General features: G+C 48.7%; 106 protein-coding genes (1 of these 106 only partly in view). 83 read left to right on the forward strand and 23 right to left on the reverse strand.

The window, feature by feature from the left end:
• The 6 genes from PAEVO_RS04725 to PAEVO_RS04750 all read left to right on the forward strand — a co-directional run.
• Window positions 1-841 carry the 3' portion of an MFS transporter gene (locus tag PAEVO_RS04725; protein ID WP_100536496.1) on the forward strand. Its footprint begins 341 nt before the window's first position, so only the last 841 of its 1,182 coding nucleotides appear in the window; its start codon lies beyond the left edge, outside the window; its stop codon occupies window positions 839-841.
• Between the two features lie 83 nt (window positions 842-924).
• On the forward strand, window positions 925-1,644 hold the full coding sequence (locus tag PAEVO_RS04730) for a phosphonate ABC transporter ATP-binding protein (RefSeq protein ID WP_100536497.1): 720 nt from the start codon (window positions 925-927) through the stop codon (window positions 1,642-1,644).
• 88 nt (window positions 1,645-1,732) lie between these two features.
• The gene (locus PAEVO_RS04735) at window positions 1,733-3,031 is read left to right on the forward strand and encodes an FG-GAP repeat domain-containing protein (RefSeq protein WP_243390627.1); all 1,299 of its coding nucleotides are present in this window, start codon (window positions 1,733-1,735) and stop codon (window positions 3,029-3,031) included.
• A gap of 3 nt (window positions 3,032-3,034) precedes the next feature.
• Window positions 3,035-3,733, forward strand: coding sequence for a response regulator transcription factor (locus tag PAEVO_RS04740; protein ID WP_100536498.1), 699 nt, complete (start codon window positions 3,035-3,037; stop codon window positions 3,731-3,733).
• Complete coding sequence (locus tag PAEVO_RS04745) at window positions 3,730-5,184, forward strand: sensor histidine kinase (RefSeq protein WP_100536499.1); 1,455 nt, start codon at window positions 3,730-3,732, stop codon at window positions 5,182-5,184. The genes PAEVO_RS04740 and PAEVO_RS04745 overlap by 4 nt, the downstream gene beginning before the upstream one ends.
• A 193-nt stretch (window positions 5,185-5,377) precedes the next feature.
• Window positions 5,378-5,908 (forward strand): GNAT family N-acetyltransferase, encoded by a 531-nt coding sequence (locus tag PAEVO_RS04750; RefSeq protein ID WP_100536500.1) that lies wholly within the window; start codon window positions 5,378-5,380, stop codon window positions 5,906-5,908.
• A 152-nt stretch (window positions 5,909-6,060) separates the two neighbouring features.
• On the opposite strand, the gene PAEVO_RS04755 is transcribed toward PAEVO_RS04750, so the two are convergent.
• On the reverse strand, window positions 6,061-7,275 hold the full coding sequence (locus PAEVO_RS04755) for a glucose-1-phosphate adenylyltransferase (RefSeq protein WP_100536501.1): 1,215 nt from the start codon (window positions 7,273-7,275) through the stop codon (window positions 6,061-6,063).
• A 222-nt stretch (window positions 7,276-7,497) separates the two neighbouring features.
• On the opposite strand from PAEVO_RS04755, the gene glgB reads away from it, so the two are divergent.
• Together glgB and glgA are read left to right on the forward strand one after the other, a co-directional pair.
• Complete coding sequence (gene glgB / locus PAEVO_RS04760; RefSeq protein WP_100536502.1) at window positions 7,498-9,474, forward strand: 1,4-alpha-glucan branching protein GlgB; 1,977 nt, start codon at window positions 7,498-7,500, stop codon at window positions 9,472-9,474.
• Window positions 9,471-10,910 (forward strand): glycogen synthase GlgA, encoded by a 1,440-nt coding sequence (gene glgA, locus PAEVO_RS04765; protein WP_100536503.1) that lies wholly within the window; start codon window positions 9,471-9,473, stop codon window positions 10,908-10,910. The genes glgB and glgA overlap by 4 nt, the downstream gene beginning before the upstream one ends.
• A 158-nt stretch (window positions 10,911-11,068) precedes the next feature.
• Here glgA and PAEVO_RS04770 read toward each other — a convergent pair whose 3' ends face one another.
• Window positions 11,069-12,817: an alpha-glycosidase gene (locus tag PAEVO_RS04770; RefSeq protein WP_100536504.1), complete on the reverse strand. Its 1,749-nt coding sequence runs from the start codon at window positions 12,815-12,817 to the stop codon at window positions 11,069-11,071.
• A 558-nt stretch (window positions 12,818-13,375) separates the two neighbouring features.
• Between PAEVO_RS04770 and PAEVO_RS04775 the strand changes: the two genes are divergently transcribed.
• The 3 genes from PAEVO_RS04775 (at window position 13,376) to PAEVO_RS04785 (ending at window position 16,434) form a co-directional block, all read left to right on the forward strand.
• Window positions 13,376-14,818 (forward strand): ABC transporter substrate-binding protein/permease, encoded by a 1,443-nt coding sequence (locus PAEVO_RS04775; RefSeq protein ID WP_098743311.1) that lies wholly within the window; start codon window positions 13,376-13,378, stop codon window positions 14,816-14,818.
• Window positions 14,805-15,527, forward strand: a complete 723-nt coding sequence (locus PAEVO_RS04780; protein WP_165789607.1) for an amino acid ABC transporter ATP-binding protein — start codon at window positions 14,805-14,807, stop codon at window positions 15,525-15,527. The genes PAEVO_RS04775 and PAEVO_RS04780 overlap by 14 nt, the downstream gene beginning before the upstream one ends.
• 184 nt (window positions 15,528-15,711) lie before the next feature.
• Entirely contained in the window at window positions 15,712-16,434 is a 723-nt protein-coding gene (locus tag PAEVO_RS04785) for a 3D domain-containing protein (protein WP_100536506.1), read from the forward strand.
• A gap of 93 nt (window positions 16,435-16,527) precedes the next feature.
• Here PAEVO_RS04785 and PAEVO_RS04790 read toward each other — a convergent pair whose 3' ends face one another.
• Window positions 16,528-17,376, reverse strand: a complete 849-nt coding sequence (locus PAEVO_RS04790; RefSeq protein ID WP_100536507.1) for a polysaccharide deacetylase family protein — start codon at window positions 17,374-17,376, stop codon at window positions 16,528-16,530.
• A 165-nt stretch (window positions 17,377-17,541) separates the two neighbouring features.
• On the opposite strand from PAEVO_RS04790, the gene PAEVO_RS04795 reads away from it, so the two are divergent.
• The 7 genes from PAEVO_RS04795 to mobB all read left to right on the forward strand — a co-directional run bounded on the left by PAEVO_RS04795 (window position 17,542) and on the right by mobB (window position 23,211).
• The gene (locus PAEVO_RS04795; RefSeq protein ID WP_100536508.1) at window positions 17,542-18,564 is read left to right on the forward strand and encodes an NADH:flavin oxidoreductase/NADH oxidase; all 1,023 of its coding nucleotides are present in this window, start codon (window positions 17,542-17,544) and stop codon (window positions 18,562-18,564) included.
• A gap of 102 nt (window positions 18,565-18,666) precedes the next feature.
• Window positions 18,667-19,335, forward strand: a complete 669-nt coding sequence (locus PAEVO_RS04800) for a PspA/IM30 family protein (RefSeq protein WP_100536509.1) — start codon at window positions 18,667-18,669, stop codon at window positions 19,333-19,335.
• 197 nt (window positions 19,336-19,532) lie between these two features.
• Entirely contained in the window at window positions 19,533-19,937 is a 405-nt protein-coding gene (locus tag PAEVO_RS04805) for a DUF350 domain-containing protein (protein WP_071218177.1), read from the forward strand.
• Window positions 19,938-19,967: 30 nt separating this feature from the next.
• Complete coding sequence (locus PAEVO_RS04810) at window positions 19,968-20,474, forward strand: DUF4178 domain-containing protein (RefSeq protein WP_100536510.1); 507 nt, start codon at window positions 19,968-19,970, stop codon at window positions 20,472-20,474.
• A gap of 10 nt (window positions 20,475-20,484) precedes the next feature.
• Window positions 20,485-21,216 (forward strand): DUF4247 domain-containing protein, encoded by a 732-nt coding sequence (locus PAEVO_RS04815; protein WP_100536511.1) that lies wholly within the window; start codon window positions 20,485-20,487, stop codon window positions 21,214-21,216.
• Window positions 21,217-21,418: 202 nt separating this feature from the next.
• Window positions 21,419-22,711 (forward strand): molybdopterin molybdotransferase MoeA, encoded by a 1,293-nt coding sequence (locus PAEVO_RS04820; protein WP_100536512.1) that lies wholly within the window; start codon window positions 21,419-21,421, stop codon window positions 22,709-22,711.
• Window positions 22,708-23,211, forward strand: a complete 504-nt coding sequence (mobB, locus tag PAEVO_RS04825; RefSeq protein ID WP_100536513.1) for a molybdopterin-guanine dinucleotide biosynthesis protein B — start codon at window positions 22,708-22,710, stop codon at window positions 23,209-23,211. The genes PAEVO_RS04820 and mobB overlap by 4 nt, the downstream gene beginning before the upstream one ends.
• 11 nt (window positions 23,212-23,222) lie before the next feature.
• On the opposite strand, the gene xerS is transcribed toward mobB, so the two are convergent.
• Window positions 23,223-24,305 carry a tyrosine recombinase XerS gene (gene xerS, locus PAEVO_RS04830; RefSeq protein WP_100536514.1) on the reverse strand — a complete coding sequence of 361 codons (1,083 nt, stop codon included), beginning with the start codon at window positions 24,303-24,305 and terminating at the stop codon, window positions 23,223-23,225.
• A gap of 203 nt (window positions 24,306-24,508) precedes the next feature.
• Here xerS and PAEVO_RS04835 point away from each other — a divergent pair, with 203 nt between their 5' ends.
• The 13 genes from PAEVO_RS04835 to PAEVO_RS04895 all read left to right on the forward strand — a co-directional run bounded on the left by PAEVO_RS04835 (window position 24,509) and on the right by PAEVO_RS04895 (window position 41,941).
• Window positions 24,509-25,012, forward strand: coding sequence for a GNAT family N-acetyltransferase (locus PAEVO_RS04835; RefSeq protein ID WP_100536515.1), 504 nt, complete (start codon window positions 24,509-24,511; stop codon window positions 25,010-25,012).
• Window positions 25,013-25,090: 78 nt separating this feature from the next.
• Window positions 25,091-25,864 (forward strand): SDR family NAD(P)-dependent oxidoreductase, encoded by a 774-nt coding sequence (locus tag PAEVO_RS04840; protein ID WP_100536516.1) that lies wholly within the window; start codon window positions 25,091-25,093, stop codon window positions 25,862-25,864.
• A gap of 123 nt (window positions 25,865-25,987) precedes the next feature.
• Window positions 25,988-26,875, forward strand: coding sequence for an aldo/keto reductase (locus PAEVO_RS04845; protein WP_100536517.1), 888 nt, complete (start codon window positions 25,988-25,990; stop codon window positions 26,873-26,875).
• Window positions 26,876-27,215: 340 nt separating this feature from the next.
• On the forward strand, window positions 27,216-29,732 hold the full coding sequence (locus tag PAEVO_RS04850) for a cellulase family glycosylhydrolase (RefSeq protein ID WP_100536518.1): 2,517 nt from the start codon (window positions 27,216-27,218) through the stop codon (window positions 29,730-29,732).
• A 229-nt stretch (window positions 29,733-29,961) separates the two neighbouring features.
• A complete protein-coding gene (locus PAEVO_RS04855) occupies window positions 29,962-31,314 on the forward strand; it encodes an FAD-dependent oxidoreductase (RefSeq protein WP_100536519.1) in 1,353 nt (450 codons plus the stop codon).
• Between the two features lie 59 nt (window positions 31,315-31,373).
• Window positions 31,374-32,342 (forward strand): ABC transporter permease, encoded by a 969-nt coding sequence (locus PAEVO_RS04860; RefSeq protein ID WP_100536520.1) that lies wholly within the window; start codon window positions 31,374-31,376, stop codon window positions 32,340-32,342.
• Window positions 32,343-32,344: 2 nt separating this feature from the next.
• Complete coding sequence (locus tag PAEVO_RS04865) at window positions 32,345-33,214, forward strand: carbohydrate ABC transporter permease (RefSeq protein WP_100536521.1); 870 nt, start codon at window positions 32,345-32,347, stop codon at window positions 33,212-33,214.
• Between the two features lie 64 nt (window positions 33,215-33,278).
• Window positions 33,279-34,814, forward strand: coding sequence for an extracellular solute-binding protein (locus PAEVO_RS04870; RefSeq protein WP_100536522.1), 1,536 nt, complete (start codon window positions 33,279-33,281; stop codon window positions 34,812-34,814).
• A 75-nt stretch (window positions 34,815-34,889) separates the two neighbouring features.
• Entirely contained in the window at window positions 34,890-36,725 is a 1,836-nt protein-coding gene (locus tag PAEVO_RS04875; protein WP_100536523.1) for a sensor histidine kinase, read from the forward strand.
• Window positions 36,722-38,323, forward strand: coding sequence for a response regulator (locus PAEVO_RS04880; protein WP_100536524.1), 1,602 nt, complete (start codon window positions 36,722-36,724; stop codon window positions 38,321-38,323). The genes PAEVO_RS04875 and PAEVO_RS04880 overlap by 4 nt, the downstream gene beginning before the upstream one ends.
• Window positions 38,324-38,724: 401 nt before the next feature.
• Window positions 38,725-40,071, forward strand: a complete 1,347-nt coding sequence (locus PAEVO_RS04885) for an ABC transporter substrate-binding protein (protein WP_100536525.1) — start codon at window positions 38,725-38,727, stop codon at window positions 40,069-40,071.
• Window positions 40,072-40,189: 118 nt separating this feature from the next.
• Complete coding sequence (locus PAEVO_RS04890) at window positions 40,190-41,047, forward strand: carbohydrate ABC transporter permease (RefSeq protein WP_100536526.1); 858 nt, start codon at window positions 40,190-40,192, stop codon at window positions 41,045-41,047.
• 21 nt (window positions 41,048-41,068) lie between these two features.
• Entirely contained in the window at window positions 41,069-41,941 is an 873-nt protein-coding gene (locus PAEVO_RS04895; protein WP_100536527.1) for a carbohydrate ABC transporter permease, read from the forward strand.
• 123 nt (window positions 41,942-42,064) lie between these two features.
• Here the strand turns inward: PAEVO_RS04895 and PAEVO_RS04900 are convergent, their stop codons facing one another.
• The gene (locus PAEVO_RS04900; RefSeq protein WP_100536528.1) at window positions 42,065-43,003 is read right to left on the reverse strand and encodes an NAD(P)-dependent oxidoreductase; all 939 of its coding nucleotides are present in this window, start codon (window positions 43,001-43,003) and stop codon (window positions 42,065-42,067) included.
• A gap of 289 nt (window positions 43,004-43,292) precedes the next feature.
• Here PAEVO_RS04900 and PAEVO_RS04905 point away from each other — a divergent pair, with 289 nt between their 5' ends.
• Complete coding sequence (locus PAEVO_RS04905) at window positions 43,293-43,727, forward strand: MarR family winged helix-turn-helix transcriptional regulator (protein WP_100536529.1); 435 nt, start codon at window positions 43,293-43,295, stop codon at window positions 43,725-43,727.
• A gap of 54 nt (window positions 43,728-43,781) precedes the next feature.
• On the forward strand, window positions 43,782-44,417 hold the full coding sequence (locus tag PAEVO_RS04910; protein WP_100536530.1) for an NAD(P)-dependent oxidoreductase: 636 nt from the start codon (window positions 43,782-43,784) through the stop codon (window positions 44,415-44,417).
• Between the two features lie 226 nt (window positions 44,418-44,643).
• Here PAEVO_RS04910 and PAEVO_RS04915 read toward each other — a convergent pair whose 3' ends face one another.
• A complete protein-coding gene (locus tag PAEVO_RS04915; RefSeq protein ID WP_100536531.1) occupies window positions 44,644-45,105 on the reverse strand; it encodes an Hsp20/alpha crystallin family protein in 462 nt (153 codons plus the stop codon).
• 122 nt (window positions 45,106-45,227) lie between these two features.
• Between PAEVO_RS04915 and PAEVO_RS04920 the strand changes: the two genes are divergently transcribed.
• From PAEVO_RS04920 to PAEVO_RS04940, 5 genes are read left to right on the forward strand one after another with little or no spacing between them, the layout of a single operon-like run.
• Window positions 45,228-45,449 carry a spore germination protein gene (locus tag PAEVO_RS04920; RefSeq protein ID WP_009589476.1) on the forward strand — a complete coding sequence of 74 codons (222 nt, stop codon included), beginning with the start codon at window positions 45,228-45,230 and terminating at the stop codon, window positions 45,447-45,449.
• A gap of 18 nt (window positions 45,450-45,467) precedes the next feature.
• Window positions 45,468-45,695: a spore germination protein GerPB gene (locus tag PAEVO_RS04925; RefSeq protein WP_100536532.1), complete on the forward strand. Its 228-nt coding sequence runs from the start codon at window positions 45,468-45,470 to the stop codon at window positions 45,693-45,695.
• A 48-nt stretch (window positions 45,696-45,743) separates the two neighbouring features.
• Entirely contained in the window at window positions 45,744-46,364 is a 621-nt protein-coding gene (gene gerPC / locus PAEVO_RS04930) for a spore germination protein GerPC (RefSeq protein WP_100536533.1), read from the forward strand.
• The gene (locus PAEVO_RS04935; protein ID WP_071218159.1) at window positions 46,342-46,527 is read left to right on the forward strand and encodes a spore gernimation protein GerPD; all 186 of its coding nucleotides are present in this window, start codon (window positions 46,342-46,344) and stop codon (window positions 46,525-46,527) included. Before gerPC ends, PAEVO_RS04935 begins: the two co-directional genes overlap by 23 nt.
• Window positions 46,524-46,952 (forward strand): spore germination protein GerPE, encoded by a 429-nt coding sequence (locus PAEVO_RS04940; protein WP_100536534.1) that lies wholly within the window; start codon window positions 46,524-46,526, stop codon window positions 46,950-46,952. The genes PAEVO_RS04935 and PAEVO_RS04940 overlap by 4 nt, the downstream gene beginning before the upstream one ends.
• A gap of 71 nt (window positions 46,953-47,023) precedes the next feature.
• Here PAEVO_RS04940 and tlp read toward each other — a convergent pair whose 3' ends face one another.
• Window positions 47,024-47,251 carry a small acid-soluble spore protein Tlp gene (gene tlp / locus PAEVO_RS04945; RefSeq protein WP_071218157.1) on the reverse strand — a complete coding sequence of 76 codons (228 nt, stop codon included), beginning with the start codon at window positions 47,249-47,251 and terminating at the stop codon, window positions 47,024-47,026.
• 223 nt (window positions 47,252-47,474) lie between these two features.
• Here tlp and PAEVO_RS04950 point away from each other — a divergent pair, with 223 nt between their 5' ends.
• From PAEVO_RS04950 to PAEVO_RS05020, 14 genes are all read left to right on the forward strand, one after another.
• A complete protein-coding gene (locus tag PAEVO_RS04950; RefSeq protein WP_100536535.1) occupies window positions 47,475-48,770 on the forward strand; it encodes a WD40/YVTN/BNR-like repeat-containing protein in 1,296 nt (431 codons plus the stop codon).
• A gap of 204 nt (window positions 48,771-48,974) precedes the next feature.
• A complete protein-coding gene (locus PAEVO_RS04955) occupies window positions 48,975-49,142 on the forward strand; it encodes a hypothetical protein (protein WP_481856484.1) in 168 nt (55 codons plus the stop codon).
• 215 nt (window positions 49,143-49,357) lie between these two features.
• Window positions 49,358-49,774, forward strand: coding sequence for a DUF2500 domain-containing protein (locus tag PAEVO_RS04960; RefSeq protein ID WP_100536536.1), 417 nt, complete (start codon window positions 49,358-49,360; stop codon window positions 49,772-49,774).
• Window positions 49,775-49,842: 68 nt separating this feature from the next.
• The gene (locus PAEVO_RS04965; RefSeq protein WP_100536537.1) at window positions 49,843-50,592 is read left to right on the forward strand and encodes an SDR family NAD(P)-dependent oxidoreductase; all 750 of its coding nucleotides are present in this window, start codon (window positions 49,843-49,845) and stop codon (window positions 50,590-50,592) included.
• A gap of 202 nt (window positions 50,593-50,794) precedes the next feature.
• Complete coding sequence (locus tag PAEVO_RS04970) at window positions 50,795-53,125, forward strand: AraC family transcriptional regulator (protein WP_100536538.1); 2,331 nt, start codon at window positions 50,795-50,797, stop codon at window positions 53,123-53,125.
• A gap of 141 nt (window positions 53,126-53,266) precedes the next feature.
• The gene (locus PAEVO_RS04975; RefSeq protein WP_100536539.1) at window positions 53,267-54,898 is read left to right on the forward strand and encodes an extracellular solute-binding protein; all 1,632 of its coding nucleotides are present in this window, start codon (window positions 53,267-53,269) and stop codon (window positions 54,896-54,898) included.
• Window positions 54,899-54,980: 82 nt separating this feature from the next.
• The gene (locus tag PAEVO_RS04980; RefSeq protein ID WP_100536540.1) at window positions 54,981-55,940 is read left to right on the forward strand and encodes an ABC transporter permease; all 960 of its coding nucleotides are present in this window, start codon (window positions 54,981-54,983) and stop codon (window positions 55,938-55,940) included.
• A 14-nt stretch (window positions 55,941-55,954) separates the two neighbouring features.
• Entirely contained in the window at window positions 55,955-56,836 is an 882-nt protein-coding gene (locus tag PAEVO_RS04985; protein ID WP_100536541.1) for a carbohydrate ABC transporter permease, read from the forward strand.
• A gap of 15 nt (window positions 56,837-56,851) precedes the next feature.
• On the forward strand, window positions 56,852-57,988 hold the full coding sequence (locus PAEVO_RS04990; protein WP_100536542.1) for a glycoside hydrolase family 88 protein: 1,137 nt from the start codon (window positions 56,852-56,854) through the stop codon (window positions 57,986-57,988).
• 164 nt (window positions 57,989-58,152) lie between these two features.
• Window positions 58,153-58,785: a copper resistance CopC family protein gene (locus PAEVO_RS04995; protein WP_100536543.1), complete on the forward strand. Its 633-nt coding sequence runs from the start codon at window positions 58,153-58,155 to the stop codon at window positions 58,783-58,785.
• On the forward strand, window positions 58,786-59,874 hold the full coding sequence (locus PAEVO_RS05000; protein ID WP_100536544.1) for a copper resistance D family protein: 1,089 nt from the start codon (window positions 58,786-58,788) through the stop codon (window positions 59,872-59,874).
• Window positions 59,875-60,162: 288 nt separating this feature from the next.
• A complete protein-coding gene (locus PAEVO_RS05010) occupies window positions 60,163-61,863 on the forward strand; it encodes a GAF domain-containing sensor histidine kinase (RefSeq protein ID WP_165789608.1) in 1,701 nt (566 codons plus the stop codon).
• Window positions 61,860-62,504 carry a response regulator gene (locus PAEVO_RS05015; protein ID WP_100536545.1) on the forward strand — a complete coding sequence of 215 codons (645 nt, stop codon included), beginning with the start codon at window positions 61,860-61,862 and terminating at the stop codon, window positions 62,502-62,504. Before PAEVO_RS05010 ends, PAEVO_RS05015 begins: the two co-directional genes overlap by 4 nt.
• A 168-nt stretch (window positions 62,505-62,672) precedes the next feature.
• A complete protein-coding gene (locus PAEVO_RS05020) occupies window positions 62,673-63,488 on the forward strand; it encodes an NmrA family NAD(P)-binding protein (RefSeq protein WP_100536546.1) in 816 nt (271 codons plus the stop codon).
• 85 nt (window positions 63,489-63,573) lie between these two features.
• Here PAEVO_RS05020 and PAEVO_RS05025 read toward each other — a convergent pair whose 3' ends face one another.
• Window positions 63,574-64,455 carry an AraC family transcriptional regulator gene (locus PAEVO_RS05025; RefSeq protein WP_100536547.1) on the reverse strand — a complete coding sequence of 294 codons (882 nt, stop codon included), beginning with the start codon at window positions 64,453-64,455 and terminating at the stop codon, window positions 63,574-63,576.
• 203 nt (window positions 64,456-64,658) lie between these two features.
• On the opposite strand from PAEVO_RS05025, the gene PAEVO_RS05030 reads away from it, so the two are divergent.
• The 5 genes from PAEVO_RS05030 to PAEVO_RS05050 all read left to right on the forward strand — a co-directional run bounded on the left by PAEVO_RS05030 (window position 64,659) and on the right by PAEVO_RS05050 (window position 70,810).
• Window positions 64,659-67,340, forward strand: coding sequence for a glycoside hydrolase family 78 protein (locus tag PAEVO_RS05030; protein WP_100536548.1), 2,682 nt, complete (start codon window positions 64,659-64,661; stop codon window positions 67,338-67,340).
• A 136-nt stretch (window positions 67,341-67,476) separates the two neighbouring features.
• On the forward strand, window positions 67,477-67,899 hold the full coding sequence (locus PAEVO_RS05035; protein ID WP_100536549.1) for a cell wall hydrolase: 423 nt from the start codon (window positions 67,477-67,479) through the stop codon (window positions 67,897-67,899).
• Between the two features lie 88 nt (window positions 67,900-67,987).
• Window positions 67,988-68,386, forward strand: a complete 399-nt coding sequence (gene gerQ / locus PAEVO_RS05040) for a spore coat protein GerQ (RefSeq protein WP_243390847.1) — start codon at window positions 67,988-67,990, stop codon at window positions 68,384-68,386.
• 444 nt (window positions 68,387-68,830) lie between these two features.
• Window positions 68,831-70,150: a hemolysin family protein gene (locus tag PAEVO_RS05045; protein WP_100536551.1), complete on the forward strand. Its 1,320-nt coding sequence runs from the start codon at window positions 68,831-68,833 to the stop codon at window positions 70,148-70,150.
• A gap of 162 nt (window positions 70,151-70,312) precedes the next feature.
• A complete protein-coding gene (locus tag PAEVO_RS05050; RefSeq protein WP_100536552.1) occupies window positions 70,313-70,810 on the forward strand; it encodes a hypothetical protein in 498 nt (165 codons plus the stop codon).
• 245 nt (window positions 70,811-71,055) lie between these two features.
• On the opposite strand, the gene PAEVO_RS05055 is transcribed toward PAEVO_RS05050, so the two are convergent.
• From PAEVO_RS05055 to PAEVO_RS05070, 4 genes are all read right to left on the reverse strand, one after another.
• Complete coding sequence (locus tag PAEVO_RS05055) at window positions 71,056-71,871, reverse strand: DUF4367 domain-containing protein (RefSeq protein WP_100536553.1); 816 nt, start codon at window positions 71,869-71,871, stop codon at window positions 71,056-71,058.
• Window positions 71,849-72,439 carry an RNA polymerase sigma factor gene (locus tag PAEVO_RS05060; RefSeq protein WP_100536554.1) on the reverse strand — a complete coding sequence of 197 codons (591 nt, stop codon included), beginning with the start codon at window positions 72,437-72,439 and terminating at the stop codon, window positions 71,849-71,851. Before PAEVO_RS05060 ends, PAEVO_RS05055 begins: the two co-directional genes overlap by 23 nt.
• Window positions 72,440-72,775: 336 nt before the next feature.
• Complete coding sequence (locus PAEVO_RS05065; RefSeq protein WP_100536555.1) at window positions 72,776-74,005, reverse strand: aminopeptidase; 1,230 nt, start codon at window positions 74,003-74,005, stop codon at window positions 72,776-72,778.
• Between the two features lie 266 nt (window positions 74,006-74,271).
• Window positions 74,272-75,504 (reverse strand): aminopeptidase, encoded by a 1,233-nt coding sequence (locus PAEVO_RS05070; protein WP_100536556.1) that lies wholly within the window; start codon window positions 75,502-75,504, stop codon window positions 74,272-74,274.
• Between the two features lie 143 nt (window positions 75,505-75,647).
• Between PAEVO_RS05070 and PAEVO_RS05075 the strand changes: the two genes are divergently transcribed.
• Window positions 75,648-75,923, forward strand: a complete 276-nt coding sequence (locus PAEVO_RS05075; protein WP_071224350.1) for a hypothetical protein — start codon at window positions 75,648-75,650, stop codon at window positions 75,921-75,923.
• Window positions 75,924-76,141: 218 nt separating this feature from the next.
• On the opposite strand, the gene PAEVO_RS05080 is transcribed toward PAEVO_RS05075, so the two are convergent.
• Window positions 76,142-77,494 (reverse strand): TrkH family potassium uptake protein, encoded by a 1,353-nt coding sequence (locus PAEVO_RS05080; RefSeq protein ID WP_100536557.1) that lies wholly within the window; start codon window positions 77,492-77,494, stop codon window positions 76,142-76,144.
• A 78-nt stretch (window positions 77,495-77,572) separates the two neighbouring features.
• Here PAEVO_RS05080 and PAEVO_RS05085 point away from each other — a divergent pair, with 78 nt between their 5' ends.
• The 7 genes from PAEVO_RS05085 to PAEVO_RS33670 all read left to right on the forward strand — a co-directional run bounded on the left by PAEVO_RS05085 (window position 77,573) and on the right by PAEVO_RS33670 (window position 83,399).
• Window positions 77,573-78,490: a DMT family transporter gene (locus PAEVO_RS05085; RefSeq protein ID WP_100536558.1), complete on the forward strand. Its 918-nt coding sequence runs from the start codon at window positions 77,573-77,575 to the stop codon at window positions 78,488-78,490.
• A 115-nt stretch (window positions 78,491-78,605) separates the two neighbouring features.
• Window positions 78,606-79,742 (forward strand): alcohol dehydrogenase catalytic domain-containing protein, encoded by a 1,137-nt coding sequence (locus PAEVO_RS05090; protein ID WP_100536559.1) that lies wholly within the window; start codon window positions 78,606-78,608, stop codon window positions 79,740-79,742.
• Between the two features lie 162 nt (window positions 79,743-79,904).
• Window positions 79,905-80,639: an AzlC family ABC transporter permease gene (locus PAEVO_RS05095; RefSeq protein WP_100536560.1), complete on the forward strand. Its 735-nt coding sequence runs from the start codon at window positions 79,905-79,907 to the stop codon at window positions 80,637-80,639.
• On the forward strand, window positions 80,630-80,956 hold the full coding sequence (locus PAEVO_RS05100) for an AzlD domain-containing protein (protein WP_100536561.1): 327 nt from the start codon (window positions 80,630-80,632) through the stop codon (window positions 80,954-80,956). The genes PAEVO_RS05095 and PAEVO_RS05100 overlap by 10 nt, the downstream gene beginning before the upstream one ends.
• Window positions 80,957-81,259: 303 nt before the next feature.
• The gene (locus tag PAEVO_RS05105; protein ID WP_100536562.1) at window positions 81,260-81,976 is read left to right on the forward strand and encodes a glycosyltransferase family 2 protein; all 717 of its coding nucleotides are present in this window, start codon (window positions 81,260-81,262) and stop codon (window positions 81,974-81,976) included.
• Between the two features lie 11 nt (window positions 81,977-81,987).
• On the forward strand, window positions 81,988-83,217 hold the full coding sequence (locus tag PAEVO_RS05110; protein ID WP_100536563.1) for a glycosyltransferase family 4 protein: 1,230 nt from the start codon (window positions 81,988-81,990) through the stop codon (window positions 83,215-83,217).
• Between the two features lie 14 nt (window positions 83,218-83,231).
• Window positions 83,232-83,399: a hypothetical protein gene (locus PAEVO_RS33670; RefSeq protein ID WP_165789609.1), complete on the forward strand. Its 168-nt coding sequence runs from the start codon at window positions 83,232-83,234 to the stop codon at window positions 83,397-83,399.
• Between the two features lie 83 nt (window positions 83,400-83,482).
• Here the strand turns inward: PAEVO_RS33670 and PAEVO_RS05115 are convergent, their stop codons facing one another.
• On the reverse strand, window positions 83,483-84,106 hold the full coding sequence (locus tag PAEVO_RS05115) for a DUF1796 family putative cysteine peptidase (protein WP_243390848.1): 624 nt from the start codon (window positions 84,104-84,106) through the stop codon (window positions 83,483-83,485).
• Between the two features lie 191 nt (window positions 84,107-84,297).
• On the opposite strand from PAEVO_RS05115, the gene PAEVO_RS05120 reads away from it, so the two are divergent.
• Together PAEVO_RS05120 and PAEVO_RS05125 are read left to right on the forward strand one after the other, a co-directional pair.
• A complete protein-coding gene (locus PAEVO_RS05120; RefSeq protein ID WP_100536564.1) occupies window positions 84,298-84,633 on the forward strand; it encodes a hypothetical protein in 336 nt (111 codons plus the stop codon).
• Window positions 84,634-84,648: 15 nt separating this feature from the next.
• The gene (locus tag PAEVO_RS05125) at window positions 84,649-85,719 is read left to right on the forward strand and encodes a glycosyltransferase family 4 protein (RefSeq protein WP_100536565.1); all 1,071 of its coding nucleotides are present in this window, start codon (window positions 84,649-84,651) and stop codon (window positions 85,717-85,719) included.
• Between the two features lie 104 nt (window positions 85,720-85,823).
• Here the strand turns inward: PAEVO_RS05125 and PAEVO_RS05130 are convergent, their stop codons facing one another.
• On the reverse strand, window positions 85,824-86,741 hold the full coding sequence (locus PAEVO_RS05130) for an NAD-dependent epimerase/dehydratase family protein (RefSeq protein ID WP_100536566.1): 918 nt from the start codon (window positions 86,739-86,741) through the stop codon (window positions 85,824-85,826).
• 178 nt (window positions 86,742-86,919) lie between these two features.
• On the opposite strand from PAEVO_RS05130, the gene PAEVO_RS05135 reads away from it, so the two are divergent.
• From PAEVO_RS05135 to PAEVO_RS05160, 6 genes are all read left to right on the forward strand, one after another.
• Complete coding sequence (locus tag PAEVO_RS05135; protein WP_100536567.1) at window positions 86,920-88,845, forward strand: LTA synthase family protein; 1,926 nt, start codon at window positions 86,920-86,922, stop codon at window positions 88,843-88,845.
• Between the two features lie 202 nt (window positions 88,846-89,047).
• The gene (gene bioB, locus PAEVO_RS05140) at window positions 89,048-90,046 is read left to right on the forward strand and encodes a biotin synthase BioB (RefSeq protein ID WP_100536568.1); all 999 of its coding nucleotides are present in this window, start codon (window positions 89,048-89,050) and stop codon (window positions 90,044-90,046) included.
• Between the two features lie 261 nt (window positions 90,047-90,307).
• Entirely contained in the window at window positions 90,308-90,562 is a 255-nt protein-coding gene (locus PAEVO_RS34165; protein WP_243390629.1) for a rhodanese-like domain-containing protein, read from the forward strand.
• A 149-nt stretch (window positions 90,563-90,711) separates the two neighbouring features.
• Window positions 90,712-91,050, forward strand: a complete 339-nt coding sequence (locus PAEVO_RS05150) for an antibiotic biosynthesis monooxygenase (RefSeq protein ID WP_127591088.1) — start codon at window positions 90,712-90,714, stop codon at window positions 91,048-91,050.
• 177 nt (window positions 91,051-91,227) lie between these two features.
• On the forward strand, window positions 91,228-92,478 hold the full coding sequence (locus tag PAEVO_RS05155; protein ID WP_100536570.1) for a DHH family phosphoesterase: 1,251 nt from the start codon (window positions 91,228-91,230) through the stop codon (window positions 92,476-92,478).
• A gap of 78 nt (window positions 92,479-92,556) precedes the next feature.
• On the forward strand, window positions 92,557-93,726 hold the full coding sequence (locus PAEVO_RS05160) for a cell wall-binding repeat-containing protein (protein ID WP_243390849.1): 1,170 nt from the start codon (window positions 92,557-92,559) through the stop codon (window positions 93,724-93,726).
• Window positions 93,727-94,129: 403 nt separating this feature from the next.
• Here the strand turns inward: PAEVO_RS05160 and qoxD are convergent, their stop codons facing one another.
• The 4 genes from qoxD to qoxA form a co-directional block, all read right to left on the reverse strand.
• Window positions 94,130-94,417, reverse strand: a complete 288-nt coding sequence (qoxD, locus tag PAEVO_RS05165) for a cytochrome aa3 quinol oxidase subunit IV (protein ID WP_100536572.1) — start codon at window positions 94,415-94,417, stop codon at window positions 94,130-94,132.
• A gap of 1 nt (window position 94,418) precedes the next feature.
• A complete protein-coding gene (gene qoxC / locus PAEVO_RS05170) occupies window positions 94,419-95,015 on the reverse strand; it encodes a cytochrome aa3 quinol oxidase subunit III (RefSeq protein WP_100536573.1) in 597 nt (198 codons plus the stop codon).
• Window positions 95,012-96,955 (reverse strand): cytochrome aa3 quinol oxidase subunit I, encoded by a 1,944-nt coding sequence (qoxB, locus tag PAEVO_RS05175; RefSeq protein ID WP_100536574.1) that lies wholly within the window; start codon window positions 96,953-96,955, stop codon window positions 95,012-95,014. Before qoxB ends, qoxC begins: the two co-directional genes overlap by 4 nt.
• A 63-nt stretch (window positions 96,956-97,018) precedes the next feature.
• The gene (qoxA, locus tag PAEVO_RS05180) at window positions 97,019-98,023 is read right to left on the reverse strand and encodes a cytochrome aa3 quinol oxidase subunit II (RefSeq protein ID WP_100536575.1); all 1,005 of its coding nucleotides are present in this window, start codon (window positions 98,021-98,023) and stop codon (window positions 97,019-97,021) included.
• 465 nt (window positions 98,024-98,488) lie between these two features.
• Between qoxA and PAEVO_RS05185 the strand changes: the two genes are divergently transcribed.
• From PAEVO_RS05185 to PAEVO_RS05205, 5 genes are all read left to right on the forward strand, one after another.
• A complete protein-coding gene (locus PAEVO_RS05185) occupies window positions 98,489-99,676 on the forward strand; it encodes a sensor histidine kinase (protein WP_243390630.1) in 1,188 nt (395 codons plus the stop codon).
• The gene (locus PAEVO_RS05190) at window positions 99,673-100,305 is read left to right on the forward strand and encodes a response regulator (protein ID WP_100536577.1); all 633 of its coding nucleotides are present in this window, start codon (window positions 99,673-99,675) and stop codon (window positions 100,303-100,305) included. Before PAEVO_RS05185 ends, PAEVO_RS05190 begins: the two co-directional genes overlap by 4 nt.
• 189 nt (window positions 100,306-100,494) lie before the next feature.
• Window positions 100,495-101,427: an ABC transporter ATP-binding protein gene (locus tag PAEVO_RS05195; RefSeq protein ID WP_100536578.1), complete on the forward strand. Its 933-nt coding sequence runs from the start codon at window positions 100,495-100,497 to the stop codon at window positions 101,425-101,427.
• 16 nt (window positions 101,428-101,443) lie between these two features.
• Window positions 101,444-102,724 carry an ABC transporter permease gene (locus PAEVO_RS05200; protein ID WP_100536579.1) on the forward strand — a complete coding sequence of 427 codons (1,281 nt, stop codon included), beginning with the start codon at window positions 101,444-101,446 and terminating at the stop codon, window positions 102,722-102,724.
• Window positions 102,724-103,827: an ABC transporter permease gene (locus PAEVO_RS05205; RefSeq protein WP_165789610.1), complete on the forward strand. Its 1,104-nt coding sequence runs from the start codon at window positions 102,724-102,726 to the stop codon at window positions 103,825-103,827. Before PAEVO_RS05200 ends, PAEVO_RS05205 begins: the two co-directional genes overlap by 1 nt.
• Before the next feature lie 94 nt (window positions 103,828-103,921).
• Here the strand turns inward: PAEVO_RS05205 and pdxR are convergent, their stop codons facing one another.
• Window positions 103,922-105,373 (reverse strand): MocR-like pyridoxine biosynthesis transcription factor PdxR, encoded by a 1,452-nt coding sequence (gene pdxR, locus PAEVO_RS05210; RefSeq protein ID WP_100536581.1) that lies wholly within the window; start codon window positions 105,371-105,373, stop codon window positions 103,922-103,924.
• 142 nt (window positions 105,374-105,515) lie between these two features.
• On the opposite strand from pdxR, the gene PAEVO_RS05215 reads away from it, so the two are divergent.
• The 3 genes from PAEVO_RS05215 to PAEVO_RS05225 all read left to right on the forward strand — a co-directional run bounded on the left by PAEVO_RS05215 (window position 105,516) and on the right by PAEVO_RS05225 (window position 107,981).
• Complete coding sequence (locus PAEVO_RS05215; RefSeq protein WP_100536582.1) at window positions 105,516-106,133, forward strand: LysE/ArgO family amino acid transporter; 618 nt, start codon at window positions 105,516-105,518, stop codon at window positions 106,131-106,133.
• Window positions 106,134-106,242: 109 nt separating this feature from the next.
• Complete coding sequence (locus PAEVO_RS05220) at window positions 106,243-107,091, forward strand: GNAT family N-acetyltransferase (RefSeq protein ID WP_100536583.1); 849 nt, start codon at window positions 106,243-106,245, stop codon at window positions 107,089-107,091.
• A 77-nt stretch (window positions 107,092-107,168) separates the two neighbouring features.
• The gene (locus tag PAEVO_RS05225) at window positions 107,169-107,981 is read left to right on the forward strand and encodes a sugar phosphate isomerase/epimerase family protein (protein ID WP_100536584.1); all 813 of its coding nucleotides are present in this window, start codon (window positions 107,169-107,171) and stop codon (window positions 107,979-107,981) included.
• 575 nt (window positions 107,982-108,556) lie between these two features.
• Here the strand turns inward: PAEVO_RS05225 and PAEVO_RS05230 are convergent.
• Together PAEVO_RS05230 and PAEVO_RS05235 are read right to left on the reverse strand one after the other, a co-directional pair.
• On the reverse strand, window positions 108,557-110,401 hold the full coding sequence (locus tag PAEVO_RS05230) for an ABC transporter ATP-binding protein (protein ID WP_100536585.1): 1,845 nt from the start codon (window positions 110,399-110,401) through the stop codon (window positions 108,557-108,559).
• On the reverse strand, window positions 110,394-112,130 hold the full coding sequence (locus PAEVO_RS05235; protein WP_100536586.1) for an ABC transporter ATP-binding protein: 1,737 nt from the start codon (window positions 112,128-112,130) through the stop codon (window positions 110,394-110,396). Before PAEVO_RS05235 ends, PAEVO_RS05230 begins: the two co-directional genes overlap by 8 nt.
• 186 nt (window positions 112,131-112,316) lie before the next feature.
• Between PAEVO_RS05235 and PAEVO_RS05240 the strand changes: the two genes are divergently transcribed.
• Window positions 112,317-113,219, forward strand: coding sequence for a M15 family metallopeptidase (locus PAEVO_RS05240; protein WP_100536587.1), 903 nt, complete (start codon window positions 112,317-112,319; stop codon window positions 113,217-113,219).
• Entirely contained in the window at window positions 113,216-113,758 is a 543-nt protein-coding gene (locus PAEVO_RS05245; protein ID WP_100536588.1) for a VanZ family protein, read from the forward strand. Before PAEVO_RS05240 ends, PAEVO_RS05245 begins: the two co-directional genes overlap by 4 nt.
• 154 nt (window positions 113,759-113,912) lie before the next feature.
• Here the strand turns inward: PAEVO_RS05245 and PAEVO_RS05250 are convergent, their stop codons facing one another.
• On the reverse strand, window positions 113,913-115,139 hold the full coding sequence (locus PAEVO_RS05250) for a nitrate/nitrite transporter (protein WP_100536589.1): 1,227 nt from the start codon (window positions 115,137-115,139) through the stop codon (window positions 113,913-113,915).
• Window positions 115,140-115,343: the final 204 nt, after the last annotated feature.

Consider the following 115,343-nt stretch of genomic DNA (forward strand, 5'->3'; position numbering starts at 1 on the left):
TAGCGCACTTCATTATGCGGCACAGCTATGGGTGCTGATGATGTCAACGGTTAAGAACCGGGGGCGAAGCATATCCTTTTACGGCATGTCCTACGGTTTGGGATTCAGTATAGGGCCGCTGGGCATTCCGCTGCTAAAGTATGGCGAGGCGGTACCGTTTATCATTCTGGCCGTGCTGTTCTTGTTCATTCTGTTGATCGTGCTCTTTAAACTTCCGAACTTGAAGCCGGAAAAAAACGAGAATGGGGAGCAGCAGCCGGCTGGACGCTATCTCAAAAGCTACCGCCTGGCCTGGTTTGCCTTGATTCCCGCGTTCCTCTACGGATATATGGAAGCAGGCATTAACAGCAACTTCCCGGTCTACGGGCTAAGAAGCGGGTTTACATTGGGCGAAATTTCGGCACTGCTTCCTTTTGTCGGCATCGGCGGTCTGGTGCTGCAGCTTCCCCTCGGCATTTGGAGTGATAAATTCGGACGCAAACGGGTGCTGACAATCGCCGGTATTGTGGGCGGGTGCTGTTTCTTGCTCATTCCTGCAGCAGGAACGAATTTCTGGGCAACCTTACTATTACTAACGCTGGCCGGCGGCCTGGTTGGATCCTTCTTCTCCCTCGGGTTGGCTTATGCGGCGGATATCCTTCCCAGAGTGCTGCTGCCGGCGGCCAACGTCGTGGCTTCCTTCCATTTTAATGCGGGCAGCATAGCAGGTCCGAATGCGGGGGGCGCTATCATGGAAACGGGGTGGAACGGAGGGATCTTCGTTCTGCTTGGTGGATTGTATATTCTGTTTGCGTGTACGGGATTATGGTTTAAAGTCACAACAGCATCAACACAAAAATAGGAATGTGTGTTCTCATGGCAATTGCTTTCGCTTTCTTCTAAACTAGAGAGTAGGAATATGCACTTGACGGGAGAGACGATAACATGATTAAAGTGGATCGGCTGAAGAAAACGATGGGTCCTGAACGCACACCGGTGTTAAAGGATATCACTTTTCAGATGGAGCACGGGGAAATGATCGGTCTGATCGGTGCGAGCGGAAGCGGGAAAAGCTTGTTGATGAGCTGTCTATCCATGCAGCAAAAATGGGACGGCGGCAAATTAACGATTGATGGCGAGGATATGATGAATCCTGCGGGAAAACGGAGAATTCGCCGGGAATGGGCTTATCTTGAGCAGAACCCGTCCTTGAATGTGAATCGAACGGCGCTTAAGAATGTATTGATCGGACAATCCAGCCAAACACCGCTGTGGCGGATGGTAACCGGAATGGTCCGGTCTGATGATTATATGGGAGCTATGGATACGATTGAGCACCTGGGCTTGTTGGACAAGGCCAAACGAAAGGCCGGCGAGTTAAGCGGCGGCGAGAAGCAGCGGATTGCGATTGCCCGCGCGCTCGTTCATGGTGCCAAGGTGATTTTGGCGGACGAGCCGGTCACGGGACTTGATCCGGCTTCGGCCGAGCATGTATTGAAGACACTTAAAACCTTGTGCGAGGAAGAACGTTTAACTGTATTTACCGTGATTCCCTTGGAGCTGGCCGAGAAGTATTGCACCCGGATCATGGGTCTATCCGGCGGAGAACTGGCCGTGGATGTGACCGGAAGACGTTTAACCCATGGCGAGAAGTCAAGACTGTAATTATCGATCACCAAAGACGCCAGGTGAATGTATAGAAATGAGTTGATACTTATTGAAATATAGAGTGATGCAAGCCCTCTTGGCAGGCTTGTTACTATTTATCCTAAGCGGCTGCACGTTTATTCAGGACCCGGTGTCTTTAATGAAGCGACCGGATTTACCGACGGATAAAGCGACGCTGAATGGCGCCATTCAATCTGCGCTTCTGAAGAAAAAGCTGAATGCCGGTGCCATTATCCGGCCGCGAAGTGACGTGGATAGCAGTTCCATCCGTATTCATGACCTGGACAACGACGGGATCATGGAAGCGGTCGTCTTCTATCAGACGCCGGACGATGAAGTGAAGATCCATGGCATGATCATGCAGCAGCAAGGCGATACATGGGTGAAGAAGCTTGATTTCGATGGAGAAGGGACGGTATTGGAGTCGTTTGATTTCGTCGATTTTACGAATGACGGCAAGGTCGATATCGTAGCCGGATTCTCCCGCGGCGAAGAGAATCTTCAGAACCTGCTTGCTGTGTATTCATTCTCCGGGGATTCGCTCGAAAAAATACCGGCTTTGCCATATACACACTTTAATATCGGAGACATGAACGGGGATAAGATCAACGATATTACGGTTGTCTATCTTCAGCAGAAAGAGCTCTCGTATATCAGCACCTATCAATATGACAAATTCGAGGACGCCTTTGTCGAGCTGAACAAGCTGGAACTGGGACCGAATATCGAAAGTTATTACAATGTTGTCGCAGGTAAAGTGGCCAAGGACAAAGAAGGTATCATCTTGGACGCTTCGGTTGTATCCAGCTCTTCTTATTCCAAGCTCATTATTATGGAGGAAAACCAGTTTATTGACGTCCTCCAGGATGAACTGCTTACCTACAAGGAGCTGCCTGTCGAGAGCGAAGATGTGAATGATGACGGTATTTTGGAGTTTGGTGTTCTTATGAGGCCAAGCGGCTGGGAAGATCGGCTTATCCTGGATGAGATCCCGTTCTTCACCACGTACTTCCAGTGGGACGGAGAGGTACGGGAGAGCAATGAAAAAGAAGGGCTTCAATTCGTACTCCAAAGGTACTACGATATGAACAATCACTTCTATCTGGACTTTCCGCCAGACATGTACAATAAGATTACCATCACGCCGGAATCCAACAAAAATGCTTATTTAAACTTTGTCATGACCGATACGGGAGAGTCCGTTGCAGAGATTAAATTCTTTTCGACGGCCCAGTGGGAGAAAGCCGAATCCGATTGGGAGATTTTGGTGAAGGAGAAAAACCGCGTGATTGCTTACCGAAGTCATGGCGATCTGAAACTGAGTAAAAAAGATAAAAAGCCAAACAGCAATAATGTGGCTCCTATCGAAAGAAAGGGGAACTAGACCTTGAGTAAAGTGCTCATATTAGAAGATGAAGAATCTATCCGCAGTTTTATCGTAATTAATCTGAAACGAAACGGCTTTGAAGTTCTGGAGACTGGGGACGGCAACGAAGCCCTTCGTATGCTGCAAACGACGCCAGATATCGATATCGCTTTGCTTGATGTCATGGTACCGGGGATTGACGGATTTGAAGTATGCCGCAGAATTCGGGAAACGAACGAGCGGATCGGGATTATTTTTCTGACGGCAAAAGTTCAGGAGCAGGATAAAGTGTATGCTCTCTCCGTCGGAGCCGACGACCACGTAAGCAAACCGTTTAGTCCGACGGAGTTAATCGCCAGGCTGCAATCTCTGCTGCGGAGGGTGAATGTCCAGCGTGCGGGAGCCGCCAAGGTATCATTTCAATCAGGTCCCTTTACGCTGGATTTGATCTCCAAGCAGTTTAAGAAGAACGGGCAGCCGGTGGAGCTGACGCCTACTGAATTTTCGCTGGTGCAGTTTTTCCTGGAGAAAGAAAACACGCCGCTTAGTCGTGATGTGCTGCTCGATCACGTATGGGGCAAAGAATATATGGGTGACCCCAAAATCGTGGACGTGAACATTCGGAGACTGCGCCAAAAAATCGAAGGCAATCCTTCCGAGCCGGAATACCTCCAGACGGTATGGGGACACGGCTATAAATGGAAGGGTCAGGGACAATGATCATCAAAAAAGGCATTCGGCGGCAAATCGTGCTGCACTACTTCCTGGTAGTGTTCATCGCCTTGCTGCTGATTGAGGTTATATTTCTAATCGCTTTACGATCGTATTATTACGATACGGTATACAATCACATTGTGAATCATATTAATACCGCCAACGATTTCTATCAGCCCTTTCGACTGACCTCGTCGGACAACGTCAACCAGCTGAGCGAGATGGTTCGCCATTTTGAATTGTATACAACGGAGCTTCAAATTCTGAATCCGGCGGGTCAAGTGCTCTCAACATCTACCGGCTTCGAAATAGAACAGACCATCAATACCAGTGATGTCACCCAAGCGCTTGCAGGCAATACGAGCCGTTGGATTGGCAAGCAGCAAGGTACGGGGCAGATCGTTATGGCCGTATCCCAAACCGTTTCGAACGGTTTTGAGAAAACCTACATTCTTCGCTATGTGACTTCGCTTGAGTTCATTAACGACAAACTGATGAAAATCACACTGTTTGCCGTCAGCATCGGAGGGGCCGTGTTAGCGCTAGTGCTTGCCTTCAGCATTGGGCTGGCCAACTCCATCGTAAAGCCGCTCAACAACATTACGACGGTATCCGCCCAGATGGCCAAGGGCAAGTTTAACGTGAGAATCAAAGGCGACTATAAATATGAGCTTGGCGAGTTATCGTCAACCCTGAACTACATGGCGCAGGAGATTGTTCGAAGCAACCAGGTGAAGGATGATTTTGTTTCATCCATTTCGCATGAGCTGCGGACTCCGCTTACAAGCATAAAGGGCTGGAGTGAAACGCTCGACTCCGGCGGCTATGATCCGGAAGAAACGAAGATCGGGATGCAGATTATTACGAAGGAAACCGATCGCTTGATCGGTCTTGTTGAAGAACTGCTCGACTTCTCCAAGCTCCAGCAGAATGAGATGAAACTTGTGAAGGGTATCGTGAATTTACGGGAGCTTCTGCAAGAGATTATGCTCAATCTGTGGACCAAGGCTGAGAAGAAGGGCATCCAGATCAAACTGGAGACCGACGAAAAACCGATTATCTATGGGGATGCCAACCGCTTGAAGCAGGTGTTTCTGAATATTGTGGACAATGCGATTAAATTCTCGCATGAGAACGGCATAATCAACCTGTCCTTCGCTATGGAAGACAAGTTTGTTGTCGTAACCGTGGAGGATCACGGTATTGGCATATCGGACGAACACCTGCGGAGGGTAAAGGATCGGTTCTTCCAGGTTAATCCGCTGAACGGGGGAACGGGACTGGGTCTCGCGATTACACAGCAGCTCATTGAGCTTCATGGAGGCACGATGGAGATGGAAAGCGAGCTCGGGCACGGAACATCCGTTATCGTCAAGCTGCCGCTGCCTGAAGGGAAAATACCGATGGCCGGCGGATTAGAGAACGGTGAGGATGACGAAGCCGGACCGACAGTATAAGCTTTGCCGGGTTACCGGCAAAGCTTTTTTCTAAAGATTAACAGAATTCAAAAGTTTCTAGCGAAGCGTGAGCAATTCTGAAGCATAGGCTCCACTTTGTGGGGTATTGTATTGGGGCCCCGGCAAAGTATTTGGAATAAGTTTCGAAGCATAGACTCCACTTTGTGGGGCTGTTAAAAGGGGGAGAGCGAAAGTGGGGGACACAGAAGCAACATTTTCTACTGAGCAAGGTCTGTTTGAATTAAAACGGGCTGAAGCAGAACAGGCAGGGGAGATGCTGTCGCTTCTCAAGGAAGCGGCGGAGGTGATGGAACAGCAAGGGCGCAAGCAGTGGAGTCCATCGCTCTTTTCCTTGGACTTGATGGAGCAGTATCTGGCGGAGCGTGAAGTGTTTATTCTGTGGCATGAAGACATGGCCATCGGCATGTTCACGCTGCAGTATGGAGACCCAGCCTATTGGGGAGAGCGGGACGATCCGGCCTATGGTTATCTTCATCGGCTGACCGTACGCGCCTTCTATCGGGGACTGGAGCTTGGAACGAAGATGATTTCTTTTGCAGAATCGTATTTGTTATCCAAGGGTAAACAGGGTTTCAGGCTGGATTGCGTATCCCATCTGCCGACGCTGAACCAATTTTATCAGCGCCAAGGATTTCAGTTCGTGGCTGAGCAGGATATGGGTGGTCGCTTCGTGAATTTATATGAGAAGCGTTTTATTTCATAATTTTACGTGTTACAAAACCTAAGTCGCATGCGCTTGAGATACAGTCAGCAGGGCACGATACATGAGAAAAAGCGATCCGTCACGGATCGCTTTTTTGTATAAAAGTCTGAAGGGATTTATCTCAGAGCTAATATTCTGTTGAAGAAACTCGTTTAAGATGAAGAGACATTAGCCCGCAAGCGTCCTTTTTCGTATACATCCTGAAGCAGTCGGGACGGCTGGGTACGAATGGTTGGTTTCGGAAGCACGGCCTCGTAAGGTCCAACAACTACAACGTTGCCGGGAGCCCCTTTTACAATCGCTCCATCCTTGATGATCGCTCCCTCACCGATGATGGCATGCTCGATATGGACGCCCTTGCCGATTTTGGCATTCGGCATGACCACACTGTCCTTGACGATGGAGTATTTGCCGATCTCCGCACCGCAGAATATAACGGAGCTCTTGGCTTTTCCTTCGAAGGTGCATTGGTCATGAATCAAGCAGTCTGTGTGTTCCGTATTGCGGTTCCGCGCCGCCGCCAGTTTGGTCTTCCATGCTCGGGTATACATAGGCCAATCGGATCTCTCCAGGACTAGCTCGTTTTGGCTAAGCACATCCATATGGGCTTCCCAGAGGCTTTCAACAGTGCCCACATCGCGCCAGTAGCCCTGAAAGCGAAACGCAAGCAGTGATTCTTCTCCGACCAGCATCTTAGGGATGACATCCTTCCCGAAATCATGGCTGGAGTTTGGATCAGCCGCATCTTCAATGAGGTGCTGCTTCAGATAGTCCCAACGGAACAAATAAATGCCCATCGAGGCGAGGTTGCTTTGTGGTTCTGCCGGCTTTTCGGCAAATTCAATGATATTGAGATTGTCATCAACGCTCATGACGCCAAACCGGCTGGCGTCTTCCCAAGGTACTTCCATCACGGAGATCGTGGCAGGTGCCGCTTGTTTCATGTGGGCATCAAGCATTTCGCGGTAATCCATCTGGTAAATATGGTCCCCTGATAGAATAAGGACATGTTCGGGATTTTGATCGTCGATGTATGGAATGTTTTTATAAATGGCGTCTGCTGTACCCAAGTATCCGTCTTGGTGTGTGCTGTTGGATGGAAGCAGAGCAATGCCTTCACGTCCTGTATGTGTTAGTCCCCAGGGTTCGCCTTCACCGATATGTTCGTGTAATGATTCTGCCTCATATTGTGTAAGCACTCCAACCGTATCGATTCCGGAGTTCACACAATTGCTGAGAGGAAAATCGATTATACGGTAATGTCCGCCAAAAGGAACGGCGGGTTTTGCCAGCTTAGACGTAAGGGGAGCTAATCGTTTACCTTCTCCACCGGCCAGAAGCATAGCAATACAGTCTTTTCTCTTCATCACGTTTCCCTCCCAATGTATTTTCACGTTGTACATTACATAAACGACATTCCCGGGGTTTGAAACGATTATATTGAAAAAGTAAATTGAAAATTACAAAATTATTTTTCAGGGACATTTTTTATTTTCAACATGGTTAGAATGGGGTAATAGCACTAATAATATGGATTTTTAAGAAAAAGCGGGTGACGATGATTGAACCAAGCAGTTAGGGAAGGAAACATGACTCCGGAACAATTGTATTTATTTCATGAAGGAACCTGGTATCACAGTTACCAATGCATGGGCGCACACCGTGTTACTGAAGATGGACAAGAAGGCGTGCGTTTTACGGTGTGGGCTCCGAATGCAAGGCAGGTGGGTCTTGCCGGAGACTGGAACGGCTGGGACGGTTCCCAAGACACGTTATATAGGATGCCCGATTCGGGAATTTGGAGTCGGTTTTTCCCTGGGATGGAGACTGGAACTTTTTACAAATATCATATCACCGGACCGTATGGAGAAACGTTCTTGAAGGCGGATCCGTACGCGTTTCATGCCGAAATTCGGCCTGCAACGGCATCGGTCGTGACCGATCTCTCTGGTTATCATTGGAATGATGCTGCTTGGAAAAGAAAGAACAAATCCCCCTACACCAAGCCGATGAACATATATGAAATGCACTTTGGAACCTGGCGGCAAAAGGAGAACGGCTCGTTCTATACATACCGCGAGCTGGCGGACCAGCTGATCCCCTACTTGCTGGAGATGAGTTATACCCACGTGGAATTCATGCCCTTGGCTGAGCATCCGTACGACCTTTCGTGGGGGTATCAGGGAACCGGATTCTATGCGCTGACGAGCAGATACGGAAGTCCCCATGATTTCATGTACCTTGTGGATCAGCTGCATCAAGCTGGTATTGGCGTGCTCCTCGACTGGGTGCCCGCACATTTTGCCAAGGATGCCCACGGGCTTCGACTATTTGACGGGGCGGCTCTTTACGAGTACGCAGACCCGCAAAAAGCAGAGAAACCGGGCTGGGGAACACTGTCTTTCGATTATGCCAAGCCAGAGGTGATTTCATTCCTCATCTCCAATGCCTTATTTTGGATGGATATGTATCATATTGATGGTCTTCGTGTTGACGCTGTGACAAGTATGATCCGGTTGGATTTTGAGAAGCGCGAAGGTCAATACAGCCCTAATGAACATGGTGGCTTGGAAAATCTCGAAGCGATATCCTTTCTGCAGGAATTGAATAAAGCCGTGTTTCGCTATTACCCGAATGCCTTGATGATGGCCGAGGAGTCCAGCGCATGGCCAGGGGTTACGGCACCCGTGCACGAAGGAGGCCTCGGCTTTAATTACAAATGGAACATGGGCTGGATGAATGACACGCTGTCCTATGTGGAGAAAGAATTCGATCAGCGGCCTACCCATCATAATTTACTAACATTTCCCATTTGTTATGCCTATTCAGAGAATTTTACATTACCGCTGTCACACGATGAAGTCGTCCACGGGAAGAAATCACTGCTTAATAAAATGCCGGGAAGTTATGAGCAGAAGTTTGCGGGACTCCGAATTTTGCTCGGATATCAGGTTACCCAGCCCGGCAAGAAGCTGCTGTTTATGGGGGGAGAGTTCGGTCAGTTCATTGAATGGAAGGATCAGGAGCAGCTGGATTGGCTGCTGCTGGACTACGAAAGCCACCGGAAACAGCTGGCTTATACGGCAGCGTTAAACCGCATGTATGTGGAGGAGAAGGCGCTATGGGAGCAGGATCACCGATGGGAAGGCTTCGAGTGGCTCAGCGCCGATGATCATGAGCAGAGTGTACTATCGTACATGAGAATGGGCACAAAACCTGGCGATACACTGATTGTCGTCATTAATTTTCAGCCCCGGGCATATGACCAATATCGGATCGGCTTACCGAGAGCGGGACAGTACGTGGAAATATTGAATTCCGATCACACCGATTATGGCGGCTCCGGACTGGTCAACAACGAAGATATGAAAGCCGAGAAGAAGGCCTGGCATGGCCAAACCCACAGCCTGGAGATCAAGCTGCCTCCGTTAGGCATGGTCGTGTTAAAGAAAAAGCCGCGTTCCAGAAAATCGCAGGCTCGACAGGACGCTTCACTCAAGGAGGCAGCAGTAACAGAGAAGACGGCACGGAGAACCAAGCGAAATCAAAGGGGGAAGCAGGATTGAAATTGTTATTTGCAGCTTCAGAATGTGGACCGTACATCAAGACAGGCGGATTGGCGGATGTGATCGCTGCTTTGCCTAAATCCCTTCGTGGCATGGGCGAGGATATTCGGGTGGTTCTTCCCAAATATCGAGGAATTCCTGAGGAATACCGGGAGCGTATGACTCATGTAGGGGAAACCCGGGTGCGGGTAGGCTGGCGCGAGCAGTATTGCGGCATCGAATCCCTGGTAGAGGACGGGGTCACGATCTATTTCATAGATAATGAATATTATTTTGGCCGCGACGGCATTTATGGGTACATGGACGATGGCGAGCGCTTTTCGTTCTTCAACCGCGCCGTCCTCGAGATATTGCCGGTTATCGGCTTTCAGCCGGACGTGCTTCACTGCCACGATTGGCATACGGCCATGATTCCGCTGCTTCTTGAAGATGTCTACCGCCATGATCCTTACTATGCGGAGATTGGAACCGTATTTACCATCCACAATTTGTTGTATCAAGGCGTATATCCATACGAGGTGCTGGTTGATCTGCTTGGAATCCACAGCCGCCATTTCACAGCGGACGGCGTGGAATATTACGGAAACGTGAATTTCATGAAAGCGGGAATCGTCTATGCAGATCATGTAACGACGGTTAGCCCGACATATGCCTCGGAGATCCAGACCGGTTATTACGGATACGGACTCGACGGGCTTTTGTCAGCCCAAGGTTCGAGATTGAGCGGCATCGTGAATGGCATTGATACCAAGAGTTACAACCCGGCGACCGATCCGCACATCGCGATGAAGTTCCGGAGCGGCCTGAATAAGAAAACGCAGAATAAAATTGCCCTGCAGGAAGAGTTGAATCTTCCGGTGGCCCCGCATATTCCGTTGATGTCGATGGTGACGCGGCTGGTCGATTCGAAGGGACTCGATCTGGTCATCCGGATTCTGGATGAGCTGCTGTACTATGATGAGATTCAATTTGTCGTTCTGGGAACGGGAGACCCTTCATATGAACATTGGTTCCGGGAAGCGGCCAATCGGTATCCCAATAAAATGTCGGCCCAGCTTCGGTTCAATGAACCGTTGTCCCGGCGCTTCTACGCTGGCAGCGACCTGTTCTTGATGCCTTCCAAATTCGAACCGTGCGGTATCAGCCAACTCATCGCCATGCGTTACGGCAGTGTTCCGATTGTCCGCGAAACAGGCGGACTGAACGATACGGTTCATGCATATAACGAGTATACGGGGGAAGGGAACGGATTCTCTTTCAAGGATTACAACGCGCATGATATGATGAACACGATCCGGCGCGCAACCTCTATTTACCGCATGCCTGAGCACTGGCGTAAAGTGAGCAAGAACGCCTTGGGCGGGGATTACAGCTGGAACGTTTCAGCGAAGGAATATCAGGAGATATACCATCAAATCACCAAATCACACGCTTGAACCATAACAAGAAGACAGGGGTGCAAGGATAGCCGAATAACGCTGCTATCCCTGCACCCCTGTGTGCTTGTTGAAGCTCGGTATGGATGCTATGGTGCCAGTTGGTCTGAGGCTTCATATCCCTGATCTAGGAGTGTGTATCACATAAGTGGAGTTTATTAATGTTTCAATTGCCGACATAAAATTCGATATGCATAAGGTTCTAAATCGATATGCATCGTACCGTTTACCGGTTTTACAGGCTCCTCGGTCTGGGCATCAATCCAATCGGTCGTGACGATAGGATGCGATATGGTGCGTTTGGAGTCGCTGTTGTTCATCCAGACGATAAAATGCATGGTTTCGTCCGCACGCTCGTACACGATGCAAGGATCATGGAGATTCGCTTGCAGGAAACGGAAGCGCCCTTGTCTCAGCGCCTTATGTTTTTTTCGAAGCGCGATCATCCCTTGATAAAACTTATACAGCTCTTGGTTTCGTTTCTTGGGATCCCATTCCATGCATTTCCGGCAATCGGGATCTCCGTCCCCGGTCAATCCGATTTCGTCGCCATAAAAGATGCACGGCGTTCCCATGAATGTAAACAGAAATACAACGGTGAGTTTCATACGCCGGATATCTTCTCCCACACGGGTAAGCAGCCTCGGCGTATCGTGGCTGCACAGCAGATTAAAGACCACTTCGTTGGTCTGCTGCGGATATCGCATCAGGATCGAGCCGATCCGGTTGGCGAAAGTGAGCCCGTCCATGTTGCCGTTAAAGAACTCCAACACCTTATCGGCAAAAGGGTAATTCATGACGGAATCAAACTGGTCACCTTGCAGCCAGATTAAGGAGTCCGACCAGACTTCGCCCACGATATAAGCCTCAGGGTTGGCCTTCTTGACGACTTGTCTGAAATCCCGCCAGAAATGATGGTCAATTTCATTGGCAACGTCCAGACGCCAGCCGTCGAGATTGATCTCCTTGATCCAGTACTCGGCTACACCCAGCAAATACGCCTTAACTTCGGGATTGGCCGTATTGAATTTCGGCATATTTCCGAAAAAGCCGAAGGTATCGTAGCTGGGAATGCCATCCTTGACCTCGCAAGGAAACTGGTTCACATGAAACCATTCGGCATATCTGGATTTCTCGCCGTGCTTCAGCACGTCCTGAAAGGGAGGGAACTCTTCGCTGCAGTGATTGAAAACCGCATCGAGAATCACTCGAATGCCTTTAGCGTGACAAGTATCTACTACTTTTTTCAACAATTCATTATCGCCAAAGTGCGGATCCACCTGTTTATAATCAACCGTGTCATATTTATGATTGGAGGGGGAGAGGAAGAGCGGAGTAAAATAAATGGCGTTAATGCCCAGGTCAACGAGATCATCCAGATGATCCAGTACGCCCTGCAGGTCACCGCCGAAGAAATTATCCACCTCCGGCTTGCCGCCCCAGGCCTCGGTTTCTTCAGGATTGGTGGCAGGGTTTCCGTTAGCAAAGCGCTCCGTCATAATTTGATAAAACACGGCTTCTTTAGCCCATTCCGGTACTTTGAATACATCGACTTCATGTATGTACGGGAATTCAAAGTAACCTGCAGGCGGATAAGGATAGTCCCATCCGATTCCGCTGTCCACCATATAAACCGTCTCATCTCCGGCATGAATCCGAAAGCCGTAGGACAGTCTTTTGTATTTCGGCCTGACTCCGCATTCCCAGTAATCAAACATGTCATCCGAGGCGGCCTTTTCCATGGTGATCTCGAAGTACGTACGGTCCCAATCATATTTGTCGCCGGTCATGGCCACAACAGAATCAATATCGTTTTTCTTGGTTCGGATCCGAAGATGAATGGTTTTTGTATCATATGCATAAGCCCATTTATCTCTTGGAACATGATACAGTGCTTCTAACAGCATGGTTACACCTCCTATATGAGTAAAGCTATAGCTAATTAATAACCAACTGCTGGCTTGCATGAATCATGGAGTGAAAGAGACAGCCCGGCTGGCCTTCATTTATCAAGTGCCGGGATTTTATGCGCTATTATAAGATGGGAAAGGAACGGATAGTTTATGCATCGTCGGAAAAGCGTTCACTACAGATCCTCTTCTCACTTCATGCGTGATTCTAAAGTCCTGTATGTACATTTATATGTAGGAAAAAACGAACGGCCCGTAATGCTAAAAATGACCGACTGATTTCCACAATATAGAATTTAAAAAGATTCAGCGCTCTAATTTATTTGACCAAATGGTTAAAAGAATCATGAGTAACATAATCCTAGGGGTATGATGAATTGACCATTGTATTAAAATAGTGAAATAGGCGCCATGTGCAAGTTAAAAAGCATTTGTGCTCAAATTGAAAATCCATGAATTTTAATTGCATATTCATGCATCCTGTTTTATAATGACTCAGTTGCATTTTTTCTATGATTGAATCTATTTGTAATAGTTAGGGGAGAAACGAGACATATGAAACGTAAATTTACAGCGTGGATGACCCTATTCATGGTGGTCGTGCTATCTTTTGGCAGTATCGTCCATGCGGAGGGTGAGAAGAAAACGGTGATTCTCGGCACGAGTGCCGATTATGCACCTTATGAGTTCCATAAAACGATAGATGGCGTGGATACCATCGTCGGATTTGATATCGATATTGCGAAGGAAATCGCCAAGGATCTTGGTGCCGAGCTCATAATTAAGGACACCTCCTTTGATGCGCTCTTGCCGGAGCTGACGAGCGGCCGCGTGGATTTCGTTATATCGGGCATGAATCCGACGGAAGAGCGCCGAAAAAGCATTGATTTCTCCGAGCCATATTATGCTGCGGAACAATCGGTTGTCGTTCGTAAGGAAGATGCACTCAAGTTCAACACGCTTGAAAGCCTGGAGGGAGCCCGGATCGGGGTTCAGAAGAGCTCCATTCAGGAGTCCATTGCAAAGACCATCCCGAAAGCCAATGTAGTATCACTGGATAAAATCCCGGACTTGCTGCTGCAGCTGGAATCCGAGCGCGTGGATGTTGTTCTCGCCGAGTATCCGATCGCGAAGACCAATATGAATGAAGCGACCATGGTGATCACGGACGCCAAACCAACGGCTGAGAACGATGCCTATGCCATCGGGGTTCGCAAAGGGAACGAAGAGCTGCTCAAGAGCATTAATGCTACACTCGAGCGCTTGAAGGAAAATGACCAGATCCAGAAGTTTGTCGACGAGGCCAGTGACCTGGCTGCCGGTCGTAAGGCAGAGAATCTGAACACATTTGAATTTTTCTGGAAATATCGCGATTATTATGCGAAGGGAATCCAGTTTACGCTGCTTATTTCGGCCCTTGGTGTGTTTTTCGGCTTCATTCTCGGATTGATTATCGCTTTAATGCGGATGTCGGGTGTTAAAATCCTTAAGTTTTTGGCTACCGCTTATATTGAGATCATCCGTGGTACCCCGATGCTGGTCCAGTTGTTTATTATCCATTACAGCTTGGCGGCGTTTGATATTAAATTCTCACCGATCCAGTCGGGTATTTTGACGCTTTCTATCAACAGCGCTGCCTATCTGGCTGAAATATTCCGTGCCGGCATTCAAGGCGTGGACCGCGGTCAATTGGAGGCTGCACGCTCTCTCGGAATGACCAAAGGCAAAGCGATGCGCCACATTATTTTGCCGCAAGCGTTAAAAGGCGTTTTGCCTGCCATCGGCAATGAGTTTGTTGTCATCATCAAGGAATCCTCCATCGTCTCCTTCATCGGTGTGGTGGACATTATGTATCAAGCTCAGATTTTGCGCGGCATGACGTTTGCGGCATTGAATCCGCTGCTTGTGGCTGCCCTGATCTACTTTATACTGACATTCGTTCTTTCGAAGCTTCTGGGTGTCTGGGAAAGGAAGTTGAGTGCAAGTGATAACCGTTAAGGATCTTCATAAATCGTTTGGCAAGCTGGACATATTGAAAGGCATTAACATCGAGATTGCAAAAGGAGAAGTGGTGGTTGTCATCGGACCGAGCGGCTCCGGTAAAAGTACCTTCTTACGATGTCTCAATTTGCTTGAAGTGCCGACCAGCGGCGAAATTTCGTTCGAGGGTGAGCTGATCACCGCCAAGAATCACAATATCAATGCTACCCGTGAGAAAATGGGCATGGTATTTCAGCAGTTTAACCTGTTTCCTCACAAGAAGGTCATTGATAATATTACGCTCGCTCCCATTCAGGTGAAGGGCGTCTCGGCGAAGGAAGCCGAGGCGACTGCAGACGAGCTGCTGAAGTCAGTTGGCCTGCAGGACAAGAAGGAGGCGTATCCTTCCCAGCTGTCCGGAGGACAGAAGCAGAGAATTGCCATAGCGAGAGCGCTCGCGATGCAGCCGCATGTCATGCTGTTTGACGAACCGACCTCCGCACTGGACCCGGAGATGGTTGGTGAGGTATTGGAAGTGATGAAGAAGCTTGCCGAGGGCGGTATGACGATGGTCATCGTCACCCATGAGATGGGCTTTGCTCGGGAAGTGGGAGATCGGATCCTGTTCATGGATGGCGGTAAAATCGTTGAGGAAGGCAAGCCGGACCAGCTGTTTGGCCATCCGACTCATCCTCGTACGCAAGAGTTTTTAAGTAAGGTTTTGTAACTTTTATATCTGCATTGTAACAAACCAAAACAGCGCCATACCTGATTGTTTCAGGAATTGGCGCTGTTTTTGCTGTTTATTGGTAACAATTGCTTGCAGTATAGGTTACAAAATTGTGATATATTCATGTTCGTTGACATACTACATCCGAATGACCAAGTTACATATAAGGAGGCATCTTTAGATGTTACAACAAATGAAATCATGGACTAAAAATCGTGGACTTAACCATAAGATCGCTGGAAAAACTGCAAAATGGTTTACCATTACAGCCGTTGCCCTTGGCTTGACTTTTGCCGGAGGGGGACTGCAGGCGCATGCAAGCGCAGTGCATGTGGCCAAGAACGGCGATACCTTTTATTTCTTGTCCAAACAGTACGGCGTTAACATGGACAAGCTGATGAAGGCTAATCCGACGATTAAAGCAACAAATATATACCAGGGTCTGAAAATCACCATCCCCGGTTCGGTATCGATGAACTCGACGGCGTCTGCTGCACCCATCGCTCCAGCCTCCGGGTTTACGCCTACCTTGAGTGTTTCCCCTGAGAAGAACGTGGTGGAGGCATGGGGCAAGACGTTTAATTACAGCAAAACATTGTCGGTCAAGGCGACTGCTTATTCTGCTGCCGCAAGTGAGAACGGGAAATGGGGCGCCGTTGATTACTTCGGAAATTCCCTTGAGCTCGGTACCATTGCGGTGGATCCCAAGATCATTCCGCTCGGCACCAAGGTGCTTGTAACAGGACATGAGCATCCAGGACTGCCGAAAAAGGCATTTGTAGCAGAAGCTCGTGATATCGGCGGGGCTATTAAAGGGAATCGGATTGATATCTTCATTCCGGGTTCACAATCGGCCGTGAAGCAATTCGGCATTCAGGACATCAAATTGTTCATTATCGAATAATTCAATTCATCCTCATGAAATAACAATTCTAATACGGAAGACGGCTAGTCTGGAGCAAAACTCCAGTCAGCCGTCTTTTTATGTCATGCAGATTTATCTCGACTCTGATACTCCTAACATCTCCGGGAGTGTCACGAAGCTATATCCCTTACTCCGCAATTCGGCAATAATATCCGGGAGCGCTTCGATCGTTCCGGTTAGGTCCGACCCCACGCCACCTCCGGCATGTTGGAGTACGATCGAGCCTGGCCCGACCGCTGATAAAATGTTGCGCTTTACCTCTTCCTTAGGCAGTCCTTTCCAATCGAGAGAGTCGACATTCCAATTCACGACTTTGTATCCGTTTTTGCGTGCCCACTGAAGCTGCTCTTCGTTAATATCGCCATAAGGCGGACGGATTAGCCGAGGATCCACTCCGGTTAGGGATTTCAAGATCGTGTTGGTACGTTCGATTTGGCTTTTGAATTTGTCCAGGCTCAGCTTGTTCAGCTGTGCGTGATTATAAGAGTGATTGCCAATGGCATGACCTTCTTCATGGATTCGTTTCGCGAGATCGGGGTGTTTTTTGGCGCGTTCCCCCACTGCAAAGAATGTGGCTTTTACCTGATACTCTTTGAGGACGTCCAGTACTTTTCCGGTAAAACGGGGATCCGGAACATCATCAAAGGTCAGAGCGATCTGTTTGATCCGGGGTCCGCTGGAGCGAAAGGTATCCGGGTATTTTCTCAGCAATTGGCTTAAAGACGGCGCATCGTCTGAATTTTGGGTCTTATTGCGGTTGGCATGATCCATGATTTGACCGGACTCCGACATGACGGAAGTGTCCTGGGGGTGAAGTGACAAACTATGTACAGCGGACGCGTTTGCCGGGATGTCCGGCACCATAAAAAAGAATAACATGATCCACAACAGGCAGCTTCCTGCGCAGTATCGTTTGAACATCTCGATCGGCCCCCTTCGCTTTTTAATATGGTATGCCCAGTTGATCGGGCGATTATCCTCAATATGGAATGCGATGTTTTTTAGTTTTCCCGCAGAAAGGTGTATAATAACCGGTATCAGATTTTATTACATCTTGATCATTTGGATATGGAAGGAGATAATCGCTTGGCAGACTTGTTTACACCTTACAATTTCAAGAATTTGACCCTCAAGAATCGCATTGTTATGCCACCGATGTGTCAATATTCCGTTCAAGCTGAGGACGGGATTCCGAATGATTGGCATTTTGTTCATTACGTCAGCCGTGCCGTAGGAGGTACTGGCTTAATTATTGTGGAAATGACAGGTGTCCATCCTGATGGACGCATTACGAATCAGGATACGGGGATCTGGGACGACAATCAGATTCCAGCCTATCGCCGTATTGTGGAGAACGTGCATTCTTATGGAACCAAGATCGGTATCCAGCTTGGGCATGCCGGAAGAAAAGCGCAGGATGCTGAACCGTCGGTAGCCCCTTCTGCGATTCCGTTCAGCTCTCATTACAAAATGCCAAAGGTGCTTTCCGGGGCGGAAGTGGAAGAGCTCATTCAAGCCTTTAAGGAAGGCGCGCGTCGAGCTGTTGAAGCCGGGTTTGATACCGTTGAGATTCATGGCGCGCATGGTTATCTCATTCATCAGTTTCACTCGCCGCTGACGAATCAGCGCAGTGATGAATATGGTCAAGACCTTCCTCTGTTCGGCGAGCGGGTTGTTCAAGCCGTTAAGGAAGTGCTGCCTGAAGGCATGCCGATCATGATGAGGGTATCTGCAAAAGAATATGTGGACGGCGGTTACGATGTGCAATATTGTGCGGAGATCTGCAAACGTTACCGGGATGCCGGTGTCGATATCTTTCATATCTCCTCGGGGGGAGAAGGCCAGGTCGGTGCCAATGGCGGCCCGGAAGCGAAGCCCGGTTATCAGGTGGATCTGGCAGCAGAGTTCAAGCAGCTGTTAAAGGTGCCTGTTATTGCGGTAGGATTGCTGGATGATTACAATGCCGCGCAAGAGGTGATTTTGTCAGGCAAAGCGGATCTGGTGGCGATTGGCCGGGGGATGCTCCGCGATCCCTACTGGGCTGTTCATGCAGCCAAGGCGCTTGATGGCGGACAGAAAGTTCCCAAGCAATATGAACGAGGGTATTAAAATGAACAACTTCTAAAAAAATTTTGAAACGTTTTGGGATCATGGAACGTAAACAATAATCATATACCAGTATTTAAAAGTGAAAGCGAGAGGAAGAGAACGATGTCCATATTTAAAAGATTGCGCGATTTGACCATGTCCAATATTAACGCCATTATCGACAAGGCGGAAGACCCGATTAAAATGACGGACCAGTACATTCGGGATATGACGGAAGATCTTGAGGATGCCGAGAAAGCGGTAGCTTCGCAAATTGCCATCGAGAAACGCTTTAAAGCACTTTATGAAGAGCAAGCTGCGCTTGTCGAAAAACGCACACAGCAGGCTCATACCGCAGCACAAGCTCAAAACGTTGATCTTGCCCGCCGCGCGCTGGAAGAGAAGAAGGCCGCCGAGGCCAAACGTGATGAGTACAAAGCAAGCTACGATCAGAACAAACTGGCAGCCGACAATCTGCGCGGCAAGCTGGAAGAAATGCGTAAGCAGCTTACAGCGATGAAGAACAAACGTGAAACTTTGGTCGCCCGTTATAATGCAGCTAAAGCGCAAACGGAGATTAACAAAGCGATGAACGGATTCGGGTCTGACACAGCGTCTGCCGGTTTGAAACGAATGGAAGAAAAGATGCTCGCTATGGAAGCTCGTGCGGAAGCAAGCAATGAAATGTCGACACGTGAAAAATCCCTTGATGATGAGTTTGAGAACCTTGGCAAGGACAAAGTCGTTGAGGATGAGCTGGCAGCTTTGATGAAACAATACGAGAACAAGTAAAAACGGATTCAACGGTCTAACAGGTATATAGTTTAGGGGGCGAGGGAGAAACAGCAGGGCTGAATGCAGCTGTGCTTCTCCTTCGCTTTTGTTTGATAGTAGATATACATGGGGAACATCCCTTTGGACGATTGTCTTTAATTGATGCAGTCCGGGGCTTAAGGAGTTTTTCGTATGTTGAATGTGGAGGCTTAGCGATGGATTTTGATATGATCTTGCGTGTATTGCTTTGGACAGCTGTCGGTGGACTGCTGTTGTTTGTTTTGATGTTTGTGGATTCCCTGTTCACGAAATATAACGATCTTGAAGAAGTGAAAGCGGGTAATATGGCGGTAACCACAAGACTGATACTGAAGCTGTTCGCACAAGGATATATTTTATCCGTGTCGATCGGAACATCATATCATCTGCTTGAGGCGATTGTGGTATCGATCATTTCGTTTATCATATTGTTGGTTCTCGAATCGTTGACAGAGCTCATGCTGCGTAATTTCGGCAAGCTGAACCTTGATAAAGGCACCCGCGAGGGTAAGACGGGATACGGCTTGTTTGCAGGATCGCTGCATGTGGTTGGAGCGTTAATTATTACCGCTTGCCTATAGAACGCATAATGGAGATAGGGGACAGGAAAGATGAGTACGTGGAAAAGAATCAGCAACTTATTTAGTAAGCCGGAGCCGCCCAAGGTAGAGAAAAGCATGCTGCAGCTGGCTCCCGGCGATATTTGCGAAGTGTCTCTGGTCACTTATGAAGTCACGGGTCGCGTGCACAATCGCGGTCGCAATGCAGTCGTCTTAACGCTGCAGGATGGCAGCACCATTGCTTATCTTCATATCGAAGAGCGCGAGACGGTTCAGTATGCCTTGTATTCGCCGATTGATGGACGGCTGGATTCTCCGGATGAGGTACCCTCCATCATCGATTTGGACGATCATGTATTTCATTTGGAAGAGGAATACGGGGGACATGTTTCGATTACCGGTCGCACTGCGTTTACTCAAAGTGGGGAGCAGCATGTATGGCAATACCAATCGGATGATTACAAACTGCTGCGAATTGAATGGCAGAATGGACGGTTTATGTTGTATGAAGGCGAGAAAGTGATACCGGGGGACGTTCGAGTTATCCGGGCGACTTAGGAGTGGTGGCATGAAGGAACGCTCTTTTATATCTATAAAAATCATATTGGTGCTGAGTTTGTTCGTATCATTATTGAGTGGATGCGGAGCGCCGAATATCAAAGATACCTATCCGCTGGAATCCGTCAATCGAGACGGAAATGCAACGTCCTATGTGTACCGGGCAGCTGATAAAAGCGTTCCCGATGTTGCAGGCGAGCTCATGGCGGCAAACACGCCGGATCAATCGTCTCCTGAGGATAGCGAGCGGATGTTTCTGGTGTATGGGGATGAGTATTACCATTTGCAGCAGGATCCCCAGAAGCCGACCGATACGCTGATCGAAATCGATTCCAAAGAGTACGTTCAGCGCAACTATGATTCAAGTTTCCTGCAAGGCTACTTAACAGCCGTTCTGATCGGGAACTTATTTGATTCGATGGGCGGCGGAGGTTACCGCGGTTATACAAGTAAAGATGTGTATAAACCGGCACAAGGTAACTACAAGAAGCCGACAAGCCAGGATAAGAAGATCGCTCCGCCGCTGACGGTGGACCGGAGCGGTAAAATTACCCGGCGCGGTCAGGATTCTGCCGGTACCGGCGGAAGCCTGTTCCGACGAAATCCGGATACAAGCGGAGACCGCGGCACGATCAAGCGCGGCGAAAGCGGCGGAGGTTTGTTCGATTCGCCGAAGAAATCGTACAAGAAGCCGAAGACCCGAATCGGCTCCGGCAAAATTTCCCGAAGGGGACGAAGGTAATGCAAGAAGTTTCAAGCGCATGGTCTGGTGACCATGCGCTTTTTTTTGTCCAGATAAAAATTGTACACCCGATTGGTGTCTTCCTATATTGCTTATAGAGCCGGAGGCATTGAGGGGACCTGGTGCTCGGTTTGAAGATTGTTCAGAATGTAGTACAGTAAGAATGTCAGTTTTCTTTGAGTCAGAAAGTGAGGGATGCGTTGTGAAGGATAATCATTCGATATCGCCTAAGAAACAAAATCATAAATTTGATCGGCGCGCATTACAGGTAGCGGACGCGCAAGCGCTTGCCGCTTCTTATGCGGGGCTTGGTCAGGAGGAGCTCATTCGGCTGCAGGAGAGTGATGGACGTGTGCTTGCTTCCGATGTCATCGCCCCCCACCCGTTTCCGGCTTTTGCCCGTTCGGGCATGGACGGTTATGCCGTTCGATCAGCGGATTTGGCGGCATGCGATCTAGGGGAAAAGGTGTGGCTTGAGGTTGTCGACCAGATCCCGTGCGGATATGTATCTGCAATCCCGATCGAGCAAGGCAAGGCTTCCCGCATCATGACAGGCGCTCAAGTCCCTGAAGGGGCAGACGCTGTCGTTATGCTTGAAGCGACGGAGCTTCGAGTCGAAGATGATGGCCTAACCCATGTAGGCTTCAAGCGGTCCATCGAGAAGGGAAAGAATATCACTCCCCTCGGATTCGAGCTGCAGGAAGGTGATTTGATCCTCCGCCGGGGAACTCTCATCGGGCCTGGAGAAATTTCGGTTCTGGCTACCTTCGGCATACATCAGGTAGAAGTGTATCGACAGCCGGTAGTAGGGATTTTCTCAACGGGCACCGAACTATTGGACATCACCGAGCCGCTTGAACCCGGTAAAATCCGAAACAGCAATACCTATATGCTTGCATCGCAAATTCGGGAAGCCGGTGGTGTGCCGGTGATTATGGAGGCGATCCCGGACGATATCGAGCTTGCCCGCCAGAAGGTGGAGGAAGCGCTCCAGGTGTATGACATCGTGGTTACGACAGGCGGCGTTTCTGTAGGCGACTACGATATTATGGGCGAGCTGGTGACTTCCGGCGGTCTGGACATGCTGTTTAATAAAGTCACAATGCGTCCCGGAAGTGTGACAACCGCGGCTGTGAAGGAGGGTAAGCTGCTCTTCGCGCTATCGGGTAATCCGGGGGCATGTTATGTGGGCTTTCTGTTGTTTGTCAGACCTGCGATCCGAAAGATGCTTGGCATGGAGCAGTTGTTTTTAACCGAATGGACGGCAGAGTTGGGTTCGGATTACTCGAAAGTGAATAACTTTACCCGTTTCGTCCGGGGGAGCCTTGAGGTATCAAATGGAAAGCTTATAGCGACACCTGCATCCCTTGATGAATCGAGTGTTATGATCACGATCAAAGACAGTGACTGCTTAATTGTGATTCCGCCAGAGCTTCGAGGTGCGGTTAAAGGCCAAACCGTACAAGTTCTCGTTCTGCCGGGAGCCTGGACATGAAGATTTTCCAGATCTGCGGTTATAAGAACAGTGGCAAAACAACGTTGATTGCCAGCTTGATTCCACAGTTGAAACGGCACGGCATTCGGACAGCCGTCATCAAGCATGATGGCCACGGATTTGAAATGGACCACGAAGGGACCGACACGTACAAATTCCGTGAGGCGGGAGCCGAGGGGATCGCCATCGCTTCACCGGGGCGTACGGCGATGCTGATGGAAACGGAGCTGGAACTTGCGTCGTTGATCCATTTGTACAGCGATTTTGATCTGGTGCTTGTCGAAGGTTATAAGATGCAGCCTTATCCGAAGCTCGTACTGCTGCGGGGAACGGAGGACATTGGGCTGCTGGATCAAGTTGAGGAGATCAGGGGTATCGTGGTGCGTCCTGAAATGCTAAAGGAACCGACGGCCCTGCATGAGATACAGCAGCGGCTAGCGGTTCCCCTGTTTACTTGGAATGACACGGAGCGGGTCACGTCGCTGCTGCTGTCATTATAAACAAGCTGTGGTTAATCTTCAGAGCGGCGTTCAATCGCCTCGGACATGGTTTTGTCCGTTAAGTGGGCGTACACTTCGGTTGTCTCGGTAGAAGCGTGTCCCAGTTGTTCTTTGGTTTTGTAGATATCATTTTGAAGATAATAGTCGGTTGCAAACGAATGCCGCAGCTTATGCACGGTCAGGGATGGCTTGCCAAAACGCTTGGCGTATTTGATGATCATCGCCTGAATCGCCCGTTTGGTCATGCGCTGCCCTTCGTTCTGGCCGTTACGCAGTGCAACGAACAGAGCTTTTTCTTTTTTTGGCACCTTGTAGCGAGCCTGCCGAAGCTGCAGGTAATACTCAAGATCGTCTTTGGCTTGAGCACGGAAGTAGACCGGGGTTTTAAAGGTTTCGTCATTATTCCCTTTACGATAGACATGCAGCATTTTATTGTTCAGGTCGATGTCTGCAAGATTCAAATTGACCACTTCGGATACACGAAGACCGGAATTTAATATGAGGCTGGCGATACAGGCATCTCTGACTTTATTTTGTTCATGCGCATAGAGCGCCTGCTTGTTCTGCTCCACATCCAGCCCATAACCTTCGTGAATGTAAGTAATGAAATCCTGAAGCTCTTCTTCTTCCAATATTTTTCCTTTTAACTTGGCAGCCGTATCTTTGGGTTTATGAATTCGCTTAATTTCCACTTTAGCCATGATGTTACGCTTGAGAAGCGGATAAAAATCCTCATCCTCTGCAATCTGGCTTAAATAATGAAACAGGGAGCGCAGCGATGAGAGCTTGCGGGAAACCGTGATTCTCGAGTTGGTCCCTTCCCGGCGCGTAGTCAGATATAATCGATAACTGGTGATGCTGTCCATGCGCAGCGTCTCCAGCTCAAGCAGCGTCACCTCTCGGTTAGAGGTTGCTTGGGACAGCCCCTCCGACCGGAGCCAGTTAAAAAACGTTTCATAATCCCTTACATATTCGAGCAGGGTGGAGGGGGAGAGATCCGGGAGCTTGTAGTCGATAAATTGCTGTACGAACCAAGGCATGTCCGGCGATTTCTCATCGAGTCTTGCACGGTCGATATCTTTTTGTATATTCATGTTCCACCTCGAATGATTGTCTTTATAGCGATGACCTGTGTCATTAATTACTAGTGTAACATATGGAAAGTCTATCGTGCTTGAAGGTGTCAGATCACCGTGCTCACGGATCGATATTGCGCTTGTGTTTCACTATGAGCGGATACTATGATGAAGATATGAAGCATGAAAATGATAGATGATATGCCCAGGGAGGCGGCAGCATGATTTCAGAACGATCGGAACGCATGGGAATTGAGCTGGTTCCCAAGCGAAAACAAGCCGTTATCGTAAACTTGATGCAATTGTACTTATATGATTTTACCAAGTATCTGGATATTTCGGTGAATGATCAAGGGCTGTTTTTGCCCTATCCGGATCTGGATGAATTCTGGAAAAAAAGGGAACGGAAATACCCGTATCTGATTACGTTTGATCAACGGCCAGCCGGGTTTGCCTTGATCGAGCGGATGGATGACGCCGCAGAAGCGGACTATTACATGACGGAATTTTTTGTTATGCAAAAATATCGGCGTACGGGATTGGGGACTTGGGCGGCGACCTGTCTGTTCGATCAGTTCCAGGGACGCTGGAAGGTGACGCAAGTCAGCAGCAATTTGCCGGCGCAGGCTTTTTGGCGAAAAGTCATTGAATCTTATACGGGCGGACGATATGAGGAATATATTGATCCGGTTCGTCATAATCCTTCGCAATATTTCAATTCCTAACATGTTTACACGGATCGAATGAACGCTCAACGTGGATTATTGAATCTGGTTACAAAAAGATGATTAGGAGGGATTCGGATGTATTTACCGAGCTTTAATCTGGAAGGAAAAAAAGCTTTTGTAACAGGGGCGGGACGTGGAATCGGACGCGCTATTGCCGTAGGTTTGGCAGAGGCCGGATGTGATGTCGGCTTGATGTCCCGAACCAAAAGCGATTTGGAGGAGACCGCAAACTTGATCCATGGCTTGAACCAGGGTCAAGCATTTGTGCTGCCGGGTGATCTGACCATAAGGGAAGAGATCGAGGGGGCGATTCGCGAATTTGTAGATCAGACAGGACGGATCGATATACTGGTGAATAACGCCGGCATGAACATTCGTACGCCTGCGCTGGAAGTGACGGATTCGGAATGGGACTTGATTGTACAAACCAACCTGAAGTCGGCTTTTGTAGCTTCTCAAGCGGCTGCTCGATTTATGAAAGATCAGGGAAATGGCAGAATTATCAATATCTCCTCCGTAGGCGGACATACCGCCCTTCGCACAGGCGTTGTCTATGGATCAACGAAGGCGGCTCTTATCCATATGACCAAGGTGCTTGCGATGGAGTGGGCGCAGTATGGAATTCAGGTCAACTCGGTCGGACCTTGGTATTTCCGGACTCCGCTGACAGAGAAGCTCCTTAGTGATGAAGCTTATATGCAGGCCATATTGGACCGGACACCGCTTAAGCGCGTGGGAAGTCTGGAAGAAGTGGTGGGACCTGTCGTTTTCCTGGCATCCGAGGCTGCCAATTACATGACCGGGCAAACGCTGCTGGTGGATGGCGGACTTAGCATATATGGATTTTAGCAGGGGAGTATTCTTTCAAACTTAAGAAAATCGTGAAATCGGAATGATATGAAAAAAAAGCTTTCAGGTTTATTCGGATCGGGTAATGATGAATGGGATTAACAGGGAGGAGAGTGAAGGAAAATGGAACGAAGAGCATTTGGACGTACGGACATGCAGGTTAGTGTGCTGGGATTTGGCGGCGCCGAGATCGGCCAGTCGGATCAGAAGACGGTGGACCGGCTGCTGCACAGCGCTATTGATGCGGGTCTTAACATGATTGATACCGCGGAATGTTATGGCCACAGCGAGGAATTGATCGGCAAGGCATTGTCAGGTCGAAGAGATGATTATTACCTGTTTACGAAATGCGGCCACGCTTCCGGTTTGGACTATCCGGATTGGGATCCCGTGATGCTTGCGCAGAGCATTGACCGCAGCTTGAAGCGACTGCAGGTGGATCACGTCGATGTCATCCATCTTCACAGCTGCTCTGAAGAGATCCTGCGGCGGGGCGAAGTGATCGAGGTGTTACGAAGAGCTAAGGAGCAGGGCAAAACGCGGTACATCGGCTATAGCGGCGATTCAACCGATGCGCTCTATGCTCTTCAAACCGGCGTATTCGACAGCTTTGAAACTTCGTTGAACATTGCCGACCAAGAGGCAATCGATCTCACGCTTCCGCTTGCCATGCAGCAGGAAATAGGGATTATTGCCAAACGTCCGGTAGCCAATGTTGCCTGGAAGAACGAATCGCTGAGCGAACAGGATTATGCTTACCCTTATTGGGTCCGGTTAGGCGAATTGAATTACGATTTTCTCGCGGATGTTCAGCAGGGCGTTGAAACGGCATTAAGATTCACGCTGAGCACGCCGGGTGTAGCAACTGCCATCGTTGGCACGGCAAATCCGGACCGGTGGGGACAAAATGCCGCAATGCTGGAAAAAGGGCTATTGCCGGAGGAGATTTACGAGTCGATCCGCAACCGCTGGCGAGAGGTTGCCGGTAAGGATTGGGTGGGCAAGGTATAGAAATGGTCTAAGATGAGCTTGTCGAGATCTCTCGGCAGGCTCTTTTTCGCGGACAGGAGCGGGGTGTCGATATGTATTGGACCAGGTAAGATACAGCTCTAACGGAAGGGCAGTCCTTTGTATCTTTGATATGGACACGAACCACCAGTTCATATAAGGGGTTCCTTTAATAGCTGCATTCCGAAAAAGTCATCAGCGGAACAGGACAAGTCATGAACGCAACCTAACAACTTTGCGCAAGTGTCCCTATAATTTAGATCAACAACAAAAATGATACCGCTTACATCACGGGAAGCCATTTTTGTTCAAATCGAAGTAGGGACAGGAGGAATGAAGAAGAATGCGAAGACATTGGATTTCTGTCATGCTTGTATGTTTGCTTATGTTGGGAGGAATGGATCGTGTAGGTTTAACCGCCGCAGCGGATGGCGTACCGCCAAAAGAATGGAACTTTATCACGCGCAGCGGGGATCGATTGATCGATGGCGAGAAGGAGTTCCGGTTCATATCCATGAACGGCTCAAATCTCACGTATATGCCAGCTCCCGTATGGCATCGCCCTGATCCATGGGAACAGGAGGATGTATTTAGATCCTTGCAGCAAATAGGTGGCACTGTAGTCAGGCTTTATACGTTCACAATCAAAGGGGGAACCGCCAATGGGGATCAGCCAAGTCATGTAACCGGCTTAAGGCAGTATAATGAAGACTATTTTCGGGACCTGGACCATGTGCTGAGACTGGCAAATGAGTATCATATCCGCGTCATTATTCCTTTTATCGATACATGGGAGCATGTCGGAGGAATAAAACAGTTTGCAGGTTTTCGGGGGAAGACCGCCGAGGAGTTCTACACCGATCCCGAATTGAAGGAAGATTATAAACACCTGGTTAGCTATGTGCTGAACAGGACGAATACTTATACCGGCATCAAATATAAAGACGACAAAGCCATCCTTGCTTGGGAAACCGGCAATGAGTTATACCCGACGGATGCTTGGACACAGGAGATGAGTGCTTATATAAAAAGTATGGACCCTAATCACATCGTAATGGATGGACGGTACGGTATCAGTCAGGCTTCCCTTGAGGATCCCAATGTGGATATCGTATCCAATCATTATTATGAGAGCGGAGGAGCTGATTATGCGCTGCGTGCTGCTGCGGACCGAAACTTGAGTTTGGGTAAAAAAGCGTTAGTCATCGGGGAGTTTGGACAGTCGAACAGGACAAATCTGACCCGAACGGCTGATGAGGCGATCGCTAATGGTACATCCGGAGCCTTGTTATGGACGTTGAAGTCTCACAACAAGGACGGCGGCTTTTACAACAAGGAAGGTGATTTCCGTTGGCCAGGCTTTCCATCGGGTGAAACCTATGACGAAAAGGCGATTATGTCCATGATTCGCGAAAAAGCCCACGAAATCCGCGGACTGCCGGTCCCGCCGATGCCAGTACCTGACGCACCTCAGCTACTGTCGATCGAATCGGTGCTTGGCATCGCCTGGAGAGGATCTGCGGGGGCGGAATCCTATCAATTCGAAAGAGCAGAGCACCTGGATGGGCCATGGACCATCATAGGCACTCAGGTACTGGATAGTGATATTCCTTTTCGGCCTTTCCAAGATACGACGGCTGCGGAAGGAATGAATTATTATTATCGGGTAAAAGGGATGAACGGAGCCGGAATCTCGGAGCCTTCGAATGTCGTTGGCCCAATTACCGCCTCTTCAGTTCCACCGGTACCGGATCAGCCGATGTGGATACCTTTTACCTCAGTTGCTTCCATGACCTGGTACCCGGTAGAATGGGCTGAATCGTATGATATCGAACGGGCTGAAGCGCCAAATGGACCTTGGTCGGTGGTTGGGGCGGATCTCGAGGAAGCAGATCAACCGTTCAAGGATGCGTCCGCAAGCAGCGGCATACCGTACTATTACCGAATTACGGCCAAAAACACGGGCGGTGCCTCGGAGCCGTCTGAAATATTCGGACCGATAACCGTTCGCAACATAGCCCAGCTCGCAGCTTTGACTGTGGATTCAACCAACGGATCTAACGTTAAGGAATATGCCGTTGATGGAAATCTATCCACCCGCTGGTTGTCTCAAGGGCAGGAAGAGAGCCATTTTATTGAAATGGAATGGACGGTTCCGCAAAAACTCAACTACTTAAAAATTTGGAGTGGAGCCGCGAGCGGCGAACAATGGCATATCCGTGATTTTAGCGTAGATTATTGGGACGGAACCGTATGGGTGCCGGTGGCATCCGTTGTCGATAATGACATGGACGGCTTTTATGGCGAGTATAATGATATGCACTTCGAAACACTTCAAACGACAGCCTTGCGCTTAAATATAACGAAGCCTTCATGGCAAGGGATACCGGTGAATCCGAATGATAAAATCGCCAGGGTTATGGACATGGAGACAGGCTACAACGACGACACGGCACCGAAGGAAGTGAATGACGCGGCGGTAGTGGAAGGGGACGGCCAGCTGACCTTATACTGGACGGATCCGGAGGATGACGATTTCGCCCAAGTCGTCGTTTTGGAAGAAGGTGCAGCAAAAGCCGAAGCTGAAGCGGTTCATGTAGGCAAAGGCGTACAAACCGTTACAATAAACGGGCTCGTGAATGGGACGGACTACGCGTATCGAATCCGAACGGTGGATGAGGCAGGGAATAAGTCTCCTGGCGTCACGGTTTCCGGTACGCCGGAAGTCGATCGTCCGGGTAACAGCTGCCCAGGCGGCGAGAAGCCTGATAGAGGCAAGCCGAGTAACCAACAAACTAACCACGGAAGCAAACTCAAGGATAAACCGTGCAAAGATAAACCCGGGAGCGTTCATTCATAAAAGGAAAATAAGGTTCTAACGAATTTGGATGAGTGTGTTCGTTAAAGAGCTGTTTTCGCAGGTTCCTGCCTGTGAATCAGCTCTTTTTATTTTAAGCCCATGAAAAGGTCATGATCCGAACAGTGAATGTCATCAGCGTGTGCTAATCATGACCGCCATGGGGATCTAAAATGTAGGTATACCCGAATGGATCGGGACATTTCGAGTTTACCAACTGGAGGGTCTAAACATGACAACGAAAAGAACATGGACGCTGCCGCCGGAAGAACTGCCTATTATGAACCAGGTTGATGTCGTCGTCGTCGGAGGAGGGCCGACCGGCATTGCCGCTGCCATCGCTGCCGCCAATAATGGAGCAAATACGTTGCTGATTGAGCAAAGGGGATTTCTAGGAGGTATGGGCACGACGGCACTGGTTCCTGCCTTTTGTCCTTTTACCGACCATGAGAAGCCTGTCATTCGCGGTATCGGGCTCGAGCTGATGGAGCGAATGAAAGCGAATTGTAAACCTTCTTATGTCACGGAATATAAAGAACAGCTGGATTGGGTTCCGATTGACGTTGAGGTATTGAAGCGGGTGTACGATGAAGCGCTGCTTGAGAGCGGAGCCAAGGTTCTGTTCCATACATTTGTTGGACAGCTGGTCATGAATTCTGGGGGGCATGGTGTGAACGGTCTGGTGCTTCTGAATAAGTCCGGAAGATCGATCGTCGAGGCCAAGTACGTCATAGATGCCACAGGTGACGCCGATATTGCGGCGCTGGCCGGCGCTCCGTTCCAGAAAGGCGGGGATGGCGGCGAACTGCAGCCGGGGACGATGTGCTACCTGTTAACCAACGTGAACCGGGAGCGCTTCAGGCAATATATGAGGGATAGCGGTGACACCGGACAAATTCCGCAAGCGGTTCAGTTAGCGCAGAGCAACGGCGATCTGCCTCCCGGCCGGAAAGAAGTCTCCGGCTTTGCCTGGGTGTCCGATTACTTGGTTGGGGTCAACTTCGGGCATGTGTTCGGCGTGGACGGAACGAAGACGGAAGATCTCACGAAGGCTGCGGTAGAAGGCAGAAAGCTGGTCAAAATACAGGTCGAATTTCTGCGGAAGTATGTACCCGGATTTGAAGACGCCCATTTGGTCAGCACAGGCGAACAAATCGGTATACGTGAAACCCGCCGCATCGTCGGTGACTACATGCTGGTTCAGGATGACTTTATATCCATGCGAAGCTTTGAAGACGACATTGCAAGAAATGCTTATTTTATTGATATCCATATGGCAACCAGCAAAGAAAATATGGAAATTCGCCATCTTCCCCCCGGTCGGTCGCATGGGGTTCCATACCGTTCCCTTCTTCCTCAAGGTTTGGCAAATGTGTGGGTTGCGGGACGGGCCGCCTCCGCTGACCGAGTCGTACAGGGCTCGCTTCGGGTAATGCCCAACTGCTTTGCAATGGGGCAGGCAGCGGGAACAGCCGCGGCCATCTGTGCAAAGACGGGCAGTACATCCCGGGATGTCGATATCAAACAATTGCAGCGTCTTCTCATCGAGCAAGGGGCCTGGCTGGGCGAGCTTGCTGAAGTTTAGGCGGAAGCGAATCCATTCTTTTTTCATAGCGACAAGACAACAAAAGAGAGGTGAATGCCGTGGCACAACATAAGGCTGTCACCGTGCCCAGACCGTCCGGCACCAGCACCGATACGGTCTTAAACAAAAAACGTTTCGCAAACCTCAGGCAATATTGGGATTTGTACTTGATCATGGTTCCTGGTATCGTGTATTTTCTCGTTTTTAAGTACCTTCCGATGTGGGGGATTGTGATCGCCTTTAAGGATTACAGCATATTTGCAGGATTTAATGCCAGCGAATGGGTAGGACTCGACCATTTTGTACGGCTGTTTCATGATCCCCAATTCTATCAGGTGTTCTGGAACACGGTCATTATCAGTTTATATAAGCTGTTCTGGGGTTTCCCGGGTCCCATCATCCTAGCACTTCTGCTCAATGAGATCCGCAGCATGTTTTATAAGCGGACGATCCAAACGCTTGCTTACTTGCCGCACTTTCTGTCTTGGATCATTTTAGGCGGTATATTGGTAAACGTCCTGTCTCCCGCAACGGGCGCAGTCAATGAAATCATGAAATGGCTTGGATTCGAACCCGTGTTTTTCTTAGCGGATCCGGCTTGGTTTCGATCGGTGCTGGTCATCAGCGATATTTGGAAGGAGGTCGGTTGGGGGGCCATCATCTATCTTGCTGCTCTCGCGGGCATCGACCAGCAGCAGTATGAGGCAGCCGTCATGGACGGTGCAGGGAAGTGGAAGCAGCTGTGGCATGTAACCCTTCCTTCCATTAAAGGAACGATCATCGTGCTGTTCCTGCTTAGACTTGGCAGCATCCTCGATGTGGGGTTTGAACAAATATTCGTTCTGTATAACTCGCTCGTATATGATGTTGCCGACGTCATTGAGACCTATGTGTACCGGATTGGTATCGGTCAGTCCGAGTTCAGTTATTCGACTGCGGTTGGATTGCTTAAATCCGTCATCAGTCTGGTGCTGGTCGTTATCGTCAATAAAGCCGTTAAAAGAACGGGTCAAGAAGGGATCTACTGATTATGAAAATGTCAAAGGGAGAAAAATGGTTCAGCGGCATCAATCACTTTGCGCTTGCCTGTTTTGGGCTTCTGGCTTTGGCGCCCTTCATTCACATTCTGGCCCAGTCGTTCAGCAGCTTCCGTGCAATTGTATCCGGCGAAGTCTCCTTCCTGCCGGTAGAATGGACGACGGAAGCTTACGTGAAGGTGTTCAATGACCCCGGGTTCGTTCAATCTTTTCTCGTCAGCGTGCAGCGGACGGTTGTGGGAACCCTCATCAGCGTAGTCATGACCATGCTGCTTGCGTACCCTCTATCAAGATATTACATTAAAGGCCGCGGTCCTATCATGTTCCTCATTGTCTTTACCATGTTGTTCAGCGGCGGGATGATCCCGACATACCTGGTAATCAAGGAGCTGCATCTGATGAACACCTTCTGGGCCTACGTCATTCCGGGTGCTGTTAACGCATTTCATGTGGTCATCATGAAAAATTTCTTTCAGTCCATCCCGAATGAACTGGAGGAATCCGCAAGAATCGACGGTTCGTCCAATCTCGGGATTTTATTTCGCATCGTAGTACCGCTGTCCATGCCGGTGATTGCCACAATCGCCTTGTTTAATGCGGTCGGACAATGGAATTCCTTCTTCGATGCGGTTATGTACGTTACCGATTCTTCTTTAAAGCCGCTGCAAATCTATTTGCGGGAGCTTGTGATGTCGGGGCAATCGAACATTAATACGACGGATAGCCTGGAACGTCAGCTCCTGGCGGTGGAGTCGCTGAAAGCCGCAGCATTGATAGCGAGTACATTGCCAATATTGCTCGTGTATCCGTTCCTTCAGAAATATTTTGTGAAGGGAATTATGATCGGCTCGGTCAAGGGGTAATAGGACATATTGTGCTTGTATCCGTTTACATTTCGTAATATTTTTATATAAAGGGGCTGAAAGTATGAAATTGCGAAACATGTTGTCAGGATTGGTGATCTCCGCTATAGCGGCCGGTTTGCTCAGTGGATGCGGAGGCGGGAAGGAGGCTTCTGGCAGTCCCGATTCAGGAGAAGTCGGCAAAAGGCAGACCATCAATATTGTGCAGCCTAACTTTGGTCGTAAATTTTTGGACGGTATGAACGAGAACAACAACCCCTATCAAAAATACGTCAATGATAGCGTCAATATCGACGTGCATGTGGTATACCCGCCCTCCGACGGCTATCAGGACAAGCTGAATGTGATGATGTCATCCGGCGACGATATCGACATGGTATTTACACAGGATGCTTCCTGGTTCATTAACATGGTAAACCAAAAGGCGCTGCAGCCGCTGAATGATGCTATCGAGGCGTCAGGTCCCGATCTGAAGAAGTCGGTTCCACAGGAAGCGTGGGACTCCGTTACGGTGGACGGTAACATCTACGCGGTGCCAGCGGTCAATTATATTCTAGGTAACGATTTGATGTATGTGCGTAAAGATTGGCTTGACAATCTGGGATTGCAGCCTCCGAAGACGCTGGATGAATATGTGAATGTGATGCGTCAATTTGCTCAGAATGATCCGGACGGTAACGGCAAGGATGACACGGTCGGCTTGTTGATGGGGGAAAATCTCATCCGATCGGCGCCATTCTTCGGCTCTTTCGGTGTACCGTTCAATGGTGCGTCTGCGGTCAATCAATGGGTGATGAGAGACGGCAAGCTGGTGAATGCCACCATTCTGCCAGAAACGAAGGAAGCTCTCCAGTTTCTGGCGGACCTCTATAAAGAACAGCTGATCGATCCGGAATGGGCACTGAACAAGAACAACAATATCGAAGAGAAAGTAGCCAGCGGCAAAGCCGGCCTGTTCTCGGCAACCTGGTTTGATACGCGGGGGCCGATCTTGACGAATAAGACAAACGATCCAAAGGCGGAATGGATCCCTCTTGACTATCCGGTGGGCCAGGAGGGAAAGTCTGGCGTCCTTGCCTCCAGCATGGTGATGGGCTACAGCATCGTGCCTGCAAAGAGCAAGAAGGCGAATGACGTCATCAAAATGTTCAATTTTGCCAATGGCGAAGGCCATGAGCCAATCAAACTCGGCTTGCCTGAGCACAACATATCGAAGAGGGAAAACGGCAAGCTGGTCATGGACTTTGAGGAGCACAACAAGCACGTCTACCGCAACAACATTTTGGACTATGCCGCTCCATGGGATCAGGAGCTTGATTATCAGCGGCTTGATGCGCTCGGTCCTGAATTCAAGCTAAAGGATAACGTGACACGGATCAGCAGCAACCTGATCCAGAACGAATACAATGGACCCCCGACGCCAAGCATGGGCAAGAACGGGGTGCAATTGACCAAGCTGATGCAGGAGACATTTACGAAGATCATCATGGGGACTGTGCCGGTCGAAGCATTCGATCAATACGTGCTGCAGTGGCAGAGCCAGGGCGGTGAATCCATCACCGCTGAGGTGAACGAGAATTATGCAAAGATGAACAAATAAGCTGAATAACAAAGTGAAGGGGCTTCCTCTAGAGGCACCTTCACTTTGATTTATGTAGACAAGGATGATGCTAAAATGATCAGAACATGGAAAAACCGTTTCAGGCAATCGATTCAGCTGCGGCTTACCGGTTATTTTATTCTGATCCTTATCCCCCTCGTTGTGATATCCACCTTTTCCAATCATCGCTCGCGCACGATTCTAAAAAATCAGATTGGCGATCGTACGCAAAGCGCCATGCAATCCGTTGTCCATTATGTGGACCTTACGATGCAGGGGGTGTATGAGCTGACAACGGTCCTTGCGAACAATTATGACATTAACCGCAGATTCGAATACGCCGGCAAAGTGCTCACGCCACAATCGATTTTGGATTTCCAGTGGATTGATCAGCAAATCGCCGCCATCTCCTCGGTTAACCGGATGGCTCCGAAGGCGTCCCTATTTCATTATGATTCCGGCATATTATTGTCAACCACCGGGTATCAAAAAGAACAGAATCCGGAGCAGCTGGAATGGGTCAAGCAGGCCATCGAAGCCGATGGGAAAATCACGTTATTCTTCCCGGAAGAGAACCGGTACAATGCGAACCATATGATAGACCCGATCTATAACGAGAACGTCATGGTGGTTATGAGGCGGATGAGTTTACTCAATCCTGAACGGAACAAAAATATCGTTATACTGCCGCTAAGCAAGGATTATTTTGTGAGCCAATTGAGGCGTTTGCTTCCAAGCAGTCGTGCAGAGGCTTTTCTGTTTACTCAGGATGGGAAATTAATTGCTACGACGACAAGCAGCACTGCGACTCCTCCCTCCTGGCCGGACGAAGGCAAGGATTTGATTGCAGCCCATCTCCCGGGTTACCCTGAGCGTATGCTTATGGTTCGGGTAACGTCACAGGACTCGGGCTGGAAACTCGTCATGGTACAGCCCGAGAAGGATATTTTGCAGGAATCGCATACGTTGCAAGGGTGGACGTACTTGATCATCGCCGTAAGCGTGTTGATATCGTTATGGATATCGTGGATCGTTTACAGCGGCATATCCAAACCGATGAAGAAGATGGTTGCCGCGATGAAGGAAATGAGGAGGGGGCAGCTCGATACCCAGATCATCCATCGAAGGGAGGATGAGTTCGGGTATGTCATGGATACGTTCAATCATCTGGCCAGTGCGCAGCGGCACCTGATCGAAGATGTGTATGAGAAGCAGATTTTGCTGACGAAGACGGAATTTAAATTGCTGCAGTCGCAGATCAATCCTCATTTTCTGTACAATACGCTGGATTCGATCTATTCGGCAGCGGTATTAAGCGACGCCGACGATGTGGGAGAGATGGTCATCAATTTGTCCAAGTTTTTGAGATACAGCCTGGGTAAGGGAAAGGAACACTACACGGTCTCGGAGACATTCAACCATCTGACCTATTATATTAAAGTGCAGCAGAGACGATTTGACTTTGAAGTCACTTATCGGATGGGAGAAGGTACGGAAGATATCCTGCTGCTTAAATTGCTGCTCCAGCCGTTAGTGGAGAATGCGATTTTGCATGGGCTTGAGCGCAAACATGGCGGCCGGGCACTCGAAATTTCTGCAGTGAACGACGGGGAATGGTTCGTTGCCGAAGTAAAGGATAATGGTGTTGGAATGGCGCCGGATCGTCTGCAGTATATTCAACAGCAACTGGATGGAATCTCCATGATGAATTTGGATCTCTCAGCGGGAAGGGACCGGATGGACGCGGAACTATACGGTTTGAGGAACGTGAAATCCAGGCTGAAACTGCACTACGGGGAAAAGGCAGATCTAGTGATTGATAGTGATGAACTGGAAGGAACGCGTATTCGATTGTATATACCGCGGGTTGAATGCGGAAGTATCCGGTACATGGAGGGGGACGGGGCATGAATTTAATGATCGTGGAAGATGAGATCGGTATCCGGGCAAGAATGGCGGGAACCATCCCCTGGGAAGAGAACGGCATCGACGTGGTTGCTCTTGCGGAGAATGGGAGTGAAGCGCTTCAAATGATGGAACGGACCCGCCCGGATATCATTGTGCTGGACATTCGGATGCCGGAAATGGATGGACTCACATTGGCGAAGCGGATTCACGAGTCCAACGAAATGGTGAAAATGATCATCCTCAGCGGTTATGAACATTTTGAATATGCGCGTTCTGCCATGGAGTCCGGCGTACTCAAATACCTGATTAAGCCTGCAAGCAATGAGGAGATCCTGCAGGCCGTTCTGGAAGCGGCAGCTATCCTGAAAAGCGAGTTGGAGAAGCGGCATAACTATGAGATGCTGTTCTCGAAATGGAGGAATCATCTGCCGAGACTGCAGGAAAATTTTTATAATCATTGCATTTCCGGTTCCTTTGCCGATTGGGAATATGAAAGCCGAAGCAAGGAATTGTTGATCCCGTTTGAAGCGGAACGACGATTATCCGTTGTTGTCTTGGAGCCGGATCCATTGATTGACGGGGGGAGATTTCGGGCAGAGGACACACCGCTGCTTCAATTTTCACTGCGAAGCATTGCGTTTGACGTGATATCAGGCATGGATTCCGAATTGTTTCAGGATGCGAAGGGCTCTACGGTCATTATTTTTCATAGCAGGCCGGAGGAGGTCCCAGGTGAATTCCAGCTTCGTGTCAGCTTTACCACAACCAAAGTGTTGTCCACGTTAAAAGAGTGTCTGAAAGTGACAGCTAGTGCGGGAATCAGCAGTATCGCGACTGGACTGCAGCATCTGCCCATGTTATATGCCCAGGCGCAGAATGCACTTCGGAAAAGGGTCGTATACGGACATGACCTTGCGATCCCTTATGCGGATGAACTCGGGGAAGATGGTTCGGCGAATTTAACGATTGCCTCTGATGAAAGAGCACTTGAAACAGGAATCGAGCTTGGAGATATTCAAATAGCGGAAGCGGCGCTTGATCGATTGTTGGAGAAGGTGTTCGGGCATGCTTCTGCGGTAGAGGAGGTACAGGAGAAGCTGCTTTATCTCATGCATGGTTTGCTTCGCGTCATTCGCGAACAACAGTGGAACCTGCGCCAGATGGTGGGGGAGGATGCCGTATATTTTTACAGTGTGCTGAACCTTCATTCAAGGGAACAAATTCAGCAAACCCTGCACCGGATCGTACGTAAGATTACGACCCATTCGCAAAAGCGCCCTCAGCCAAGCGGACATAAATTGATTCAGCGTCTGCTTGTCCTTGTCGACGAGGAAATCGGTCAGGATCTAAGCCTGAATTTGATCGCGGATCGGTTATATGTGAACAAGTCCTATTTAAGCCGATTATTCAAACATGAAGTTGGTGAGTCGTTCTCCCAATATGTGCTTAAACGCAAGATGACGCTGGCCAAGCAGTTCATCCAGGAGGGAGGACAGGTTGGACAGGCTGCGAGACAAGTTGGGTACATCAATAGCGGTTTCTTTTCGAAGGTATTTCAGAAGTATTGGGGGGTTCTGCCGAGTGAGATTAAGCAGGGTTAGAGATTAGATTCGCTCATCCGAGAATAGATGAATGAATATGAGGGGATTCAGGGGTAGGGCCAACCGTTTAGAAGGGGTTGGTCTTTTTTTGCTGTGCTTTGAAAGAAGTCAATATGGAAGTCATGAGATCATAATATTTCAATACATGAAAAATTCACAATAGAAAAAATCTATCACCAATCCTTATCTAACCACTCTTAGTTTTAGCCTAACTTCTCCGTACCTAGCGCATTTTCCTACTCTAAAAAGGGAGCTAGGAAGCGGATAAAAATCAATATGGAAAAATTTCCCCCTATCAAAGATGAATGTCCCCCTTTGAAACCAGTAGGGCTTGGAATAAAATTCTGGTAGACAGCAAGTATTTACATAAGGTTCTGAAAAAATACTTAGGGGGATTAGAAATGAAAAGGACTTCCATGTTACTCATGAGTGTGATGTTGTTGCTCTCCATGTTCCTCGCAGCATGCGGTAACAGCAGTGGCACCAACACTCCTGCTGCTGAAGGAGATACTCCGAAGACGGAAACGACTCCGCCGGCAGATGAGAAGAAGGATGAAGCCGCTCCGGTTTCACTCCGCGTGTTCTCGACTTTCGGAGGAACTGACGCGGCTCGCGAAGCCTTCCAGGCAGCGTTGGATGAATTCACGAAGGAGCATCCGAACGTGAAGATAGACAACGACACCATGTCAGCAAATGATGACGGTTTCAGAACGAAAGTGAACACCGACATGAACAGCGGCAACGAGCCTGACTTGCTGTTCTACTTCATCGGGGCTGATGCAGAAGGTTTCGTCAATGCCGGTAAGGTTGTCCCGCTGAACGAAATTCTCGACGCGGACGCTGAGTGGAAGAACGGCTTCATTCCTGATGCGCTTGAGCTTGCCAAGCAAAAAGACGGTAACATTTACGCTGCACCATTGACCGGTTTCTATGAAGGCTTGTTCGTTAACAAAAAAATCTTCGAAGAAAACGGTCTGGAGCTTCCAACAGACTGGGCGAAATTGACCACAGCTGTGAAAACGTTATCTGGCAAAGGCATCATTCCTTTGTCCGTACCATTTGACCAATCCCACTACCTGATCGAGCACACGATTTTGTCTGCGGCAGGTCCTGAAGGACAAAACAAAGGTCTGCTTGACGGCATCGATCCAAACTGGGAAAAAGCGTATGCGGCTATGAAAGAATTGTATGACCTTGGCGCATTCCCTAAAGATGCGGCAACGATCGACCTGAGCATGTCCGGCAACTATTACAGTGAAGGACTGGCTGCTATGACCATCGAAGGATCTTGGGCAGTTGGCGGCTGGAGCGATGATACTCGTGACAACTCTACAGTTCTGCCATTCCCTACGGTTCCTGGCGGCGTTGGCAGCGGTAACGATATCGTAGGCGGTTTCGGTTCCGGTTTCTACCTCTCCAAGGCCACTTATGATGACGCAGCCAAAAAAGAAGCGGCAATCGCTTTGCTGAAGCACCTGACTTCCCCGGCCTCCATTCAAAAAATCGCATCAGCTAACGGCGGTACACCTGCTGCTGACGTTGAAGTGACTGGATTGCCGCAAGTAGCTCTTGACGGTTTTGCTATGACAGCTAAAGCAGCTTCCATCAGCGCTCCGGTTGACAGCAAAGTTTCGCAAGAAACGTTTGGTAACCTTCGCGCTAGCGTTCAGCCTGTAGTGGAAGGCAAGAAAACTCCTACTCAAGCGATCGAAGAAGCGAAGAAAACCGAGGATGCCAACAAAAAATAGTTTTCATAAGAAACGGTAGAAATAAAAGTGACGTTACGCCGCCCCTCTGCTTCATTTGGGCGGCGTAGTCATTTGAGGCATGGACGATGAAGAAAAATAAACATCAAGGGTGATTAATATGAAGGGTGATCGCAAGTACATTGTGCTGTTTTTGTTACCCGCAGCGGCCATCATGACAATCTTTCTATATTATCCGTTCTTCAAGAGTTTGTATCTCAGCTTTTATCGCACAAGCGGCTTTTTTGACAAAAAGTTTGTGGGATGGGCTAACTATGAGAGACTTGTTACGGATAAACTGCTTGGCGCTGCAACATTGCACACACTGGAAATCATGCTGTATGTTATCGTGTTTCAGGTTGGGATTGCACTTGTGTTGGCCGTCCTGGTAGATAACATTTCCAAGCTCAAAGGGTTTTATCGGACTGTCTTTTTCTTCCCGGTAGTCATCTCCGGTACTGCCATTTCCTTATTATTTGTATTGTTCTACAATTACAATTTCGGTTTGCTGAACAATTTGCTGGCCAATTTCAACATTGAGAAGATTTTATGGCTGGATGCGAAGAATGCGCTTAAGGCGGTATCGATTCCAACGGTATGGCATTATGTGGGCTTTTATTTCGTTCTGTTCTTGACCGCCATGTCCAAAATCCCCGCGGATTATTATGAGGCTGCAAAGTTGGAAGGAATCACGGGGCTCAAGAAAACAACGATGCTTACCATTCCGCTCATCATGAGTGATATCAAGGTTGTTATCACCCTTGCCATTACAGGTACGTTGAAGGTGTTCGAATTCATCTGGGTCATTACAAGCGGCCAGAATGGAACGGAAGTGCTGGGAACGTACATGTACAAAAAGGCCATGGTTGATCAGAACTTTGGATACGGATCAGCGGTTGCGATATACATGGTGGTCTTTGGCGTACTACTTGCGTTAATTGCCAACCGTTTGTTGAAAAGAGACGAGATTACATACTAAGCATTATAGGGGTGTACTGTTATGGAGCCAACCATCGTCGTTGAACACAAAACTCAGCGCGTTAGGAAAAGTCGGTTTAGTTTAGGCACCACGTTGATGTACGTGATTTTGACAGCGTGGTCCTTAACAACCATCTATCCGTTATTCTGGATCGTGAACAACTCGTTTAAGGTTTCGCGCGATGTGATGAATAATTCCTTTGGTATCGCATGGGAACCGGTGTTTGTTAACTATCAGAACGCTTTTGACCGCATCAATATCGGAAGAAGTTATATCAATAGTTTGGTGATGTCCTTCAGCACCGTATTTTTGGTGTTACTGCTTGGGGGATTAGCCGCTTATGTGTTGTCGAGATTCAACTTCAGAGGTAAGCGCACCATTTATTCCATTCTGTATGCGACTTTGCTGATCCCGGCGTTTGCCACCGTCGTTCCGGTATACGAGCTGCTGATCAAAACCAGTCTGGTCAATACCTATTGGGGCTTGATCTTCCCTCAAACGGCAGGCAATCTGACGTTTGCGACCTTGGTTATTGCCGGTTATATGGCAACCATACCGAAGGAGCTTGAAGAAGCGGCTTTCATGGATGGATGTAACCGATGGCAGATGTTTGTTAAGATCTTCGTGCCGATCTCGCAGCCCGTATTTGCATCGGCAAGCATATTTGTATTTATGTGGGCTTACAATGACTTGTTCTCAGCGTTGATCTTCGTTAACAAAGAGAATGTCCGTCCGATCGTTGCGTTGCTCAATGAGATCAGCTCCCAATACGGAACAGACTTTGGTCTGATGGCTACGGCAGTATCGTTGACCGTTATTCCGGTGCTGATTGTATACCTGTTTATCTCGAAGTATATTCAGAAAGGTTTGACCGAAGGAGCTGTCAAAGGTTAAGGAGACAGCGAACTCAACGAATAGGCAAGTCAAGAGGGGACGCTTTCGTCACCTGTTTGACTTGCCTATTCGTTGTTATATTTCATCTAGACTTTTAATCAACAGAATAGTCGGATCCGTATTTTAAGCAGTTGGGCGATTAAATTCGACTAAGCGTGAGAAGCCATCTCCTCCATGACCGGCTTGGATCGCTCTTTGGGCAATAGCTTTTGCAGCGTTTAAGACACTGCTATCGATGCCGTGTTGTTCAGCCACGTGGATGATATGCTCCATACTTGTCATATTGGAGATGAGATTCGAGCCCTCACCAGGGTATACGCCTTGATCCACATCTTGTGCGATATAGGTCATGATATCCGGCATAATGTTAATGATATTGTGCGCATAGGGAGCGATGTCTTTTGCGGGAATATTCTCAGCGCGTGCTATAGCCAGAGCGTGCACATAGCCGCTCATGGCTGTCCAGAACACATCAAGTAATGCGACATCATATGCCGCGGCACGACCAGGATCCTCGCCTAGGAACGAAGCGGTCCCTCCCAGGCTGGAAAGGGTTTCTCGATGGTTGCGATACGCGTCTTCTTGCCCGCTGTACAGAACAACCGCCGAAGGCTGCCCTATGGTCGTTATCGGCGTCATGATCGCTCCATCAATATAGTCAATGCCGTTCTCGGTTGCCCAATCCGCCATGTCGCGTGCACGTTCAGGGGAGTCGGCTGTCAGGTTAATGAGGGTTTTCCCTTTCAACGCGCTAGTCGCAGGAGAGAGAATGGAGCGGACTGCATCATAATTGAGTACACAGATGATAATAAGCTGGCCGGTAAGTACGGCTTCCGTAACAGTCGGAGCAAGCACTGCACCTTGTGTTGTAAGTGGGTCGGCCTTTGCAGCCGTCCGGTTCCACACCGTTGTAGCGTGGCCGTTCTTGATAAAAGCTCCTGCAAGCGCTTGGCCCATAGGGCCGAGCCCGAGCACGGTCACATGCTCCTTGTTGGTGTTGTGCTGAGTTTCACGAACTTTAGGTTCGATCATTTGGCCTTGATTTTGTTTGGATGGTTCCATCTTTGTTTCCTCCTTAGGTGTTAGCTTCGAATATAGTGTAGACCTTGACACTAATGTCAAGGTCAATCGTTTTTTTTATCTTAAAAATAAGGTGAGTATTTCATTATATGAAAAATTCATAATAATGAAGAAAAGCGCTCCCTATCTCACAAGCAAGCTATATACGATTGCATCCGTACCTAATAACGACGAAAAGGATAAAATGAATCAACAAACTAACCAAAAGAAAGCTATTGACAAAATATTAGCAGCATGTTAATTTGTATATACAAATGAGAGGTGACTGGTTATGAACATCGATGATTCCATACTAAGCTCATGCTTGTTTTTTACTTCGAATCGCTTTGCTCGTTCGATGACCAAGATGGCGGAGGATGCTTTTGCCAAAGCGGGCTTATCGCCAACGTATTCCTATGTGCTGGTGGTAATCCATCAATATCCCGGCATTACGCAGAAGGAGCTAAGCGATAAGTTATCGATTGCTCCATCCACAAGCACCCGGTTCATTGATAAGCTGGAGAAGAAGCGGTTGGTACAGCGCAAATCCGAATGGAAAGAAACGCATATTTTCTTAACGGATGAAGGGAAGCTGTTGTATCAGGAGCTAAACCAATATTTTGAACAGCTGTATGGACAGTATGTTTCCCTCTTGGGGAAGGAACATAGCGAACAATTAACTAAACTTCTCCATGAATCCAGTGAAATATTGAAAAAGGGAATATAAAGCCTCTTTTTCCTCCCTCATTTGCATATACAATTGATAAAGGAGAGGTTCACAATGCAGATTGGTATTATCGGTGCAACAGGGAAAGCGGGAAGTCTGATTCTCAAGGAAGCACAAGCACGTGGTCATGAAGTAACGGCTATTGTACGTGATGCATCCAAGATCTCCGATTCCAGTGTTAACATTTTGGTGAAGAACGTGCTGGAATTGACGAATGCCGATCTTCAGGGCTTCGATGTCGTCGTGAATGCCTTTGCGGCGGCGCCCGGGCAGGAAACTCAATATGTGGAAGTAGGCCGGGTATTGATAGAAGCCCTGAAAGGGACGAGTACCAGACTGTTTGTGATGGGCGGTGCCGGAAGCTTGTTTGTAGATGAAGCCAAAACCTTGCGGCTCATGGAAACTCCTGATTTTCCTAAGGAATATTATCCGACGGCATTTCATGCTGGTGAGAACTTGAAAGACCTGGAGCAGGCTTCCGATGTGAAATGGACGTATCTTAGTCCGGCTGCATTCTTTAATCCGAAAGGTCAACGGACCGGCAGCTATCAAGAAGGCAAGGACCATGTTATTGTCAATTCGAGCGGCCAAAGCTATGTCAGCTACGCGGATTACGCGATCGCGGTATTGGATGAACTTGAACAGCCGAAGCATATCAATGAGCGTTATACGGTAGTATCCGAGGCTTAATAGGCCCGGCCACAACCTTCACATAGATCCTTGAATAAGCTGATTTCATCATGAAATCAGCTTATTTTAATGCGGAAAATTCGTATTCATAAATGAATAATGCATCATATGAAAAATTCACAACAAGAGAACCACTTCAATATATCTAGCTACTTTTATCTAATTCCACCCCAACCTCCTGTATAGACCCTAGCCTAATAGTGAAAATGGTGGGGAAAGGGCCAGATCATAAGAAACGAATATTGACATCATGAAATCGGCCAGTTGACATTTTTGGCATCTTAATTTGTAGTGTGGGCTGTTTGTAGGTCGCAATGCTTTGCGCAGGAAGAATGGGGACCGGTAAGATGATGGTCTGGCTTTGATCTTTGGGTAGACCATGGATTATGATCTGTGTTCGATTTAGCTTGATCCCTAAATTTTCCGGATGGACACGTTTGGGTACATAACATTTGACAACCAGAAAGTTATGCGTATCAAACGTTTCGTATCGAAGTGTGGAAGGGTTAGGCAGCATTTCATTTCCAGCGGTTGCTTGTCTTATCGTATCCTTCACATAATCCTCAATCACGGTTGGATCCAGCTGAAAATCCTCATTGAGGTCATTAAGATCTTTGAATGGAAAAGATTTGTTGTTGAAAAAAGAGTCCTTCGTTAACCAGTCGGGTCGTTTGGATCTTGAGTTCACTAGATATCCCTCCTTCGTTCTGTATTTTCATTATATGGGCGAAGGAATGTTATAGTGACATCTAGGCATCCAACCACATAGAATAAACCCAAGCGTATGATTTTGAATGAAGAGGTGGAATTGTGGTTTCGATTATCGGCAATATGAAAATTGTTAACGTGGGCCCCAGTTCTACGGTCTTGGTTGGAAATACAGGCGTCATTGATTTAAACAGCACCACAAAAGCGTATTCCGGCGCCAACTCGTTCACCACCGGTGACAGTATTGGCACAAATATAACAAACAACCAGGCCAACAGTACGAATACATTTGATCCGGACCTGATTGATTCGCCTAATGCTTAATTAAGGTTGTGATCCACTGTGAATCTAACAGTACATCAATGTATTAATATACAGCAGCTTCGGGTTGAAGCGGTAACAAACTCTTCGGTGCTGCAGATTGGAACCGCAGGAGAGATCCGGGCATTATCCAATATATATAACACAGGCGGTTTTACAGGTCCTGCGCCTGAGTTTGAGCCTCAGAATAATAACAATCCCTTGGTTCCATTGCCTGCGCCGACTGAAGGACTGTACCAACAAGAATGAGGTGAATTGACTGCGCATAGATTGTATAAGGAGCAGGGAGGCGGTTCCATGTACGATTCCTATTATATACAGCAATTGTTCTGTCTTCTTCGTACTCAGTCAGACCAGCTGAGTAGAATGGAACAAATGCTGAAGGAAATGCGCAGTGAAATAGATCGATTAAGACAGGGAAGCGAGAAAACGATAGATCGGGTGGAATATAATTTTGATTTATTGAAAATTGAAAAATTGGAAGGCACCTTAAATATTGGACTGATGCCTAAAGAGGGGCAGTCCCTGGACGATATTACCGTGAATGGTCAGCCGTTAGCACAGTCCTCGTCGGGATATGCCGACGGTGAGCAGTACTCGAACATATATCAGAATGTATCACGTTATCTAGAAGACATCGTACCCGAGCAGATCGAACGCGTGATTTCCGAAGCCAATCTTGTACCTGGTGATGAATATGCTGCGGTTATGATAGAAGATATTCGTAAACAACTCGGAGACCGTATTACGGTGTATCTGAAGCAATATCAAACGAACAGGGAAGGCATGAACCCGCTAGACGTAGAGCAATCGATCATCAAACAAGTGAAGAGTGAGATCGTTACGGCAGTTGAACAGCATCTTCTTAATTTGCAACGAGGGAAGTGGAATTCAAATGAAAATGACAGTCGTCAATAAAGAGCTCCAGGTTGGTTCGATTCGCATTACGGCGATCTCAAGTTCGTCCGTACTGTTGATTGGAGATACCCATGTCATTAATAGCTCCTCCATGTACGATACGCCTTCCGAATCACTGCAAATCAGCCCGCTTGTTCCGTTATCCCCGGGCTCGGCACCATGAAACGTCATTCACATGTTGATCATATGTATATTATCAATATATCAAATAGTTCAGCATGTATATGCGGTGAATCGGGACATATCGATGCCAATACGCGTGCATTGGCGGTTCAGCGGCAGGTCCCGGTGTTTTTTGAAGATGAGGGTAATTATGAGGATTACTCGATATTTTCCAGATCCATACCGACATGGCCGTCACAGTCAGACGTAGAGCTCAACATTATACAAGACCATAAGAAGATTCATGTGGGATGCCTCGAAATTATAGCGGCTGCATCTGCATCGGTTGTACAGGTGGGTCCGAACGATACCATGGATTTGGAATCCAGAGTGAAGGCGATTAGACACTTTATTACGGGTGCGCCCGAGTATTTAAAGGATTATAAGGGAGTCATTGTCAAAAAGAATTTCGTGGAGAAGGAATAATCTCAAGTAGGCGATATGTACAAAACAGGAGGAGCACATGATGCTCCTCCTGTTTTTATGTGATCTACGGATTATTCTCCTTGCTGATGGGCAGCTTCGTCTTTGATCTCTTCCCGGAAGCCGGAAATACTCTTTTCACGACGAGCATTGCGATCTTGAATCTGTTCTTTCTCGCTTGCCGGAATCTCATCCCCAAACTCCTCGAGATAATCTTCGGCTTCACGGTAGTTCTCAATCGTGTTCTGGACTGCCTGCTGCAAATGTTCTACATTGTCTTCGCGATTATCGGGTTTAGCCATGAGTGTTCACCTCCTTAAATTCAACTGCCTTGCTAAAATTACACACCCCAAAAGTCTTCCATAATAAAAACATCCTTATACATATGAGACTGACACTATCAAAAAAGCTACAGTATTGTAAATTTTGCAAGTCAGTTCTTTACATTTCCGTTGGACGTAATATGTTATAATGTCGAAAAAGCAGACTTGCAGCATGACATCGAAATAAGAGGAGGAAGAATTCTTGAGATCAAGTCGTTTTATATTCTGGCTCAGTATGCTAATGATAATGACATTGATGTTAGCAGCCTGTACCTCAGAACCGATAAAACAACAGCAAACTTCTACAGTAGAAGGCCCTCCTGAATCGGTTGAAGATGAAGAAGAAGGTCAGACCATTACACTAGTAACGCCGGATACGGCGATGAAAGCATCTGAGGAAAAAAGTAAATATCAGATACATACACGGTTGACGGATTTCCAGCTCTTAAATGAGTCAACGGGGATTGCATGGGGAATAACGAACACGGAACTGCGCCTTTACCAGACCCAAGATTATGGCGAAACGTGGGTTGATATCTCTCCTTCATCCAACGTTCAATTCGTTGACAAGCTGGAGTATGGGAAAGACATCGTGTTTACGGATAAGAAACATGGCTGGATTATACGTAACAAGCAGAGATCAGCCGAAACGATCCTGCTCAATACGACGGACGGGGGAGACACCTGGAAGCTTTCCTCGCTGCCGGAGACAGGCGTCGTCACGGCCATGTCCTTCGTTTCATCTCAGCAGGGATGGATTATGGCGAAAGGCGACCTTTCGCGGGGCTCCGAGGAGAAGTCGCTATTTCGAACCAACAACAATGGCGGATTATGGGAAGAGGTCATGCAGAATACGGAGTATCCTACATCCCGAGTTCCCGGCAGCGTGATTCCACGAACAGGGTCCATCATCGGCTTAACATTCACGGATTCGCTTGTCGGATTTGCAACCATTCGTGAAATGCAATCCTCCAAATTGTATATTACCCGTGATGGAGGTCAGAAATGGAAGTCCTCCGGTCAGATATTCAAGAGCAAGCTGCTGGATTCGTGCGGTTCGATCTTTGCCGGCACCCCCAAGTTTCTGGGCAGAGGCAGTAGCGGAAGCGAGGTTTATATACCGGTTACCTGCGTGAAGGATGATCAGGCGAGCTATTTGGGTTACTTTACTGCCGACAGTGGGAAATCATGGAATCTGGTGTCATTCCCCATGCCGGGTGATACCGGCAAGGGTTCCATTCAGCCTGTTTTCCGCCGCCTTCATGACGGGTGGAGAATGGTGAATGGTATTGTTTATCATACGAACGATATGGGCAAAACCTGGAAGCCATTTCCGAGGAGCAAGCTGTTGAACGATAATCTCGCCAAATATCCGAACGTGGTAAAACTGCAGTTTACATCTTCTGATGTCGGTTGGATGCTGATTGAAACAACGGACAAGAATCGATCGCGTCTGATGAAAAGCAGTGACGGCGGAGAAACCTGGCAGGGTCTATAATGTAGGGTGAGAATACCTGAATTGAATTCGCCAAGACCAGATCAAAAGCTTTATCGACTGTGACCAGCAGTTCTGATAAAGCTTTTTTTTAATATATATTGTGAAATAAATTACAAACATTAACCTTTATGTATGCTACGATAAAGGTGTAATCAGATACTCCAAATTGTTTGGAAGGGGACGATCCATATGCATACCGATCAAATGACGATAAATTTCCTCCGCCTTTGCTACCATTGTGATGATGCATGTTTATGCGACACCGAGGAGCAGTGTCTGGCTTGCTGGAATGAGCAGGAAATGACACCGCAGGAGCATGAAATGACAGGACAAGAAGAAACGATGAAATGGATGAGATTGGCTTACGATTGAATGGAAATGAAGACAATGAAGAGAAGGAATGGAACAGGACGTTCTAGTCCCACGAAGAAGCTGATGACTGGCAAAGTGCAGACATCGGCTTTTTTGGTGCTTCCAGAAAGGGACAAGTTCTTTAAAATTTCAATCAAACTTTCCATGAGGTATGAGTTAAATTGTCCGAAATAAAGCATATACATATTTCAAGACAAGGTGGAGGGGGGAGCCGTATGGGATCGGGGTCAGTTTGGATGTTCGATTTTTTCGGCAGCGTAATGCCCGTGTTTTTCATCGTCGTCATCGGGATCATTTTGCTGTCGGCCGGTAAGGGAATCTTGCAATGGAGTCAGAATAACCGACAGCCTTTGCTATCGGTCGATTCCAAGATTGTGAGCAAGCGAACGGAAGTGAAACATACGCAGCAGACAGATGATACGATGTCGAGCCGTACTCGTACCACCTATTATCTGACATTTGAAGTAGAGAGCGGGGACCGCATGGAGTTTGTTGTAAATGGGGAGGAATTCGGCATGTGCGCGGAAGGAGACGAGGGACTGCTGCGTTTTCAGGGAACCCGTTATTACGGGTTCGTTAGGCACCCGAGGGCGCATCTTAGCGTGGTCCGGGGTTATGACCAACCTAAATAAGTGTCGGATTTGATTTTTATATCCGCCTTCTCTTGTGGTATATAATGAAGGAGAAGGAGGGGCAGCATATGAAATTCCAGGATAAAACGGTCGTGATAACGGGCTCTGCCAATGGGATTGGCCGCGGGTTGGCTGAGGCTTATGCTCTAAGCGGAGCTCGAGTGATAATAAGCGATGTTCATGAAGAACAGGGCAACCTGGCAGCAAGCATCTTGAAGGAACAAGGATTGAACGCGGTTTTCGTCCCTTGCGATGTAAGGAAGGAAGAAGATATTAAACGTCTGATGAACCAAGCCGTTCAATATGCCGGCACCATCGATATTTTGATTAACAATGCCGGGGTCTCCCGGTGGAAATCACCATATGAGCTTACGGTTGAAGACTGGGACGATGTGATCAACACGAATGCCCGAAGCTGCTTTTTGGCTACGCGTGAAGCGGCGGTACATATGAAAAAGGCTGGGAATGGAGGGGCTGTCGTCAATATGTCCTCCACGCGTTCGATCATGTCCGAGCCGAATTCGGAGGCTTATGCAGCTTCCAAGGGAGCCATTGTCGCGTTGAGCCATGCCATGGCCGTTAGCCTGGGACCCGATGGGATTCGGGTGAATTGTATAAGTCCAGGCTGGATTGAAACCGGAAACTATGATGAGCTTCGTTCAGTGGACCATAAACAGCACCCTGCCGGACGGGTAGGGATCCCGGCCGATATCGCCAAAGCCTGCTTCTATTTTACCGATCCGGACAATGATTTCGTGACGGGGGCCCATCTGGTTGTGGATGGCGGCATGACCCGCAAAATGATATATGAGCCTTAGTTCATCTGAATAAGAAGAGCGTCTTCCCATGGAAGGCGCTCTTCTTCTTGATGGTCATGGGGTCGATCGTCTCGTATATGATACAAATTCGTGATGCATTAACATTTTTGAAGAAAACCTGTTCATGATAAATAAAAACAGTATGATGTAATTAATGTAAGTACGAAAAAGTCACATCTAAAGAATGGGAAGGAATGAGGGTATGGGGAAATTGACGACAACCAGCGCAAAAAATGAACGTTCCAATCGAGTGTCCGTGTTCGTTACACTGCTCATGTCCTATCTTGTGATACTGCTGATCCCGGTCATCGTGTTCTGGGGACTGTATACGCAAATCGAGCGGATTATGATCGAGAATGCCAACAACTCCAATATGGCACTGATCGAACAGGCGAAGCAGGTCGTGGATAGCCGACTGGATGAAATGCATCTGATTTCCCGGAACATCACTTCGCATCCGCGACTGGATGCGCTGCTAAAGGCAAGTTCCCCTCAAAATGGAACCGAGAACTACAATTACTACACTTTTATGCAGGAAATGCAGCGATACCGTAACAGCAGCAGTTTCATCACCGATTTTTATGTATATCTACGGGAGAGTGATACGGTTCTCAGCCCATCCTTAAAGACAACGTCCAGTGTCTTGTTTTCCGATATTTACGGATACGAAAAATTAACCTTTCAACAGTATCAAACAGATGTTCTTCACGGTGTCCACTTTAATCGGTATTTGCCCGTGACCGAAGTTGGCAAGGGGTTAAATCAGAAACGCATGCTCACATATATGCAAACGCTTCCATTTGGTGAGAAGGCTAATCCCAAAGGCGCGCTTGTTATGCTGATTGAGGAGAGGCAGATCGCGGGATTGCTTGAGGAGATTGTGAAAACAAACCACGGAACCATTTACATCAAGGATGCCAGCGGCCAAGTGATTCTGAGTGCTGGTGAATCCGAGGTTCGCATGGGTAAAACCACGGATCATCCGCGTGTGATGACAGTATCGACTAGATCTACGCGGAGTGGGTGGGAGTACGTATCGGCCGTGCCGGAAAAAGTGTTTATGGAAAAGGTCAATATGGTCAAACGAATGGCCGTTGGCGTTCTGGTCATCTGTCTTGTCGCCGGGATTGCCGCCTGTGCGTTCATGACCTACCGCGCGTATTTCCCTTTGCGCGACATTATCCGCTTCATCCGCCAATCCCATCCGGTTAAAGAGGGAAAGGTACGTAACGAATATGATTATATCAAATCGACCATGGCGGATTCCTTTGGCAAGCAAACGGAGATGAAAGAGCAATTGTCCAGGCAGACACCGGTGATCCGGTCGAACTTTTTGCAGCGTTTACTGAAGGGGAACGTGGATACGGCGGATATGTCCGATCATGCTCTGGATTTCATGGGGATCTCATTCCCGCATTCGAGTTTTGTTGTTGCCTTGATCGAGCTGAGGGATGCCAGCGGGTTCATACATAATGAGCGGGAAAGCGAATGGGCCCTGATCCGTTTTGTCACCGGGAAGGTGGCGGAAGAAATTCATCCCTTTACCGCATATTCCGTAGAGCTGGAGAAGAACGTGGTTGCCATTATTCTAAACATGCCAGAACCGCTGCATGACAAGGCAGCCCAGCTGTACGATTGGGCAGAGGAAGTGAAGCTGGTGATTGAACAGCGCTTTAAATCCGAAATAACGATCGGGATCAGCGACATCCGCACAGGTCTTGGATGTTTGGCGAGCGGTTACACCGAAAGTTTGAAAGCTTTGGAATATTCCATTTTTACTGCGTATAAACCGATTTTATTGTACGAAGAAATGAAGCAGAAAACGGGGGTGTATTATGATTTTCCCATTGAGACGGAAATCCAGCTCATTAACGCCATGAAAAGCGGGGATACGGGTAAGGCGCAGGATATCATCCAGTGTCTGTACCACAATAACTTCAATGGACAATCCATCTCACCTGAACTCGGCAGACTCATGTTCGCTAACCTGCTCAGCACCATGTTCAAGCTGCTGAATGCATTGAATTTGAAGTACGAGGATATATTCGGCGAGTCGGGGAAATCGCTTGAGGAAATTACGGAAGGAAGTACGGTAGAGGAGCTCTACCGGGAAGTGAAATGGATGCTCGGCAAGGTCTGTCTCTACGTAAGAGATCAAAGGGGAGATTCCTCTTCGCTGCTGCTTGAGAAGATCAAGAGCTACATTGCGGATCACCACGACGATGCCATGATCAGTCTGTCTTCCATTGCCGAGCAGTTCGATATTACGCCGCCCTATCTGTCGGCTTTCTTCAAGAAAAACAGCGGCACCAATCTCACGGATTACCTGGCCAAGATTCGGATCGAGCGCTCCAAGGAAATGATGCGGGATGCCAAAAATACAATATCGCACATTGCCCGTTCCGTCGGGTATACCAGTGACGTCGGTTTTATCCGGGTATTCAAGAAATACGAAGGCATCACCCCGGGAAAATACAAGGAAACCCTGCATTCCCTATCATCGACCTTAAGAAATGATCATCTCAATTCTTAATCCCTGTTTATGAATGTTGAAACTGTACGGTATACGTTGTAAGCGCTTCAGCATTAATATTTGTGGCAGGGCTGGTTGGAATAACTTGGGCCTAGTCTTATCAGATGATCATTCATTAGGAAAAAAGGGAGGCGTCGTGATTTGAAAACAAACCGGAAACGTGTTGCGAGACTTGCGATCTTTATGCTGATTGTGGCTATGATTGCCGGATGCAGCGGAAAAAGCTCGGGGGCCGAGGAGCCTGCCGGCGAAAAAGGTAAGGAAGGAACAGGCGTGGCCGCTGGAGGTGACCCGGGATATCCTGAACAGTTGACCTATTGGGTATCGCTGAATGCAAATGCATCAGCAACAATGCAGGATATGAACGGAATCGCTGCATATCAGGAATTGGAGAAAACGACAGGCACCAAAGTGAAGTTCCAGCATCCGCCGGCGGGCCAGGAGGCAGACGCCTTTAACATCATGGTTTCGTCAGGCAATTTGCCGGATGTTGTGGAGCATGGATGGGCCAACGTATCAGGAGGCCCGGATAAAGCCATTTCGGACGGGTCGATCATTCGCCTGAATGAGTTGATTGAAGAGCATGCGCCGAATTTATCGAAAGTGTTGAACGAGCATCCGGAATACAAAAAATTGATCACGACAGACGGAGGGAACATTTACGTATTTCCATTTATCCGCGGGGACGAATATTTGCTGACCTTTAACGGCCTTATCATTCGCAAGGACTGGCTTGACCAGCTTCAGCTGTCCGTTCCGGAAACGATCGATGAGTGGTATGAAGTATTGAAGGCGATCAAGACCAAGGATCCGAACGGAAATGGGCAAGCGGATGAAATCCCGCTCCTGCTTGATATGGATATGACGGGCATCAACCATGCCTTTGTCGGCGCGTGGGGAATTACGACCGGATTTTATCAGGTGGACGGGAAGGTGCAGTATGGACCCATCCAACCCGAATTCAAATCGTATTTGGAGACGATGAGCAAATGGTATGCCGAAGGCCTGATCGATCAGGATTATGCGGCAACGGACGGGACACTCAAAGATGCCAAAGTGACCAACAATCAAGTGGGTGCCTTCTCCGGTTACATGGGCAGCAGCCTCGGCCGCTATTCCGAGCTCATGCTAAAAAGCAATCCTGACGTCGAACTGGTGGGCGCTCCGAACGTTGTGCTGAAGAAGGGGGACACGCCGCTCCTTGGACAGAAGGATTCGCCGTTCAACGGATTTGGGGCGGCTGTTACAAAAGCGAACAAGTTCCCGGCGGAAACGGTGAAATGGCTCGATTACAAGTATGGGGAAGAAGGGCATATGCTGTTTAATTTCGGGGTCGAGGGAGTCAGCTACGAGATGAAGGACGGGTACCCGACCTATACCGACGAAGTAATGAAAAATCCAGATGGGCTGTCGATCACCCAGGCGTTGTCGAAATACAATCTGGCCAGTTATTCGGGACCTTTCGTCCAGGATCGCCGTTACATCGAGCAGTATTCCGCGCTTCCTCAGCAGAAAGCGGCCATTGAGACATGGATGAAGGCGGAGAATGACCGTTTGATGCCGATTATTTCGCCAACGGCTGAAGAAAGCACACGTTATGCCTCGATCATGAACGATATTAATACGTACTACGAAGAGATGGTTAACAAATTCATTATGGGCGTGGAGCCGATCAGCGGGTTTGATCAATTTGTCCAAACGGTTCAAGGTATGGGCATTGAGGAAGCGCTCCAGATTCAGCAAGCCGCGCTGGACCGGTTCAACAGCCGTTAAGTTGTAGGCGCATGAAGAGGGAGAATACCTCGGGATTCTCCCTCTAACTGTAAATGATCTTTTTGTCAGAGGAGGGCATACGGTGCAGCTTAAGAAAGAGACAAACCGCGTTACGATACAGAGCAAGCCAGAGAGCTTCAGCGCAAGAGCTGCGAAGGACTTTCGCCGGAACTCCACGATTTACCTGATGCTGCTGCCGGTTGTGGCTTTTTATGCCGTGTTTCACTATGGACCGTTATATGGCCTGCAGATTGCGTTCAAAAACTTCTCGGCAGGGCTCGGCATATGGAATAGCCCGTGGGTCGGATTTCAGCACTTCAGCGATTTCTTTAACGGATTTTTCTTTGAACGAGTGGTTACCAATACCATTATCCTGGGCGCGTACGATCTCATATTTGTTTTTCCCGCATCCATCGTGCTCGCGTTAATGCTGAATGAGGTACGACATCGCATATTTAAGCGGACGGTACAATCCATTACGTATATTCCCCATTTCATATCTGTAGTTGTGGTTGTCGGGATGCTGGTCGATTTTTTGTCGGTAGACGGGCTGATTAATCATATCATCACCTACTTCGGCGGCAAACCGATATCATTCATGCGGCTGCCGGAATGGTTCCGCACCATTTATACCTCATCCGCCATCTGGCAGGGAATCGGTTGGGGCTCCATTATATATCTCGCAGCTATTTCCAATATCGATCCGTCCCTTTATGAAGCGGCTAAAGTGGACGGTGCCGGCCGCTGGAAGCAGATGCTTCAAATTACGCTGCCCGGCATTCTGCCAACGGTCATCATTCTGCTCATCTTGCGGATTGGTTCCTTTATGGCGCTGCAGGATGAGAAGATCCTGATTATGTACAATCCGGTTACCTATGAGACGGCCGACGTGATCGGTACCTACGTCTACCGTAAGGGGATTCTGGAAGCAAGCTACAGCTTTAGTGCCGCCGTCGGCATGTTTAATTCCATGATTAACTTTATGCTGCTTATTGGAGCCAATTATCTCAGCAAGCGGTTTACGGATACGAAGCTGTGGTAGAAAGGGGGGCATCTATGCGTACTTCAAAATCTGTCAGTGAAGTCCTGTTTGATTCTGCGAATGTCATTCTCTTGTGCTTGCTATCGATTGTCACGTTATACCCGTTTCTCTACGTATTGTTTGCTTCAATCAGCACGCCGGCTGATTTCGTTCAGCACCGGGGAATCCTGCTGTGGCCCAAGGGCTTCTCGCTGGATTCCTATCGTATGGTATTTGAGAACCCCAATATTATCCGAAGCTACCTGAACACAATATTTTATGTGGTGGTCGGCACGACGCTGAACATTCTGATGACGGCTCTCGGAGCCTATGGCTTATCCAGGAAAAACGTGATGTGGAAGGGCACCATCATGATGCTGATCGTAATGACGATGTTTTTTGACGGCGGGCTCATCCCGAAATACCTGCTCGTGAAAAATATGGGTCTGCTTGATACGTACTGGGCATTGATTATTCCAAGCGCCATGACGACATGGAACTTGATTATTATGCGAACGGCATTCCAAGGGATACCGGATGCGCTTGAGGAATCCGCACGGATCGACGGAGCCAGCGACTGGACCATTCTGTTCCGGATCATCATCCCGCTATCGCTGCCGGTCATTGCCGTCATGGTACTCTTTTACGGGGTATGGCACTGGAATAAATGGTTTGATGCCCTCATCTATTTAAGGGATCGAAACTTGTTTCCGCTGCAGCTGATCCTGCGCGAAATTCTGATTCAAAACGATACCAGCAGCATGATGACCTCGGTAGGCGGGGGAGATCGGATGCCGGTTGGCGAAACGATTAAGTATGCAACGATTATGGTGGCTACGCTGCCGATTTTGTTTCTGTATCCATTTTTGCAGAAATATTTCGTGAAGGGCGTCATGATCGGAGCTATCAAAGAATAAGGAGGTAGTTGACTCATGTGGGAGCAAGCCATTAGGGATGCGGTAGAAAAAACAAAGCGGAATATCGGACAATTCCCGATGAAGTTTCCTCATATCACGGAAGAGAAGCGTTACGAGTGGGGAGAAAGCAATGACTGGATTGAAGGATTCTACACCGGGATGATCTGGCTGTGTTATGAATATACGAAGGACCCACTGTTTAAGGAAACGGCAATAGCCCAATTGGAGGATTACAAGCTGCGCCTGCAGGAAAAGCGGCATCTGGACCATCACGATATCGGATTTCTGTATTTGCCCTCTGCATTGGCCGCGTGGATCGTGGATGAACATGTCGAAGGCAAACAGCTCGCATTGAAAGCAGCGGATCATCTGATGCTGCGCTGGCGGGAAGAAGGTCAGTATATTCAGGCCTGGGGCCGGAAAGGCGACGAGAAGAACGGCGGCCGCATTATCATCGATTGCATGATGAACATTCCGCTGCTGTATTGGGCATATGATCAGACGGGTGATGAGCGATACAAGCGCGTGGCCGTAGCGCACGCGGACAAGAGCCGGCGTTACTTAATGCGCGGGGATGATTCGTCGTATCATACCTTTTACTTCAATCCGGAGGATGGAACCCCCATCCGAGGAGGAACGCATCAAGGATATCATGACGGCTCTACATGGACGCGCGGCCAGGCATGGGCCATCTACGGATTTGCGCTCTCCTACCGCTATACCCGTGATCCGAAATATTTGGATACGGCTTTACGTGCCGCCCGTTTCTTTATCGAATATCTGCCGGAGGATCATGTTGCGTATTGGGATTTTGACGTTCCGATTGAAGAGGGAACACCTCGCGACAGCTCCGCTTCCGCCATTGCGGCGTGCGGCATGCTGGAGATATTGGAGCATCTGGACGGAGAAGATGACAATAAAGGGCTATTGACAGAAGCCGTCGATAAGTCGATGATATCTCTCGTAAACCGATATTCTACCATCGGTGAGGCGGGTGAGGAAGGATTGATCAAGCATGGTTCCTATTACGTCAGAGGGGGCGTCGGACCGGATGATTATATGGTCTGGGGCGATTACTATTATCTCGAAGCCTTGCTGCGACTGACCAAAGGGATACCTGGCTATTGGTATGAGAGAGGTCAAGATAATTGAATCTATGAATCATTCCGGGGATGTCGCGTTCTATGCGGCATTCCCTTTTTTATGTAAAAAATCATAGGATCATTGTTCACAATATACACATTAGCATTGTCAGGATGTCTTTGTTATGATGAGGAAGATTCAAATTTAAGATAAATGGTTTGGAGGAGATATGCGTGTTGAAACATGTGAAAACTTCAGTCTTGCTGACCTTGGGTCTGCTGCTAATACTGGTGTTCCCGACAGCAACGTGGGCCCATTCCAAGCTGGAAACCAGTACGCCCGCGGCGGATGCCAAGCTGACGGAAAGCGTTCAGGAAGTAAGCCTGTCATTTAATGAAAATATCGATGAAAACTTGAGCACGCTCAAGGTTAAAAATGCGCAAGGCGAATCGGTTGAAGTAGCCGAGGTCAAGGTCAACCAGAATACCATGCTGGGAACGCTAGCAGCACCGCTTCCATCCGGCTCCTACACGGTCGAATGGAAAATCGTCGGCGGCGATGGACATCCCGTGGATGGGACATACGCTTTCGAGATAGATGCCCCGGAAGCGGAAGCTCCCCCCGAGACACCAGCCGATACCGAAGAAACGCCTGCGGATACAGGAAATACACAGGATGAAACAGCGCCTGCAGACGATACCTCCGCAGACAACGCGGATCAAACGGCTGGCCAGGATCAGCAAGCGGACAATTCAGCTCCCGAACAATCGGGAGGCAGCGGGTCAACCGTGTGGATCGTGGTCATCGTGATTGTCGCACTTGTTGCAGGTTACTTTGGAATTCGAGCATCACGGAAGAAAAAATAAATGTCTTACTATTGGTTAAGTGAGCCGTTTCTATATTTAGCCTACGCCATTCTGGCAGGCATCACGGTACTCTCCCTGGTACCGAAAGCATATAAACCGGACATTTCGGTTCCGGCCTGGCTTGGTCCGTTGGCGGCAGCGGCCATCCTCGTATTCGGATTTGTGCCGCTGCTGCAGATCATGATGTTCTTCAAGGATGATATCGGGTTTTGGAAGTCTTTTAACAGCATCATGTTCAAGTTCAGCGAGGGTGAGCGTTACGCCTGGATTCTGGTTCTTTCGATCCTATTGGGGATTCTGACCATGATCGTCCGCCGGAAACCGGGTTCCGCATTACGCTGGCTTATGCCCGTTGCCTTGCTGGGCATTGCGGTGGCGATGTCTTCGTTTAACCACGCCGCCTCCCTGTTTGAAAGCACAGGACAGCTTGCATTCTTCGGCCATTTCACAGCGATGGCGATCTGGACGGGAACATTGCTGATAACAGGATGGTTCACTACGGATCAGAGCCGCTGGAGTGCGTTTCTCGGATGGTTCCATCCATTAGCGATCGTCTGTGTCATCATGGTCATCGGATCGGGTCTGTTCCTGATGACAGCCGTGACGCCGGAGCCCATAAACAGCTGGACGTTGTCTTATGGACAGGCTCTGCTGGTTAAGCATATTCTCATTCTGCCGCTGTTGGCATTCGCGTTTGTAAACGGTCATCTCGTAAAGCGCAAGCTGCGCCGGGATTCCGGTTACCATCCGGTGGCATGGGCACGAAGTGAAGGAGTTCTGATCTGGTTGATTTATATCGTTACCGGATACATGAACCAGCAGCCGGCTCCGCATGAGGTGATGGATACATTGGCCTCATATGGTCCTGCTGCAACCTTTGTTTGGTTCCATCCCGGGTTTGCGATTGGTGAACTGGCATTTACGTGGAGTTGGATAGGCATTCTTAGTCTGTGTCTCGGGCTTGTTCTACTGTGGAATGTCGTGAATGTATTTCGCAGAAACCGGGCCGCAGCAGGCGCGCTGTTAAGCGCTTTAGGCGCAGTTGTGTTCATCTATTGCGGCCTGATGTTCTCGGTTACCGCAGTATAATATCATTTGAGTTTATAAGGTCCTTGCTGTTTACGCGGCAGGATCTTTTTTTTATGATAGGAGATGGAAGTTAAGGCTGGATAAAGATGGTATACTGGCGAGTAAAAGGACGCCTGCACCTACTCTTCAAATGGAGGATAATCACCAAGCCATCGGAGCATATGAGAAATCAGGTTATACGCGGGAGGATGAAGTGCTTCTGGAGAAAGAGCTGGGGTAATAGGTTGCGTGAGTGTATAATCTAACCCATAATATTTCACTTTTCGGAATGGGATGGAGGTGAGCCTGATGTTATGTGATAAAGACCAATACGTTGAAGAATTGCTCATTCTGAAGACGATTGCGGAAAATTTGAATCAGAGCAACGATATGAAGCAAATGCTGCAGACGACACTCGAAAAACTGTTGGATTTAACCCATCTTGAGACAGGGTGGCTTTTTCTGGTCGAGGATAAACCTGACTATACCAAGATGGCTGATTTCAACCTTCCTCCTGCTTTATCATGGGATAATCAAAAACCGATGCGATGCGGAGATTGCCTATGCCTTCGCATGTATTGGGAAGGAACTTTAAATGAACCGGTTACGATTATTGAATGTGAACGTCTGCATAATGCCAAAGAGCAGTCCTGGGGAGAAACTCGCAATCTGACCCATCATGCTACGATTCCGCTTACGGTTCAAGGTAAACGACTGGGGCTGCTGAATGTGGGTTCGCCGGGCAAAGCGCATTTTAGCGAGGGAGAACTTGCGTTGTTACAATCCGTTGCCTATCAAATTGGAACTGCGGTCGAGCGAACAAAACTGTCCGAGCAAAAGGAGAAACAGGCGGTGGACAGCATCGCCCGTTTTATCGTCGACTATTATGCCAAGGCAAGCAAAGTAACAAGATATCTATGGAAAATTAACGATATGAAGAGAATGCTTGTGGCGATCGTGGAGCAGCTTGCTTATTCATTTGACTGGCCGTGCGTGGCCATGATTACGTCTGACGATGACAACTTGTATCTTCGTACAGTCCATCAGAATGGGCAGACGCAGAGCGGCAAGGAGCTGGTGCGTAAGGATGCCAAAAAGTCCACGCGAAAGTCAGGAATCGTACAACGTGCATATGAGGAACAAAGCGTGGTGGTTCAGGAAGGCCTTCTCCGGGTGCTTCCCGGCATTCAGCCCCATTCGTATACGGCAGCGATACCATTAAAGCATCTTGAGCGCATTTTTCAAACCTATGAGACGATGGGGGTGCTCCTCATTGGACGGGAGAGTGGTCCCTTCAGTGAACTGGAGGTTGAAATCTTAGAGGTGCTGGCGGAGCATATTTCACTAGCGGTTGAAAAAATTTGTTTATATTACGAGTGGCAGGATTTATTGCTGGTGGAAGAGAGGAACCGTTTGGCACGGGATCTTCATGATTCCGTCAATCAAAAGCTGTTCTCTCTTTCATTGCTTGCTCAAGGCGTTCGCGAGACGACCTTACATGAGAACACGCATACGGCTGAGGCTATACATGACATTGGGCAGCTGGCTCAAGAAACGCTCACCGAAATGCGGACGTTAATTTGGCAGCTCAGACCTTCGGGAGAGGCCAAAGGGATACTGGCATCGCTGAAGGACTATGCCGAGAAACTTGGCATACAGCTGACGTTTCTCATGAAGGAAATCCCTGTTTTGACGAACCGGGTGGAAGAGACCCTTTATCGAATTGGGCAGGAGGCATTAAACAATATCAGCAAACACGCGGGAACGAATCGGGCATGGATCCGAATGGAACAAGACGGCTCCTATCTCTATATGAAAATATCGGATCAAGGCCGAGGATTCAACCCCGGATCGCCCGAACTGTGTCCCCGCTCGTTTGGGCTTACCAGCATGAAGGAAAGGGCTTCTGAGCTACAAGGAACATTAAGCATTAGCAGTGAGGAAGGTACGGGGACGATGCTGACGATCATGATACCGTTGTGGACAAAGGAAGAGGTTATAGATCAATGAAGAAGATTAAAGTTCTCATCGTTGATGATCATCTTGTCGTATTAAGGGGGTTGCGTTATTTCCTGCAGACACAGCCCATGATAGAAATCGTAGATCAAGCCCTGAACGGGCTGGAGGCTCTGGAGAAGGTAGAAAAGCTGCTGCCTGATGTGATACTGATGGATCTGAAAATGCCGGAGATGGACGGAGTTGAAGCCACAAAGCGAATCACAAGCAAGTTTCCTCATATGAAAGTCATCATTCTCACCAGTTTTGCCGACCGGGATTCGGTTCTGCCGGCGATAAAAGCGGGAGCGATTGGATATCAACTGAAGGATATCGAGCCTAAAGTGCTGGTCGAAACCATCATTGCCGCTGTAAACGGAAACCGCATGCTTCATCCTCAGGTAACAAACCAATTAATTGCCCATGTGGCGACAGATCCCGAGGTTGTCAAAGGAATCGACATTCTGACGATCCGTGAGCAGCATGTTCTTGAACAGATTACATTGGGCAGGAGCAACAAAGAAATCGCCGCAGAACTACATATTGCCGAGAAAACGGTAAAGACGCATATCACGCATATTCTGGGAAAAATGGAGGTACAGGATCGTACCCAGGCAGCGCTGTACGCGATAAGGAACCATTGGTTCAACACATAAACATCAGACTATAGTCGTAGTGACAGGTCTTATCTTCGGATAAGGCCTTTTTTGTATGGCTGATGTAGACCAGAGCTGGACGTAACCGGTCTGGAATTACGTTTAAATGGAACTACAAGGAAGTACCGCTGCTGTAGGCTTGTTATTGAGATAAAGGAGGAATAAACCATGACAATACTAGTTACAGGTGCGACAGGCAAAGTAGGTCGTCATGTTGTGCATGAGCTGCTAAGGGCTGGACATAGCGTCAGGGCACTCAGCCGTTATCCTGCTTCTGCCAAATTACCTGCTGGCGTAGAAGTGGTTGCCGGTGATCTGAGTAACCCCGACACGCTGATTCCAGCATTAGAGGGTGTGACCGGGCTTCATTTAATCACGACTGGAGCAGGTTACGTCCCGCTTACGACAGGGGAGGAGATTATACGGATCGCCGAGGCTGCGGGAGTAAGGCGTGTAAGCATATTATGGGACGGAAAGAAAGGGACGGTGGAGGAAGCAGTAGAATCGAGTCATCTGGAATGGACACAGCTGCAGCCGGTCGATTACATGTCCAATGTTATGAATTGGAGAGAATCGATACGAACAGAGGGTGTAGTACGCGATCTGTTTGGTGCTTCGTTAAATGCTTCGATACATGAGCAGGATATCGGACGGGTGGCTGCAGCGGTCCTGTCGGAGGACGTCCATGCGGGCCAAATGTATACCTTAACCGGTCCCGAGGCGCTAACGGTTCCTGACAAGGTGCAGGTTCTTAGCCGCTTTATCGGTAAAGATATAAAGTTTATCCAGTTAACCGAAGAACAGGAGCGTAAACGAATGGCCGAACTTGGAGTCGATGAGGGTGTCATCGATTACGTCATCAACTGGTACAAGAATCCACCGATCGAAGCATATACCGTCAATCAAAAGGTTGAACAGATCACAGGACGTCCTGCAAGAACGTTTGCCGAGTGGGCGGAAGAGCACGCAAGATACTTCAAATAAGAAATGGAAAAGAAGGAGCATATTCCTAAGCATGATGACCTTGGATACCTTGAGGATCATCATGCTTTGTTTATTTGCAGGAGAGTCAGGTCGTTGATGAATGATGCTGAATATCGCTCCGGTATTGACCAGGCGTGAGCCCTGTATTTCGCTTAAACACCGAGTGGAAAGAATGCATGTCCTTATAACCGACCTTCTCGGCAATCGTACTGATTTTGTCTGTGGTGGTGCGCAGCAGCTCGCGGCTTATTCGAATCCGCACGGTCTGCAGATAATGATGCCAGCTCTGGCCTGTATACCGGCGGAACAATCGCTGCAAATGGCGCTCGCTGAATCCGCTGATTTGGGCAAGGTGTGTCAAAGTGAGCTCATGCATGTACTGCCCTTCCACGTATTGAAGGACATCCTGGAAGGAATGGTGCTGCGGCACCGAAGGTATAGTATGGGAATGCTCAATGACACGACAGAATTCAATGATCAGCTGTAACAGCAGCGTGTGCAGATAAACGGCAGAACCGCTGCCTGGCATGGCATTTTGTTCATAGAGGGAGCCGAAGAGCCTCTCGAAGCGATCATGTCGGTCCATAATCGCGTGGTATCCAAGGGACCCATCCTCCATGCGTTTCAAAAAGGCTGCAGTCTCCGAATCTGTTGCAAAAGCTATCAATTTGGGCAGCAGCTGTACAGAGAATATGCAATTGTTCACAATGAGCGGTTTCCCGTTTGCAGAAGTGGGCCGGAATACATGAGATATTCCGAGTGGTATATAGAACATTTGACCTTTGCGTACGCGCTGAACCGAGTTCTCCAGGTGATGAAAGCCCTCACCCTCCGCAATATAAGCAATCTCCAGAAAATCATGGTTATGATAAGAGCCTGTAAAATTCTCGGCGTTTCGATTCACATACATCAAGGTGTCATTCTGGAAAAAGGTATCTCCATAATAGGTTTCCATCGGTCGCTTCATCATCATACTCCTCATCGTTAATAGGGGAAGAATGTCCGTTATGCCTCATATTATTGTCCGATATCCCCATAATTCCACGTTCAGGTTCACTTATAATAATAGTTGAAATAGGCACGGTTAGGAAGCGAACATCCCGGATTGCGGCCTATAGAACTTGATTGTTGTGATAACTTTTTTTATGAAAGGGAACGGAGGAATGATCTATGTTCAGCGTAACGGATTTACGATGTGAGTATCAGCATAATCCGATAGGAATCGGGGAGAAACACCCGCGTTTAAGCTGGAAGTTGGTCTCGGACGAAAGAGCGGTTAGTCAAACGGCCTATGAGATTGAGGTTTCAAATGATAATAACTTTGCCAATCCCCTTTGGACCTCAGGGAAAGTGGCGTCATCACAATCCGTTCATGTGGAATTAAGCGAATGGCGTGCATCGTCTTGTAAGCGCTATACTTATCGAGTCCGCGTCTGGAATCAAGTCGGGGACGTATCGGAATGGTCGGATACAGCCTATTGGGAGACGGGTAAACTGCAAGGGGAGAAATGGGTGGGGAAATGGATATCGGCACCACATTCTTTGCTGCCTGCGGACTCTGCTCATCTACCGCTGCTTCGCAAGAGCTTCAGCTTGAAGTCGCCCATTTCGAAGGCAAGAATATACGCCTCGGCCTTAGGCCTTTATGAACTGGAACTGAACGGACATCGGGTGGGAGATTGTTATTTCACACCCGGTTGGACGAGTTACGAACATACGATACAGACGCAAAGTTATGACGTGACGGACATGCTGAACACTGGCCTAAACGCAATCGGAGCTTGGCTCGGAAATGGATGGTACAGGGGTCAATTGGGATGGGAGGAACGGAGTTCAATCTATGGGGATCGATTAGCCCTTTTGCTGGAGCTGCATATTACGTATGCAGACGGGAGCGAAGAAGTGATGGCAACCGATTCAAGCTGGCAGTCGGCCATAGGCCCGATCAGAATGTCGGAACTCTATCATGGTGAAACCTACGATGCCCGGTTGGAGCTGGAAGGCTTCAGTTCAGGAAATTATAACTCAAATGATTGGCAGGGTGTCGAATTGCTCGATCACGGGTTTGACATGTTGAAGCCTCAGATTAACGAGCCTGTAAGAGCCATCCAAACGGTGGAGCCCGTTGAATGGCTGACCACGCCTAAAGGTGAAACCGTCATCGACTTCGGACAGAATTTGGTGGGATGGGTCCGATTTAGCGTGTCCGGTGACAAGGGAACTATCTTGACGCTGCAGCATGCGGAGATACTGGATTCCAAGGGTAACTTTTATACGGAGAACCTTCGAACCGCTAAACAAACGATTCAGTACACGTTAAAAGGTGGCGGGAAAGAAACCTACGAACCCCATTTTACGTTCCAAGGCTTCCGGTATGTCCGCTTAGACGGTTTTACGGAGGAGCAGCTGGACCGGGGGGCTTTCGAAGCGGTTGTGCTTCATTCGGATTTTGAAGAGACCGGGACTTTCCAATGCTCGGAACCTATGGTGAATCAATTGCAGAGCAACATTCGATGGGGGCTTAAGGGAAATTTCCTGGATGTGCCCACGGATTGTCCGCAGCGTGACGAGCGGCTTGGCTGGACGGGAGATGCGCAGATGTTTATAGGTACAGCTGCTTATCTTGCCAACGTGGCTCCTTTCTTCACCAAGTGGTTATCCGATCTGGCTGCAGAGCAGCGCGATGACGGAGCCGTTCCGTTCGTTGTCCCTCATGTACTCGGAGATGGTCAATATGCTTCGGCCGCATGGGGAGATGCAGCGGTCATATGCCCGTGGACCCTATATGTCTGTTATGGCGACCGACGGATATTGGAGCGTCAATATAAGAGTATGAAGAACTGGGTTTCCTACATCCAAGCACAAGGGGAGAATGAATATTTGTGGAATACCGGCTTCCATTTCGGTGATTGGCTGGGGCTTGATGCGAAATCCGGTGACTATGTGGGTGCTACAGAGCGGGATTTTATCGCATCGGCGTTTTATGCTTATTCGGTAGAACTGCTTAGGAAGACGGCCGTGGTATTGGGACAAGAAAAAGATGCGGCAGCGTATGCCACGCTTAAGGAAAGGGTTGTCGCTGCATTTCGTAACGAATTCGTGACCCCGTCCGGAAGGCTCGCGGCTTCGACTCAGACCGCGCATGTGCTTGCGCTCATGTTTGGGTTGCTGGATGAAGAGGCCGAAAAACGGGCAGCGAAACGTCTCTGTTCACTGCTGGAGGAGAGCAGGCATCATCTTACGACAGGCTTTGTGGGCACACCTTATATTAACCATGTATTAAGTCAGCATGGGATGCATGACGCGGCGTATAAGCTGCTGCTGCAGCGGGACTATCCTTCATGGCTGTATCCGATTACGAAAGGCGCTACCACGATATGGGAGCATTGGGACGGAATAAAGGAGGACGGCAGCTTCTGGAGCCGCGATATGAATTCATTTAATCATTATGCATACGGAGCCATCGGGGAGTGGTTGTATCGTACGGTTGCCGGCATACAAACCGTGGAGGAGGCGCCGGGTTATAAGCATATCGTGATTGCGCCCGTGCCCGGCGAAGGATTGACATGGGCTGAAGGCAAGATCGATACGCTGTATGGAACCGTCCGGTCAAGCTGGAGAATGGAAAGTGGAGAGTTTCAACTGGAGGTAACCATCCCGCCAAATGCAACGGCGGAAATCCGTCTGCCAGGCGCTTTTGATGCATCCAGCGTTACAGAAGGAGAGGCGATACCTCTAGACCAAGCGAACGGGATCCAATCTGCATGTGATGGGGAAGCGGGCGTTGTGATTCAAGCGGGCTCAGGAGAGTATACGTTCAGATATGTTTATTCCGATCATGCTGTGAAGTGATGAATAGATGCAGGGAGCTAAAGTTCCTTACCGTGGTGAGTTGCGGTAAGGAACTTTTTTTCTCTTCACTTAGTCACATTTATGGGCGAATGCACATACAAATACAAAGTGATCTTAAGGAAGCGAGGGGAACTCTGTGGCAGTCATCAAAACGAATTCGAATGATGTGGATCTTCTGGCAAGATTGATCCGCGCAGAGGCAGAAGGTGAAGGCGAGCAGGGCATGCTCATGGTCGGGAATGTCGGCGTGAATCGGATACTGGGCAACTGCCTGGATTTTCAAAACGTCCGCAATATGAATGATATGGTGTTCCAGAGCCCAGGAGGGTTTGAAGCAACACAAAAGGGCTATTTTTATCAACGGGCCAGGGAGCGGGATCGTCAGCTTGCCCGAAGAGTGATCAATGGGGAACGTATATGGCCAGCGAGCAACGCGCTTTGGTTTTTCCGCCCGGCAGGGGATTGCCCGGCTACCTGGTACAATCAGCAGAACACAGGTCGTTTTAAATCACACTGCTTCTTCACCCCGACATATGCCGATTGCCCGACTGTTTTTTGATTCATGTTATACAACCGCTTAGGCGGGAGTTATAAATTAAAGGAGGAAATTACTTATGTACAATCAAGGTGTGCCACCTGTGAACTTCATGAATGGAGTCCGCTATCCGGGAGTGCCGAGCCGCGGGACGGCTGGTTATATGGCGAACGTTCCACCGCAGGTACCTAGCGGAAGCCCAATGACTCCAGGAGGCACCGTTGTTCCGGCCCCGCAATTCGAGCAATCTTACGTTGAGAATATTCTTCGACTGAATCTGGGTAAACAGGGAACCTTCTACATGACATATGAAAACAATTCACAATGGAATGCCAAGGTGTTCACAGGCGTGGTGGAAGCCGCTGGGCGCGATCATATCATAATTAGCGAACGGTCGACAGGACGCCGTATCATCCTGCTGATGGTAAATCTGGATTATGTCGTGTTCGACGAGCCGCTTCAATATCAATATCCAGGCGTTATCGGCAACCCGCCTCCGACAGGAAGATAACTTCTAGCAGCATCAGCATAATAACCTTCGTTTACTTAAGCGTAGACGGGGGTTATTTCATTATGTTTCAAATGGCAAATATTCAATGTCATGCGAATTTTTTCCGCCCGGATGTCTGAATACATAGTATTCTATTAACATTTTGAATGTTTATTCATAGAATATATCAATTCATCGAAAAACGAGTGCTAACGGCTGAGAATCAAATTAAAGCTTATAACAACGCTGATTAATGTCATAAGACAACGTTTGACTGTGTATCGTAGTACTATATAATTACTTATATAGCTTGCCTAAGTCGGAATAAGATAAGGAGATGAGACCATTGGGAAGTTGATGCGTAGTCCGAACACGTTGTTATGCTTGATGGCACCACACATTTTTAATAACCGAAGGAGGTGTTCCTATTCGTCATAGCATGCTGTATGGCGGGTAGGAGATCGATTGAGTGACCCCTTACCGAGTTTGATAAGTTTAACCTTGGTATTGATTCTCGTCCTGTTAAATGGATTTTTTGTATCGGCTGAATTAGCTTTCGTTAAAGTCAAAAGCAGCCGTATTGACGCTCTGGTCGAAGAAGGACATAGACGTGCAAAATTTGCGCAGAACATACTGCAAAATCTGGACGGATATATATCCGCATGCCAGTTTGGTATTACCATCGTGTCCATTGGACTCGGATGGATCGGCGAAAGAACGATATCCGCTATGATTACGCCTTGGTTTCATGGCATAGGCTGGAGTAATACAGCCGTTCATGCCGTGTCTTTGGTATTAGCCTTCATCCTGATTGCACTCATGCACATTGTATTTGGTGCATTGGCGCCCAAGACGGTGGCTGTTCGTAAAGCGGAACAAATTACGCTGCTGTCAGCAGGCCCACTGCGGGTATTTTACACCATCATGTTCCCGTTTATCTGGTTTGCGAATGGGCTCTCCAATAACGTTCTCCGCCTATTCCGGATGCAACCGGTGGTTGAACGGAATGTTCATACCGAGGAAGAACTGCGGGATATGATGAAAGAGAGCAGTGAGAGCGGCCTGATGGATAGCACGGATATGGTATTGGTAGACAACATTTTTGAATTTGCCGATACGACGGCAAGGGAGATCATGATCCCCCGAACAGAAATGATCTGTTTATACAACAATCTTTCATTGGAAGAAAATCTGAAGATCGCAAGCGAGGGGATGCGAACCCGTTATCCGATCTGTGACGAAGACAAGGATCATATCATTGGCTTTATTCACATTAAAGATCTGATGCGCGGATTCGTTCGTGACCAGCTTTCCTTGATTCGCCCGATCATTGCTGTTCCTGAGTCGATCAAGATCAGTGATTTGCTGCGAAGAATGCAGCGGAGCAAGACACAAATTGCCATTCTTATTGATGAATACGGCGGGACTTCAGGACTCGTAACCCTGGAAGACATTATGGAAGAAATCGTCGGTGAAATTCAAGATGAGTTTGACGAAGAGCGTCCGGGCATTGAAAAGGTGGGGGAGGATGAATACTCCATTGATGGATTGATGCTGATCGATGAAATTAATGACCAATTTGGTCTGAATGTGGATACAGAGGATTATGATACTATCGGTGGATGGCTGTCCTCACGTCTTGAGGTGCTGCTCCCGCACAAAGGTCAATCTGTCATGTATGAGGATTATCGCTTTGTGATTGAGGAAACCGAGAATAAACGGATCTCGCGGATTCGTCTGATCAGGCAGCAGCAGCAGCTGATTCAGGAAGAAGCAGGCGCGTAAACTGGATATTAGAAGAAGTAGCGACATATTATGCCGCTACTTCTTTTTGCTTGCAGAAAAGTTTCAAAAAATATATCAAACCATGAAGAATTAGATACTTTTGTTCTGTTACTGCGTGTTAAAATATGGATGTTCCTATTATATTGAAAGAAAGGTGATGTTATGTCGAAAGTACGCAGTCCTAAACGTATAGCTTCAGCACTTGCAGTCAGTGTTCTATTAAGTTTGTCTCTGGCAGGAGGGGCTTACGCGGATTCCGCACCAGACATTGCACCCGGCGCCTTAACGACACCGCCTCCGGTTGAAATGAATCTGAATTCTTCTCTCAACATTTTAGCCAATAAATATTTGATGAATTATTTTTCTTCGATAGGGAAAGTAAGCAGCACTCAAGTAGGGATAAACGGTACTACCAGTGCTTCCCAAGCTGTAGATTCTCTGGGAATCAATTATGTTATTCAACGCTGGACGGGCTCCGCTTGGGTTGATGCGGGAGCTGCATACGATAACGGAACGAATAAGACCTCTCTGAGCGGAAGCAAAACGTTCAACGTACAGGCAGGTTATTATTATCGGGCCAAGACAGTTCACTGGGTCAATGAGAGCGGTACATATGAAGAAGGGACTTATTACACGAGCTCGGTATTGGTGGAATTATAATACGAATATGGATTTATGAAGGGGGTGTCCCGAAAGATCGTAGATCTTGCGGGGCACTTCCTTTTTTTGCGCTGAAAGACGCTCCATGTAGGACGTGTCCCACCCATCGCTGGCCCGCTAACTGTTGATGTGGGCAACCATGGAGCAAAAAGGTCGAAGACCCAGCACTCAACTTGAGCCTGTCTTCGACCTTTTACGGTGCATGAATGAAAATCCGGTCTGTTCTTTTTAAGATCATCTCAAAATCATTGTATGCTGTTTGCAATTTTTATGAATTCTTCTTCTGTGAAGAATCCGCTGATGGATACAACCACTTGATCATTATCATATAAGAAGCGAAGATTATTCTCGGTTAGATAGGCTTTCGCTCCGGAATCAAGAACAACAGTCTTATTGATATCTCCATTGAGATTGATCATTTTGCCAAGTTGCATCCCGATAAGATCAATATGGAAAAACTTTTCGTCCGAATTTTTATAATGAAGATGGAGCTCGTCAAAAACGGCAGTTTCATCGGTTGTTAATGCGGTAGCCTCATGGAATTTGTAGTCCTCCGGAAGATAATTGACTTTTGGTATTTTAAATACGGCACGTTTTTGCGACTCTGTCAAAGATTCATCGGTATCTGTGAAAGGAATATATTCGGTGTCCACTAATTCAGCCGGCGGTACATACTCTTCTTCCGGCTCTACTGTTTGTTCCGGTGGGGGAGCAGTTAATGCCTTGCTCTTATCGACAGGCTCTCGCATGCCGAAAATTTGAGTCACCACACCATTTCCCCAATCCTTGATTTCCTGATAAACCGGTGTTACCGCTTGAGTTACAGAGGATGGAGAGAATATCAACGCACCAAAGAGCATGGAAGCTGCGATGACGCCGGCTAACTGAAATCTGCGTTTGCGCTGTTTCCGAGTGTTTATCTTCTCGACTTGCAGCTTGACCTGCTGCCAGGATTGACGTTTGGATTCGTTGTCAGTAGGGAGTGAGGAACGTGAGGCTGCACGATCAAAGGCTTCGTCAAAGGCCTCATCAAACCAATCATCGTATTTTTCGTTGCTCATCCAATTCACCCCACTCTCTATACAGCATTTTTTTTACGGATTCTCTGGCTCGGAACAAGCGCTGCTTCACGATCTCTTCGCGAGTATTCAGCAGCTCTGCGATTTCCCTGTACGTTAGACTATGCTTCCAACGGTACTCAATCAATAGCTTGTATTCAGGCTTCAATTGGTCGAGGTAATGCTCGATGGATTCCTCCAGCATATTCGACTCCACCTGATGTTCTACGTTCGTGGAAGAAACTACCACGTCCTCTTCATTAATAAAAACACTCTCGACATCCACTTGGTTACGGTATTTTTTATTTTTTCTTAAATAATTCATGGTTGAGTTTTTGGCAACGACACGGAGCCATCCCCGCATCTTGCTTTCGGTTTCAAAATTCGGCTTACTTGTAATCACTTTTATAAAGGACTCCTGAATGATATCCTCAACAGCAGCATGATCCCGTACGACATACAGTATCTGCCCATAAACGAGATCATAAAATTCATAATAGATTTCTTCCTGAATAGGTTCGCTCAGATCAGCGAAATCTGCTGCAAGGAGGAGCTGTAATCGGTTGGACACGCGATAATCCCCTCTCTGGTGTAACCATCCTATTTCTCTCATCATTTTACAACATATCGGGTGAAAAAGCCCTATTAATTCTAATAACAGCCGGCTCTGAAGACGGTTTGCGGGAAAAGGGTTTAACTGTAGGAAGTTATGTGTTTGAAGCGCTTTAGCTTATGAGTTAAAAAGGCAATTCTTAGACATGCGTCCATCTCTTCATCCTATGCTCGGCAATCTATTGGTATTAATCGAAAAAAAAACAGAGCAGCCTCTGATTAAAAGACTGCTCTGTTGTATAGTTTCGATCACATTGCGATGTGTTTGTCACGCACATAACGGAATGGCAGCGGTTTACGCCCAATTCCCGTTGATGAATACGGGTTCCTCCGTGCCATCATGCGTGATTCCGGTAATATTAAGCTCCTTGGAGCCCATCATGAAATCGACGTGGGTAATGCTGGTGTTCAGACCGCTTGCTTGAAGCTGTTCGGACGTCATGGTCTTGCCGCCTTCAAGGTTAAAAGCATACGCGCTGCCGATAGCCAGGTGACAGGAGGCATTTTCGTCAAACAGCGTGTTGTAATACAAGATGCCGCTTTCCGATATCGGGGAGCGATATGGCACAAGAGCAACCTCGCCCAGATAATGCGAGCCTTCATCCATGGAAATGAGGCGTGTTAAGGTATCTTCGCCTTGTTCCGCGGAGAAATCGACGATGCGGCCATTCTCGAACGTGATCGAGAAATTGTCGATGATGTTACCGCCGTAGCTTAAAGGCTTCGTGCTGCGTACCGTGCCGTTCACGCCGGTTTTGAGAGGAGCGGTGAATACTTCTTCCGTCGGAATGTTGGCAACGAAACGCTCGCCTTTCTCGTTGTGGCTGCCCGCCTGGGCCCAAATATGCCCCTCCGGAAGCTCGATCGTAAGATCCGTTCCCGGTGATGTGAAGCGGAGCTTATGATATTTCTTGGCATTGAGCTCATCCGATTTGTGCTGAAGGGTCGTAATATGCTCTTCCCATGCACCAATGGGATCTTCGAGATCCGCGCGAACCGCGTGAAAAATTGCGTCCCACATGTTGTTCACCTGCTGCTCGGCCGGAACGTCAGGGAACACCTTGGCAGCCCAATCAGGAGAAGGGTAGGCAATGCCGGTCCAGCTCATTTTATCGGCTTGCTGATATTGCCGGTATTTCGCCATGGCTGCGCCATATGTACGTTGATAATTGGATATACGCTCCGGATCAACGCCTTTAAGCAGGTCAGGGTTCGAGGAGAGAATCGTCAAGAAAGCAGCCCCTTGCTCGGCAAGCTCGGTTACTTCCTCCGCATAATATGTCGGCGGCTCCAGAAAAGCCTCATCTGGTGCCAGATCGTACCGAATCCGGTTCACAACCTCATCACTGTAGTTCACCTTAACTTGCTTGGCGCCCGTTTCATAAGCTTTCTTCACGATAAGACGTACCAACGGTGCAGCATCGATCATCGCGTTAACTACCAGCGTTTGTCCTGGCTGTACATTGGCACCCACCTTGACGGCAAGCTCCGCGTAGCGTTCCAATTTTTGCTCAAAGCTGGACATGACAGACCTCCATTTCTTTTATGCTACCTTTAAGAGGTTGTTCAAAAAGTTCCCTTTTGATCACGAGGTAGATGATCAGGAAGCGAAGCATAAGCTTCGGTGCTGACAGCCGACTTTTTGAACATGCATTTTAAGTATCTTCGTTCGCTTTCTTGATTATCGCACAATTTTTCGGATTGTAAATCAACCTCAGGTCAATTAAAGGCCGGAAAAGTTCAAGAAAGCAGCTACTTCATAAGAAATAGCTGCTGATGCTGTATCGTTTCTTAAAATGCCCAGTTTCCTTTCAGGAATACCGGTTCTTCCTGGCCATCTGCCGTTACTCCGTAAATATCCATTTCGCCGGAGCCGATCATGAAATCGACATGGGTTACACTCGTATTGAGGCCGTTCTGAATCAACTGCTCCTGATTCATTTCTTTTCCGCCTTCCAAGCAGAAAGCATAAGCGCTGCCAAGTGCAAGGTGGTTGGAAGCATTCTCGTCAAACAACGTATTGTAATACAGGATGTTTGACTCCGAGATCGGGGATTGGTGCGGCACCAGCGCCACCTCTCCAAGGTAACGGGCACCTTCGTCCATGTTCAGAAGACGCTCAAGTGTTTCATAGCCTTGCTCTGCCGTGAAGCTGACCACTTTACCTTCTTCAAAAGTAAGGGAGAAGTTGTTCACGATGTTTCCGGCATAACTCAAAGGCTTCGTACTGTGTACGGTTCCGTTGACTCCTGTTTTGAGAGGAGCGGTAAATACTTCTTCTGTCGGCATGTTCGCCACAAAGGAATGCCCGCGCTCGTTGATGCTGTCGCCTTGCGCCCAAATATGCCCTTCCGGCAGCTCGATGGTAAGATCGGTTCCCGGTGCGATATAGTGGAGTTTCTTGTATTTTTTTGCGTTCAGCACGGAGGATTTTGCTTCAAGCACTTCGAGGTGCTTGTTCCACGCTTCAACCGGGTTATCCTGATCCACACGTACGGTGTGGAAGATAGCATCCCACAATTTGCCGACTTGTTCGGATTCCGGCACATCCGGGAATACCTTGGCAGCCCAAGCTGCTGAAGGCACAGCGATCAGACACCAGCTAAACTTGTCGGACTGTTGATAGGCGCGATATGTCTTCAATGCTTCACCGCGCGCTTTGTAGAAGTTTCCGATACGCTCGGAATCAATGCCGCTGAGCAAATCGGGATTTTCGGCAAGCACGTGCAGAATGGCTGCGCCGTTCTCCACCAATTCCGTCATTTCGCCGGCATACCATTTCGGCGCTTCGGTAAAGACGTCATCCGCAGCTTTTTCGAATTGTAGTCTTGTTATCGTTTCGTCGGTCCACAGGATCTTAACCAGGCGGGCACCCGCTTCATATGCCTTTTTGGCAATCAAGCGAGTGAACTCGGCAGAATCGACAGGAGCATGAACCACTAAGGTTTGTCCTTCCTGTATGTTAACTCCAACCTTTACAGCCAACTCGGCATATTTGTCCAAGTATGTATGGAAATCGGACATTTGGTACCCTCCAATGCAATTTAATTTACCAACCCATATTATACTAGATCTTGCCGTATAAGAAAAACAATAATCAGCTGCCAAGAAAAGTGATATACTGAGTCTTGTGAGTGCTTTACAACGTAATGAAGGAGCGTGGAAACGTGTCAGAAGTCCGAATCGAGCGTGCGGATATGAAGCGGGATGATAGCGATCAGTTCGTAGGATATACCGTATTTTCTATAGATGGACATGCATCAGCCTACGAGATCACCTTCCTGAGCAAGAATGGCCGGGATTGGGACTACAGCCTGAACTTCGCCGGCGAGCCGGGAATCGAGGAGCAGTTTCTTCAGATTGACGAGCGGATTGAGGCCGACAACGAGTTGTTTGATGATTTGCTGGATGCAGCCATCGATGCGAGTGAGTTCGGGGAATAAGAGACCAATCCAAAATGTATTCCAATGAAAACAAACCGTGCACCTCCCGTGGAAGGGAAGCGTACGGTTTGTTTAAGATTGAAGCATGTATAAGTTTTCAGCGAAGGTGAACAAATTCGATAATCGCTGGAAAAACATCCTCTAAACGGGGTCTGTCCTCTGTGAAAGTGCGTCGATAGATGTTTTTCTTATATGTGCCGACATGGGAGAATAACAAGTTAACCAATCGTAATTCGACCTTCCGGATGGCGGTATAGTTCTTTATTATTCTTGCGGCTAAGCGCGTACGCAAGGGTTAGCGGACCTAACCGGCCAAGGAACATGAGCAGGGCAATGGTGATCTTGCCAACCCCGGACAGCTCGGTTGTAAGTCCCATCGATAGCCCGGCTGTACCGAACGCGGATACGGCTTCGAACAGAATTCTTAAGAATTCACCCGATTCCGTAACGGACAGAAACATGGAAGCTCCCACCAATAGCAGCAACGATAGTATCGTCAGCGTAATGGAACGATAAACCAGGGCTTGGGAAATTCGATTGCGATAGAGAACCACATCGCGTTTACCCTGGATCATCGTGACGACGGCACCAATGAGCACGGCGAAGGTGGTCACCTTAATGCCCCCTCCAGTCGATCCGGGCGCTGCCCCGATGAACATGAGGAGAATCATGAAAAACTGGGAGGATTGCTCCAGACTCGCGATGTCCAAGGTGCTGACGCCACCGGAACGCGGAGTGATCGATTGGAATAAGGACGCCATGATTTTTACCGGGTATGAGAGTGGCCCTAGTGTTTTGGGATTGCCGTGCTCCAGAATAAAGATCATGATAGCCCCGATTACGATTAACAGTGAAGTCACGGTTAATACAACCTTGGAGTGAAGCGACAGTTTCCTGCACTTCGGATATTCAATAAGATCAAAAATGACGATGAAGCCGATTCCCCCTAGGAAGATCAAGAACATAATGATTATATTGACATAAGGATCCGCTACATAGGTAGCAAACCCTGAGAAGGGGCCGTGAATTTGGCCGAAGAGGTCAAAGCCTGCATTGTTGAATATGGAGATGCTTTGGAATATGCCGAAGTAAGCTGCATCCGAAAGCGGCATAATCGCAGAGAACCTGAACGTCAGCAGCAAGGCGCCTGCGCCTTCGATGATCAGCGTGTAGACCAGCACTCTCCGGATGAGATCCACGATGCCTTGAATTTGGTATTGACCCATCGCTTCTTGAAGGATCATGCGCTCCCGAAGCGAGATTCTGCGATTGAACATCAATGCAATCCAGGTGGCTGAGGTCATAAAGCCCAACCCGCCAAGCTGAACGAGCATGAGCATGACAATTTGTCCAAATATGGACCAATGAGTCCCTGTGTCCACAACGGTTAAACCCGTTACACTGATGGCAGAAACCGCTGTGAAGAGAGCATCTACAATCGGGGTAGAAGTCCCGTCCGCAGTAGCGATGGGAAGTTTAAGCAGGAATGTCCCGATCAGTGTAATCGACGCAAAGCCGATCGCCAGAAATTTGGGAGGGGTCATTTGGTTTCGAAGGTCTTTCTTTTTCATGCCAATTATCCTTTTCCGAATGTTTTAATTTTGAAATCATTCTCTAATATAACACGAAAGGTGAATCATTTAACCATCATGAATTCGAACCGAGCACCGATTCCCGTATTTATTCCTCTATTTATCGGCATCATCGCTATTTCTTTTTCCTCGATTTTCGTAAAATGGTCCAGCAGCCCCGTTTCCATCCAGGCGATGTATAGACTGGTGATCACGTTCCTGATCATGCTGCCCTTCGCGGGCAAATATGTGCCGGCTATCAAATCGCTGAAGCGTTCTGAACTGCTGCTGCTCCTTCTATCCGGAGCGATGCTGGCCCTGCACTTTTTGTTATGGATGGGCTCCTTGAAATGGACAAGCGTAGCCAGCTCCACGATTATCCTTGCCCTTCAGCCGGTATTCGTGATGATGGGTGCTTACTTTTGGTTTAAGGAGAAAACATCGCTGGCAGCAATCGGAGGCATGGCCATCGCCTTTCTCGGCGTATTCCTTCTCATTGGAAGCAGTGGGCTCAGTGGGAGCAAAGGGCATTTGACCGGTGATATCATGTCTTTGATGGGAACGGCTGCGGTCGCCGTCCATATGCTGCTGGGTCAATTGCTGCTACGGCGTTTGCCGTCATTCCTGTACAGCTGGCTTGTCTTTGCGGTGGCAGCATCCGTATTGGCGGTGTACAACGTGGGAATGAACATTCCCATGACGGGGTATTCCGGACGTGAGTGGGGGATATTTGCCTTATTGGCTGTCGTGCCAACGGTATTCGGCCATCTGTTATTTAACTGGCTGATGAAGTATGCCACAGCCTCCACCGTATCGATGAGCGTTCTCGGAGAGCCGGTTGGAGCGAGTTTACTGGCCTTTCTCCTGTTGAATGAGTCGATGAATTCCCTGCAGGCGGCTGGGGGAGCGCTTGTGCTGTTAGGGCTGGTATTATTCTTGAAGGTCGGGAAACCGAGAAAGCAGCCTGTCGACATTCAACCCGAAGCGCTGGGGTGAATGTCGCTTTATTTTTTTGCCCTGCCGGAGTAGTTCTCATTGAAATGGCGTACACTGACCCTAAAAATACAAATCCTTACAAAAATGGATATTGATATGAAAAGGGGTTTCGTACGTGAAAGCAGTCACTTATCAAGGCAGACATCGGATCCAAGTGAAGGAAATGAAAGACGCCGTTCTTCGGCACAGCGACGATGTCCTGATTCGAGTCACCACCACGGCCATCTGCGGATCTGATCTGCATTTATATAACGGCGAGCTAAAGCCGCTTAACGATGATTACATTATCGGCCATGAGCCGATGGGAATCGTTGTGGATGCAGGTCCGGAAGTAAGCAGGGTCAAAGTGGGCGACCGTGTGATTATTCCTTTCATCGTTTCTTGCGGCACGTGCGTCTTCTGCCAGAATCAAATGGAGAGCCAATGCGATTTTGCGAATGAAGGCAAGAATACCGGTGGTTTTTTTGGATACAGCGACGCGTACGGTGGCTTTCAAGGCGCGCAGGCGGAGCTGCTGCGGGTACCTTACGGTAATTACATGCCCTTTGTCATTCCTGAGGATGCCGAGATGGAAGATGAGAAGCTGCTCATGCTGTCCGATGCGCTGCCCACAGCCATATGGAGCGTGGAGAACGGAGGGGTTAAGCCCGGCGGTGTCGTGGTGGTCCTGGGGTGCGGTCCGATAGGATTGTTAACGCAGAAGTTTGCCTGGATGAAAGGCGCGAAGCGGGTGATTGCGATTGATCATGTGGATTACAGGCTGGCGCATGCGAAACGGACCAATCACGTGGAAACCTACAATTTCGAGAAGATACCCGAGATCGAGGATTATATTCGAGAGATTACCAAGGGCGGTGCCGACGTTGTCATCGATTGTGTGGGCCTGGATGCCAAACGGACCGGCATTGAGATGCTGGGAAGCATGCTAAAGCTTCAGGGGGGCTCCTTGGGTGCTTTCCGCATGGCTGTGAATATGGTTCGCAAATACGGGACCATCCAGTTAACCGGCGTATATGGGCTTGTTTATAATGCGTTCCCGCTAGGGGAGCTGTTCGAACGCAATATCACGTTAAAAATGGGGCTGGCACCCGTCATTCATTACATGCCGCATCTTTATCAAATGTTGAAAGAAGGGACTGTAGACCCTTCGGATATCATCACACACCGGCTCCCGATGGAGAAGGCTGCCCATGGCTACGACATCTTCAATGAGCGGAAGGATGGCTGTATCAAAGTCATCTTGAAGCCTTAAGCAGCCAAATAAACCGAATGACGAAGCGTTCTTGGCGAATGAGCAGCATTCCCGGGACGCTTTTTTTGATGGGAAAATGGTGTAACAGCGTTGACAAGCGTGCAGGAAGAATTCATAGTAATTAAAAATAGAATTGTAGAGTGAGAGAGGAATCAAATACAGATGAGCACCAAGTCAGAAAGGCTTCCCACTAGTCTTGAGAGGCCCCAGGGAAACTCCTATCTTCAAGGCTTCAAAGATTGTATTCCAACCCTGCTGGGTTACCTGAGCATCGGTTTTGCGGCAGGCGTCGTCGAGCGTACCGCAGGTTTCAGCCTGCTCGAAATCGCACTCATTTCGCTGCTGCTCTATGCGGGCTCCGGGCAATTCATAGCCGCAGGGATGGTAGCCGCTGCAAGCCCGGTCTTATCGATTATTGTTACGATATTCTTCGTGAATGCCAGGCATCTGCTGTTAAGCGCCGCGATTGCCCCGTACTTTAAAGGGCTGTCCTCGGGAAAAAGCTTCTTCATCGGCTCCCTGTTAACCGACGAGACGTTTGGCGTTGCGGCAGCTAAGGCCACCGAGCAAAAGAGACTCGGCTATAAATGGATGGTCGGTCTGAATATCACGGCATATCTGTTCTGGTGTGCAGCCAACATAGCGGGCGGATTAGTCGGGGAGTGGATTCCGGAGCCGGAGAAGTTTGGCCTTGATTTTGCTTTGCCGGGGATGTTTATCGGATTGCTGGCTCTGCAATGGATCAGCCGGAAGAAGTATAAACTCGACTTCATGGTGGTTATGATTGCCGCCGTTTCTGTGGTAGCTGTCAGTACGATTATGCCGGGAAGCGCGGCGGTGATTGTCGCGATTATGGCTGCGGCCACAGCAGGGATGGTGATCGAACGATGGAAATAAGATGGCCTATCGCCATACTGATTATCGGTTGTGCTGTCGTAACCCTTATTCCCAGGGTCCTGCCGCTTATGATCCTGAGCAAGCTCCGCATCCCGGAGATGATGATCCGGTGGCTCAATCATGTACCGATTGCTGTCATGGGAGCACTGCTAGCCCAAGAGCTGCTCCTATCGGATGGACGTATAGATCCAGGGGGGCATTCACTCGAATTGATTGCGGCCGTGCCTGCATTCCTAACCGCTTTTCTCACGAAAAGCCTGTTTGCCACCGTCATCGTCGGGATCCTGACTTTGGTGGGGCTCCGCCTGTTTTTCTAATTAAATGTCGCATGATGCATAAGCTGTTCTCCCAGCTGACAAGCGGGAGGACAGCTTGTTTTTGTTAGGGTTGACAGAAATGCCAGCATGCCTGGACCATGCACGTGCCTACAGGGAGCAGGGCGCACGAGGTTACAAAAGCTGTTCCTATGGTTGTCCTTTTATATGCCTTCTGCCTGTTATTTGGTCATATGTCAGGGGACAGGGGTCCCTTTCGGAATGCGTAAGCACTGCATATGGTGTACTAACCCATGATATGTATTGAGATCATATATCAAGATAGGCAGAAGGAGGAGACAGGGGATGATGCCGACGGTTACGATAGTCATACCTTTCTATAACTGCCAGTATATACAGCAAGCATTGGAAAGTGCGGTACACCAAACGTACCCTGCCGTAGAAATCATTGTGGTAGATGATGGGTCAACCCAATATTCCAATCTGATTACACCTTACATGAACAGAGTCTACTATATGGGCAAGAGTAATGGCGGAACGGCCAGCGCCTTGAATCATGGCATTCTGCATGCTTCCGGTGAATATATTGCCTGGCTCAGTTCGGACGATCGTTTTGTCCCTCAAAAGATTGAACGGCAGATGTCGTTTATGCTGAGCAGGGGACTCGATGTCACGTATACCGGTTTTTGTGTTATCGATGAGCACAACCGAATCACGAAACCTTATGGCGGGATTCCTATGGCAAGTACAGCAGATTTATGTCGTCAGTTTATCCATTTCAGCCCAATTAATGGTTGTACGGTGATTGCGAAGAAAGACTGGCTGCACCGGGTAGGTCTGTTTAATCAACAGCTTACTTATACCCATGATTACGATCTCTGGATTCGTTTGCTCTTGAACGGAGCCCAATTTGGATTTTTGCCGGATATACTGACCATGTACCGGGAGCATTCTCAAATGGGAACGATCCGCCACCAAGCAACCATTGTTCGGGAATATGAAATGGTCAAAAATAATTACCGCCATGTGCTTGAGCATTACGCACTTCAGCACGGCGGTTAATGGGGGATACCATGAAAATACTGCTAGCAACCCATTGGTTAATCCCTCACGTCGGCGGGGTTTGGCACTTCATGGAGCAGCTTAAAAATCATTTGGAGCGGCTTGGACATGAAGTGGATATGCTTGGAAACAGTCCCGATTACAAGAAAATCCATATTGTTAATCGAGGAAAGGAACTTTCAAAGGACGTTTTGCTGCCCATGCTAGAAACCAAACTCACTAAGCAAACCGCACCGGGACTAAATCAACATTTTGCCTTACGCTCTTATGAGATGGACCGGTACTGCTTGGAGCTTGCAGCATCTTATTTCGGGCTGAATCAGTATGATATTATCCATACCCAGGATATATTCTCCACTCGTTCCTTAAGCAGAGTAAAACCAAAGCGTACCCCGCTTATTTCCCATGTCCATGGCTCCGTAGCTCGAGAAATGATGGACCACTTTCGCAAGAATCCCTCCGAAGGCGTAGACGAACGAAGTCCGGCATGGCGATACTTTCCTGCACTTGAATATCATGCTGCCATGTCTTCAGATATAACGATTGCTGCGAACCAGTGGTCCAAAAATATTCTGGTCGGGGAATTTGGCGTGCCTAGTTATCGAGTAGCCGTTTTCCAATATGGGCTGGATGCTGCCGGATTCCAAGCAAAGTTTAACCAAGGAAGTTCGGTGTTTCGGCCGTATGGAAAAAAAGTGATCATTTGTCCTGCCAGGCTGGTATATGTTAAGGGAATCCACGTGCTTCTGTCCGCATTAGCCATATTAAAGCAGATGCGCAGTGATTGGGTGTGCTGGATTGTAGGGGATGGGAGTATGCGGAGACAACTGGAGGAGCAGTGCATACATGCCTCATTGCAACAAGATGTGTTTTTTTTAGGCGAGCGAAGCAATGTTCCGGGGCTGCTCGCCCAGGCTGACATCTTTGTACACACCTGTATTCAGGATAATCAGCCGTTCTCCGTAATGGAGGCGCAAATGGCAGGATTACCTTCTGTTGTGTCGACAGCAGGAGGTTTGCCTGAAATGGTCACGCATGGCTATACCGGGCTGCTTGTGCCAGTGGAAGATGCCCTGAGCACAGCTCAGCAATTAAACGCGCTTTTGGGAAATGATGAGTACCGTAAGTTCCTTGGTCAGAACGCAAAGGCGTTTGCCATCAATCACTGGTCCATGGACCTGATGATTGAACGACTTCTAGCCATATATAACAGCGCCATTTCGCAAAAATCTTCTTCTTAAAGGGGAGTGGAGATATGAACCAGCAGCAAGGATTTGCGGTTATGAGTGATTTATATAACCGACTATTTGTGAATCAGGTGTCAACTCCGGAGCTTGTTGTCGACTATGTAATATGGAACCGGATATTTCAATCGCTTCCTAAAGAATATAAGCTGCCAGACGAATCTGTCACGAATATTTAAGGATGAATGGCCGGTCAAGATGAGATTCTTGCCCGGCCATTTTGTTTTGATCATTGTTTTTTCATGAAGTGAAATATGTCAGGTTAGATTAGCCACATTCCATCAAAGATAAAAGACCAACGATGGCGGTTGCTATACCAAACGTCCTGATTCGGCATGTTGACTACGCATACATGCTTTAGCTTCCAGTCCTGCAATTCAAGCTCTGGAACCGGCAAATGGTTAACAACGAGGAGATGGAATGGACCTGTGACTAGCTGCTCCAGTGTTACAGCAAGCTCTTTGATATCTTCATAATTGGAATCGGTTCGGATAAAGAGAATACGTCCTCCGCTTTCTACTTTGTGCAAAAACCTTAAAATTCTTCGATCATATTTAGCTTTCACTTCCGGATAGGCTGCAAGGTGAGGCGGGAAGTTGCTGTGTATATAAAAATCATGGTTCATATATAGATCATATTCCCGATCCCACACGTTATAGAGCTCATCATTAGCCTTGTCAATTGTCGTTAGGTTAGGATAGGATAGCATCCCTTGAAATCGGTTGCGAAGCAATCTTGTAACATTAGGAAGTACTGGGGTACCCATCCAATCGAGAGGTCCAGCCATATTACGCAGTCCATGTGCCCTCAGTTCCATGGCGGGCAAACAGTTTATCCCCAAGCTGAAAATGGCAGAATAGGGTCCCTTCAGATCCTGCAGAGTCATCACGATGGTCACCAACCTTTCCAATTGAAATTATTCTTCATCATATTAAATGCGAATCGGAAAGAAGCGGCTTGGACCGGGGATCAAGTCCACGCATTTGGATGTTCGTCACTATGGATATGCCCTTACCGGCACAGCGGTAGTTACATATCCTGATATTAATGAAGCTGCCATAGCCAGGAGGGAATGAAATGTCCATCTTTCGTTTAGATGCAGTGGAATACGGTAACATTGACGCGCGGTATATCCAGTCCGTGGACCTCACCATTACGAATGCGGGGCCTGATGTATTTGATGTCCTCGTGCATGGATATCACCCCCAAGGAGTTTACCATGTCGGCCTTGTACATGTTGGGGTCGGTTCCACGGTGTTTGTGCCCAATATCATGAATCATAATATTGCGTTCAGCCTGCTGCTCGTGACCAATATTAATTACTCGTACTCCACATTGGTAACCGTGCATGCCAAGAACGAAGGACAGCTTGTGGCCGTCTACTCACATTCTGATTTTCAAGTTATCGAATAACGGGAGGTGTGCGACATGAAGGTGCTGTTCGTCTACTATGTGCCGAGCGGTGGGGTCGAAACATTAAACAGACAGCGATGCCGTGCACTGCGACTTGCCGGGATTGAGGCGCATTGTCTGTATTATAAGTGGGGGTCGGGCATGCAGAATGCTGCGGACTTCCCCATCTACGTAACCCGCAATGACATCGAGATCAAGCACATCTTGGATTCGAATAATTTTGACGTCATCGTCGTTACGACGGATCACGCCAGTTTTCCGCGGTTTCGAATGCTCGGTTTTAAAGGGAAATTCGTGCTGGAGATTCAAGGCTATGGACCAAAGAGTGTGGCTCATGCGCAGCTTACACAGGCAGCGCCGTATGTGAACCAGTATGCTGACGCGCTGCTGAATCCCAATACCCCTCATATTGCCGCTCTATTCCAGCAACTGTATCCTCATAAGCCTCAATTTCATTTCAACAATTGCTTTGACAGTCAGGAGTTCACATACAGTCATTATCCGAGTTCCCCAGACAGCCCGGTCATGGCATGGCTCGGGCGGATTGAGGATAACAAGAATTGGCGTGAATTTCTTCATATCGGTCATGCGCTTAAGGAGCATGTTCCTGATCTGCAAATGTGGATGTTCGAGGATATTGAGCTCAGCCAGCCGGCAGAAAGGGAACAGTTCCTCGCACTCATTCATGAGTTGGATCTGTTGGACCGGTTAACCCTTCGATCCAATGTGCCCAATGCAGAGATGCCTTACTACTATTCGGTTATCGGTGATTCCGGCGGGTTTCTGTGCTGCACCTCCAAGGTAGAGGGAGCGCCTTATGCCGTTCTGGAGGCGATGAGCTGCCGCTGCCCGGTGCTGACTACCGATTCGGATGGGGTATCTACCTCGGTGTACCACAATTCCACAGGCAAGTTCTACGTGCTCGGGAACGTACACCATGCCGTTAACGAAGCGCTTGAACTCATGAGGGATTCGGATCTGCGTGAACAAATTCGAAGCAAGGCGATGAGACATGTCGAGCACAATTTCAATCCACATATCTATGCGATGAATTTTGCCGGCCTGCTTCAATCGATAGGGTTGTAATCCCATGGTTTTAACATTCAGTACGTATAACAAAACAGCCTTATTCCTTGAGATGAACGAGGAACAAGGCTGTTTTCTGTTGTCACCTACCGTTCATTGGCTAACTAGGATGTGCGAAGCCAGTGGCGGTAGGTTTCTTCCACTCCTTCCTCCAGGCTAAATAATGGGCTCCACTTCAGGAATGCCCGGGTTCTCTCATTATTCAGACAGCTGTGCAGAATATCACCGTTCTTCGCAGGCAGATAGTTGACATCAATGCGGTCAGGATGCAGCCTGCTGATGAGATCGACGAGGGAATTGACGGTATGGCCGGTGCCGGTGCTAACATGAAGAACGCACTCATCCCCGTGTTGGATGGAGGCGAGGTTCGCTTCAACCACATCCTTGACATAAATGAAGTCCCGGGTTTGCTCGCCATCCCCGTATATATGAAACGGAGCCCCTTGACGCAGGCGGTCACCAAACACCGCCACAACACCGCCTTCTCCCTTCGCCGTCTGACCCGGACCGTAGACATTCCCATAACGAAGAATGGTGTACTGCAGGCCGAAGAAGCGGTGGTATAAACGGATATATTGCTCACCTGCCACCTTGGATAGTGCATAGAAGGAGATCGGATTAACCGGATCATCCTCCGTCAGCTGAGATTTCTCCAGATCTCCATATACGCCTGACGTCGAAGCAAACACAATCTTACGGACCCCTGCCTTACGGCAAGCTTCAAGTATATTGATGGTGCCCATCACATTCGCATCCGCATCAAGCCGGGGCTCCTGGATCGACCGCTGGACATCAGCCTGTGCGGCCAAGTGGAACACGACGTCCGGCTTCAGCGCGGAGATATACGCCGTGGTCTGCTGACTGTTTACATCGGCTACATGTAAAATCGCCTCGCTGTGAAGGCGACCTGGATCTCCGGTTGTCAGGTTATCAATCACATGGACTTCATAGCCTTGATTAACAAGTCCATTCACCAGATGGGAGCCGATAAAGCCTGCTCCGCCGGTTACAACCATCTTCATGTCTTAAACCCTCCAGCCTTTTGATTGGGATGCTTTATCCTACGTGATACGGAAGGATCATGCATTGGACAATTGACAGGGGGCGCGAAGGAATGGGCAGATTAGATTGACGTTTACATTCCTGTTATAATGGAAGCTGCAATTTAACATTATTTTTACACAGAAGAGGGAATGGAAAATGGAACGCTACCTTGAACAAAGGTTGAAATTATGCATACTCGTTTTTTTGACGCTCTTATTGAAGTTGATCCTTCTAAGAGTGTTTCTGTTTAATGGGGTCGCATGGGGTAAGGTGCTTACCGATGCGCTATCTCTGATGGCCCTGATTAGCTTTCTGGAGCTGATCCTGCCGGTAAGAGGGAAAAAGATGGTCTATGTGATCCTAAATGTCGTATTATCTTTCATCATGTTTGCGTCCGCTGTTTATAACGTTCATTTTGGGTCCATACCGACGTATACCGCGCTTGCGGGTATCGGTCAAGTAAACCAGGTGAGAGCCAGCATTACGGCTTTGTTAGAGCCGGAGCACTTTCTTTTCTTCCTGGATGTGTTCGTTCTACTGGTCATATGGGCGATTCGAAAAATTCGTTCGCACTCCCAAAGAGGATTGCATTTCGGCGGAGTCCGTTCCAGCTATTCCGCATCCTATTCGCGCAGGCCTGGAATGAAGTGGCGTATATCCATGACGGTTGTACTGGTCATTGCGGGTGTTCTGTCCGGACTCATCATGCGCAAAGAATGGGGAATTGAGAATGAAATCGTGCGAGCGGAGCAAATGGGATTCATGAATTATCAGGTTTCCGCCGTGATCCGGAATACGCAGGAGAATCGTGCGCTGGCCGAAGGGAGTCTGCAAGACACCATTCTGCGGTCCCAGCAGCTGCTGGCGACCTATCCTTACGTTAAGGAAGCAAAGGACAAGCCGGATTACTTCGGCGCTGCCAAAGGCAAAAATCTGATCATCGTTCAGATGGAATCGCTGCAGAATTTTCCGGTTGGTCAATCCCTGAAAGGCCAGGAGCTGACACCGGTGATGAACCAGCTTGCGGATGACGGCCTGTATTTCCCGCATGTCTTCCAACAGATTGGACAAGGCAACACGTCGGATGCTGAGTTTGCGGTCAATACATCGATTTATCCAACCGGAACGGTGGCGATGTCCACCGGGTTCGGACATAAAGAGCTGCCGGGTCTGCCGCGGCTCTTGAACAAGCACGGTTATGTTACGACGACATTCCACGTGAATGATGTGAAGTTCTGGGATCGGAGCAAGATGTACCCGGCCCTTGATTTTCAACATTATTACGACAAGCCGTACTTCACGAATGATAACTTCAATGAATTCGGACCTTCCGATGAAGAGCTGTTCCGTGTCGGCGTGGACAAGCTGCTGGAGAATCAACAGCAGAACAAGCCTACCTATGCCCACTACATCACGGTATCCAACCATTCTCCATACCATGTGAAGGATGAATTTGCAAAGATCACCCTGCCGGCTGAGCTGGAAGGGACCCATCTGGGGAATTACCTGAAGTCGGTGAATTATTCTGATTATGCACTCGGAACACTGGTTGACCGTCTGAAGCAGAACGGGTTGTGGGATGATACCGTACTGGTTGTGTACGGAGATCACTTCGGCATCAATCCGGCAGAAGCCGACGCCGATATGATCTCGTCCACGCTAGGTATTCCTTACCATGAGCGGGTCAGCCGATTTAACATCCCGCTTGTCATTCATGTACCCGGCATGAAGGAAGGAAAGGTCATCGAGCAGGTAGGGGGTCAGGTCGATATTCTGCCAACCGTCGCAAATCTTTTAGGCGTATCGCTTGACGATGAAGGCTTTAACGCATTTGGGCATGACCTGCTGAATGTGGACCGCAATGTAATCGGGATGAGATATTATTTGCCGACGGGGTCCTTCTTTAATAACGACATTCTGTTTGTGCCAGGGGACGGGTTTGAGGACGGCACGGCGGTTTCCTTAAAGACGCTCGAGCCCGTAGCGGACATCACGCAGTATCGCAGCGATTATGACTATATATTGCAGCTGATGAAAATGTCCGATGAATACGTGAAAATGCTGCCCAAACGGGCGCCGTAAAGCCAATGAGTGGTTAACGAGGAAGAGGGTTGTTTCATCAAGCCTGCCTGACGCAGGCATAGATGAAGCAGTCCTTTTTTTTCTTGTAAAGCTGCGATTGAGGATTGCCTCAGTTTCGTCATCTATGCTATTATTACCCATATTGTTAACTTGATTATGAATAAAAATGGTTGACAATAAAACGGAGAGGGTGAAGGAAGATATGACGACTCAAACCCATTATGATTGGGCGACGCTAGCTGATCATGTTGTGCAAGGGCATGATATTACGCCGATTGAGGCTATGGGAATTCTGAACAGCGAGGATCAAGAACTGCTGACGGTTATGCAGGCCGCCTATCGCATCCGCCGCGAGTATTACGGGAATAAGGTCAAGCTCAACATGATTGTAAACGCCAAATCCGGGCTGTGTCCTGAAGATTGCGGATACTGCTCCCAATCCATCGTGTCGGAAGCACCTATTGATAAATACGCATGGCTGACCAAAGACAAAATTCTGGAAGGCGCGCGTGAGTCGGTTCGCCGAAAGGCGGGAACCTATTGCATCGTTGCCTCCGGTCGTCGTCCTACCAATCGGGAGATTGATCATGTAGTCGCAGCGGTGAAGGAGATTACACAAACGACACAGCTGAAGGTGTGCTGTTGTCTGGGTTTTTTGAATGAGGACCATGCGCGTAAGCTCGCCGATGCCGGCGTGCACCGATATAACCATAATCTGAATACTTCCAAAGATAACTATGAGCAGATTACGACCACGCATACATACGATGACCGGTTAGATACCGTGAAGCAGGCAAGCTCTTCCGGAATGTCCCCATGTTCCGGAGCCATCTTCGGAATGGGCGAGAGCCTGGAAGAACGGGTGGAAATTGCGTTTGCTCTGAAATCGCTTGGAGCGGATTCGATTCCTTGCAATTTTCTGAATGCGATTGAGGGCACTCCGCTTGAAGGACGCAAGGAATTGACGCCGATGATGTGTTTGAAGATTCTTGCGATGATGCGGTTTGTTAACCCCACGAAGGAGATTCGGATTGCTGGCGGACGTGAAGTGAATCTGCGCTCCTTGCAGCCGCTGGGATTATATGCAGCCAACTCCATCTTCATCGGCGATTATTTAACGACAGAAGGCCAGGCCCATACCGCAGACTGGGGATTGATTGAAGATCTAGGGTTTGAAATTGAGGAATGCGCTCTGTCATGATGTATTGACATTTATGCATGAAGCACATACTATATACCCGTAGGGGTAGGAATGGGGACAGAATGTCCCATGCTCTTCCCACCAAGCATCAAGCTGATGCACTTGACAATGATGGGGGAATGCTTTGTGCTGATTGCATCTGCCGCTGTGATTATATTTATATTCAGTTTATATTACCGCAGGTATGTACCTATAACTGGTTTACGGTTCATGAAGTGCAGTGATCTTCGACAGGCTCGGAAGGAGTGTCCGAATCTGAAAATGCTCGATGTACGCGATGTATCCGAATATATGGCCTGTCCGCGGAAAGAAACGATTAACATCTCTCTCGGCAGATTGCCGTATGTGTGGGAGCAGGAGCTGAAACCTGATGACTCCGTGGTGATAGTAACGCCCAAGCGCTCGGATGGAATTCTCGCTGCGCGCAAGCTGAAGAAGGCCGGCTTTACTTCGCTTTTTTATCTGCAGGAGGATTGTACGGCTTGCCATTCCATGCAGCACGCATCACTGAATTAATGATGATCTGATCAGCAGGCTTTTGCTGGTCAGATTTTTTCAGTTTTCGGTTGAGGCATAGAGTTTGACAATGATAATCGTTATCATTTAAAATGGATAAATATCGTTCATTTGTACGGTTATTTTCGCTAAGGGAGTGTTCGTTGAATATGTTGATCGAGACGAAAACGATTATTGTTAAAGCAGGCACGTCCAATCTGGTTGTTGAGCGTTTCAGCAAGCCGGGACCTATTGAAGAAATTGAAGGTTTCATCGATCTGAGCGTCCTTGTTAAGAATGCAAAGCGTACCGACGAAACCGAAGAAGTCATCGTCATGATTCGCTGGGAATCCAAAGAAGCGTGGAAACGCTGGGAAACCAGTCCCGCGCATATTCAAGGACACCGTGATAACCGCGGCAAGCCGCAGCCGGAGCATGTGATCAGCTCCAGCCACGGCATGTATGAGGTTAAGGCATCCAAAGGACCGAGACCTGTCCAACAGGCATAATATTATATGATCCAAAAAGAAGCGGCTGCTAGAACCGCTTCTTTTTTTGTTCCATGGTAACCTCGGGTGGGGCCAACAAGGGTTAATAGGGTTAAAACGACAGATTTTAGGGAACCGTAAAGGGATGAAAGACAGGATCAGCTAATCATTCCACCTACTGTTTGGAGGAAGTCACCTATGTATCATCTATATAGCCATAATGATCTGGATGGTGTCGGTTGCGGCATTATCGCCAAATGCGCTTTCGGTGAAGGAATTGATGTCCGTTACAACTCCATTCACGGTTTGAATCAACAAGTTGCAAGGTATTTGAACCGGACTTCCGTGCAGGAAAATCCGTATGATGTGTTGTTTATTACGGATTTGTCGGTCGCTCCGGATATGGAGAAGGAACTGAACGTGTTTGTCGAAGAGGGAGGGCAGGTGCAGCTGATCGATCACCACAAAACGGCTCTTCACTTGAATGAATATAGCTGGGGCCAAGTGGACATCACGCATCGGGACGGCCGATTGGCATCGGCAACCTCACTATTTTACGAATATTTAATTGAGCATGGACATCTGGGCAGAAGTGAAGCGCTGGACGAATTCGTAGAACTCGTCCGCCTCTATGATACATGGGAATGGGAAGAGAACCAGAAGATTGAGGCTAAACGCCTGAATGATCTGTTCTTTATGTTATCCCTTGACGAATTTGAGAGCAAGATGACGCAGCGTCTGCGGGAGCAAGGGGGCTTCTTCTTTGATGAGTTTGAAGAAAAAATATTGGACATGGAAGAGAATAAAATTGATCGTTATATCCGCCGCAAGCAGCGAGAACTCATTCAGACCTTCGTGGGGGAGCATTGCGTAGGCATCGTGTATGCCGAATCCTATCATTCTGAACTTGCCAGCGAGCTGGGAACGACATATCCCCACCTTGACTACATTGCCATCTTGAACATGGGGGGAAGGAAAATGAGCCTTCGCACGATTCATGATCACGTGGATGTGTCCGAAGTGGCGATGAGGTACGGAGGAGGCGGCCATCCCAAAGCAGCGGGGTGCACGATTACGGAGGAAGTGTATCAGTTATTTGCTGCTGATCCGTTCGAGCTGGAACCGATCCGGTTCGATGCTTCGAGGAATCAGTTCAACATGAAGGGGGCGGAGTCCGGCGTTCTGTACGAAAGCTGGGGCGAGGATCTGCTGTTTGTTTATGCCAACGCCGGAGAATGGATTGTCGAGTGGAATGGAGAACCCCTCCCATTCCGGTTCGGATCGTTCGAGGAGGCAGAGCGGCACATGAAGCGGCAGTATGGCGTCTGGCTGTCCAGGGATGACGTGTTTGTGAAGATGCTGAAGGAACAATGGATGCGAAACCGATCCAATGACCGCCTGGGTCTGCCACTGGATATGGATGAGGAGAAGTTAATGGAAGATCTGTAGCTGTAACAGCATCAAGGGTGGAAGAGATCTATCCTAGAGACCTTTTTTGTGAGACAGGAGGAATTTACGGTGAAAAAAATGATCGCCGGCTGGGCTCTTGCCCTGTTAACGGCAGGCATTCTCGCATGGAGTCAAACGCAAAGTCATTCCGAGCCCTCCATTCCCTCGGCTGTTCACAGCAAAGAGCTGCTGAAGGATGTTCCTGTACCTTGGTCTGCTACGAAGAACACCATCCGATTGAATACATCCGATCCTGTAAGTGCGGCCGTACTGACCTCCAAGACGCTGTGGCAGTCCACGAATGAGCATAGTCGTCCGCAGACGGTGACCCTGGTGGATTCGGCTCACTGGTCCATAGCGGCTGTGAGCGTCGATCTGACGCAGCTTAACGAGGGACCTCTGCTGTTTGTGGAAGAAGAGGGGATTCCCAAGGAGACACTGGAAGAGCTGAGACGGTTGAAGCCAAGGGGATCGGAGCATAACAAGGGCATTGAGATTATCACCGTCGGCCCGATCTCGGACAGGGTGATGAAGGAGCTGAACGGGCTTGAATATAAGACCGATCACATTCCTGCCGGGGAACCTGAAGAAGCTGCAGCCGCTATCGATGAATACGCCGCTAAAGTATCCGGATCTGTACCCACCTCGGTTATTGTCGGATCGATGGATCGTCCGGACTATACGCTCCCTGCGGTGAGCTGGATTGCGCATATGCCGGAAACGATGTTGTATGTCCGCGAGAAGAATCTGCCTGAAGAGACGGTACAGGCGCTTCATAAGCGAAAAGGAAAAGCGAATATTTATATTATCGGCCCGGAAAAGGTGGTATCCCGGGCCGTAGAGGACGAGCTGCAGCAATATGGGAAGGTAACGCGAATATCCGGGGATGACCCATTCGAGAACGCCATTCATTTTGCACAGTTCCATGATCCCGCAACAGGCTTTGGTTGGGGCGTTCAATCGCCCGGATACAGCCTCTCGTTCTCGACACCAGATTCACCCGTATTGTCCATAGCAGCTGCTCCTTTGTCCCATATGGGTAAGCGAGCACCTTTATTGTTTACGGAACGCGACGGGGTGCCACGCTCCATTACGAAGTATGTAGAATCCATACGGCATCAGAGCAGCACGTCTCCGCTGGAAGCTCCTTATAATCACGCTTGGATCATTGGAGACGAACAGACCTTGACCACGAAGCTCCAGAGTGAGATTGATGAAATTTTGGATATGGATGCAGGGCGTGACTAATGTCGTCTTCCAAGACCATTGGCAGGGCCCATGGTGTATTGAATGTAAAGAAACCGTTCCTTTCGTAAATGGCGGGTAGCACTTCCATTTTACCAAGAAACGGTTTCTTTTCGTTTGTCTAAAGTATGTTTCCGCACCACGTAGCGGAGAAGACGAAACGATTCCGGACAAGCGAGAGCGGTTGCCTTTGTCCCCGAATTTCTTCCTTACTTCAAACCATTCCAAGAAATTTGGGGACAACAGCGATGGGAGGAACGATTCGTACACGCAGCGTCTCTTAGTAGAAAAAGAGGGCATCCCGCCAGATCTAAGATCTTTTGGAACACCCTCTTTGTTATTGGATGTAATTATCGGGATGCGGACGTTCATCGTTACGTTACAAGTTCACAAAGACTCGCGGGTCTTAAGCGTACCAGCCCCATATGAAGATGAACAGCGTTCCGAAGATCGTGACAAGGCCGACAAACAAAGCGAAGGCAATGTTGATGTAAACGGACTTTTTGTCATCACTTTCCCCGACGTGCATGAACAGCATAAGCTGAACGGCTGCCTGCAGGATCGCGGTAACCAGCAGAACGGCCAATTTCGAAGCTGCCGGCATATCCAGCAGAACGACGAGCGCAACCGCTGAAAGGACGAGAGACGATATATAACCCGCTACATGCTTAATTGGAAACAGCTGTTTTATCATGTCACATCAGTCCTTTCAGATACACAAAGCTAAAAATGAAGATCCACACAACGTCCAGGAAGTGCCAGTAGAGCGAGAAGATAAAGGACTTGTTGGCTGTGGAATGATCCAGCCCATGCTTTTTAAGTTGAATCAGAATGGCAGTTCCCCACAGGAGACCGAAGGTAACGTGAGCTCCATGCGTGCCAAGCAATGTGAACAAGCTGGAGGAGAAGGCGCTCGTTGAGAGCGTTACTCCTTCATGTACATAGGTGAAGAATTCGAAGATCTCGATCCCAAGGAAGCCCGCACCCAGCAGCAGGGTGATGACCATAAAGATCATCGTCTGCTTTTTCAGTCCCAGACGCATCGCATGAACAGCCAAACCGATCGTGAAGCTGCTCGTTAAGAGCAGGAACGTCTCAAGCAGGACCGGTGTTATTTCAAAGATTTCCGCTCCGCTCGGACCGCTGGCAAAGCGGTTTACGAGAACGAAGTAGACGGTAAACAAGGTAGCAAAGAGCGCAATTTCAGCTCCGAGGAACAGCCAGAAGCCGAAGATACGATTACGGTTTTCCTCTGTTCCATATTCCAGCGGCTGAGTGGCATCTATTTTCATACCGTATCACCCCGCAGTTTCTGTTCGGTTTGAACAATCTCTTCAACCGGAATGTAGTACCCGTGATCACGGTCAAAGGACATGGTAGCCATAATGATCAATACCGCGATACCGGCAACGATGGATGGAATCCACCAGCTGAATACCAGGAAGAAGCCAAGGAAGAAGAAGGCGATACCCAGTATAAACGGCTTACCGGTGTTGCTTGGCATGTGAATTTTCGTAATTTTCTCATCTGAAAGCGGCTCGTTGTTTTTCTTCGAGAACCAGTAGGCGTCGCGGCCTTTGACTTTCGGCGTTACTGCAAAGTTGTATACAGGAACCGGACTTGGCGTAGACCATTCCAGTGCGCGTGCATCCCATGGATCTCCTGTTTTATCGCGCGGCTCGTAACGTGTACTCCAGTAGATGTTGTATACCAGAATGATGAATCCGATCGCCAGGCCGACGGCGCCGACCATCGACAGCATATTCAGCGGGCCAAAGCCGGTTTCAGCTGAATAGGTGTACGTACGACGGGTCATCCCCATAAGTCCCAGGAAGAACATCGGGAAGAACGTTACGTTAAATGAGATGGCAATGAACCAGAATGCGATTTTGCCAAGCTTTTCGTTCAGACGGAAGCCGAACACTTTAGGGAACCAGTAATGGAAACCTGCAATGACGGCGAATACGGCGCCTGGAATGAGCACATAGTGGAAGTGGGCAACCAGGAACATCGTATTGTGATATTGATAGTCTGCACTGGCCATCGCCAGCATGACGCCGGTTACGCCGCCGATCGTGAAGATCGGAATAAAGGCAAGGGAGTAGAGCATCGGCGTCGTAAAGCTGATTCGACCCTTGCGAAGCGTGAAGAGCCAGTTGAATATTTTGATCCCGGTCGGTACGGCGATCGCCATCGTTGTGATGGAGAAGAAGCCGTTGACCATGGCCCCTTGACCCATCGTGTAGAAATGGTGGGCCCATACCAGGAAGGACAAGCCGGAAATAATCGCCATACTCAATACCATGGAGCTGTAACCGTACAAGTTCTTTTTGGAAAAAGTTGAGATAATCTCACTGAAAATACCGAAAGCCGGTAGAATGACAATGTATACCTCAGGGTGTCCCCATACCCAGAACAGGTTGGCCCATAGCATATCCATGCCGCCGTTGGCCATCGTGAAGAATTGCGAACCGAAGATGCGGTCGAACATCATAAGCAGGAGCGCAATCGTAAGCACAGGGAAAGCAAAGATAATGATGACGCAAGTAATCAATACCGACCATGTGAACATCGGCATGCGCATCAGGGTCATGCCCGGCGCGCGCATCTTCAGGATCGTTACGATAAAGTTAAGGCCTGTCAGCAAGGTACCAATCCCTGAAATCTGTAGCGACAGAGAGTAGTAGTTGTTGCCGACCGTCGGACTGAATTCGATACTGGCCAGCGGGAAGTAAGCGGACCAGCCGGCATCCGGCGAACCTCCGATAACGAAGGAAATGTTGAACAGCATGGCTCCGGCGAAGAACAGCCAGAAGCTGATTGCGTTCAGTTTAGGGAAAGCTACGTCACGGGCACCGATCTGAAGCGGAATGATGACGTTCATCAGACCGAAGATAAACGGCATGGCCATAAAAAGGATCATGATGACCCCGTGAGTCGTGAATACTTCATTATAATGCTGACCGGTCAGAAACTTCATCTCCGGTGCGGCGGTCTGCGCGCGCATCATGATCGCGTCGACGCCCCCGCGGAACAGCATGATCAATGCACAGATGATGTACATGACCCCGATTCTTTTGTGATCCACGGTTGTCAGCCATTCCCGCCACATATATCCCCACTTCTTGTAATAGGTCAAACCGAAGAGGATTGCGAGCGAGACGAGCACGATACTCACCATGGCGCCGTAAATTAACGGATCACCGGTAACGAAAAATTCGTCCCATTTCATAAAGGCCTAGCTCCTTTCTGGATGTATGAAGTAGATCGGGCGAACCATGATTCACTCACCGATTTAATGTCCTTCATGTTGATGATTTGGGCTTTCTTCAGCCGGGAAGTTCGGCAGCGGTTCGTTTGGATCCACGTTCGTTTCGCTGTCAAATTCCGTTTCTTCCGTTGTTGCAGGATCCGGGTGGACGTCTTTATGGTCCTGATGCTCCTCATTGCCGTTGACATCACCGCCATGGTGATGGTCTTCGGATGGCGGCGGGCTGAATTCCAGATGCGTGTTGGAGAAGGTCATTCGTCCGACATGCGCGGTGTCCAGAAGCTTCTTGAACTCGTCTTCCTTCAGTTCAGGCGCGGTGTCCTTTACATCCTTAACCCACTCATCGTACTCGGCCGAGGTCATGGCAAGGGCTTCGAACTCCATATGGGCAAAGCCTTCGCCGTTGAAGTTCGCGTTACGGCCCATCATGGAACCCGGTACGTCGGCCACCATGTTCAGCTTCGTGATCATGTCGCTCATCGCGTACTTCTGCCCGTGAAGCTGAGGGATCCAGAAGCTCGTGATCGGACCGAATGAATACAGTCTGAACTCAATCGGACGATTGGTTGGAATGTTGACGTAATTGACGGTCTCAATTCCTTCTTCTGGATAGCTGAAATGCCATTTCCAGTTCGAAGAGGAAGCGTAAATGACCAAAGGCTCTTGGTTCTCATAACCTTCCGGCACGTTCTCGACGGCCACCGTCGTTTTGACGGTTACGACCGATAGCACGGCAACGATCAGGATCGGTATGGCAGTCCACAGAATCTCCAGCCATTTGTTACCCTCTTCATGAGGCGGTTCGTAACCTTCGTTGGATTTCTTGGCTCGGTATTTGGTGAGCATGTAGATATAGAGCGCGTAAACTACCGCTAGAATTCCGACCATCATGAGAATGGAGAATATGATTGTATCGGATAGGGTTCTGGCAGCCGGTCCTTTCGGATCTAATACCGTGAGCGAGCTGCATCCCGATAAGAGCAAGGTAAAGCCTAAAAACAATGCAAATAACGGCCCTCTTTTGTTCATGATGTACCCCTTTCCTTGAAACGTTCGTTCGATTCAATGTTACTGACACATCTATAGTAGAAAGTTCCGGTCGGCTTTGCAAAACACATAAACTTGTATAATTAACAGATAAATCCATATTCGTGTCAATGTATGTAATTTTATGTGTTCAAATTGTTACAAAAGGGGATGGTTGTGAGCGAAATCATTGTAGTGGCGCGGTTTCGGGGCAGTTCATACATTGTTCAAACTTTCACGAGAGTTACCAGTTTCGTCACAATTTTAGGCCTGTTTTTCGCTGTGATTGCCCTCTGAGCTTGTCGAATAAATCCCAGTATTGATAAGGGTTTAGGCCTGTATGTATATTTTTTCACAATAATATCGAAGCGATTTTTTATTTCCAGTTTACTTATTTCCCCAAAAGTATCGAATAGGCTTGTGATATGATATAACTAAAATTTGGAACGGTATTTTTTATTGTAAATTGTGAAACTCTTGATAGGAAAGAGAGGAGAGCATGTGCGGTCGTTCTGGATATGGTTTTTATTTCTTCTTTTAAGCTGGCTATGCGCCTTCATTCCAGTACTCCAGCATGTTAATCCGGATCAATTGCCTTGGAGATTGGGGAGCAGCGCCATTTTCTTCACTGGCTTTTTTTTATCGCCGTTATACCGCGCCAAGCCTGCAATGCTATTTATCACACTGCTCATTGCGTCATTATGTTCCGTGATCTCCTTATGGCCGACCACTACGAGTGCAACTGACCCATATATTCTGCTGGTTTATTCCATTCTTGCGGGAAAAGCCGTGTATCGGCTCTCCGCCGTTCATGCCGCCTGCATAGGTTTAGTCCTGACCGCAGGTGCCATCGCACCCGGCTTGTTAGGATACTCCGGATTACCATGGCTGTTTCTCGTGCTTTACTCTGTTATTCTCGCAATTGCTCTTACCCTGTTCCGCACCATCTGGTCCCGTTATGATGAGTCGGCGGTTCGAAATGAAACGCTGCTCAGTGAATACCGTAATATGAAACGTCGTCTTATAACGGATGAGCAGCATGCGAGGCAGGAGGAGCGGACTCAGGTCGGTCGCGATATCCATGACTCCGTCGGGCATAAATTAACGGCGCTGCTCATGCAGCTGGAGATGCACCGGATGCAGGCAGACGGGGAAACCGCCGAGGTTCTGAAGGGGCTCAAAGCCCTTGCAAAGGAAAGTCTGGAGGAGACCAGGAATGCGGTGAAATCCATGAAGCAGCAGGAGACCAGCGGACTGCCCGCGATCATTGGACTTCTCCGGCGCTTGGAATCCGAGAGCTTTATGCGCGTAACGCTAACGGCGCGGCATGGAGCACTTACTGTGCCTTTAAACAATATCCAATCCATTGCGGTATACCGTGCGGTTCAGGAAGCCATGACCAATGCGATGAAGCATGGGAGCATGCGAGAAGTGCATATCATGTTTGAAGCGCCTGGAGGCGGGATATTTCGTTTTGAGGTAAGCAATCCGTATCACCAGAGACGCGATACATACCGGGAGGGCTATGGTTTAAAAGCGATGCGAGAGCGAATGGAAGAGGCTGGGGGCGAGCTTCAAATCTCTCAGTACGACAACCAATTTATCGTTCGCGGAACGTTATTCATGTCCAAGTTCATAGAGGAGGGAGTCCGCTGATACGTATATTATTGGCAGAGGATCAGGCCATGGTACGTCAAGGTCTGAAGATGATGATCGAAAGCGATTCGGATATGCTGGTTGCCGGTGAAGCTGGCAACGGCAAAGAGGCTGTAGCATTATGCGAAAACCATATCTTTGACGTTGTTGTGCTGGATATCCGAATGCCGGAGATGAACGGATTGGAGGCTGCTCGCATCATACGTTCACGATGGCCAAAGACGAAAGTGCTGATGCTGACGACGTTTAACGACGACCAGTATGCGGTCGAGGCGCTAAAGAGCGGGGCTAGCGGGTACATGCTGAAGGAGGCGGAGCCGGAGGCGTTGATTCGCTCGATTCGAAGCTGCTTGAGCGGCGGGTTGTCGCTCCAGGAGGATGTGGCGGCCAAGGTGATTCCTAAACTTCTGGAAGAGAAGAAAGCACCCGTCGTTGATGCTTCGATTACCCCGCGGGAGCTGTCCATCATACGTCTGGTAGGGGAAGGGCGCAGCAACCGCGAAATCGCAGACGAGCTGGGTTTGTCGATCGGAACGGTCAAGAATCACGTCAGCCAGATTATGGACAAACTTGATGTAAGAGACCGGACGCAGCTGGCGATTTATGCCATACGGCACAATGTGGTTTGATTCGCGAGAGAAGGCGATACCCTGCTAAATCCGAATCTAACATGACGGAAGTCATGGTTCGGAATCAAAGCAATGACCGAGGGCAGTGATGGCACTGCCTTTTTGCATATACACTTGTAGCTGTGGACGATATGAACGAAGGGCACCAAGACAGCTTAGGTGTTCATATCGAGAACGGGGGGAGACATGATGCTGGAAACCGTAGAACTTCGAAAAGTGTTTAAGGGCAAGACTGCTGTGGAGGAAGTCAGCCTGTATCTGGACCGGGGGGAATCCGTCGGATTGATCGGTCCGAACGGCGCCGGGAAATCGACAACCATCTCCATGATATCATCCTTGCTGAAACCGACGGGCGGCGATGTACGCCTGAACGGCAAAAGCGTGCTTAAGCATCCGCAGGACATTCGCACCGTATTAGGCGTGGTGCCTCAGGAAATTGCCTTGTATGAGGAATTGACCTCGTATGAAAACCTTAAATTTTTCGGGCGCGTATATGGATTGAACGGAAAGGAATTGGAGATAAAAATTCAGGAGCTGCTTGAGACGGTCGGCCTTCGGGATCGCCAAAAGGAGTTAATTAGAACCTATTCCGGAGGCATGAAGAGGAGGATCAATATCGCAGCTGCTCTGCTGCATGATCCGCAAATCGTCATCATGGATGAACCGACCGTAGGCATTGATCCGCAGTCCCGCAATCATATTCTTGAAACCGTCAGGCGTTTAAACCGGGACAGCGGGACAACGGTACTGTACACAAGCCATTACATGGAAGAGGTAGAGCAGCTGTGCAGCCGGATGTACATCATGGATCACGGGCGGATTATCGCTTCAGGCACGAAGGAGGAGCTGCAGCACATCTTGTCCGGTGAGGATACGCTGATCATCCAGCTGAATCGCCCAAATCCGGAGCTGGCCGAGGAGCTTCGATCCATTGAAAGCGTCAGGCAGGTTGAGGAGACGGATCATGGCCTGAGGCTCATTGTCATGAAGAACAGTTACATTCTGTCCGGGATCGTGCAGACTGCGGAACGCCTTGGGGTACAGATTCAGAATATTCATATCCAGTCGCCAAGTCTCGAGGATGTATTTCTTCATTTGACCGGCCGCAAGCTTCGGGATTGAGAGGAGGGACGGACGTTTGGGCGTATTTTTCAAAAAAGACTTTCTCGTCTATTGGAGAGACCGGAAAGAGATGCTGATTGCTTTGTTTATGCCATTAGCGCTAATCCTGGTTCTCGGATTTGCCTTGCCGAATTGGATAGAGAATTCGAATGAATCCCTTGAGATGAGCGTCGCATTGGTCGTGAAGGATCGACATGAAGAGGGAGTCCATGCCTTTCAAGAAAGCCTAAAGAATATGTCGATCAGTACGGAAGAGAAGAACGAACTGAGTAAAGCAGCCGCGAATTTCCAACCGGAAGCCCTATTAATGAATATGTTCGGTGACGATGAGGTTGAAGAATTTCTTCAAGTTGCTGCATTGGATGACCAGACTGCCCAAGTACAGCTGAAGGAAGAGAAAGTGGAGGCCATCATAACCATTCCTGAGGCATATACGCTGGCTGCACTTAACAAGCTTCTCCTGCATGAGGGGGACGGTGCGGTTCTGACTTTAACGGCGCTAGAGAATTCGATGAAAGTGAATATTCTGCAAAATATGCTGGATGGATTTTTAGGTGCCGTTAATTATCAGGCTGCGCTGGACAGCGGAATGGAAGGACAGGAAAGCAAGGGGGAGGGCGAGCTTGCACTGGCGAACAGCCCTGTCGGCGGATTGGAACAAATCGAAGGTGTGGACATGATCACCTCGTTCCAATATTACGCACTGGCGGTCAGTATATTTTTTGCGCTGTCCGTCTCCACAACAACGGCGTCCAAATCGATCACGGAAAAGCGTGAGATGGTATTTATGCGTCTCCTTCTTGCCGGAACCCATCCATTTCGCTACTTGTCCGGCAAGGTTGGGTCGACCTTGTGCATGTCTTTGCTTCAATCTTGGGTACTGATCATGGTCTCACACTTTCTGTTTCAGCTTTTTCCGGGGAAATCCCTGATCTTCTGGATCGGTTTGACCCTCCTCATCTTCATGCTGTGCCTAACGGTCGCGGCGTTATCCGCGCTTTATACAGCGATGCTGTTCCGAATGAAGGAAGCTGATGTGGCAACCGGCATTTCATTCATACTGCTTGTTGTGCTCGGCGTCATCGGAGGGAATCTGGTGCCGATCTATATTTTGCCGGATTGGCTCATGAACATCGGCAGCGTAACCCCCAACGGCTTGGCCTTAATGTCCATGATTCAGTGGATTCAGGGCAGTCCGTTTCAAGAGCTATGGCTGCCGATTCTGTACCAAGGGGTATTCTTCATCGTTATTCTAGCTGCGAGTTTATGGATCTTTCCAAGAAGGGGGCGGATCTGATGGCTCCCATCTTATTATCGCAATGGATGAAAGAAAAGCGAAATCCGTGGATGATCATCATGTTCATCGGTCTGAGCATATTAGCTACGCTTATGTTCGGAGGGAGCGTTGACAGCAAGATCAAGATTGACATCTTCACCGAAGACGGGGCGGTGGAAAAGTCTGAGGCCAAGTGGATCGAATTGCTGAATCAAAACGATACGTTCGAATTTCGAATTCAGGATGAACAGGCCGCAAGAAAAAAAGTGCGCGAGGGACGCGCGGATCTCGCCGTGAAGCTGGTCTCTGACGATTATCGCATCATAGCCGCAATGGATAACCCATACGTCCAGCTGGCTGACCAGCATCTCCGTACGGTATATGAACGAGAACAGCAGCTTCGGGCCGCAGCGGCAAACGTGCAAGATGAAGCGAAATTCCGCGAGCACGTTTATGCTTATATGGAGAAACCACCCTTGCGTCTCCAATCCGAGTCGCAGGGTGGGGGAGAACTCGTTCGTCATGATATGGGACTTCAGCTGCTGTTTGGATTTTCGTTATTCTTAGTCATGTTTACGGTTGGTTTCAAGGTGAACACGATTACGAAGGATAAAACCTCCGGCGTTTGGAATCGGCTGATTCTGTCTCCTGTTCGAAAAACGGAGATGTATATGGGTCACCTGTTATACAGCTCGTTGATCGGCGTCTTGCAGATCATCATCGTGCTGCTCATCTTTCGGTATGGTTTCGGCTTCGACCTTGGAGACCATTACGGCTTGCTGCTGCTGGTCATTGTGATCTATATACTGACTATCGTCGCGTTATCCATGCTCTTTGTCGGCCTATTGCAGTCGCCCGAGCAGTTTGGGACGCTGTTTCCGTCCATCATTCCGATCCTGCCGCTCATCAGCGGGGTATATATGCCTCCAGGCACGATCACCAATCCGATTCTGCTTGGCATCGCGGAAGTCATACCGCTGACTCATGCCATGAAAGCATTAACGGGAATAGCTGTGTACGGTTATGGCATCGCGGATCTCTGGATCCCGATTTCCAAATTGCTGCTCATTGGGGTATTGTGCATGGGCATAGGAATTAATCTGATGGAACGGCGTCATGTGTAGGTGACAGGTATAGATTAGAGATTATGGAGCGGGCACGCTGATAAAAGGAAAGGGCCTTCCCTGTGGACCAAAGACCTCGGGAGAGCCCTTTTTTTCATGACAACGCATGGAGTCGGATAAGCTCCGCAAGCCGGATAAGCCCGCTCTCCAGCTGATCGTACGAGGCGTAAGCATAGGATAGGCGCAGATGCTGCTGGTCGTTACGATCATAAATATTTCCCGGATTAAGCAAAATGCTCTCCTTCAGCGCCTGCTCAAATAAAGGGCGAATGGAGAGGAGGTTCTTGATGCGAAGCCAAATATAGAATCCGCCTTGAGGGATATTCCAGTGTGCGATATCGTGGAAATATTGCTCCAATAACGCTAGGGTAAAGTCTCGGCGTCTCATCAGCTCTGCCCGGATATGATCGAGATGATTCTCGTATAACCCGCTGGAGAGCCATTCGGCGACGGCATGCTGGGAAAGTGAGCTGGAGCCGTAATCGGTTTGCATTTTGATGTCGGACAGCCGGTCGATTACCGGCTCAGGCCCGACGATCCATCCGATGCGCAGCCCGGGACCCAGGGTTTTGGACATACTGCCCATATAGAGCACCAGGCCTTGTTGATCCGAAGCCTTCAGAGGGGGTGGTGAGGGGGAATCTAGCCATAAATCCCCATACACGTCATCCTCGATTAAGGGCAGCCTTTCCTGTGCGCAAATCCGAAGCAGCTCTGCCCGCCTGTCGGCAGACATCAGCGTTCCGGTAGGGTTATGAAAGGCAGGGATGGTATAAAGCAGGGCAGCTCTGTGTTGGCGCTTGAGTCTTCCGATGGCTTCCGTTCGGATTCCGTTCTCATCCATAGGGATGCCGTGCAAATGCATGCCGGCGGATTGAAACACATGGATCGAGTTCAGGTAAGAGGGATTCTCCACCAAAATGGAGGAGCCGTGATGCAGCAGCCCCAGCGAGATCAGCTGTAAGCCTTGCAGCCCGCCGGAGACGATGAGTATGGAAGCAGGGGAGGCGATAATCCCTTTCTTTTTCAGATGCTCACTGATGATCTCTCTTAAGTACAGGCTCCCTTTCGGTTCCGAGTAGCCCAAGGTGAAACGGCCGGACATCTTGCCGCTAAACGTCTCCCGCATGTGGTCAGTCGGAAGGAGATCAGGCGAGAGCTCGCCTGTTCCGAGACGGATCATGTCCGAATCGGTTTCCGCACGATTGATTTGCTGGATCATATGGATGTTGGGCTGATAGGAGCCGGATTTCACATATTGATTCCAATCAGGCGGAGGTGTCGCAGCGAGTAAACTCCAGGTATTGTTGATAATTACGGTCCCTTGTCCCACGCGGGATTCGATTAAACCGTCTGCGGCGAGCTCACCAAGCGCATACACAATGGTGCTGCGGTTAACTTGAAATTTGGCAGCCAGATCACGCTGCGTGGGAATCCGGGTTCCGACCGGCCATTCCCCGTTCATGATTCTGCGCTTGATATCATCATAAATTTGCTGATGAAGTGGCACATCGGAGTGCTTATTCAATTTCCAATCTTCAGCCATAGGTAGAGATAAACCCGCTTTCATGTAGGAATATGCCTCAGTATAACTCATTGGTTGGGTCAAACGCCAACCAATTGGTTGGAGACGCAAGCAAAAACCTCCATTACAATGGTGAAAATATTTGTTGGAGGTTTATTTGCATATGATAGGTGTCATTGTACATGGATTCATTCTAGCTTTAGGTCTTATTCTTCCTTTGGGCGTGCAGAACGTGTTTGTATTTAATCAGGGAGCGGTACAAGCCCGCTTCGTCAAGGCACTGCCCGCCATGATTACCGCATCGCTATGTGATACGCTGCTGATCTCATTAGCGGTTCTGGGAGTATCCGTTGTTGTTCTGGAATACGAGTGGATCCGAACGGTGTTGTTTTCATTGGGGATCTGTTTCCTGGTCTATATGGGGATCGTGACCTGGAAGAGTAAACCTTCGGGTCAAGCGCAAGAAGAGGCTCGTTCGTTTACCTCGAAGAAGCAGATTGTTTTTGCCATGTCCGTATCCTTGTTAAATCCGCATGCCGTCCTGGACACGATGGGGGTCATTGGCACAAGCTCGCTCCAATATGCCGGGATGGATAAAGTGGTCTTTGCCGTTGTATGCATCGCAGTTTCATGGTTGTGGTTCTTGGGCCTTGGAATAGCAGGCAGGGCAGCGGGAAGGATGGATCCATCAGGGACATGGTTGTCCACGTTGAACCGAATATCAGCGTTGATTATGTGGGGAACAGCTGTATACCTGGGGGTTCGTTTGATTCTATCTTAGCTTGGACACGATGCCTGATTTTTTTATTATAGATGATAAATCCCTTTGCCCACTTTTCTTCCAACCTATATAATGAGCCTAATTCAAAAGGGTATAAGGAGGGGGAGTTATGGAATACAGATTAGTAAAGGCGGATCGCAAGGTGTTCTCGAAATATTTTGCTACCTATTATAAGAATAATTGGTTTAGACCGAGCTGGGGTGATTTAACCAAGGTTTTATCGGCTTCGGACGACGGTTACTGGGTTATCTCAGGTGACGATAAAGCGGCTGGGGTTTATTTGTCTGACAACTCCATCGGACTTGTATTTGGCATCCCCCCCTATTTAATTACCACCAAGATGATCGATGACATCAAGAGGCATCTCATCAAATCTTGGAATTTGACAGAGGATCTGCATGCATATAACGTTCTGGCTGAGCAGGAGATCGCTTTTCGTGAAACGGGTTTCGTTCGGGTTGAATCCAGGCAATGCATGATGCGGCCTACCGAAGAGCTGGACGCATCGATGAGTCTCAATTATTGGCATAGAAAACCGGCAATAGATGATGTGTCTAAGATTGCAGAGGTGTTTAAGGAAGCATATGCTAATGGCCCGGATGAGCGGGAAGTCGGGGTTTATGCTGATGATGCGGCACGATATTTTGACGTAGTGCCCTCCAAGCTGTTGGGAGCATCTTCCGTAGTATATGACCGAACAACGGAAGAAATCGTCGGCGTATGTTTGATCTCTTTATGGGAGGGCTTGCCACTCGTCTATAGTATCGCAGTATTACCCCAACATCGAGGAATGGGGTTGGCGAGCGCGATGCTGGATAGGGCGTTAACCGTCTTGGAGCCTGATTATCCTGTGCTGCGTCTTTTTGTAACGACGGGAAATCTCGCGGAGCAGTTGTATAGGAAGAAAGGTTTTCACTCCGGCGGGGAATATCATCATCTTAAATACACCATCGAGTAAGATAGGATGCGTAGGTGTTTTGGAAGTGTGATAAACGGAAGCTAGTTCTTTCATCCATTCTCTGAGGAGGTATTCAGTTGAACATTTCGATTGGCGGTTATTCTTTTTATAATACGTTTCTGGAAGGCAAAATGGATGTGTTCGGTTATTTGGAGACAGTGAAGTACCGGTACCGAATGGATGCGGTTGATTTGTGGAACGGTTTTTTTATCGATCGCAGCGACAGCGTTTATAAGCTTGCTGATAAGAGCTACATCCGGAAAATCAGAGAGGCACTGGATGAGAAAGAGATGAGGGTGGCCAACTTTGCTGTGGACGGAGCGCATCTATGGGATCCTGACCCGGAGCTTCGACAGAGGCTGTATGAGAATGCGCTGGTTCATCTGGATGCCGCTGAAATCCTGGGCGCCGAAACCGTGCGGATCGACACCGGCGGCAGTTATAAGGGATCGGAGCCGATGACTTGCGAACAGTTCGAGTATACCGTTAAACGTTATCGGGAATATGCGAATCGTGCAGCGGATGGCGGTTATATCATTGGTCCGGAAAATCATATGGGTGCATCGCTGCTTCCGCGAGAAATGAAACGGCTTGCCGAGGAAATCCATCATCCGGCTTTTGGTTTTCTGCTTCATCTTGGCAGATGGAAGACAGATGAGGCTGAAGGTGATGTGATGGTTGCCCCATGGACGGTACATACTCATTTTGACGCGAAAACAGCGGTTCAACCCGATGCGGAGGAGAAGGTACGGAGCCTGCTCGCAGGCGGATACAAGGGTTACTGGGGCGTCGAATACAATGCGCCGCGCAACCAATATGTGGAGATGGAATGGATTATCGGGGCTGTTAAACGGATCGTGAGTAATGCCAGTCGGGTTGAGTTGGAATGATGAGATCGACGGGATGGTTGCCTTGAATTGCATTGCATTGAATTTGTATTGCATTGGAAGTACATCTGGATTGCGTTGAATTACATTGTATTGTATTTGTTTCGTATTGTATTTGTTTTGTTAATGGACTGAGCATCCGTTATTTAGTTAAAAAAGATGAGATTAACTAGTTTAGCGGACATAAGATACGTTATTCGCCGTAAAAGTGTGATTATCGCCCTATGTTAACTAAAATAACGGACCTGGTGTCCGTTCGATTTGCGAAATGAGCTGTTTTGATGGAAATAACGGATCTGGTGTCCGTTCGATTCGCGAAAAGAGCTGGGGTGATCAAAATAGAGGTGTTTGGGTCTGGTTGTGCATAATGGTAAGAGTCTCATCCCCATTAGTCTTGGATTGGTACAGATGCTTTATCTTGGTCTGCATCTGCCCCCTTCAGTTATAAGGGGAAGGAAGTTGTGTGGTAGACTGCGCTTTTGTACGCAGATCATTTATCCTTATGCAGAAAACAAGAGAGCCGGTTCCATGGAACCGGCTCTCTTGTTTGTTGTCAGCAGCCTGTAAGCAAGGCCGCTTCAACCGCTTAACTTAAACTGGCTGTTATATAACTCGTAATAAAAGCCGCGTTTGGTCAGCAGCTCTTCGTGTGTGCCGCGCTCCGAGATACCGCCTTGATTCATGACGAGAATCTGGTCAGCCTCACGGATCGTGCTTAGACGATGAGCGATGACGAAGCTCGTTCGGCCCTGCATCAGGGTGCGCATGGCGGTCTGAATATGCATCTCCGTCCGCGTATCGATGCTGCTGGTAGCTTCGTCCAGAATCAGAATGACCGGGTCGGCAAGCACCGCGCGCGCGATCGTCAAGAGCTGCCGCTGGCCCTGGCTCAGGTTGCCTCCACCCGAGAGAAGCTGCGTATCATAGCCTTCGGGCGGCTTCATAATGAAGTCATGCGCATTGGCAAGCTTGGCGGCAGTTTCGATCTCTTCGTCCGAGGCATCAAGCCGGCCGTAGCGGATGTTCTCCCGAATCGATGCCGAGAATACATAGGCATCCTGCAGCACGATTCCCAGCTTGCTCCGCAGATTGTCCTTATCAAGCAGTCGGATATCGACCCCATCAATGGTGATCACGCCAGAATCGATTTCATAGAAACGGGTGAGCAGATTGATGATGGTGGTTTTGCCGGCGCCTGTCGGACCGACGAGCGCAATGGTCTCACCCGGCCGAGCGGTAAGTGAAACATCCTTCAGGATCGGGACGCCATCCTTATAACTGAAGCAGACTCGGTCAAATTGTACCTCCCCATACATGTCATCTGCTGCATTCTCGTCTTGATTGTCTTGGTACTCGGACTCGGTATCGATAATCTCAAAGACCCGTTCAGCACCCGCCACAGCAGATTGCACCAGGTTGAATTGATTCGCCAAATCGTTCAGCGGCCGTTGAAACTGCTTCGAGTAGTTTAGAAATGCAACGACAACACCCACGGTAGTAAAATCCTTGAATGCCATGTACCCGCCAACCGCCGCTATTAAAGCAAAGCTGACGTTATTCAGCACGTTCATAACCGGCCCGACGGTACCCGAGTAGATCTGAGCTTGAATGCTGGCATCGGTCAGCTTCTTGTTCATGACATCGAACTGCGCAGCGGCATGCCGTTCCCGGCGATATACCTGTACGACCTTCTGACCCGAGACGGTTTCCTCGATAAAGCCATTAAGCTCACCCAGCGTGCTTTGCTGCTTGGAGAAATGCTTCCTTGTCCGGCTTGCTACCGTCTTTGTGAACAGCATGACAAGCGGAATGGTCACCATACTGAGCAGCGTCAGCCATACATTGAGGTACAGCATGATGGCAAGCGATCCAACCAGGGACAGTACGCTTGAGATTAGCTGGGTTACGCTCTGATTCAATGTCCCCGAGACATTCTCGATATCGTTGGTTGTGCGGCTCATCAATTCGCCGTGCGTCTTGCTGTCAAAGAATCGCAGCGGAAGGACTTGAAGTCTTGCAAAAATATCCCTCCGCATAGCCTGAATAGACAGCTGGGAGACCTTAACCATGACATGCTGCTGCAGCCATGCCGTGAGTGCGGTACCTGCGTAAACCGCAAGAAGCACCGCACACAACCCCATGAGTCCCTTAAAATCTCCGGGAATGATGTAATGATCCACCGCATTTCCCAGCAGGTAAGGAGCAACCAGAGACAGAATCGTTGTGATAAGCGTGAACACGAAAACAGCGATCATACCGCCTTTAAATGGTTGAATGTAACTCCAGATCCGGCGTATCGTTCCCATCGTATTTTTGGGCTTCGCCTTGGCCATCGTCATTCCACGCATGGGGCTGCCGCCGCGCATGCTCAGATCCGGAGCGTCCGCATGGACATGCTTTGATCCCTGATCCGGTTTAGCCATGGGAAGACACCTCCTTGCCGAATTGCGATTGATAAATATCCTGGTATAACTCACAGGAAGCAAGCAGCTCGCTGTGCGTACCCTCCGCTACCAATTTCCCATCATCCAGCACCAATATAAGATCGGCATCGATCACGGAAGAGATCCGCTGGGCAATCATGAGGCAGGTGCGGCCGTTCATCAGCCGGGCCAACTCTTTCTGAAGCCTGGACTCCGTACCCATATCGATGGCGCTTGTACTGTCATCAAGAATAAGAATGGCGGGGCGAAGCAATAATGCCCGTGCAATGGAGATCCGCTGCTTCTGGCCGCCGGAGAGGTTCACGCCTCTTTGTCCAAGGATCGTATCGTACCCTTCCGGCATGGACGAAATGAATTCATGCGCCTGCGCAGCCTTGGCTGCTGCAATCACTTCTTCATCGGAAGCATCCGCTTTTCCGTAGCGGATATTGTCCCGAATGGTGCCTGTGAAGAGGATGGATTCTTGCAGGACGATGCCGATTCGTTCGCGTAACGCCGATAAATCGTATTGTCGCACATCGGTTCCATCGATGAATATCCGCCCGGAAGTTACATCATACAGGCGGGGGAGCAGGGATACCAGAGAGGTTTTTCCCGAACCGGTTGCCCCCATAATCGCGACGGTCTGCCCCGGTCGAACCTTGAAACTGACATGATGTAAAACGGGCTTCTGAATCTCCGGTTTATAGGAAAAAGTCACCTGGTCAAATACGATTTCTCCCTGCTTGTATGCGTTCATCGTCGGATGAACAACGTTCACGATCTCGGATTCCGTATGCATGACTTCCTGGATACGATCAGCGGAAACCTTGGCTGTAGAGATTCGAACCAGCATCATCGCCACGGAGGAAACGGAGAACAGCACCTGTGTCACATAGTTGATAAAGGCTACCAGGCTTCCCACCTCAAATGAGCCATCAATCGCGTTCTTCCCGCCGAGCCATAGGACAATCACGATACTGATGTTCAGTATCATGGTCAGGATAGGCATATTCAGCGCAACGATCCGTTGTGTTTTAACCGAAACTTGCGTGAAATCGGTATTCGCTTGATGGAATCGATCCTGCTCATACCCGGCTCGCACGAATGCTTTGGATACCCGGATGCCGGCGAAATTCTCCTTCAGGACCGTATTCACTTTATCGAGTTTCTTCTGAACGGTGGCGAATAAAGGGAGGGTGGCCCGGATCAGGAAGAACATCACAACGAACAATAACGGAACGGCAATGGCCAGAATGATGGCGAGCTTGGGACTAATGATCACCGCCATAATGATACTTCCAATCGCGAGAAATGGAGACCGGACGAAGATGCGCAGCAGCATCTGGATCATGGTCTGAAGCTGAACGATGTCGCTCGTAAGCCGAGTGATAAGTGAACCGGTTGAGATATCGTCCAAATTACGGAACGAGAGGGTTTGAACCTTGCGGAACAAATCCCGGCGCAGGTCGGCACCGAAACGCTGCGAGGCAATGGAAGAATAGATCGTACATCCGAGACCTCCAAGCAGCCCGATGGCAGCCGCACCCAGCATGATGAGACCTGTATGGAGAATGTGTGAAGTATCGTTCTGCATGACGCCTTGATCAATAATGCTGGCCATGAGAATGGGCTGGAGCAAATCCATGGCAACCTCCAGCAGCATAAGAAGCGGTGCAAGCAGGGCTGCAGCCCAGTGGGGACGTAAATAACGAAATAATTTGAGCAAGAATAATGGCACCTTCTTTATTCTTTTTAGTCTAAATACCAAGTTAAGCCATAGGCTCCAATCTTGTCAAAGGGAAAAGGGACAGGTGCGATTCACCTCTCTTAAGAAAAACTTTAACTTTTTCCTACTTTTCCTTAAACTCTATTCATTAATCTGGATAGACCAAGCTAGAGGGAGTTGTTGAAGTTGAAAAAGGGTTTAATCATGCTCGTTTTATTTCTGTTGGTCGGATGCGAGTCCATTCTGACGGAGACACCGAACGTGAAGGATAGGGTGGACAGTAGAGATGGACAGGAAACAAAAACGGATTCCGGCATGCCATCGAATTATCCATCAGCTAAGCAGACGATCCGGGTATCGGAAGAACAAGTGACACGTGGAAATTTGGTCCTGGTCAATAAGGATCATCCGCTAGATCCGGAAGCGGTGCCGAAGGATATCGTAACATTGTTTGAGTATAACGACTTAATGTATGGATATGTGGTTCTGGACAACACGATCCGGTTATCGCGCAGTGTGGCGGAGAATTTCGGAGATATGATTGAAGCCGCCGGACAAGACGGAGTCAATCACTTTATGATCAGCAGCGGGTATCGGAATGAGAGCGAGCAAGAACAGCTATATCGTGAAAAAGGTTCCGATTACGCCTTGCCTCCAGGCTACAGCGAGCATAATCTCGGGCTCTCGATGGATATCGGATCGACGCAGCAATCGATTGACCGATCGCCTGAAGGGAAGTGGCTGAAGGAGCATGCATGGGCGCACGGCTTCATTCTTCGCTATCCTCAGGACAAAACAGAGATTACAGGCATTCAGTATGAACCGTGGCATTTTCGTTATGTTGGGCAGCCGCACAGCATGATCATGAAGGAATTGAATCTTACATTGGAGGAATATTTGGATTACCTGAAGGAACAATCCAGCTATAGAACAACCGTAGAGGGGAAGGAATACGAAATAAAGTATGTACCCGTGACGTCCAAAGATATGGAGATTGAGATACCGGCAGGAAGCGAGTATGAGATATCCGGAAACAATATCGACGGAATCATTGTGACGGTACGGCTAAACAAGGATGATGCGGAATGAAAATATCGTATAAATGGATGCTTGTGTTACTATATGCGCTGTATCTCTATGTCTTACTCAAGGTGATTTTATTCAAGTTTGGTTCCGTAGATCTATCGGTTTTGTGGCAGCAGCTGCATCGAGCCACCGAGATCCCGGAATATCTACAGAATCGATTGCAATTTGCCAATTTCACGCCCTTTGAATCCATTCGAATGAATATGAAGCACCTATCAAGCGGGCATGACGTGATCAATCTCTTCGGGAATATCGCCATATTTATGCCCAATGGCATATTCGTCGGTTTTATGCTTAGGAACAAGTTCTTCGGATTCATCGGCTCCTTCACGACATCCCTGGGGTTGAGCCTGGGACTGGAATGCTCCCAGCTCGTTTTTTCAATGGGAAGTTTTGATGTGGATGATTTAATCCTGAATACAGCCGGTGGGGTGCTCGGATACGGCGTGTTTCTCATGCTAAAACTAACCTTAGCGGGAACAACTCTTCCTATTGACGAGAGAAGAGGAAGAACGGATAAGCCTTTAACTGGGAACGAATAAGTAGGGAATGGAAATGGATTGGATAGTAGGGTATCGGAACAATAAAGGTAGAAGCATGACCATTACCCAGTATTATACCGGGTAATGGTCGCAGCATTAACATGTTCTTAACCTTCATATCGTTTGACGGGGTTATAACCTGAGCGTCTTTCATCTAGATCTTGGCCGAACCGGCCTGCGGGCCTGCTGACACGCTGCGAAGCCAGCTTCGCCGCCATTTCAGCTGCATTATGACCGTAAGCGCCAGCGAAGTCGCGGCAATGAAACTTAAGATGATGAAACCTGCGGTATATGAGCCTGTCGCTTGGTACAACCGGCCAAGAATAAGCGGAAGAGCATAACCGCCCAGACCTCCGGCGGCCCCGACAATGCCGGTAACCAAACCGATCTCGCCACCAAACCGCTGAGGGACGAGCTGAAATACCGAACCGTTTCCCGCACCCAGGCACATCATGCCGATAAACAGCAGCGTGACAACCAGCCAAAGGGGAGGCAAGAAGGAGACGCCGATTAGCATGATGGACGCCCCGGCATAGAGAAACATCAGCATGCGCGAGCCTCCGATTCGATCAGCCAGAAAGCCGCCCACAGGGCGGAAGAAGCTCCCAGCTATAACGCAGATCGTGGTAATGTCCGCCGCCTGAACCGCTGAGAGACCATACTGTGTGTTGAAGAAGATCGTCAAATAGTTGGCGAGTCCCACAAAGCCGCCGAACGTTACGCAGTACAGGGCACAGAATACCCATGCATCGCGCTGCTTAAGGACATTTCCATATTCGGATAATTTTTTGGGAGCCGGACGATTCGGACTATTGCGCGCAAACAGCGAGAAATAGATGAAGACCAACACAATGGGGATAATGGCGAGTCCGAACACCATCTCCCAGCTTCCGAAATGTTGGGCGAGCCGATTGGCAAAGAGGGTTGCGAGGACGGTGCCGCTGTTACCGGCCCCGGCAATCCCCATCGCCAAACCTTGATGTTCCTTGGGATACCACTGTCCTGCCAACGGCAGAGCTGCGGCGAACGAAGCTCCAGCAACCCCTAGCAGAACAGCAACGACATACAATTGATCCAGGGAATCGACCCACAGCCAGCCTAATAATAAAGGGAGCAGCGTAACGACCATTCCAATTTGGGCTGTTAGTTTGGGGCCGAGGCGATCCGCCAGGAAACCTAATACGAGTCGGAGTATGGAGCCGCCCAGAACGGGAAGCGCCACCAGATTTGCCTTCTGCACCGGGTCCATCGGATAATCCGCGGCAATGACCACCGCAAGGGGTCCAAGCATGCCCCATATCATAAAGCTGATATCAAAATACAGAAAAGCACCGAACAGCGAGGGCTTATGCCCGCTTTGCCAAAATCCTTTTCTCTCCATGGTTATCGCTCCTTATCCAAATGTGTACTTTCTCTAATCGTTGTCGACGCACAGCTGCAGGCATAAAAAGGCCGCAATTCGCCCTTTGCCAAGACGATTTGCGGCCTCATTGCCCAAGACTAAAGACACAGCATTGTGTCCCCGTCCGTAAAATAACATATGATTTTGATGATTCACATTATAGAGAAGAGGTTAAATGAATGT

Origin of the sequence: Paenibacillus sp. GM2FR, assembly GCF_002803325.1 — a bacterium.
Classification (GTDB): Bacteria; Bacillota; Bacilli; order Paenibacillales; family Paenibacillaceae; genus Paenibacillus_AQ; species Paenibacillus_AQ lautus.

Excerpts from the sequence above, each read along its gene's own strand:
- PAEVO_RS04730 (WP_100536497.1), top strand. The coding sequence starts at position 925 with ATGATTAAAGTGGATCGGCTGAAGAAAACGATGGGTCCTGAACGCACA.
- PAEVO_RS04745 (WP_100536499.1), top strand. The coding sequence starts at position 3,730 with ATGATCATCAAAAAAGGCATTCGGCGGCAAATCGTGCTGCACTACTTC.
- PAEVO_RS04755 (WP_100536501.1), bottom strand. The coding sequence starts at position 7,275 with ATGAAGAGAAAAGACTGTATTGCTATGCTTCTGGCCGGTGGAGAAGGT.
- glgB (WP_100536502.1), top strand. The coding sequence starts at position 7,498 with ATGACTCCGGAACAATTGTATTTATTTCATGAAGGAACCTGGTATCAC.
- PAEVO_RS04770 (WP_100536504.1), bottom strand. The coding sequence starts at position 12,817 with ATGCTGTTAGAAGCACTGTATCATGTTCCAAGAGATAAATGGGCTTAT.
- PAEVO_RS04775 (WP_098743311.1), top strand. The coding sequence starts at position 13,376 with ATGAAACGTAAATTTACAGCGTGGATGACCCTATTCATGGTGGTCGTG.
- PAEVO_RS04785 (WP_100536506.1), top strand. The coding sequence starts at position 15,712 with ATGTTACAACAAATGAAATCATGGACTAAAAATCGTGGACTTAACCAT.
- PAEVO_RS04790 (WP_100536507.1), bottom strand. The coding sequence starts at position 17,376 with ATGTTCAAACGATACTGCGCAGGAAGCTGCCTGTTGTGGATCATGTTA.
- PAEVO_RS04800 (WP_100536509.1), top strand. The coding sequence starts at position 18,667 with ATGTCCATATTTAAAAGATTGCGCGATTTGACCATGTCCAATATTAAC.
- PAEVO_RS04805 (WP_071218177.1), top strand. The coding sequence starts at position 19,533 with ATGGATTTTGATATGATCTTGCGTGTATTGCTTTGGACAGCTGTCGGT.
- PAEVO_RS04810 (WP_100536510.1), top strand. The coding sequence starts at position 19,968 with ATGAGTACGTGGAAAAGAATCAGCAACTTATTTAGTAAGCCGGAGCCG.
- PAEVO_RS04815 (WP_100536511.1), top strand. The coding sequence starts at position 20,485 with ATGAAGGAACGCTCTTTTATATCTATAAAAATCATATTGGTGCTGAGT.
- mobB (WP_100536513.1), top strand. The coding sequence starts at position 22,708 with ATGAAGATTTTCCAGATCTGCGGTTATAAGAACAGTGGCAAAACAACG.
- xerS (WP_100536514.1), bottom strand. The coding sequence starts at position 24,305 with ATGAATATACAAAAAGATATCGACCGTGCAAGACTCGATGAGAAATCG.
- PAEVO_RS04835 (WP_100536515.1), top strand. The coding sequence starts at position 24,509 with ATGATTTCAGAACGATCGGAACGCATGGGAATTGAGCTGGTTCCCAAG.
- PAEVO_RS04840 (WP_100536516.1), top strand. The coding sequence starts at position 25,091 with ATGTATTTACCGAGCTTTAATCTGGAAGGAAAAAAAGCTTTTGTAACA.
- PAEVO_RS04845 (WP_100536517.1), top strand. The coding sequence starts at position 25,988 with ATGGAACGAAGAGCATTTGGACGTACGGACATGCAGGTTAGTGTGCTG.
- PAEVO_RS04850 (WP_100536518.1), top strand. The coding sequence starts at position 27,216 with ATGCGAAGACATTGGATTTCTGTCATGCTTGTATGTTTGCTTATGTTG.
- PAEVO_RS04855 (WP_100536519.1), top strand. The coding sequence starts at position 29,962 with ATGACAACGAAAAGAACATGGACGCTGCCGCCGGAAGAACTGCCTATT.
- PAEVO_RS04865 (WP_100536521.1), top strand. The coding sequence starts at position 32,345 with ATGAAAATGTCAAAGGGAGAAAAATGGTTCAGCGGCATCAATCACTTT.
- PAEVO_RS04870 (WP_100536522.1), top strand. The coding sequence starts at position 33,279 with ATGAAATTGCGAAACATGTTGTCAGGATTGGTGATCTCCGCTATAGCG.
- PAEVO_RS04875 (WP_100536523.1), top strand. The coding sequence starts at position 34,890 with ATGATCAGAACATGGAAAAACCGTTTCAGGCAATCGATTCAGCTGCGG.
- PAEVO_RS04880 (WP_100536524.1), top strand. The coding sequence starts at position 36,722 with ATGAATTTAATGATCGTGGAAGATGAGATCGGTATCCGGGCAAGAATG.
- PAEVO_RS04885 (WP_100536525.1), top strand. The coding sequence starts at position 38,725 with ATGAAAAGGACTTCCATGTTACTCATGAGTGTGATGTTGTTGCTCTCC.
- PAEVO_RS04890 (WP_100536526.1), top strand. The coding sequence starts at position 40,190 with ATGAAGGGTGATCGCAAGTACATTGTGCTGTTTTTGTTACCCGCAGCG.
- PAEVO_RS04895 (WP_100536527.1), top strand. The coding sequence starts at position 41,069 with ATGGAGCCAACCATCGTCGTTGAACACAAAACTCAGCGCGTTAGGAAA.
- PAEVO_RS04900 (WP_100536528.1), bottom strand. The coding sequence starts at position 43,003 with ATGGAACCATCCAAACAAAATCAAGGCCAAATGATCGAACCTAAAGTT.
- PAEVO_RS04905 (WP_100536529.1), top strand. The coding sequence starts at position 43,293 with ATGAACATCGATGATTCCATACTAAGCTCATGCTTGTTTTTTACTTCG.
- PAEVO_RS04910 (WP_100536530.1), top strand. The coding sequence starts at position 43,782 with ATGCAGATTGGTATTATCGGTGCAACAGGGAAAGCGGGAAGTCTGATT.
- gerPC (WP_100536533.1), top strand. The coding sequence starts at position 45,744 with ATGTACGATTCCTATTATATACAGCAATTGTTCTGTCTTCTTCGTACT.
- PAEVO_RS04935 (WP_071218159.1), top strand. The coding sequence starts at position 46,342 with ATGAAAATGACAGTCGTCAATAAAGAGCTCCAGGTTGGTTCGATTCGC.
- PAEVO_RS04940 (WP_100536534.1), top strand. The coding sequence starts at position 46,524 with ATGAAACGTCATTCACATGTTGATCATATGTATATTATCAATATATCA.
- tlp (WP_071218157.1), bottom strand. The coding sequence starts at position 47,251 with ATGGCTAAACCCGATAATCGCGAAGACAATGTAGAACATTTGCAGCAG.
- PAEVO_RS04955 (WP_481856484.1), top strand. The coding sequence starts at position 48,975 with ATGACGATAAATTTCCTCCGCCTTTGCTACCATTGTGATGATGCATGT.
- PAEVO_RS04960 (WP_100536536.1), top strand. The coding sequence starts at position 49,358 with ATGGGATCGGGGTCAGTTTGGATGTTCGATTTTTTCGGCAGCGTAATG.
- PAEVO_RS04965 (WP_100536537.1), top strand. The coding sequence starts at position 49,843 with ATGAAATTCCAGGATAAAACGGTCGTGATAACGGGCTCTGCCAATGGG.
- PAEVO_RS04970 (WP_100536538.1), top strand. The coding sequence starts at position 50,795 with ATGGGGAAATTGACGACAACCAGCGCAAAAAATGAACGTTCCAATCGA.
- PAEVO_RS04985 (WP_100536541.1), top strand. The coding sequence starts at position 55,955 with ATGCGTACTTCAAAATCTGTCAGTGAAGTCCTGTTTGATTCTGCGAAT.
- PAEVO_RS04990 (WP_100536542.1), top strand. The coding sequence starts at position 56,852 with ATGTGGGAGCAAGCCATTAGGGATGCGGTAGAAAAAACAAAGCGGAAT.
- PAEVO_RS05000 (WP_100536544.1), top strand. The coding sequence starts at position 58,786 with ATGTCTTACTATTGGTTAAGTGAGCCGTTTCTATATTTAGCCTACGCC.
- PAEVO_RS05010 (WP_165789608.1), top strand. The coding sequence starts at position 60,163 with ATGTTATGTGATAAAGACCAATACGTTGAAGAATTGCTCATTCTGAAG.
- PAEVO_RS05015 (WP_100536545.1), top strand. The coding sequence starts at position 61,860 with ATGAAGAAGATTAAAGTTCTCATCGTTGATGATCATCTTGTCGTATTA.
- PAEVO_RS05020 (WP_100536546.1), top strand. The coding sequence starts at position 62,673 with ATGACAATACTAGTTACAGGTGCGACAGGCAAAGTAGGTCGTCATGTT.
- PAEVO_RS05025 (WP_100536547.1), bottom strand. The coding sequence starts at position 64,455 with ATGAAGCGACCGATGGAAACCTATTATGGAGATACCTTTTTCCAGAAT.
- PAEVO_RS05030 (WP_100536548.1), top strand. The coding sequence starts at position 64,659 with ATGTTCAGCGTAACGGATTTACGATGTGAGTATCAGCATAATCCGATA.
- gerQ (WP_243390847.1), top strand. The coding sequence starts at position 67,988 with ATGAATGGAGTCCGCTATCCGGGAGTGCCGAGCCGCGGGACGGCTGGT.
- PAEVO_RS05050 (WP_100536552.1), top strand. The coding sequence starts at position 70,313 with ATGTCGAAAGTACGCAGTCCTAAACGTATAGCTTCAGCACTTGCAGTC.
- PAEVO_RS05055 (WP_100536553.1), bottom strand. The coding sequence starts at position 71,871 with ATGAGCAACGAAAAATACGATGATTGGTTTGATGAGGCCTTTGACGAA.
- PAEVO_RS05065 (WP_100536555.1), bottom strand. The coding sequence starts at position 74,005 with ATGTCCAGCTTTGAGCAAAAATTGGAACGCTACGCGGAGCTTGCCGTC.
- PAEVO_RS05070 (WP_100536556.1), bottom strand. The coding sequence starts at position 75,504 with ATGTCCGATTTCCATACATACTTGGACAAATATGCCGAGTTGGCTGTA.
- PAEVO_RS05080 (WP_100536557.1), bottom strand. The coding sequence starts at position 77,494 with ATGAAAAAGAAAGACCTTCGAAACCAAATGACCCCTCCCAAATTTCTG.
- PAEVO_RS05085 (WP_100536558.1), top strand. The coding sequence starts at position 77,573 with ATGAATTCGAACCGAGCACCGATTCCCGTATTTATTCCTCTATTTATC.
- PAEVO_RS05095 (WP_100536560.1), top strand. The coding sequence starts at position 79,905 with ATGAGCACCAAGTCAGAAAGGCTTCCCACTAGTCTTGAGAGGCCCCAG.
- PAEVO_RS05100 (WP_100536561.1), top strand. The coding sequence starts at position 80,630 with ATGGAAATAAGATGGCCTATCGCCATACTGATTATCGGTTGTGCTGTC.
- PAEVO_RS05105 (WP_100536562.1), top strand. The coding sequence starts at position 81,260 with ATGATGCCGACGGTTACGATAGTCATACCTTTCTATAACTGCCAGTAT.
- PAEVO_RS05110 (WP_100536563.1), top strand. The coding sequence starts at position 81,988 with ATGAAAATACTGCTAGCAACCCATTGGTTAATCCCTCACGTCGGCGGG.
- PAEVO_RS33670 (WP_165789609.1), top strand. The coding sequence starts at position 83,232 with ATGAACCAGCAGCAAGGATTTGCGGTTATGAGTGATTTATATAACCGA.
- PAEVO_RS05115 (WP_243390848.1), bottom strand. The coding sequence starts at position 84,106 with ATGACTCTGCAGGATCTGAAGGGACCCTATTCTGCCATTTTCAGCTTG.
- PAEVO_RS05120 (WP_100536564.1), top strand. The coding sequence starts at position 84,298 with ATGTCCATCTTTCGTTTAGATGCAGTGGAATACGGTAACATTGACGCG.
- PAEVO_RS05125 (WP_100536565.1), top strand. The coding sequence starts at position 84,649 with ATGAAGGTGCTGTTCGTCTACTATGTGCCGAGCGGTGGGGTCGAAACA.
- PAEVO_RS05130 (WP_100536566.1), bottom strand. The coding sequence starts at position 86,741 with ATGAAGATGGTTGTAACCGGCGGAGCAGGCTTTATCGGCTCCCATCTG.
- PAEVO_RS05135 (WP_100536567.1), top strand. The coding sequence starts at position 86,920 with ATGGAACGCTACCTTGAACAAAGGTTGAAATTATGCATACTCGTTTTT.
- bioB (WP_100536568.1), top strand. The coding sequence starts at position 89,048 with ATGACGACTCAAACCCATTATGATTGGGCGACGCTAGCTGATCATGTT.
- PAEVO_RS34165 (WP_243390629.1), top strand. The coding sequence starts at position 90,308 with ATGCTCGATGTACGCGATGTATCCGAATATATGGCCTGTCCGCGGAAA.
- PAEVO_RS05150 (WP_127591088.1), top strand. The coding sequence starts at position 90,712 with ATGTTGATCGAGACGAAAACGATTATTGTTAAAGCAGGCACGTCCAAT.
- PAEVO_RS05155 (WP_100536570.1), top strand. The coding sequence starts at position 91,228 with ATGTATCATCTATATAGCCATAATGATCTGGATGGTGTCGGTTGCGGC.
- PAEVO_RS05160 (WP_243390849.1), top strand. The coding sequence starts at position 92,557 with ATGATCGCCGGCTGGGCTCTTGCCCTGTTAACGGCAGGCATTCTCGCA.
- qoxD (WP_100536572.1), bottom strand. The coding sequence starts at position 94,417 with ATGATAAAACAGCTGTTTCCAATTAAGCATGTAGCGGGTTATATATCG.
- qoxC (WP_100536573.1), bottom strand. The coding sequence starts at position 95,015 with ATGAAAATAGATGCCACTCAGCCGCTGGAATATGGAACAGAGGAAAAC.
- qoxB (WP_100536574.1), bottom strand. The coding sequence starts at position 96,955 with ATGAAATGGGACGAATTTTTCGTTACCGGTGATCCGTTAATTTACGGC.
- qoxA (WP_100536575.1), bottom strand. The coding sequence starts at position 98,023 with ATGAACAAAAGAGGGCCGTTATTTGCATTGTTTTTAGGCTTTACCTTG.
- PAEVO_RS05195 (WP_100536578.1), top strand. The coding sequence starts at position 100,495 with ATGCTGGAAACCGTAGAACTTCGAAAAGTGTTTAAGGGCAAGACTGCT.
- PAEVO_RS05205 (WP_165789610.1), top strand. The coding sequence starts at position 102,724 with ATGGCTCCCATCTTATTATCGCAATGGATGAAAGAAAAGCGAAATCCG.
- pdxR (WP_100536581.1), bottom strand. The coding sequence starts at position 105,373 with ATGGCTGAAGATTGGAAATTGAATAAGCACTCCGATGTGCCACTTCAT.
- PAEVO_RS05215 (WP_100536582.1), top strand. The coding sequence starts at position 105,516 with ATGATAGGTGTCATTGTACATGGATTCATTCTAGCTTTAGGTCTTATT.
- PAEVO_RS05220 (WP_100536583.1), top strand. The coding sequence starts at position 106,243 with ATGGAATACAGATTAGTAAAGGCGGATCGCAAGGTGTTCTCGAAATAT.
- PAEVO_RS05230 (WP_100536585.1), bottom strand. The coding sequence starts at position 110,401 with ATGGCTAAACCGGATCAGGGATCAAAGCATGTCCATGCGGACGCTCCG.
- PAEVO_RS05245 (WP_100536588.1), top strand. The coding sequence starts at position 113,216 with ATGAAAATATCGTATAAATGGATGCTTGTGTTACTATATGCGCTGTAT.
- PAEVO_RS05250 (WP_100536589.1), bottom strand. The coding sequence starts at position 115,139 with ATGGAGAGAAAAGGATTTTGGCAAAGCGGGCATAAGCCCTCGCTGTTC.